The 115,343-nt window shown below is 73.7% G+C and carries 90 protein-coding genes, 2 tRNA genes and 1 other RNA gene (1 of these 93 running past the window's edge); 43 read left to right on the plus strand and 50 right to left on the minus strand.

The genetic code is table 11. From position 1 onward, the window contains the following. Positions 1-864: 864 nt before the first annotated feature. The 4 genes from nhaA (at position 865) to AB0D10_RS09250 (ending at position 4,801) form a co-directional block, all read left to right on the plus strand. A complete protein-coding gene (gene nhaA, locus AB0D10_RS09235) occupies positions 865-2,340 on the plus strand; it encodes a Na+/H+ antiporter NhaA (RefSeq protein ID WP_360253564.1) in 1,476 nt (491 codons plus the stop codon). A 269-nt stretch (positions 2,341-2,609) separates the two neighbouring features. Further along, positions 2,610-3,086: a phage holin family protein gene (locus tag AB0D10_RS09240; RefSeq protein WP_360253566.1), complete on the plus strand. Its 477-nt coding sequence runs from the start codon at positions 2,610-2,612 to the stop codon at positions 3,084-3,086. 322 nt (positions 3,087-3,408) lie between these two features. Continuing rightward, the gene (locus AB0D10_RS09245; protein WP_360253568.1) at positions 3,409-4,437 is read left to right on the plus strand and encodes an alpha/beta hydrolase; all 1,029 of its coding nucleotides are present in this window, start codon (positions 3,409-3,411) and stop codon (positions 4,435-4,437) included. A 154-nt stretch (positions 4,438-4,591) separates the two neighbouring features. Then, a complete protein-coding gene (locus AB0D10_RS09250) occupies positions 4,592-4,801 on the plus strand; it encodes a hypothetical protein (RefSeq protein ID WP_360253570.1) in 210 nt (69 codons plus the stop codon). Positions 4,802-4,875: 74 nt separating this feature from the next. Here the strand turns inward: AB0D10_RS09250 and AB0D10_RS09255 are convergent, their stop codons facing one another. From AB0D10_RS09255 to nth, 4 genes are all read right to left on the minus strand, one after another. After that, the gene (locus AB0D10_RS09255) at positions 4,876-5,574 is read right to left on the minus strand and encodes a metal-dependent hydrolase (protein ID WP_360253572.1); all 699 of its coding nucleotides are present in this window, start codon (positions 5,572-5,574) and stop codon (positions 4,876-4,878) included. Between the two features lie 201 nt (positions 5,575-5,775). Continuing rightward, positions 5,776-6,960: a MarP family serine protease gene (locus tag AB0D10_RS09260; protein WP_360253574.1), complete on the minus strand. Its 1,185-nt coding sequence runs from the start codon at positions 6,958-6,960 to the stop codon at positions 5,776-5,778. Positions 6,961-7,006: 46 nt separating this feature from the next. Continuing rightward, positions 7,007-7,741, minus strand: a complete 735-nt coding sequence (locus AB0D10_RS09265) for a CoA pyrophosphatase (RefSeq protein WP_360253576.1) — start codon at positions 7,739-7,741, stop codon at positions 7,007-7,009. Continuing rightward, complete coding sequence (gene nth / locus AB0D10_RS09270; RefSeq protein WP_360253890.1) at positions 7,738-8,523, minus strand: endonuclease III; 786 nt, start codon at positions 8,521-8,523, stop codon at positions 7,738-7,740. The genes AB0D10_RS09265 and nth overlap by 4 nt, the downstream gene beginning before the upstream one ends. Positions 8,524-8,750: 227 nt before the next feature. Here nth and AB0D10_RS09275 point away from each other — a divergent pair, with 227 nt between their 5' ends. Continuing rightward, positions 8,751-9,377: a response regulator transcription factor gene (locus AB0D10_RS09275; protein ID WP_360253578.1), complete on the plus strand. Its 627-nt coding sequence runs from the start codon at positions 8,751-8,753 to the stop codon at positions 9,375-9,377. 28 nt (positions 9,378-9,405) lie between these two features. Here AB0D10_RS09275 and AB0D10_RS09280 read toward each other — a convergent pair whose 3' ends face one another. From AB0D10_RS09280 to lanKC, 5 genes are all read right to left on the minus strand, one after another. Beyond that, entirely contained in the window at positions 9,406-11,136 is a 1,731-nt protein-coding gene (locus tag AB0D10_RS09280) for an ABC transporter ATP-binding protein (RefSeq protein WP_360253580.1), read from the minus strand. Then, positions 11,133-13,022, minus strand: a complete 1,890-nt coding sequence (locus tag AB0D10_RS09285; protein WP_360253582.1) for an ABC transporter ATP-binding protein — start codon at positions 13,020-13,022, stop codon at positions 11,133-11,135. Before AB0D10_RS09285 ends, AB0D10_RS09280 begins: the two co-directional genes overlap by 4 nt. A 149-nt stretch (positions 13,023-13,171) precedes the next feature. Continuing rightward, positions 13,172-13,285 carry a SapB/AmfS family lanthipeptide gene (locus tag AB0D10_RS09290; RefSeq protein ID WP_360253584.1) on the minus strand — a complete coding sequence of 38 codons (114 nt, stop codon included), beginning with the start codon at positions 13,283-13,285 and terminating at the stop codon, positions 13,172-13,174. A gap of 79 nt (positions 13,286-13,364) precedes the next feature. After that, positions 13,365-13,481: a SapB/AmfS family lanthipeptide gene (locus AB0D10_RS09295; protein ID WP_189913033.1), complete on the minus strand. Its 117-nt coding sequence runs from the start codon at positions 13,479-13,481 to the stop codon at positions 13,365-13,367. Between the two features lie 141 nt (positions 13,482-13,622). Continuing rightward, positions 13,623-16,241, minus strand: coding sequence for a class III lanthionine synthetase LanKC (gene lanKC / locus AB0D10_RS09300; RefSeq protein ID WP_360253586.1), 2,619 nt, complete (start codon positions 16,239-16,241; stop codon positions 13,623-13,625). A gap of 484 nt (positions 16,242-16,725) precedes the next feature. Between lanKC and AB0D10_RS09305 the strand changes: the two genes are divergently transcribed. After that, on the plus strand, positions 16,726-17,427 hold the full coding sequence (locus AB0D10_RS09305) for an ABC transporter ATP-binding protein (RefSeq protein WP_360253588.1): 702 nt from the start codon (positions 16,726-16,728) through the stop codon (positions 17,425-17,427). Positions 17,428-17,431: 4 nt separating this feature from the next. Continuing rightward, the gene (locus tag AB0D10_RS09310) at positions 17,432-19,969 is read left to right on the plus strand and encodes an FtsX-like permease family protein (protein WP_360253590.1); all 2,538 of its coding nucleotides are present in this window, start codon (positions 17,432-17,434) and stop codon (positions 19,967-19,969) included. Positions 19,970-19,996: 27 nt separating this feature from the next. On the opposite strand, the gene AB0D10_RS09315 is transcribed toward AB0D10_RS09310, so the two are convergent. Both AB0D10_RS09315 and AB0D10_RS09320 read right to left on the minus strand, forming a co-directional pair. After that, positions 19,997-21,166 carry a histidine kinase gene (locus AB0D10_RS09315; RefSeq protein ID WP_360253592.1) on the minus strand — a complete coding sequence of 390 codons (1,170 nt, stop codon included), beginning with the start codon at positions 21,164-21,166 and terminating at the stop codon, positions 19,997-19,999. A 341-nt stretch (positions 21,167-21,507) separates the two neighbouring features. Continuing rightward, positions 21,508-22,602 (minus strand): S53 family peptidase, encoded by a 1,095-nt coding sequence (locus AB0D10_RS09320; RefSeq protein ID WP_360253594.1) that lies wholly within the window; start codon positions 22,600-22,602, stop codon positions 21,508-21,510. 492 nt (positions 22,603-23,094) lie between these two features. Here AB0D10_RS09320 and AB0D10_RS09325 point away from each other — a divergent pair, with 492 nt between their 5' ends. Together AB0D10_RS09325 and AB0D10_RS09330 are read left to right on the plus strand one after the other, a co-directional pair. Beyond that, a complete protein-coding gene (locus AB0D10_RS09325) occupies positions 23,095-23,883 on the plus strand; it encodes an alpha/beta fold hydrolase (RefSeq protein WP_360253596.1) in 789 nt (262 codons plus the stop codon). Between the two features lie 147 nt (positions 23,884-24,030). Continuing rightward, entirely contained in the window at positions 24,031-24,648 is a 618-nt protein-coding gene (locus AB0D10_RS09330) for an RraA family protein (RefSeq protein ID WP_360253598.1), read from the plus strand. Between the two features lie 35 nt (positions 24,649-24,683). On the opposite strand, the gene AB0D10_RS09335 is transcribed toward AB0D10_RS09330, so the two are convergent. Further along, positions 24,684-25,508, minus strand: a complete 825-nt coding sequence (locus tag AB0D10_RS09335) for an isocitrate lyase/phosphoenolpyruvate mutase family protein (protein ID WP_360253600.1) — start codon at positions 25,506-25,508, stop codon at positions 24,684-24,686. 112 nt (positions 25,509-25,620) lie between these two features. Here AB0D10_RS09335 and AB0D10_RS09340 point away from each other — a divergent pair, with 112 nt between their 5' ends. Then, a complete protein-coding gene (locus AB0D10_RS09340) occupies positions 25,621-26,628 on the plus strand; it encodes a winged helix-turn-helix domain-containing protein (protein ID WP_360253602.1) in 1,008 nt (335 codons plus the stop codon). Between the two features lie 239 nt (positions 26,629-26,867). Next, positions 26,868-27,542, plus strand: coding sequence for a Crp/Fnr family transcriptional regulator (locus AB0D10_RS09345; RefSeq protein WP_030288117.1), 675 nt, complete (start codon positions 26,868-26,870; stop codon positions 27,540-27,542). A 75-nt stretch (positions 27,543-27,617) separates the two neighbouring features. Here the strand turns inward: AB0D10_RS09345 and AB0D10_RS09350 are convergent, their stop codons facing one another. The 5 genes from AB0D10_RS09350 to AB0D10_RS09370 all read right to left on the minus strand — a co-directional run bounded on the left by AB0D10_RS09350 (position 27,618) and on the right by AB0D10_RS09370 (position 30,302). Further along, a complete protein-coding gene (locus AB0D10_RS09350; RefSeq protein ID WP_360253604.1) occupies positions 27,618-28,451 on the minus strand; it encodes an MBL fold metallo-hydrolase in 834 nt (277 codons plus the stop codon). Beyond that, positions 28,448-28,621 (minus strand): hypothetical protein, encoded by a 174-nt coding sequence (locus tag AB0D10_RS09355; protein ID WP_360253606.1) that lies wholly within the window; start codon positions 28,619-28,621, stop codon positions 28,448-28,450. Before AB0D10_RS09355 ends, AB0D10_RS09350 begins: the two co-directional genes overlap by 4 nt. A gap of 128 nt (positions 28,622-28,749) precedes the next feature. Further along, positions 28,750-29,616 carry an NUDIX hydrolase gene (locus AB0D10_RS09360; RefSeq protein WP_360253608.1) on the minus strand — a complete coding sequence of 289 codons (867 nt, stop codon included), beginning with the start codon at positions 29,614-29,616 and terminating at the stop codon, positions 28,750-28,752. Between the two features lie 63 nt (positions 29,617-29,679). Further along, positions 29,680-30,147 (minus strand): RidA family protein, encoded by a 468-nt coding sequence (locus AB0D10_RS09365; protein WP_360253610.1) that lies wholly within the window; start codon positions 30,145-30,147, stop codon positions 29,680-29,682. Continuing rightward, the gene (locus AB0D10_RS09370) at positions 30,144-30,302 is read right to left on the minus strand and encodes a DUF4177 domain-containing protein (RefSeq protein ID WP_094743074.1); all 159 of its coding nucleotides are present in this window, start codon (positions 30,300-30,302) and stop codon (positions 30,144-30,146) included. Before AB0D10_RS09370 ends, AB0D10_RS09365 begins: the two co-directional genes overlap by 4 nt. A gap of 213 nt (positions 30,303-30,515) precedes the next feature. Between AB0D10_RS09370 and AB0D10_RS09375 the strand changes: the two genes are divergently transcribed. Next, a complete protein-coding gene (locus tag AB0D10_RS09375) occupies positions 30,516-31,604 on the plus strand; it encodes an ArsA-related P-loop ATPase (protein WP_360253612.1) in 1,089 nt (362 codons plus the stop codon). Beyond that, on the plus strand, positions 31,601-32,866 hold the full coding sequence (locus AB0D10_RS09380; RefSeq protein WP_360253614.1) for an ArsA family ATPase: 1,266 nt from the start codon (positions 31,601-31,603) through the stop codon (positions 32,864-32,866). Before AB0D10_RS09375 ends, AB0D10_RS09380 begins: the two co-directional genes overlap by 4 nt. Before the next feature lie 80 nt (positions 32,867-32,946). Here the strand turns inward: AB0D10_RS09380 and AB0D10_RS09385 are convergent, their stop codons facing one another. After that, on the minus strand, positions 32,947-33,270 hold the full coding sequence (locus tag AB0D10_RS09385; protein ID WP_030240986.1) for a WhiB family transcriptional regulator: 324 nt from the start codon (positions 33,268-33,270) through the stop codon (positions 32,947-32,949). 423 nt (positions 33,271-33,693) lie between these two features. Here AB0D10_RS09385 and AB0D10_RS09390 point away from each other — a divergent pair, with 423 nt between their 5' ends. Continuing rightward, positions 33,694-36,036 carry a transglycosylase domain-containing protein gene (locus AB0D10_RS09390; protein ID WP_360253615.1) on the plus strand — a complete coding sequence of 781 codons (2,343 nt, stop codon included), beginning with the start codon at positions 33,694-33,696 and terminating at the stop codon, positions 36,034-36,036. 194 nt (positions 36,037-36,230) lie between these two features. On the opposite strand, the gene AB0D10_RS09395 is transcribed toward AB0D10_RS09390, so the two are convergent. Then, positions 36,231-36,683 carry a GatB/YqeY domain-containing protein gene (locus AB0D10_RS09395; RefSeq protein ID WP_360253616.1) on the minus strand — a complete coding sequence of 151 codons (453 nt, stop codon included), beginning with the start codon at positions 36,681-36,683 and terminating at the stop codon, positions 36,231-36,233. Positions 36,684-37,302: 619 nt separating this feature from the next. Here AB0D10_RS09395 and AB0D10_RS09400 point away from each other — a divergent pair. From AB0D10_RS09400 to AB0D10_RS09410, 3 genes are all read left to right on the plus strand, one after another. Beyond that, a complete protein-coding gene (locus tag AB0D10_RS09400; protein ID WP_360253892.1) occupies positions 37,303-38,565 on the plus strand; it encodes a helix-turn-helix domain-containing protein in 1,263 nt (420 codons plus the stop codon). A 211-nt stretch (positions 38,566-38,776) separates the two neighbouring features. Then, entirely contained in the window at positions 38,777-39,946 is a 1,170-nt protein-coding gene (locus tag AB0D10_RS09405; protein WP_360253617.1) for a class I SAM-dependent methyltransferase, read from the plus strand. Between the two features lie 67 nt (positions 39,947-40,013). Further along, positions 40,014-41,027: a class I SAM-dependent methyltransferase gene (locus tag AB0D10_RS09410; protein ID WP_360253619.1), complete on the plus strand. Its 1,014-nt coding sequence runs from the start codon at positions 40,014-40,016 to the stop codon at positions 41,025-41,027. Positions 41,028-41,099: 72 nt separating this feature from the next. On the opposite strand, the gene AB0D10_RS09415 is transcribed toward AB0D10_RS09410, so the two are convergent. Continuing rightward, positions 41,100-41,675, minus strand: coding sequence for a hypothetical protein (locus tag AB0D10_RS09415; protein ID WP_360253621.1), 576 nt, complete (start codon positions 41,673-41,675; stop codon positions 41,100-41,102). Between the two features lie 18 nt (positions 41,676-41,693). Further along, a complete protein-coding gene (locus AB0D10_RS09420) occupies positions 41,694-42,479 on the minus strand; it encodes an alpha/beta fold hydrolase (protein ID WP_360253623.1) in 786 nt (261 codons plus the stop codon). Positions 42,480-42,638: 159 nt separating this feature from the next. Between AB0D10_RS09420 and AB0D10_RS09425 the strand changes: the two genes are divergently transcribed. Further along, positions 42,639-42,974 carry a hypothetical protein gene (locus tag AB0D10_RS09425; protein ID WP_360253625.1) on the plus strand — a complete coding sequence of 112 codons (336 nt, stop codon included), beginning with the start codon at positions 42,639-42,641 and terminating at the stop codon, positions 42,972-42,974. Between the two features lie 167 nt (positions 42,975-43,141). Here the strand turns inward: AB0D10_RS09425 and AB0D10_RS09430 are convergent, their stop codons facing one another. Both AB0D10_RS09430 and AB0D10_RS09435 read right to left on the minus strand, forming a co-directional pair. Further along, entirely contained in the window at positions 43,142-44,401 is a 1,260-nt protein-coding gene (locus AB0D10_RS09430; RefSeq protein ID WP_360253626.1) for a beta-ketoacyl-[acyl-carrier-protein] synthase family protein, read from the minus strand. 146 nt (positions 44,402-44,547) lie between these two features. After that, positions 44,548-45,564 (minus strand): ferritin-like domain-containing protein, encoded by a 1,017-nt coding sequence (locus tag AB0D10_RS09435; RefSeq protein ID WP_360253628.1) that lies wholly within the window; start codon positions 45,562-45,564, stop codon positions 44,548-44,550. 203 nt (positions 45,565-45,767) lie between these two features. Between AB0D10_RS09435 and AB0D10_RS09440 the strand changes: the two genes are divergently transcribed. Then, on the plus strand, positions 45,768-47,504 hold the full coding sequence (locus tag AB0D10_RS09440; RefSeq protein WP_360253630.1) for an acyl-CoA dehydrogenase family protein: 1,737 nt from the start codon (positions 45,768-45,770) through the stop codon (positions 47,502-47,504). A 114-nt stretch (positions 47,505-47,618) separates the two neighbouring features. Here the strand turns inward: AB0D10_RS09440 and AB0D10_RS09445 are convergent, their stop codons facing one another. The 5 genes from AB0D10_RS09445 to AB0D10_RS09465 all read right to left on the minus strand — a co-directional run bounded on the left by AB0D10_RS09445 (position 47,619) and on the right by AB0D10_RS09465 (position 63,707). Further along, a complete protein-coding gene (locus AB0D10_RS09445) occupies positions 47,619-48,848 on the minus strand; it encodes a cytochrome P450 (RefSeq protein WP_360253632.1) in 1,230 nt (409 codons plus the stop codon). 2 nt (positions 48,849-48,850) lie between these two features. Then, complete coding sequence (locus tag AB0D10_RS09450; protein ID WP_360253634.1) at positions 48,851-49,651, minus strand: SDR family oxidoreductase; 801 nt, start codon at positions 49,649-49,651, stop codon at positions 48,851-48,853. Between the two features lie 105 nt (positions 49,652-49,756). Continuing rightward, on the minus strand, positions 49,757-50,815 hold the full coding sequence (gene gntD / locus AB0D10_RS09455) for a guanitoxin biosynthesis L-enduracididine beta-hydroxylase GntD (RefSeq protein ID WP_360253636.1): 1,059 nt from the start codon (positions 50,813-50,815) through the stop codon (positions 49,757-49,759). Between the two features lie 143 nt (positions 50,816-50,958). Then, positions 50,959-57,390, minus strand: a complete 6,432-nt coding sequence (locus AB0D10_RS09460) for an amino acid adenylation domain-containing protein (protein ID WP_360253638.1) — start codon at positions 57,388-57,390, stop codon at positions 50,959-50,961. Next, on the minus strand, positions 57,387-63,707 hold the full coding sequence (locus AB0D10_RS09465) for an amino acid adenylation domain-containing protein (RefSeq protein ID WP_360253640.1): 6,321 nt from the start codon (positions 63,705-63,707) through the stop codon (positions 57,387-57,389). The genes AB0D10_RS09460 and AB0D10_RS09465 overlap by 4 nt, the downstream gene beginning before the upstream one ends. 275 nt (positions 63,708-63,982) lie before the next feature. Between AB0D10_RS09465 and AB0D10_RS09470 the strand changes: the two genes are divergently transcribed. Next, positions 63,983-65,602 (plus strand): AMP-binding protein, encoded by a 1,620-nt coding sequence (locus AB0D10_RS09470; protein WP_360253642.1) that lies wholly within the window; start codon positions 63,983-63,985, stop codon positions 65,600-65,602. Positions 65,603-65,639: 37 nt separating this feature from the next. Here the strand turns inward: AB0D10_RS09470 and AB0D10_RS09475 are convergent, their stop codons facing one another. Next, complete coding sequence (locus AB0D10_RS09475) at positions 65,640-66,098, minus strand: hypothetical protein (protein WP_360253644.1); 459 nt, start codon at positions 66,096-66,098, stop codon at positions 65,640-65,642. Between the two features lie 405 nt (positions 66,099-66,503). On the opposite strand from AB0D10_RS09475, the gene AB0D10_RS09480 reads away from it, so the two are divergent. The 7 genes from AB0D10_RS09480 (at position 66,504) to AB0D10_RS09510 (ending at position 76,884) form a co-directional block, all read left to right on the plus strand. Further along, positions 66,504-72,734, plus strand: coding sequence for an amino acid adenylation domain-containing protein (locus AB0D10_RS09480; RefSeq protein WP_360253646.1), 6,231 nt, complete (start codon positions 66,504-66,506; stop codon positions 72,732-72,734). A 161-nt stretch (positions 72,735-72,895) separates the two neighbouring features. Next, positions 72,896-73,114 carry an MbtH family protein gene (locus tag AB0D10_RS09485; protein ID WP_360253648.1) on the plus strand — a complete coding sequence of 73 codons (219 nt, stop codon included), beginning with the start codon at positions 72,896-72,898 and terminating at the stop codon, positions 73,112-73,114. Further along, the gene (locus AB0D10_RS09490) at positions 73,111-74,379 is read left to right on the plus strand and encodes a beta-ketoacyl-[acyl-carrier-protein] synthase family protein (protein WP_360253650.1); all 1,269 of its coding nucleotides are present in this window, start codon (positions 73,111-73,113) and stop codon (positions 74,377-74,379) included. The genes AB0D10_RS09485 and AB0D10_RS09490 overlap by 4 nt, the downstream gene beginning before the upstream one ends. Before the next feature lie 138 nt (positions 74,380-74,517). Continuing rightward, complete coding sequence (gene panD / locus AB0D10_RS09495) at positions 74,518-74,889, plus strand: aspartate 1-decarboxylase (RefSeq protein ID WP_189913070.1); 372 nt, start codon at positions 74,518-74,520, stop codon at positions 74,887-74,889. Between the two features lie 160 nt (positions 74,890-75,049). Then, positions 75,050-75,766, plus strand: coding sequence for a CGNR zinc finger domain-containing protein (locus AB0D10_RS09500; protein ID WP_360253653.1), 717 nt, complete (start codon positions 75,050-75,052; stop codon positions 75,764-75,766). Beyond that, positions 75,766-76,710: a metallophosphoesterase gene (locus AB0D10_RS09505; protein ID WP_360253655.1), complete on the plus strand. Its 945-nt coding sequence runs from the start codon at positions 75,766-75,768 to the stop codon at positions 76,708-76,710. The genes AB0D10_RS09500 and AB0D10_RS09505 overlap by 1 nt, the downstream gene beginning before the upstream one ends. A 100-nt stretch (positions 76,711-76,810) precedes the next feature. After that, positions 76,811-76,884: transfer RNA gene (locus tag AB0D10_RS09510), tRNA-Pro, on the plus strand. 152 nt (positions 76,885-77,036) lie between these two features. Here AB0D10_RS09510 and AB0D10_RS09515 read toward each other — a convergent pair. Both AB0D10_RS09515 and AB0D10_RS09520 read right to left on the minus strand, forming a co-directional pair. Beyond that, positions 77,037-78,038 carry a hypothetical protein gene (locus AB0D10_RS09515; protein WP_360253657.1) on the minus strand — a complete coding sequence of 334 codons (1,002 nt, stop codon included), beginning with the start codon at positions 78,036-78,038 and terminating at the stop codon, positions 77,037-77,039. A gap of 1,069 nt (positions 78,039-79,107) precedes the next feature. After that, entirely contained in the window at positions 79,108-81,900 is a 2,793-nt protein-coding gene (locus tag AB0D10_RS09520; RefSeq protein WP_360253659.1) for an AAA family ATPase, read from the minus strand. A 236-nt stretch (positions 81,901-82,136) separates the two neighbouring features. Here AB0D10_RS09520 and AB0D10_RS09525 point away from each other — a divergent pair, with 236 nt between their 5' ends. The 4 genes from AB0D10_RS09525 (at position 82,137) to AB0D10_RS09540 (ending at position 87,069) form a co-directional block, all read left to right on the plus strand. Further along, complete coding sequence (locus AB0D10_RS09525; RefSeq protein ID WP_360253661.1) at positions 82,137-82,514, plus strand: nuclear transport factor 2 family protein; 378 nt, start codon at positions 82,137-82,139, stop codon at positions 82,512-82,514. 199 nt (positions 82,515-82,713) lie between these two features. Continuing rightward, entirely contained in the window at positions 82,714-84,246 is a 1,533-nt protein-coding gene (locus tag AB0D10_RS09530) for an MFS transporter (RefSeq protein ID WP_360253663.1), read from the plus strand. Between the two features lie 253 nt (positions 84,247-84,499). Then, positions 84,500-86,383, plus strand: coding sequence for a prolyl oligopeptidase family serine peptidase (locus AB0D10_RS09535; RefSeq protein WP_360253665.1), 1,884 nt, complete (start codon positions 84,500-84,502; stop codon positions 86,381-86,383). After that, positions 86,380-87,069, plus strand: coding sequence for a hypothetical protein (locus tag AB0D10_RS09540; RefSeq protein WP_360253667.1), 690 nt, complete (start codon positions 86,380-86,382; stop codon positions 87,067-87,069). Before AB0D10_RS09535 ends, AB0D10_RS09540 begins: the two co-directional genes overlap by 4 nt. 57 nt (positions 87,070-87,126) lie before the next feature. On the opposite strand, the gene AB0D10_RS09545 is transcribed toward AB0D10_RS09540, so the two are convergent. The 10 genes from AB0D10_RS09545 to ffs all read right to left on the minus strand — a co-directional run bounded on the left by AB0D10_RS09545 (position 87,127) and on the right by ffs (position 97,288). Beyond that, positions 87,127-87,915, minus strand: coding sequence for an SURF1 family protein (locus AB0D10_RS09545; protein ID WP_360253669.1), 789 nt, complete (start codon positions 87,913-87,915; stop codon positions 87,127-87,129). Between the two features lie 285 nt (positions 87,916-88,200). Continuing rightward, a complete protein-coding gene (locus tag AB0D10_RS09550; protein WP_360253671.1) occupies positions 88,201-89,394 on the minus strand; it encodes a hypothetical protein in 1,194 nt (397 codons plus the stop codon). After that, the gene (locus AB0D10_RS09555; protein WP_360253673.1) at positions 89,387-89,932 is read right to left on the minus strand and encodes a SigE family RNA polymerase sigma factor; all 546 of its coding nucleotides are present in this window, start codon (positions 89,930-89,932) and stop codon (positions 89,387-89,389) included. Before AB0D10_RS09555 ends, AB0D10_RS09550 begins: the two co-directional genes overlap by 8 nt. Before the next feature lie 317 nt (positions 89,933-90,249). After that, entirely contained in the window at positions 90,250-91,305 is a 1,056-nt protein-coding gene (locus AB0D10_RS09560) for an aspartate-semialdehyde dehydrogenase (RefSeq protein ID WP_360253675.1), read from the minus strand. A gap of 28 nt (positions 91,306-91,333) precedes the next feature. Continuing rightward, positions 91,334-92,614 (minus strand): aspartate kinase, encoded by a 1,281-nt coding sequence (locus tag AB0D10_RS09565; RefSeq protein WP_360253677.1) that lies wholly within the window; start codon positions 92,612-92,614, stop codon positions 91,334-91,336. Positions 92,615-92,994: 380 nt separating this feature from the next. Beyond that, on the minus strand, positions 92,995-93,657 hold the full coding sequence (locus AB0D10_RS09570; RefSeq protein WP_360253679.1) for a DUF5063 domain-containing protein: 663 nt from the start codon (positions 93,655-93,657) through the stop codon (positions 92,995-92,997). Beyond that, on the minus strand, positions 93,650-94,249 hold the full coding sequence (gene recR, locus AB0D10_RS09575; RefSeq protein WP_218198914.1) for a recombination mediator RecR: 600 nt from the start codon (positions 94,247-94,249) through the stop codon (positions 93,650-93,652). The genes AB0D10_RS09570 and recR overlap by 8 nt, the downstream gene beginning before the upstream one ends. Before the next feature lie 243 nt (positions 94,250-94,492). Then, the gene (locus AB0D10_RS09580; protein ID WP_360253681.1) at positions 94,493-94,831 is read right to left on the minus strand and encodes a YbaB/EbfC family nucleoid-associated protein; all 339 of its coding nucleotides are present in this window, start codon (positions 94,829-94,831) and stop codon (positions 94,493-94,495) included. Positions 94,832-94,938: 107 nt separating this feature from the next. After that, entirely contained in the window at positions 94,939-97,113 is a 2,175-nt protein-coding gene (locus tag AB0D10_RS09585) for a DNA polymerase III subunit gamma and tau (protein WP_360253683.1), read from the minus strand. Between the two features lie 78 nt (positions 97,114-97,191). Next, positions 97,192-97,288: signal recognition particle sRNA small type (ffs, locus tag AB0D10_RS09590), an RNA gene on the minus strand. A gap of 107 nt (positions 97,289-97,395) precedes the next feature. Between ffs and AB0D10_RS09595 the strand changes: the two genes are divergently transcribed. The 3 genes from AB0D10_RS09595 to AB0D10_RS09605 all read left to right on the plus strand — a co-directional run bounded on the left by AB0D10_RS09595 (position 97,396) and on the right by AB0D10_RS09605 (position 99,693). After that, a tRNA-Ser gene (locus AB0D10_RS09595) sits at positions 97,396-97,480 on the plus strand. Between the two features lie 150 nt (positions 97,481-97,630). Then, positions 97,631-98,899, plus strand: a complete 1,269-nt coding sequence (locus AB0D10_RS09600; protein WP_360253685.1) for a GNAT family N-acetyltransferase — start codon at positions 97,631-97,633, stop codon at positions 98,897-98,899. Between the two features lie 212 nt (positions 98,900-99,111). Continuing rightward, on the plus strand, positions 99,112-99,693 hold the full coding sequence (locus tag AB0D10_RS09605; protein ID WP_360253687.1) for a DUF5994 family protein: 582 nt from the start codon (positions 99,112-99,114) through the stop codon (positions 99,691-99,693). A 56-nt stretch (positions 99,694-99,749) separates the two neighbouring features. On the opposite strand, the gene AB0D10_RS09610 is transcribed toward AB0D10_RS09605, so the two are convergent. From AB0D10_RS09610 to AB0D10_RS09630, 5 genes are all read right to left on the minus strand, one after another. Next, positions 99,750-100,001: a hypothetical protein gene (locus tag AB0D10_RS09610; protein WP_360253689.1), complete on the minus strand. Its 252-nt coding sequence runs from the start codon at positions 99,999-100,001 to the stop codon at positions 99,750-99,752. A 164-nt stretch (positions 100,002-100,165) separates the two neighbouring features. Continuing rightward, a complete protein-coding gene (locus AB0D10_RS09615; RefSeq protein WP_360253691.1) occupies positions 100,166-100,414 on the minus strand; it encodes a hypothetical protein in 249 nt (82 codons plus the stop codon). 54 nt (positions 100,415-100,468) lie between these two features. Beyond that, positions 100,469-100,960, minus strand: a complete 492-nt coding sequence (locus AB0D10_RS09620; protein WP_360253693.1) for a DUF5994 family protein — start codon at positions 100,958-100,960, stop codon at positions 100,469-100,471. A gap of 164 nt (positions 100,961-101,124) precedes the next feature. Continuing rightward, complete coding sequence (locus AB0D10_RS09625) at positions 101,125-102,330, minus strand: PP2C family protein-serine/threonine phosphatase (protein ID WP_360253695.1); 1,206 nt, start codon at positions 102,328-102,330, stop codon at positions 101,125-101,127. A gap of 529 nt (positions 102,331-102,859) precedes the next feature. Continuing rightward, positions 102,860-103,291, minus strand: coding sequence for a helix-turn-helix domain-containing protein (locus AB0D10_RS09630; RefSeq protein ID WP_360253697.1), 432 nt, complete (start codon positions 103,289-103,291; stop codon positions 102,860-102,862). 95 nt (positions 103,292-103,386) lie between these two features. Between AB0D10_RS09630 and AB0D10_RS09635 the strand changes: the two genes are divergently transcribed. Next, on the plus strand, positions 103,387-103,737 hold the full coding sequence (locus tag AB0D10_RS09635; protein WP_360253699.1) for a DoxX family protein: 351 nt from the start codon (positions 103,387-103,389) through the stop codon (positions 103,735-103,737). Between the two features lie 502 nt (positions 103,738-104,239). Then, positions 104,240-106,672 carry a helicase C-terminal domain-containing protein gene (locus tag AB0D10_RS09640; protein ID WP_360253701.1) on the plus strand — a complete coding sequence of 811 codons (2,433 nt, stop codon included), beginning with the start codon at positions 104,240-104,242 and terminating at the stop codon, positions 106,670-106,672. Between the two features lie 376 nt (positions 106,673-107,048). Here AB0D10_RS09640 and AB0D10_RS09645 read toward each other — a convergent pair whose 3' ends face one another. Further along, the gene (locus AB0D10_RS09645) at positions 107,049-107,510 is read right to left on the minus strand and encodes an SRPBCC family protein (RefSeq protein WP_360253703.1); all 462 of its coding nucleotides are present in this window, start codon (positions 107,508-107,510) and stop codon (positions 107,049-107,051) included. Positions 107,511-107,714: 204 nt separating this feature from the next. Beyond that, positions 107,715-108,206 (minus strand): ArsI/CadI family heavy metal resistance metalloenzyme, encoded by a 492-nt coding sequence (locus AB0D10_RS09650; RefSeq protein ID WP_360253705.1) that lies wholly within the window; start codon positions 108,204-108,206, stop codon positions 107,715-107,717. Between the two features lie 151 nt (positions 108,207-108,357). On the opposite strand from AB0D10_RS09650, the gene AB0D10_RS09655 reads away from it, so the two are divergent. The 7 genes from AB0D10_RS09655 (at position 108,358) to AB0D10_RS09685 (ending at position 113,415) form a co-directional block, all read left to right on the plus strand. Continuing rightward, complete coding sequence (locus AB0D10_RS09655; protein WP_033347112.1) at positions 108,358-108,675, plus strand: metalloregulator ArsR/SmtB family transcription factor; 318 nt, start codon at positions 108,358-108,360, stop codon at positions 108,673-108,675. Then, positions 108,672-109,463, plus strand: a complete 792-nt coding sequence (locus tag AB0D10_RS09660) for an aquaporin (protein ID WP_360253707.1) — start codon at positions 108,672-108,674, stop codon at positions 109,461-109,463. Before AB0D10_RS09655 ends, AB0D10_RS09660 begins: the two co-directional genes overlap by 4 nt. Continuing rightward, the gene (locus AB0D10_RS09665; protein WP_360253709.1) at positions 109,460-109,879 is read left to right on the plus strand and encodes an arsenate reductase ArsC; all 420 of its coding nucleotides are present in this window, start codon (positions 109,460-109,462) and stop codon (positions 109,877-109,879) included. Before AB0D10_RS09660 ends, AB0D10_RS09665 begins: the two co-directional genes overlap by 4 nt. Further along, the gene (locus tag AB0D10_RS09670) at positions 109,876-110,376 is read left to right on the plus strand and encodes an N-acetyltransferase family protein (protein WP_360253711.1); all 501 of its coding nucleotides are present in this window, start codon (positions 109,876-109,878) and stop codon (positions 110,374-110,376) included. Before AB0D10_RS09665 ends, AB0D10_RS09670 begins: the two co-directional genes overlap by 4 nt. 161 nt (positions 110,377-110,537) lie before the next feature. Continuing rightward, a complete protein-coding gene (locus tag AB0D10_RS09675) occupies positions 110,538-111,467 on the plus strand; it encodes an alpha/beta hydrolase (RefSeq protein ID WP_360253713.1) in 930 nt (309 codons plus the stop codon). Positions 111,468-111,665: 198 nt separating this feature from the next. Further along, positions 111,666-112,898, plus strand: coding sequence for a metallophosphoesterase (locus AB0D10_RS09680; protein ID WP_360253715.1), 1,233 nt, complete (start codon positions 111,666-111,668; stop codon positions 112,896-112,898). A gap of 112 nt (positions 112,899-113,010) precedes the next feature. Then, on the plus strand, positions 113,011-113,415 hold the full coding sequence (locus tag AB0D10_RS09685) for a VOC family protein (protein WP_360253717.1): 405 nt from the start codon (positions 113,011-113,013) through the stop codon (positions 113,413-113,415). Between the two features lie 4 nt (positions 113,416-113,419). Here the strand turns inward: AB0D10_RS09685 and AB0D10_RS09690 are convergent, their stop codons facing one another. Both AB0D10_RS09690 and AB0D10_RS09695 read right to left on the minus strand, forming a co-directional pair. Further along, positions 113,420-114,127: a helix-turn-helix transcriptional regulator gene (locus AB0D10_RS09690; RefSeq protein ID WP_360253719.1), complete on the minus strand. Its 708-nt coding sequence runs from the start codon at positions 114,125-114,127 to the stop codon at positions 113,420-113,422. Between the two features lie 149 nt (positions 114,128-114,276). Further along, on the minus strand, positions 114,277-115,343 hold the 3' portion of the coding sequence (locus tag AB0D10_RS09695; RefSeq protein WP_360253721.1) for an MFS transporter. Its footprint extends 577 nt past the window's final position; 1,067 of the gene's 1,644 nt are visible here — the last part of the coding sequence; the start codon falls outside the window, past its right edge; it ends in the stop codon at positions 114,277-114,279.

Here is a 115,343-nt window from a genome sequence, read left to right on the forward strand (position 1 = left end):
TCGTCGGCGAACTCCCCAAGACCCGCTCCGGCAAGATCATGCGCCGCCTCCTGCGCGACATCGCCGAAGGCCGCGAAGTCGGCGACACCACCACCCTCGCCGACAGCTCGGTGATGAGCCAGATCCAGGCCCAGCTGCCGCCCTCGGACAACGGCAACGGCTGAGCCCGGCGAACGGGCCGCGCGGGCCCGACGGACTGCGCGGGCCTGACGGACTGCGCGGACTGAAACGGCGGCTGTGCCCCGGGCGATCGTCATCGCCCGGGGCACAGCCGTGCTCGGCCGCACCCAGGACCGCGGAGGCACCCTGCGGCAGGCCCCCGCCCGGGCAACGGACCGCGCTCCGCCCGCACCGCCCGCCCCACCGGGGTCTGAGCGCGGTGCCCACCGGGCCGAACGGCCCGAAGCCAAGGCGGGGCTGCCCACCGGCGGGCGGGGCGGTCCATCGGAGAACGGGGCAGGCCACCGGCGCGCGGGACAGGCCCGAGGTGCGGCCGGCCGGGTGGAGCGGGTGGTCGGCCGCTCGCACGAGGACCCGGGATCGGGTCCGCCGGGGGGTGGCCGTCGACCGGGGCGCACCGTACGTCGCCTGCGGGCGAGGACGGGAACGGGTTCACCCGAACACCTGCGGCCGGGCCGTTCGGGCGCCCGGCCGTTGCTCGTCCGGAGTGCGAAACCGCCCCGCAGGGCTTAAGTCCTTTATCAAGACAATCCGGATGTCACCCGAACGTCCCGTTAGACTGCTAAGGACGCGTCAAGACCCCCTGTCGGGGATCCGGGCGTCACAGGGCGCGCCGGGAAGTCTGGTCGGCAACTGCACCACCCGTGTATCCGTTGCCGCTCCCAGCCCCTCAGGAGGTCCCCCGTGACCGACCAGCCGCCCGTCCACGAGCCGACGACCCGCCGCCGGCAGTTCCTCGGCCGGCTGCCACTGCCCGAGCGCACCTTCATCACCGACGCCCTGCGCACCGAGACGGTCGGCGGCGTGCTGCTGCTGGGCGCCGCCGTCATCGCGCTGATCTGGGCCAACGTCTGGCCGCAGGCGTACGAGAGCGTGCTCGACTACACCGTCGGCCCCTCCGCCCCGCTCCACCTCGACCTCTCCCTGGCCACCTGGGCCCAGGACGGGCTGCTGACGATCTTCTTCTTCGTCGCCGGGATCGAGCTCAAACGCGAGTTCGTCGCGGGCGAGCTGCGCACGCCGAGCGCCGCGCTGCTGCCCGTGATCGCCGCCGTCTGCGGGGTCGCGCTGCCCGCGATCGTGTTCGCCGTGGTGAACTCCGGCAGCGGCGGGCACCCCGGCGGCTGGGCGATCCCGACCGCCACCGACATCGCCTTCGCCCTCGGCGTGCTGGCCGTGGTCGGCAGCCACCTGCCCTCGCCGCTGCGTGCCTTCCTGCTCACCCTGGCCGTGGTCGACGACCTGATCGCGATCCTGATCATCGCGGTCTTCTTCAGCTCCGGCATCAAGTTCTGGGCCCTCGGGCTGGCCTTCGCCGGGCTGGTGCTGTTCTGGTTCCTGCACCGGCGCGGGGTGCACGGCTGGTACCTGTTCGTGCCGCTGGCGCTGGTCACCTGGGCGCTGATGCACGAGAGCGGCATCCACGCCACGGTGGCGGGCGTCGCGATGGGCCTGATGCTGCGCTGCCACCGGGAGGGCGACGAGCAGCACTCCCCCGGCGAGCACATCGAGCACCTGGTCCGCCCGCTCTCCGCCGGACTGGCCGTCCCCCTGTTCGCCCTGTTCTCGGCCGGGGTGACGATCTCCGGCCCGGCGCTGCGCGAGGTATTCACCCAGGCCACCCCGATCGGCATCGTGGCCGGCCTGCTGATCGGCAAGTCGGTGGGCATATTCGGCGGCACCTGGCTGGCCGCCCGGTTCACTCGGGCCGAGCTGAACCCGCAGCTCAAGTGGGCCGACATGGTCGCCGTCTCGGTGCTCGCGGGCATCGGCTTCACCGTCTCGCTGCTCATCAGCGAGCTGGCCTTCCCGGACGACCCGGAACTCGCGGACCTGTCCAAGACGGCCGTCCTGGTCGGATCGCTGCTCTGCGCGGTGCTCGCCACCGTGCTGCTGAAGCTGCGCAACCGGCACTACCGCGCGCTGTGCGAGGAGGAGGACCGGGACCTGGACGGGGACGGCATCCCGGACGTCTACCAGGAGGACGACCCGGCGTGGCGGGCGCGGATCTCGGAGCGGGCCCGGGCCTCCGAGGCGACCCGGCCGCTGCCCGGCGCCGGCCCCGAGGACTCCGGCGCCGCCGGCACCACCGACGCCTCCGGGAACCGGAAGGCCACCGGGGACCCCGGGAGTCCCGACACCTCCGGGACGGACCGCTGACGGTCCCTCCGGAAGCTCCGCACACCGACTCCGGCCGCAGCCCGGAAGCCCCGCCCGGGAGGCGGCCGGTGGGCCCGCCGACGACCGCGCGCAGGCCTTCCCCGGCCGGGACACGTCCCTCCGGCGGGGCCCCGGAGTGGTGTCCGACTGACCGGTAGGGGCATGATTCTGAGCTGTCGACAATCCACTGACGCCTCCGGACCCCCACCGGCCCCGGAACCGCGGACCCGCGGGGCGTCACGCCGTACAGCCGCAGAGGAGAACCGCTGATGCCCGCAGGAACCGCAGACCCGTCCAGCAACGGCCGGGCGCCCTACGAGGGCGAGCGTTCAGTGGGGCAGCTGTTCGCGGCGGCCACCGCCGATCTGTCCGCGCTGGTCCACGACGAGATCGCACTCGCCAAGGCCGAGATCCGGGCGGACGTCAAGCGCGGCGTCTCGGGCGGTGTCTCGCTGGCGGTCGCCGGTGTGGTGGCGCTGTTCTCGATCCCGATGCTGAGCGCCGCCGCGGCCTACGGCATCCACGCGCTGGGCCTGTCGCTGGGCTGGTCCTTCCTGATCGTGGCCGGCGCATACCTGCTGCTCGCGGTCCTGCTCGGGGTGCTGGCGTACCGCTCGTTCAAGAAGATCGAGCCGCCGCACCGCACCATCGAGGGTGCCCAGAAGACCGCCGACGTGCTGAAGAACGCCCGGCCGCGCCCGGCCACCAAGGAGGAGATCGACCGGGCCCTGGGCCGCATCCCGTAAGCGGTCGCGTCCGGGTGAGGGCGGTCCCGCCGCCGCGACGGCCTGCCGACGGCCCTGCCCACAGCCCTGGCGGCGGCCCCGGCAGCCCCACCGGCAGCCCCGCCGGCGGCACTGACGACGGGCACTGACGACGGGCACTGCCGCCGAGCCGTCGTCGAGCTGACGGGCGGCCCCGACGACGGACCGTCAACGGAGCCCGTCAACGGAGCCCGCCGGCGGTACCGGGAGCGGACGGCTCCGGTCAGCCGCCGTGCCCCGGGCGGACCCGCCGACAGTGAGTGCCGGGCACGTGTCCGGCACGCGGATGTGACACGCTCTCGGTATGCCGCTTGACCAGAAGCCCGTGCCCGCGCAGCCGTCCGCCGATTCCGGCCCCGACTCCGGCCCCGGGCTCGTCCCCGGGGGCTCCGGCCCGGTCCCCGGGCGGGGGCCCGTCGGGGCGACCGCCGAGGCCTGGAGCATCCGGCAGTCCGGCCCGTGGACGCACCGCGACCTCGCGGCCAACGGCGCCCGCTTCCACATCGCCGAGCTGGGCTCGGGGCCGCTGGTGCTGCTGGTGCACGGCTGGCCCGAGTACTGGTGGGCCTGGCGCCACCAGCTGACCGCGCTCGCCGAAGCCGGCTACCGGGCGGTGGCGCTCGACCTGCGGGGCATCGGCGGCAGCGACCGCACCCCGCGCGGGTACGACCCCGGCAACCTCGCCCTGGACATCACCGGGGTGATCCGCTCGCTCGGCGAGCGCCGGGCCCACCTGGTGGGGCACGCCTCCGGCGGCACCCTGGCCTGGGTGGCTGCGGTGATGCGCCCGTCCGTCATCCAGAGCCTGACCGTGGTCTCCGCGGCACACCCGAGGGACCTGCGCCGGGCGCTGCTGACCGACCGCCGCCAGTTCGCTGCCTTCGAGCACGTGCTGGGCTTCCAGCGGCCGTGGATACCGGAACGCCGCCTGGTGGCCGACGACGCCGAGTTGGTCGGCCGCTACCTGGATTCCTGGACCGGCCCGAACGGCCTGGACGAGGCCGCGGTGCACGCGTACCGGCAGGCGATCCAGATCCCGAGCACCGCGCACTGCTCGATCGAGCCCTACCGCTGGCTGCTGCGGTCGCTGGCGCGGCCGGACGGCATCCAGTTCGCACGACGGATGAAGAAGCCGATCACCGCGCCGACCCTGCACGTCCAGGGCGCGGCCGACCCGGTACTGCTCTCGCACACGGCGCTCGGCGGCGGCGAGTACGTGGCGGCGCCGTACCGCTGGCGGCTGCTGCCGGGGGTCGGGCACTTCCCGCACGAGGAGGCGCCGGAGGAGTTCACCGCCGAGTTGCTGGACTGGGTCGGGCGCCACAAGGAGTGACCTCGGGCGAGGCGCCCGGGGCCGGACGTGTCATGTCACGGAAGGGCCTTCGGACCCAACTCCCGTGATGTTTCGCTCATATGACAACCGCATAGGCCAATTTCGGCACACCCCGGGCGATTACCTCCACCGGCCCAGGGGCATCCATTCCGGTATGAGTTGGATGCCCGATCGCGGCGCCGCCCCGCGCGGCCGACGCCAGAACAGCCCGCAGCGTTCCGCCCACCGCCCCGACCGGGCGGACGACCTCGGCTTCGACGGCCTCGACGGCAGTCGCCGCGCGGACCCGCGGCAGCTCGGTATCCCGCGCATCCTCGGCCGGCGCGCCCGCTGGGTGGGCGCACGACTGCGGCGCGAGACCTGAGGCCTCGCGCCGCGTGGGTCCGGTGACACCCGGCGACCGGGCGGGCCGTCGAACGGCCGCCCGGAACGCGCCGCTCAGTTCGTGATCGGCGACACCGCGGTGAACCAGAGCAGGACGAAGGTCGCCACCGACATGATCGGCACCAGCACCTTGGTCTCGACGTCGTTGCCGCTGCGCTTGATCAGCACGACCTCGTAGCGCTCCTTGTGCGGCCAGAGCAGCGGCGCGCCCTTCTTGGTCAGGCAGTCGCCCAGCAGGTGCGCCAGCGTGCCCAGCGCCACCGCGTACGGCAGCCAGCCGGGCGAGTTGGGCATCCAGGTGTTCATCCCGAAGGTGCCCAGCGCGGACAGCCCGATGATGGTGATCCAGGCCTGCGGACCGTCGCCCGGCGGGCAGAGCCGCAGCGCCCTGATCGCCAGCGCCAGCAGGAAGAAGGTCAGCCCGAGCGTGAAGTTGCGGCCCAGGAAGGTCACGCCGGCCCAGGTGCCGGCGCCCATCAGCCCGACGAACAGCAGCGAGTGGGTGGCGTGCCGGTGACCGCCGGAGGCCCAGGCCACGAAGCGGCAGAGCGCCTTGGAGACCGGGCCGAGGAAGTTGGCGATCGAGCCGTCGTGGTGGTCGAGGTCCGGCAGCAGGGCCGCACCCGCGCACAGCACCGTGCCCATCAGTATGTCCGCCGGCTGCAGCGTGGTGTGCAGCAGCAGCGGGGGCAGGAAGGGGGCCGACGCCGCGTACAGCATCGCCCCGCTCACCGCGTGCGAATGACCCATCATCGGACTGCCACGACCTCCCGTCGGGCCCACTCCGGGACGGCGCCCGGTTGAGCCGAACGGGTGAGCGCGGCCGAGGCTATCAGGGCGGGCTGACGGTACGACGGATATCGGACGCCGCGGCCCGGCGCGGCCCGGGGCGGCATCCCCGGACAGACCGTCCCGGACAGGCTGCCCCTGCGGGCCCCGCCCGGGACGGCCCGGTCAGAGCGCGCAGCCCTGGGTGTCCACCCGGGCGGTCGCGGCGCCGCCCTGCTGGGCGTCCTCGCGCACCTCGGCCGCGGTCAGCACGTAGCCGGTGTCGGCGCTGTCCAGGGACTTGGCGAACACCACGCCGTACACCTGGCCGTCCGGGGTGAGCAACGGCCCGCCGCTGTTGCCCTGGCGGACCACCGAGCGCACCGAGTAGACGTCGCGCACCACCGGGCCGCGGTGGTAGATGTCCGGGCCGTTGGCCTGGATCCGGCCGCGGATGCGGGCCGGCTGGACGTTGAAGGCGCCGTTCTCCGGGAAGCCGGCCACGATCGCGCTGTCGTTGGTCTTCGCCTCGCCCGCGAAGGTCAGCGCGGGCGCGTTCAGCTTGGGCACGTCCAGGACCGCGATGTCGCGCTGCCAGTCGTAGCGGACCACCGTCGCGTCGTACAGCTGGCCGACGCCGCCGATCTGCACGGTCGGCTCGCTGACCCCGCCCACCACGTGCGCGTTGGTCATCACCCGGTGCGGGGCGAAGACGAAGCCGCTGCCCTCCAGGGTCTTGCCGCAGGACGTCGCCGTGCCGACCACCTTGACCAGGCTCTGCTTGGCCCGCGCCACCGCCGGGCTGGCGGCCAGCGCCGGGTCCGGGGTGTCGACCTGGGTGATCGGCTCGTGCTCGAAGGGGTTGAAGACCTGCGGGAAGCCGTTGCGGGCGAGCACCTTGGAGAAGTCCGAGAACCAGTTCGGCGCGTCCGAGGGCAGCGCGTTCTGCACCCCGCCGAGGATCGCCGAGGAACGGACCTGCTTGGAGACCGTCGGCAGCGAGGCCCCGGCCAGCGCCGAGCCGATCAGCCAGGCCACCAGCAGCATCGAGACCACGTTCACCACCGCGCCGCCGGCCGCGTCCAGCACCCGGGCCGGCCGGCGGTCGATGTGGCCGCGCAGCTTCCAGCCGAAGTGCGCGGTGACCGCCTGGCCGATCGCGGCGAAGACGATCACCACCACGACGGCCACCACCGAGGCCGTGGTGCCGGGGCTGAGGTGGTCGAGCAGCAGCGGCAGCAGCTCGACGGCCAGCAGACCGCCGCCGAGGAAGCCGACCAGCGACAGGACACCGACCACGAAGCCCTGCCGGTACCCCGACACGGCGAATCCCACGGCAGCGGCGATCAGCAGCACATCCAGCACGTTCACTCCGACACCCTCCCACGGTCCGGTGGCCGGTCGCGCCGGCGGTCGGTCACGAGGCTCCGGCGTCGCCGCCCGGCAGCGCGCGGGAGTGTTCGAGGTCGCCCTGGACCAGGGCCAGCGCGTCGTCCGAGAGGTCGACGATCCGGGACGGGTCCCAGGCCAGCTCCAGTCCGCTGTGGTGCAGCACCCGGTCGATCACCCCGGCGGTGAAGCCCCACACCAGCCGACCGGCGACCGCGAAGGCCGGGCCGACGTGACCGGAGGGGTGCCGCAGCCGCACCCGGTTCGCCGGGTCCGCCAGGTCGGCGATCGACACCCGGAACACCGCGCCGGTCTCGCCCTGGTCCACCGGGCGCACCGGCGACTCCTCGCGCCACCAGCCGAGCACCGGGGTCACCACGAAGCTGCTCACCGGGATGTAAAGCCGCGGCAGTGCCGCGAACACCTGCACCCCGGCCGGGTCCAGGCCGGTCTCCTCCCAGGCCTCGCGCAGCGCCGCCGCGATCGGGCCCGGGCCCTCCGGGTCCCCGTCCTCCGGATCGAGCGCGCCGCCCGGGAAGGACGGCTGGCCGGCGTGCGAGCGCAGCGACCGGGCTCGCTCGATCAGCAGCACGTCCGGCCCCTCCGGGCCCTCGCCGAACAGCATCAGCACGGCCGCCGCCCGGCCGCCCTCGACCGGCGGCAGAAAGCGGCTCAGCTGCTCCGGCAGCACCCGCTCGGCCGCCTCCCGGACCGGCTCCAGCCAGGCCGGAAGGTCGTCCCGCTCGATCCCGCGCGTGATCATCCGGCCACCGCCAGATCCGCGACCCGACCGTCGTGGCCGGCCGCGTCGGCCCGGGCGGCCGCCTCGCCGGGGAAGTCCGCCGGGGGCCTCAGCCGTTGCCCGGGCTGTCCGCCCATCTCGTACTTGAGCAGCGCGCGTGCCTTCTCCGGGTCGGTCTCCCCCTCGCCGTACGCGGGGCAGAGCGGCGCGACCGGGCAGGCACCGCAGGCGGGCTTCCGGGCGTGGCAGATCCGGCGGCCGTGGAAGACCACGCGGTGCGAGAGCATCGTCCACTCCGATTTCGGGAAGATCTCGGCGACGACCGCCTCGACCTTCACCGGGTCCTCCTCGGCGGTCCAGCCGAACCGCCGGGCCAGCCGGCCGAAGTGGGTGTCCACGGTGATCCCCGGGACCCCGAAGGCGTTGCCCAGCACGACGTTGGCGGTCTTGCGGCCGACGCCCGGCAGGGTCACCAGGTCGGCCAGGCGGCCCGGCACCTCGCCGCCGAACTCGTCCCGCAGCGCGATCGAGAGGCCGATCAGCGACTTCGCCTTGTTCCGGAAGAAGCCGGTCGGCCGGATGACCTCCTCCAGCTCCTCCGGGTTCGCCGCCGCCATGTCCTCCGGCGTCGGGTACTTCGCGAACAGCGCGGGGGTGGTCTGGTTCACCCGCAGGTCGGTCGTCTGCGCCGACAGCACGGTGGCCACCAGCAGTTGGAAGGGGTTCTCGAAGTCCAGCTCCGGGTGCGCGTACGGATACAGCTCAGCCAACTCGCGGTTGATCCGCCGGGCCCGCCGCACCATCGCCAGGTGCGACTCGGGCTTCCTCGGCTTCACGGCGGGCTTCTTCGCCGCCTTCTTCACCGCCGGCTCGGCCTTCGGCGTCGCGTTCCGGACCTTGCTCTCTGCCATGCACGAAGGCTACGCCGACCGGCGGGCAGGGCGGGCGTGATCAAGCGGAAGTGGGCTTGGCCAGGGCGTGTTGTCTAATGAGGTCTTCGTGTGGCGGTTACCTGACAGGGGGCGGGCTGATGATCAGGGTCCTGTTGGCCGAGGACATGAGCATGGTGCGCAGCGCGTTGATGGCGCTCCTCGCGTACGAGGACGACCTGGAGGTCGTCGCCGACGTGGACCGCGGGGACCTGGTGGTGCCGACCGCGCTGGAGGTGCGGCCGGACGTCGCGGTGCTGGACATCGACATGCCCGGGCTGGACGGACTGCAGGCGGCCGCCGAACTGCACGAGAAGCTCCCGGAGTGCGGGACCCTGGTGCTCACCGGGCTGGCCCGGCCCGCCTACCTGCGCAGTGCGCTCTCCGCCCACGTGCTGGGCTTCCTCGGCAAGGATGCCCCGGCCGAGGAACTGGCCGCGGCGATCAGGAAGGTGGCCGCCGGCGAGCGGGCCGTCGACCCGGAGCTGGCCCTGGCCGCGCTGGGTGCGCGCGAGAACCCGCTGACGCCCAGGGAACTGGACACCCTGCGGCTCGCCGCGCAGGGGGCCTCCGTCACCGAGATCGCCGCCCGGCTCTTCATCTCGCCCGGCACCGCCCGCAACCACCTGGCCGCCGCGGTGTCCAAGACCGGGGGGCGCAGCCGGGTGGACGCGATCCGGATCGCCGAGGAGATGGGCTGGCTGTCGGTCGGGCCCCGGCTCGGCTGACGCCCCGGGCGGGCCTGTGGCCGCCCGTTCAGCGGGCCCCGGCCGGGCGCCGCCAGTGGCCGGTGAGGTCGCGGTAGAGGGCGGAGCTCGTCAGCAGTTCCTCGTGGCTGCCCGCGACGGCGTCGGTGCCGTCCATGACCAGGACCCGGTCGGCCCGCAGCGCCGAACTCATCCGGTGGGCGATGACCAGCAGGGACCCCCGGCGGCGGGCGAACGCCTCCTCGGCCCGGGCCTCCGCGACCGGGTCCAGGTGGCAGGTCGCCTCGTCCAGGACGACCAGGTCGGCCGGGGACAGGTAGGCGCGGGCCAGCGCGATCTGCTGGCGCTCGCCGGCCGAGAGCGCGTCCGGCGCGATCTGCGCCCGGTGGCCGCCGAGGCGTTCGACCAGTCCTTCCAGCCCGATGGCGGCCACCGCCCGGTCCACGTCCCCGGGCCCGGCGTCGGGGGCGAGGTACCGCAGGTTCTCGTCCAGGGTGCCGGTGAAGACGTACGCCTCCTGGGGGATCAGGACGCGGTGGCGGGCGAGTTCGGCGGGGTCGGCGGGCAGCGGGCGCCCGCCGAGGCGCACCTCGCCGCCGGTCGGCCGGAGCAGTCCGGCGATCAGACCGGCCAGGGTCGACTTCCCGATCCCGCTCGGCCCGACCACCACCAGGTGCTCCCCCGGGCCGATCGTCAGGTCGAGGTCGCGGACCACCGGCTCGGCGCCGGGACCGTAGGCGAAACCGACCTTGCTCAGCTCGACGCCGTACGGGCCGTGTGTGCGCCCCGCGGGCCCGGGCGCCGGGGCGGCGGGCTCGGGCGGGGTGGACTCCAGGATGCGCCGCAGGGTGACGGCCAGCCGTACGCCGCTGCCGCCCAGGCCCTGGACCAGGGTCTGCAGGGCGGGCTGGAGCCCCTGCGTGATGTAGGTGACGGAGCCGAGCAGCCCGCCGGCCGTCACGCCGTGGCCGGTCAGCCAGGAGGCCGTGGACAGCAGCAGGACCAGCGGCAGCCAGCCGCCGACGGCCAGCACCAGGGTCCGGTCGGCGGTCAGCCGGGCGACCCGCCGCGCCGCCAGCGCCTGCCGCTCGACCGCCGTCGAGAGCCGGTCACCGGTCCACCGCTCGGCACCGGCCGCGGTCACGTCGCGCAGGCCGCCGATCACGGCGCCCGCCTCGGCGGCTAGGCGCTCGTCGGCGAGCAGCAGCTCCCGCTGGGCGTCGGTGGTGCTGCGGAGCATCAGTGCCAGCAGGCCGGCGGCGGCCAACAGCGGCGGCAGCACCACGACCAGGACCAGCGGCTCCAGGAAGCACATGCCCAGCAGGGCGCCGCCGACGCTGAAGACGAACCGGCGGACGACCATGGTGATCCCGGCGTACGCCTCGCGGACGATCTCCACCTGCTGGGTCAGCCGGGCGACGCCCGCGGTGTCGGGGCGGCCGGGGGCCGTCCGTGCCGCGTGCAGTCCGCCGGTGACCACCCGGCGGACCAGGTCGTCCCGCAGCGGTTCGACCAGGGCCGCCAGCCGCGGGTAGACCTGGCGGGTCGCCCAGGCGCCGACGAAGACGGCGACACCGAGCAGGGCCAGGTAGGCCATGCCGACCCCGGGGCGGCCGGCGCCGAAGCCGGAGTCCACCGCGCCGGCCACCAGGCGGCCGGCGGCGAACCCGGGCAGTGCCTCGACCGCCGACCACAGCGCCAGCCGGACGACCACCCGCGGACTGCGGCGCAGCGGGGCGAGGAGTTCGGTCCGGAGGGAGACCTCGGGTGTCCGGTTCACGTGCCCACCTCGGCGGGGCTGGGGCGGGCCGCGTCGGGCCCGGCGCCGTCGGCGGGGCGGTCCTCGTCGGCGGGGCGGTCCTCGCCGACGGGTTGATCGGGCCGGAAGACGGCCCGGTACTCGGGCAGGGCCCAGAGCTCGTCGTGCGGGCCGATCCGCCGGATGCCGCCGCCGTCCAGCCAGGCCACCAGATCGCAGCGGGCGGCGGTGGAGGCCCGGTGGGCGACGATCAGGCGGGTACGGCCGGCCAGTTCGGTGGTGAGCGCGGTGCTGACCTCGAACTCGGTCACGGTGTCCAGGCTGGAGGTCGCGTCGTCGAGCACGAGGGCCCGGCCCCGGTGCGCGAACGCCCTTGCCAGACCGATCCGTTGGGCCTCGCCACCGGACATCGGCACGTCCCGCAGGTCGGTGCGGTAGCCGTCCGGCAGGCGCTCCACGAAGGCGTCGATGCAGGCCGCCGCGGCGGCGCGGGAGAGCCTCGGCCGGTCCGCCTCCGCCACGTCGTCGAGGGCGATGGCCTCGCCGACCGTGCGGCCCAGCAGGGCCGGGCGCTCGAAGGCGTACCCGATCGCGCCGCGCAGTTCCTCGCGCGACAGCTCGGGCAGCGGCACCCCGTCGAGCAGGACGGTCCCGCCGTGCGGGTCCGTCAGCCTGCCCGCCACCGCGGCGAGCAGGGACTTGCCGGTGCCGGAGCGGCCCACGATCGCGAGCGAGGTCCCGCCCGGCACCGTGAGGTCGACGCCGTCCAGCAGGGCCCGTCCGTCCACCCGGACGGTGACCCCGCGCAGTTCGAGCCGGCCGGGGCCGGACGGGAGCGCCCGGACGCCGTACGCCGTGGCGGGCTCCGCGAGCACCTCCCGGATGCGTCCGCCGCCGGCCCTGGCGCGGGCGAGCCGGCCGAGGAACATCGCGGTCATGCCGAGGCCGGTGCCCAGGGCGGCGTACCGGGAGGCGGCCAGCATCTCGCCCGGGGTGACCCGGCCGGCGGCCAGCCCGAAACCGGCCACCGACAGCACCGCGACATCCAACAGCGGTGCCAGCAGGGCGCTTTGGGAGGCCACCCTGGTCTGCGCCCGCCAGAATCCGTGGCCCAGGCCGCTCAGTTCGGGGAGCGGGCGCAGCACGCGCTCCGCCTCCCGGTCCGTGGTGCCCGCCGCCGCGATGGTGCGCATGCCGCCCAGCGCCTCGACGAAGCCGGCCGCGATGGCGCCCTGGACCTTCTGGTAGCGGGTGATCAGGGCGGACATGTCCTGGGCGTAGGAGCGCAGGAAGTAGACCAGGGCGGGCATGCCGACCAGGAAGGTCAGGGCCAGCCAGGGGTCGATCAGCCAGAGCGCGACCACGCTGGTGAGGGTCGGCAGGACGGAGAGCGCCGCCCAGACGGCGGCCTCCGCGGCGGCGCCCGCGTCGGCGGCGCCGCCGATCAGCCGGGCGGTGAGGTCGCCGGGGTCGAAGCGGGCGGTGGCCCGGCCGCCGAGGGTGAGCAGGTGGGCCAGCTGGGCCCGGCGCAGCCAGGCCGTGCCGGCGGCGGAGCTGCGGCCCGCAGCGAGGTCGGACAGCACCTCGCAGACGATGAACACGGCGATCACCGCCGCGCAGGTGGTGATCCGCCCGTCGTCCGGCCGGCCGGACATCGCGCTGTCCACGGCGGAGCCGACCACCGCGGGCAGCAGCACCTGGGCCAGCACGCTGCCGAGGGCCGCGAGCACCAGGAGGCCGGCCCAGCCGCCGCTGCGGCGCACCGCGCTCAGCAGCAGCCGGTCGGCGTCGCGGCCGATCGCCGGCTCGGTACGGCCGATCCGGGGCCCGGTGCGGCCGTTCCGGGACTCGGTACGGCCGTTCCGGGACTCGGTGCGGCCGGCCGCCGCCGGGGTGTCGGTCGTCACTCTGCCCCTCCGGGTCGTCGCGATGGACTGTGGGTGCCGCGGCTTCGCGCGGTCGTGCGGGTGGAGCCGTGAAGCGCGTCGGCCTCCCGGTCCTGGGCGGGATCCCACCCAGGACCGGGAGGCCTAACCGACTAGTGGTTCAGTCGGCGTCAGTTGCACCACAGCCAGCTGGAGTTCGAGCAGTCGGTGCTCTTGCCGCTGTCCATCGGGGCCATCTCCTCGGCCTCGGGAAGCTCCATCGCCTGAAGGTCAAGCAGCGCCATGGTCCTGTCCTCTCTGGTGTGTCGTGCGGTGGTCAGTGAAGCCGTGCGGGGGTGTTCCGACCCGACCCGGAGGTCAGGGTCAGTTGCACCACAGCCAGCTGGAGTTCGAGCAGTCGGTGCTCTGACCGCTACCCATGGGGGCCAGCTCCTCGGCCTCGGCGGGCAGCTCCATCGTCTGCAGGTCAAGCAGTGCCATGGTTCTCTTCCTTTCCGTTGGATACCGGTTTCGCCCTGGCGGGCACCCTTCCGGGACCGGAAGGGCAGTCGGTGGGGGCGCACGGGCGGGTGCCGGTTCGGGCGGCGCGCGCCCGTGCGCCGGTCTTGCGGGCCGGCCGGGTCAGGGGGTCCGGGCCGGCCCGAGGAACGGCAGGTGGACCCGGGTGTCGCCGAGCGCCGCGCCGAGGGCGAACAGCACGCCCGCGGAGCCGGTGGCGAGGTCCATCGACAGCCGGAGCAGCTGCTCGCCGGGGTAGGCGAGGTGCCCCTGGTAGGCGAGCGCGTGCAGGGACAGCGCCCTGATCTGCGCCGCCACGTCCGGATCGTCGGCCGGCTGCGGGAGCCGGGACGTCTCGACGAGGTGCTGCATGATGCCGGCCCGGCCGTTGAACAGGCCGGACAGGACGTAGTGCTCGGACTGCGAGGAGATCCGCACGCCGTCGGCGGCGACGCGGAACTGCTCGTCCTCGCGGTGCGCCAGGTAGCGCTCCAGGACGATCCCCAGGCCCGCGCTGCCGGTCGCGAGGTAGGGCATCGAGCGCCAGCCCTCGTTGACGTGGACCGCGCCGTCGGCGCGGGTCAGGCAGCGGCGCAGGTCCTGCCGCAGGGCGGTGGCGGCCAGGTCCAGGTAGGCCCGGTCGCCGGTCCGTTCGTACATCCGGACGAACACCAGGGCCGGCCCGGCGGAGCCGCGCATCAGCCCGGCGTGCGGGTGGCGGCCGCCGCTGGTGTCGGGCACGTCCTCGGCGCCGCCGAGCTGTCCGGCGACCAGGTCGGCGGCCCGGACGGCGGCCTCGCCCAGCGAGGACTCCCCGGTGGCGTCGGCGAAGTGCGCGAGGTTGAGCGCGAGGCCGGACAGGCCGCTCTGCAGGTCGGTGCCCAGGCGCTCCCAGCCCTCGGCGAGGCAGAGCTCCAGGACCTTCAGCGCGTCGGCGCGGTGGCCGAGCCGGTCGAGCACGTGGGCCACGCCGTGCAGACCGTCGTAGAAGCCCAAGCGGGCCCGGGCGTCCTTGCGCAGGGCGCGGTCCAGCAGCCACTGCTCGTGCTCCGGGAAGCGGCCGGCACCGGTCGCGTCCAGCGCGTACAGCACTCCGGCGGCGCCGTGCGCGAGATTGAGCCCGCCGGTGCTGAACTGCTCGATGTCACCGGGGAACAGCCGGTCGTCGCGGTCCGGGGTGGCGCTCGCCAGGATGGCGCCGGCCAGTGAGTCACGGGTGGCGGCCCAGACGGACCGGTCCGGCGTCGGCAGGGGCAGGACGGCCGGGTCGAAGACCGTCGCGGGGGTGCCGGTGGACGGCCGCGCGGGCCGGCCGGATCCGTTCCCGTCGGCCGGGCCGAGGATGTCCCGCACCGCCGCGTCGAGGAACTCGCGCGGCACCGGGAACCGCTCGGCGATCTCGTCCGCCAGATGCCGGGCCTTGCCGAGGCTCTGGCGGAGCATCGCGGTCAGCGGCATGAACATCGCGAGCCTGATGCAGCCCAGGGCGTACTGGTCGACGGCGAAGCCGGTCCGGTCGCGCGGCGCCGCGTAGGCGGGGTTGCCGAGCGCGGGCTTGGTCTGCGCCTCCACCGGCGCCGCGACCTCGTAGTCGATCAGTGCGACGCTGCCGTCCGGGCGGACCATGACGTTGAAGGGGTGCAGGTCGCCGAAGACGACGCCGCGTCCGTGCACCGCGTCGACCGCCTCCTCGACGGCCCGGCAGATCCCGAGCGCCCAGTCCGTGTACTCGGCGATCTCGGCCCGGTCCGTCCGGGAGCCGTTGTACGGGTAGCGCCGGCCGAAGAACTTGTTCAGCGGCTGGCCGTCGAGGAACTCCTCGACCAGGAAGTGGTGGTCACCGACCACGAAGTAGTCGATCACCTTGGGCACGACGCTCAGCCCGGCGAGCCGTTCGAGGATGTCCCGCTCGTGCCGGAGCCGCTCGACCGCGTCCTTGCCGTCGTTGGTCAGGCCCGCGTAGGCCCGGGCCTCCTTGAGCACGATCTGCGCGCCGGTGCGGGTGTCCACGCCGGTGTAGAGGCCGCCGCCGTTGGAGAAGTGCAGCGCCTTCTCGATCCGGTACGGCAGGCCTTCGACGGTCTCCCGCTTCCGCGCCGCCAACTGCGGCGCCAGGAAGTCCGGCAGCTCCACCCACTCCGGGACGTGGAAGACCGGCTCGCGCCTGTCCGGCACCAGGGTGCCGTCGGGCGCCTCGATGGCCTGGACGAGCGCGCCCTGTTCAGAGACCATGTGCCGCTCGGTGAAGCCGCCGTACCGCACGTAGAGCGGGCCCTCGTTCCAGCGCAGGTCGCTCAGGATGTACGGGCCGGCCTCACCGCCGATGCAGGCGTCCAGCGCGTCCAGCACGGCCTTCAGCTGGGCCTCGTCACGCGGGTAGACGGTGACGAGCTTTCCGCTGGCGCCCCGGTGGGCGTACTTCATGTTCCGGGTCTGCAGGATGTGCCGGCCGGCGAGGTGCTTGAACGGGATGCGTTCGGCGTGGCAGTGGTCCGCCACCGCGTCGAGGATCAGGTCGGCGTTCTGCTGCCGGCCGGAGGTGTGGATCTTCCAGCCCTGCTTCGGCAGCGGATCCCCGCCCTCGGGGCGGAACAGCACCCAGTCGCCGTGCGGGATCCTGCTCCAGCCCTCGGGCACCGGCCGGCCGGAGAGGGCGAATTCGAGGCCCTCCTCCTTCAGCCCGGCGGGCGAGTCGAAGAACGTCGGATCGGCCATGCAGTACACGTCGTAATTCTTTGACATTCGCCACCCCCGTGACCGCTCCGAAAAACGTCGAATTGATCCGAATGACTCGGAAGGAATCGGCGGGAAATCTCGGCCGAAAACATCGGCCGTGCCGACGGAACTCCGGACGACGGCACGGGAGAGTCGATCGACCCGGTTCCCGGCGGTCCGTGTTTGATTACTTCGAACAAGGTCGATCCTTGCACCCGAACAGGACTTTGGCCACGCCGTACTCCATGGAATGCCCCATGCGATTCGCATGGGTCAGCCCGTGGATTGCCCATCCCCCGGCCGCCCGGGGCCCTTCCCCGGCGGCCGGACGGGCCCGTCGGCCGGTCCGGCCGTTACGCCGGTCTGCGGATTTGGCTAGGCTGGCCGGCGATAAGGGGCAGGGCGGCGCATCGAGGAGGGGATTCCCGTTTTCTCGCGGACTGCGGATTCCAACGATCCGGAACAGGACCATTCCGTTTCCGACCCGGACCCGGCGGTCCGGCTCGACGGGGTGAGCAAGGTGTACGGGCAGGGGGCGGGGGCCGTGCACGCCCTGCGCGGGGTGTCGATGGAGTTCCGGCGCGGCGGGTTCACCGCGGTGATGGGGCCGTCCGGATCCGGGAAGAGCACCTTCCTGCACTGCGCCGCAGGGCTCGACCGGCCGACCTCCGGCCGGGTCCGGCTGGCCGGCCGGGACCTGGCGGCGCTGTCCCCGAACGAACTGACGATCCTGCGGCGCCAACGGATCGGCTTCGTCTTCCAGGCCTTCAACCTGCTGCCGTCGCTGACGGTCGAACAGAACATCACCCTGCCGCTGCGGCTGGCCAAGCGCCGGGCGGACAAGGCCTGGCTGGCGGAGATCGTCGAACGGACCGGTCTGACCGAGCGGGTGCGGCACCTTCCCACCCAGCTGTCCGGCGGCCAGCAGCAGCGGGTGGCGATCGCCCGGGCCCTGGTGACCCGGCCCGAGGTGGTCTTCGCGGACGAACCCACCGGCGCCCTGGACAGCACCACCGGGACCGAGGTCCTGCGGCTGCTCCGGCACGTGGTCGACGGGATGGGCCAGACCGTCGTCATGGTGACCCACGACCCGGTCGCCGCCTCCTACGCGGACCAGGTCTACTTCCTGGCCGACGGCGCCTTCGCCGAGGTCCTGGACGGGCCCACGCCCGAACGGGTCGCCGAGCGGATGACCATCCTCGGAAGGCGCTGACGACATGCTCCTGCTGGCCTGGCAGACGGTGCGCGCGCGGAAGGCGGGCTTCGCCGGCGCCTTCACCGCGCTCGCCTTCGCCCTCGTCCTCACCGCCGCCTGCGGCGTCCTGCTGGAGTCCGCCCTGCGCACCGGCAGGTCCGCCGAGCGCTACGCCGCGGCCCCGGTCGTGGTCGGCGACCCCACCCGCGTCCCCGACGCCGGACCGCTGGTCGCCCGGCTCTCCCGACTGCCCGGCGTCACGGCCGCCGTCCCGGAGGTCTCCTTCCCGGCGGCGGTCATCACGGCGGACGGAAAGGTCCTGTCCGGTCCGCAGGGCGGCCCCTCGCTCGGGCACTCCTGGACGAGCGCCGTCCTGGCCCCGTTCCGGCTGACCTCCGGCCGCGCCCCGGCCGGGCCCGACGAGGTGGTCCTGGACGCCGCCACCGCCGCCCGCGCCGGGGTCACGGCCGGCGGCACCGTACGACTGGCCACCACCTCGGCGCCCCGCCCCTACACCGTGGCCGGACTGGCCTCGCCAGCGCAGGAGCTGTCCCGGCAGAGCGCACTCTTCTTCAGCCCCGAGCAGGCCGCCCGGCTCGCCGGGACGACGACCGGCGCGAACGCGATCGGCATCATCGCCGCGGAGGGAACCGACCTTCGGGCACTGGCCGAGCAGGCCGGACAGGCGGTGGCCGCGACCCGACCGCAGAACGGCGACGACGACGGGTCCGGACCCCGGGCGCGCACCGGCGACGACCGCGCCGAGCTGGAGTTCTACGGCGCTCCCGGGCCCGGGGACGGCCTGTCCTCGCTCGCCGGGACGATGGGCGTGCTGTCGCTGTTCGTCTCGGTCTTCGTGGTCGCCGGGGCGCTCGCACTCTCCGTCCAGCAACGGATGCGGGAGATGGCCCTGCTGCGGGCGGTCGGCGCCACCAGCGGCCAGGTACGGCGGATGATCGCGCTGGAGACGCTGGTGCTGACACTCGCGGCCGCGGTCGTCGGCGTCCCGCTCGGGGTCGGCCTGGCCGCGCTGCTGCGGGGCGAACTGGTCGACCGCGGGGTGGTCGGCTCGGACGTGCCGCTGCACGTCGGGCCGACCGCCCCGCTGATCGTCCTCGGCGTCGTCGTCGTCACCGCGCAGCTGGCGGTCTGGGCCGCCGCGCGCCGGGCCTCCCGGGTCGAGCCCACCCAGGCGCTGCGCGACTCCTCGGCGCCGCCGCCCGGCATCGGCCGGATCCGCACCGCGCTCGGGCTGGTGACCCTCACCGTGTGCGGCGCGGTGCTGGCCGGCTCGACGGACGGCCGCAGCGGCGCCGGCACGGCCGAGGGCATGGTGCTGGTACTGCTGCTCGGGGTCGCGCTGATCGGCCCGCTGATCGGCCGGGTCGCCAGTGTGGCGATCGGCGGGCCGGTGGGCCGGCTCTTCCCCGTCGCCGGATTCCTCGCCTCCGCCGCCCTGCGGGCCCAGCCCCGCCGGTTCGCCGCCGCCGTCACCCCGCTGGTGCTGGCGGTGGCCTTCACCGGCACCGTGCTGTTCGTCCCGGTCGTCAAGGCGCAGGCCAACGTGGCCGAGGACGGCCGACGGCTGCTGGCCGACCACGTCGTCCAGGCGGGCGACATCGGCCTTCCGGCCGAATTCACCGACGCCGTGAGGAAGTTGCCCGGGGTCGGGGCGGCCGGCGGCCTGGTGTCCAGCGTCGTCATGGTGTCCGGCAACACCTCGGACACCGCCGGTACCCACGGGGTGGACGCCCGGATCGTCGACCCGCAGGGGCTGGAGCAGCTGGTCGATCCCGGGGTGACGGCGGGCTCACTGGACCGGCTGCGCGGCGAGAGCATCGCGCTGGGGCAGCAGACCGCCTCCCGTCTCGGCGTCGGCGTCGGCTCCACGGTCCGGATCCAGTGGGAGGACGGCAGCGACGGCACCGCCACGGTCGTCGCCGTCTACGACCGTGACGCGCGGTTCGCCGGAGCGCTGCTGCCCACCGGCTTCGCCGCCGCGCACACGCCGGACCTGCTCGCACCGACCGTGCTGGTCCGCACCGCCCCCGGCGCCGACCCGCAGCAGGTGGGCCGGGAGCTCCAGGGCCTCCGGTCGGCCTACCCGATGGCCCGGATCAGCGACCGGGCGGACTACGACGCGGCGCGTCGGCACCAGCAGCAGGCGGCCACCGCGGTCGGCCGGCTACTGCTCGGCATGATCAGCCTGTTCACCGCCATCGCCGTCGTCAACACCCTGGTGATGGCCACGACCGAGCGGCTGCGCGAGTTCGCGCTGCTGCGGCTGGTGGGCACCACGCGCCGCCAGGTGCTGCGGATGATGGCCTGGGAGGGCGGGATCACCGTCGCCGTGGCGCTCGCCCTCGGCGCCGCGGTCACCGCGGCCGTCCTGGTGCCGGTCAGCCTCGCGCTCACCGGCACGGCCTGGCCGTCGCTGCCGGGGAGTTGGGAGGCCGCGGTGCTGGGCGGGGCGGCGCTGCTGGGGGTCGGCACCGTCCTGCTGACCACCCGGCTGGCGCTGCGGAGGGAACCGGTCGAGGCGATGGGGGTGCGCGAGTAGGCCGCACGCTCCCTGCGGTGCCGGGTGTCAGGCCGCGCTGGAGGCTCGCTCGGATCCGGCCTCCCGGGCCGCCCGGACCGAAGCCTTCGGGGCGGACGAGGCCTCGACGACCGCCGAGAGGTGGAACCAGCCGGAATCGTCCCGCTCGGCGGTCAGCCGACCGCCGACGGCCAGCAGCCGCTCGGTGAGGTTCTCCAGGCCGCGCCCGCCGCCCGGCTCCGCCGGTCCGCCGTCGGCCGGGACGCCGTCGTTGGACACCACCAGGCGCACGGTGCCGCGCTCGTCCCGGTCGGCCCGGATCTCGCAGTGCCCGGGCACGCTGTGCCGCAGCATGTTGGTGACCGCCTCCCGCACCACGGTGGCCAGCACCGCGTCCAGTTCGAGCCGCAGCACGCCGCAGTCCAGGTCGGCGTCGGCGCTGATCCCGGCCGCCCGCAGCGCCGCGACGGCCGACCGGGACTCCCGCGCCAGGGACATCTGGAGGTCGCCGCTGGAGATCCAGCGGGCGTCCGACATCGCCTGACGCACCATCACCAGCACCTCGGACATCTCGGCGCGGGCCCGCGCCGGGTCCTCCAGGGCCAGCCGCTGGGCGAGTTGGCACTTCAGCGCCGCCACCGAGAGGCTGTAGCCGAGCAGGTCGTGCAGGTCGCGCGCGAAGCGCAGCCGCTCCTGGTCCACCGCGCGCTCCGCCAGCTCCGTCCGGGCGGCCCGCAACTCGGCCGTCAGATCGGCGAGTCGGGCCACGCCGTACACGACGATGCCGCCCACGACGGTGGAGACGACGGCGTTGACGCACTGGCCGAAGTTCCCGTCCAGGGCCGCGCAGAGCGGGTACTGGCCCGCCGCCAGGGCGCCGAAGAGGATCCAGGAGCGGGGCGCGGCGACGGTCAGCAGCACCGAACCGGCGAAGGAGCCGGGGATGCCGACCCACGAGCCGTCGAACACCAGGAACGGCAGGTAGGTGAGCACCCCGTGGGCGAACAGGCTCCACGGCCACCAGAGCCGCTCCAGCCGCCACGGACCGGCGTGCATGATCTGGAAGCCGAGCAGCAGCAACAGGACGACGACGGCCGACAGTTGGTACACCAGGCCGTCGTGGTTGCGGACGGTGGCCACCACCGAGGCGACGAAGAAGCCGACCGCCACCATGACGACGATGCCCTGGGTGAGTCTCGACAAGGGGTCGCCGGCCATCCGGGACGTTCGACGCCCGGCCGGCCGCCGCGAGTGACGATCACCGTCGATTCGGTACGCACTGTGACCCAATGTCAGCTCCCGGTAGACGATTCGGCCCGCCATCGGCGCGCGGGGCCCGCTTCGCACGACGACGCGGCCCCCGCACGCCTCACCCAGAGCATAGTTCCCGTCAGCAATATCCCGTTAACACACAGTCATTGACCGGAAATGATGGATTTCCGCTGCCGGTCGACCGTCTCCGGACCGGCCGCAATCGCGGCCAATTCCCCGGACTCGTGGAATTGCCCCGGCCGGCGCACCGTACCGGGCAATCCGCGGCAGCGGCCGCGACCTGCGGCTCAGCGATCGGATCCGGCCAGTGCGCGGACGAAGGAGGGAACATCCACCGTGCCCCAACCACTCGCGGTGTCGAAGCCCGTACCGGCGGCGAAGCCGGGAACTCCGCCGTAGTCATTGCAACCCTCGGTGACATCGGTGATTCCGGCCGCCGCACCGTGCCGGCCGAGCCGGTACAGCAGGGGGTTGATGTCGCCCAGCCGGCCGCCGTGCTGCTGGACCGCGAGGGCCGCCACGCCGGCGAAGAGGGCCGCGGACTGGGAGCTGCCGCGGGAGCCCTGCATGGTGATGTCGGGGATCGAGCGGCCGTCCGCCTCGCCGCCGTCCACCGTCCTGCCGTCCACCGCCCTGCCGTCGGCCGTCCCGCCGTCCGCCACGGACCGCTGCCACCACGGCCGGGCGAAGGCCGACGAGTGGCCGGCGCCCGACCGGGGCCAGAGCGTGTCGGGCGCGGTCCGGTTGCCGTCGCGGTCCACGTGCAGCTGCACCGCGCCCACCGCCGTCACCCGCGGGTCGGAGGCCGGCCAGGCCACCACCCGCCGGTCGTACGTACGGTCGGGCGAGTCGCGCAGCGGCCCGGTCGGCCCGTGGTCCCCGGAGGACGCCACCAGCGTCACCCCGGCCCGGCCCGCGCGGGAGAAGGCCTGCCCGAGGCGGTGGATCGACCGGGGGTCGGAGAAGTTCTGCTCCGGCGTCCCGAAGCTCATCGAGACCACGTCGGCGATGCCGTGCTCGGTCAGGAAGTCGAGGGCCCGCATCATCTCCGGCATCCCGGTCTCGCCCTGGGTCTCGTCGACCGGGATCGCGGTCACCGCGATGCGGGCCCCCGGGGCCAGCGAGTGGATCATCGCCACGTCCGTCCTGGTCTCCTGTTGCCAGGCGAGGCAGTTCGCGGTGTTCACCCCGGGGTCGGTGCAGGACGGCACTTTCCCCAGCGGTTCGAGATTCACGATGTCGGCCGGCGGCAATCCGTACGCCTCGTCGTACTGCGCGATGAAATCGGCCAGTCGGGGATCTCCGTAGGAGACCAGTACGCCGACCGTCACGCCTTTTCCGGTGATTCCCCGCTGCCACAGTTCCGCGGCCTTGTACGGCACCGCGATGGACGGCTCCTTCGCGGGTTCCGCGGAATCGGCGCGGGCCGCGGCCGAGACCGACTGGGCCGGGGAGGCCAGAATTCCGCACAGCAGCGGAAATACCACGGCGGTTCTGCGCCACGATGCGATGCGCCGGAGCTTCGAGTCCGTTCCCACTTCCACGCTCTCCCTTTTCGTCGAGGGCTTTCCGCGCCTCATGATCCGGTCCGGGCGGCCGGAGGTCAGGGCCCCTCGGCGAGATCGTGGATTTTCCACGGACGGGAACGTGGACCACGCCCATGGTCGTCGCGCCGGGGTGCGTCCTATGGTTCCCACGGGGCTGTCGAGCAGGACCGCGGCCCTCGGCGAGGGTGGTCCTGGTCGTCCGGAGTGAGGCCGGCGGGCAGGAGGGGCCGTGGACGCCCCGGAAAAGATCTTCGGCGGGAGCGATGAGTTTCGCGGCGGACACCGGTCTACCCCTGCGACCGGATCGTCCGAACGAAGGAACACCCCATGAGCACCGTGGTCTCCACCGACGGCACCACCATCGCCTGCACCGTCACCGGCTCCGGCCCGGCCGTCGTCCTGGTGGACGGGGCGACCACCCACCGGGCCTTCGACCCGGGCGTCGCGGTCGCCGAGCAGCTCGCCGCCCACCACACCGTCTGGGCGTACGACCGGCGCGGCCGCGGCAGCAGCGGCGACACCGCGCCGTTCGCCGTGGAGCGCGAGATCGAGGACCTGGCCGCCGTGGTCGCGGCGGCCGGCGGCTCGGCCGCCGTCTTCGGCATCTCCTCGGGCGCCGCGCTCGCGCTGCGGGCCGCCGCCGCGGGCGTCCCGATGACCCGGCTGGCCGTCTACGAGCCGCCCTTCAGCACCGGGGCCGAGCAGAGCGCCCGCTTCGTCGGCTACGTCACCGAGCTGGAGGCGGCGCTCGCCGAGGGACGGCGCGGGGACGCCGTCGCGGCCTTCATGACCTTCGTCGGGATGCCCCCGGAGATGGTGGCCGGGATGCGCACCGCCCCGGTGTGGCCGCTGTTCGAGGCGATCGCGCCGACGCTGGCCTACGACGCGGCGGCGCTGGGCGCGCGGACCGGTGCGACCGTCCCGGTCGACGTCCTGGCCCGGATCGCCGTGCCGACCCTGGTGCTGGACGGCGGCGCCAGCCCGGAGCTGTTGCGGGCCCCGGCCGCCGCGGTGGCCGCGGCCGTGCCGGGCGCCGGGTACCGGACGCTGGCCGACCAGACCCACGAGGTCGCGGCCGAGGTGCTGGTGCCGGAGCTGGAGAAGTTCTTCGCCTGAGGTTCCGTCCCGGGGAGGGGTCGACCTCGCGCCCCGGGAACGGGCCTGACGTCCCGTCCCTGACGTTCCGTCCGGGGGAGGGGCGCCCGGCGTCGCGGGCGGTGGCCCTAGTCTTCCGACGAACCGATGATCGGAGAACGAGGACCCATGGACGTGGACTTCAAGGACATCCCCACCACCACCCTGGCCGACATCCTGGGCCGCGCCCAGGTCATGGACATCGGCATGCGCCCGCTCTGGGCCGGGATGCCCCGGGTGGCCGGCCCGGCCTTCACCGTGCAGTGCCCGCCCGGGGACAACCTGATGCTGCACGCCGCGATCCACCGGGCCGGGCCCGGCTCGGTGATCGTGGTCGAGTCCGGCGACCTGGACTACGCGCTGGCCGGCGGCAACGTGTGCGCCGTGGCGCAGCGCCGGGGCGTGACGGCCTTCGTCGCCGACGGGCTGATCCGGGACCTCGGCGAGGTCCGGGAGGCGGGCTTCCCGGTCTTCGCCCGCGGCGTCATCCCGATCCCCGGGGCGAAGAAGGCGCTGGGCACGCACGGCGCCCCGGTCCGCTGCGGCGGTGTCCTGGTGGCGGCCGGCGACGTGGTGGTGGCCGACGAGGAGGGCGTCGTGGTGGTGCCCGCCGCCGAGCGGGACCGGGTCCTGGACGCCGCCCGGGCCAAGCTGGCCAAGGAGGCCGCCGAGACCCTGGACGAGTGGGCGGCGGAGCACCACGCCCGGATCGAGCGGACCCTCGCCGAACTGGGCTTCCAGGGCTGAGGCCCCGGGGCGGCCGGCGGCCCCCCGGACCGCCGTCAGCCCCGGTACAGCCCGTTCAGCTCGCCGAAGCCGAGCGCCCCGTCGAGTTCCGTCAGCGTCCCGGCGCCGAGCAGTTCGGCGGCGGCGCGGCGGGCCGCGGTGTACGCGAGCTGGGCGAGACCGGTGCCGAGGCTGATCCGCCGCACGCCCGTGGCGGCGAGTTCGGCGACGGTCGGCCCGCCCGGGACGGCCATCGCGTTCACCGGCAGCGCCGAGCGCCGGCACAGCTCGGTGAGGGCGTCGAGGTCCAGCAGCCCGGGGACGAACAGGCCGTCGGCGCCCGCCCCGGCGTAGGCCCCGGCCCGGGCCAGCACGTCGTCGAGCCCGCCCAGCCCGAACAGGAAGACGTCGGTGCGGGCGTTGACCACCAGCTCGGGCAGCCCGGCCGCGGCCGCCGCCGCACGGGCCGCGCGCAACCGCTCGGCCTGCGCGGCGACCGGGAAGAGCGGGCCGCCGACCGCCGTCGAGTCCTCCAGGTTCACGCCGACCGCGCCCACGCCGACCAGGGCGGTCACGGTCTCGGCCACGTCGGCGGGCAGCGGCCCGTACCCGCCCTCGGCGTCGACGGTGACCGGCAGGTCGACCGCCTCGACGATCCGCCGGGCCGCCTCGACCGCCGCCGCGCGGTCGAGCCGCTGGCCGTCGCCGTGCCCGAGCGACCAGGAGACGCCGCCGCTGGTGGTGGCGACCGCCCGGGCGCCGGCCGAGGCGATCACGGCGGCGCTGCCCGCGTCCCAGGCGTTGGGCAGGACGAGTGCGCCGTCCGTGACCAGTTCGCGCAGCCGCAACGCCCGCTCGCGGGACTCGGGGGTGGTGGACATGGGTGTCACCGGCTTTCGTACGGATCGGTGGGGACGGAGGCATCCTGCGCCCGGCCGCCCCGCCCGGACCAGTGATTAAGCTGGGGCTGAATCTTCCGCGGAGGGGGCCCGCATGCGCACCGAACTGCACTTCTCCGCACAGGACTTGGCGTTGACCCGGTTCGCCGTCTCACCGATGCAGGAGGTGGTGACCAGCCTGCGCGCCCTCGCCTGCTCCCCCGTCCCGGCGCTGCACCGCCGCTGGGCCGGGGAGGTCCGCGAACGGTCGGCCGCCGCCGGACCGGCACCGGAACGGCTGACCGCGCTGGTGCCGCCCACCGGCCACCTGCCGGACTTCCTCAACCCCGCCCCGGCCGGCTTCTCCCCCACACTCGCCGAGGAACTGGCCGCGATCACCGCCACCGGCGCCGAACAGGTCCGGGCCGACCTCGACGTCCTGGCCGCCGAGGCCGGTGGCCGGCTGCCCGCCGTCCTGGCGCCGCTGCACCGCGACCCGGCCGCGCAGCTGCCCCGGCTGGCCGCCGACCTCGCGGCGTACTGGGAGCTGGCGCTCGCCCCGTACTGGGCCCGGATCCGGGCGCTGCTCGCGGCGGACGTCTTCCACCGCTCCCGGCAGGCCGCCGAGCACGGGACCGCGCGGATGCTGGGAGAACTGCACGAGACGGTCCGCTGGGACGGCACCGCACTGCTGCTGGAGCAGCGGCACTGCGCGGTCACCCGGCTGACCGCCGGCGCCGGGCTGCTGCTCCTGCCCTCGGCCTTCGCCTGGCCGCGGGTGCTGACCCGAGTGCTGCCGCCCGACCCGCCGCAGCTGATCTACCCGGCGCGCGGCACGGCCACCCTGTGGGAGCGCCGGCCGGGCGCGGCGGCCCGCACCGACGCGCTGGCCGGCGTCCTCGGCCGCTCCCGCGCCCGGCTGCTGGCCGAGCTGGACTCCCCGGCCTCGACCACCGAGCTGGCCCGCCGCACCGGACTGTCCCCGGCCGGCGTCTCGCAGCACGTCACCGCCCTCCGCACGGCCGGCCTGACCAGCGCCCACCGCGCGGGTCACGCCGTCCTGCACGCCCGCACGGCAGTCGGCGATGCGCTGTTCGGCCAGGACGGGCCGACACTCGCCTGACCGGCCCGCCGTCGCCCTACGGGCGCGGGTTCAATGACGGCCCCCCGGAACCGTCCGGGGCCTCCCGCCACATGTCCCGGCCGATGACCCGCCGGTACGAATGGCCCCGCACGGCACACCTCGGCACACCCCCTCCTCATATGATCGGAGCGACATGCGCCATGCTTGGTGACGCAGAACACTGAACGGAACTTGCGCCGGACGGCCCACCCGCCGCACGGCCGAGAAGGAGGAAGCACGTGGACGACGTTCTGCGGCGCGCCGCACTCTTCGCGGCACTCGACGACGAACAGGCCGGCGAGCTGCGCGCTTCCATGACCGAGGTCACCCTCGCCCGTGGGGAGTCGCTGTTCCACGAGGGCGACCCGGGCGACCGGCTGTACGTCGTCGCGGAGGGCAAGGTCAAGCTGCACCGCGCCTCGCCCGACGGTCGCGAGAACATGCTCGCCGTGCTCGGCCCCAGCGAGATGATCGGCGAGCTGTCGCTGTTCGACCCGGGCCCGCGCACCGCGACCGCCAGCGCACTGACCGAGGTCAAGCTGCTGGGCCTGGGCCACGGCGACCTGCAGCCCTGGCTGCACGCCCGCCCCGAGGTCTCCATCGCGCTGCTGCGGGCCATCGCCCGCCGACTGCGCCGGACCAACGACGTGATGTCCGACCTGGTCTTCTCCGACGTGCCCGGCCGCGTCGCCAAGGCCCTGCTCGACCTCTCCCGCCGCTTCGGCGTGCAGTCCGAGGAGGGTATCCACGTCGCCCACGACCTCACCCAGGAGGAGCTGGCCCAGCTGGTCGGCGCCTCCCGCGAGACGGTCAACAAGGCGCTCGCCGACTTCGCCGGCCGCGGCTGGCTGAAGCTGGAGGCGCGCGCGGTGGTCCTGCTGGACGTCGAGCGGCTGTCCCGCCGCTCGCGCTGACGCTCCGAGCACCGCGAAGGGCCCGTCCGTCCGGACGGGCCCTTCGGCGTCGGTGCGGGCACCCGGTCCGGGCGGTCAGCTCCGTTCCGGGATCAGCCCGTGCTCCTCCAGGTACTCCAGCTGCGCCCGGACGGACAGCTCCGCGGCCGGCCAGAGCGCCCGGTCCACGTCGGCGTAGACCCGCGCCACCACCTCGGGCGCGGTCCGGCAGCCCGCCTCGACCGCGGTCTCCACCTGTGCGAGCCGGTTGGCCCGGTGCGCCAGGTAGTAGTCGACGGCGCCGAGCGCGTCCGCCAGCACCGGGCCGTGGCCGGGCAGAACGGTCCGCACGCCGTGGTGGGAGGCCATCGTGTGCAGCCGGCGCAGCGAGTCCAGGTAGTCCCCGAGTCTCCCGTCGGGGTGGGCGACCATCGTGGTGCCGCGGCCGAGCACGGTGTCCCCGGTGAGGATCGCGCCGTCGTCCGGCAGGTGGAAGGTCAGTGAGTCCGAGGTGTGGCCGGGGGTGCCCACCACCCGCAGGTCCAGCCCACCGACGTCCAGGCGCTGACCGCCCACCAGTCCCTCGGAGCCCAGCCGGTGCGCCGGGTCCAGGGCCCGCACCTCGGTGCCGGTGAGTTCGGCGAAGCGGGCCGCGCCCTCGGAGTGGTCGGCGTGGCCGTGGGTGAGCAGGGTCAGCGCGACCCGCTTGCCCCGTTCCTCGGCGAGGGCGACCACCCGGCGCAGGTGCTCCTCGTGCAGCGGGCCCGGGTCGATCACCACGGCGAGGTCCGAACCGGGCTCGGAGAGCAGCCAGGTGTTGGTGCCGTCCAGCGTCATCGGCGACGGGTTCGGCGCCAGCACGCACAGCGCCCGGGGGGTGGCCTCGCCGCCGACGACGGCGGCGGGGTCACCGGGAAGGAGACCGCTCACCGGCCGCCTCCGCCGTCGCGGTGCAGGGTCCGCAGCGGCAGCGCCCGGACGACGGCGCGCTGCGTCGGCTCGACGAACGGGACCTGGTCGTCACAGGCCGGGGTGCGGGGGGTCAGGCGGCGGGCGGGCATCTCGGGTGCCGTCCGGCGAGCCACCTCGTTGTGGGTCATCGGGCGTCGGTCCTTTCTCTGCGTGGTGCGGTTCGCGCGGTTCCGTGCGGTGGTGCGGTTCTGCGGTGGTGCGGTTCTGCGGCGGTGCGGTTCTGCGGCGGTGCCGGTAAGCCTCCTCCGCGGACGGTTCAGGAGCCCTCGGGGAACTCCCCGTCGATGGTCAGCTCGTCGTACCCGGGCCAGCGGACCGTCATGCGGTCGCCGCGCAGCTCGGCCCGGCCCAGCACGGGCTCCAGCGGACGTTCGGCGGCCGCGGCCAGCGCCTCGGCCGCGGTGCGGACCGACGACAGCTCGCGCAGCACCGTCACGGTCGGCGGCAGCATCCCGAACCGGCCCTCCTGGTGGCCCCGGACCGCCTCGGCCGGGCTCAGCCAGGCGACCCGGTCGGCCTCGCCGACCTCCAGGGCCGCCCGCTGGCCGGCCGGCAGGGCCGCCACGAAGAACCAGGTGTCGTAGCGGCGCTCCTCGAACTCGGGGGTGATCCAGCGGGCCCAGCCGCCCAGCAGGTCGCTGCGCAGCACGAGACCGTGGTCGCGGAGGAACTCGGCGAGGGACAGCTCGTGCGCCTCCAGCGCGGCCCGCTCGGCGGACCAGTCGCGCGGCTCGGCGACGCTCCCCGCGTCCGGGCCGGCCAGCAGCACGCCGGCCTCCTCGAAGGTCTCGCGGACCGCCGCGCAGACCACCGCCCGGGCCGTCCGCTCGTCCACCCCGAGCCGGTCCGCCCACTCCCGGGGCGAGGGCCCGGCCCAGCCCGGCTCGACCTCGGCGTCCCGCGGGTCCACCCCGCCGCCCGGGTAGGCGTACATCCCGGCCGCGAAGGCCATCGAGGTGCGCCGGCGCAGCAGGTAGGCCTCCGGGCCGGCAGCGGCGTCGCGCAGCAGCACGACGGTGGCGGCGGGCCTGGGCACCGGCGGGGTCAGCACGCCGGATTCGACCGCCCGGATCCGGGCGGGCCAGCCGGGCGGCATCGGGAGCGTCGTTGCTCGATGGTCCATGCCCGGATGCTAAGCGCACGGAGGCGGGGTCGGCCAGGGCCGGCCCCGCCTCCGTGATCGGACTCAGACCGTCTTGACGCGCACCTGGAGCTCGACCTCGACCGGGGCGTCCAGCGGCAGCACCGCGACGCCGACCGCGCTGCGGGCGTGCACGCCCGCGGGGCCGAGGACCTTGCCGAGCAGCTCGCTGGCGCCGTTGACGACGCCCGGCTGGCCGGTGAAGTCGGGGGCGGAGGCGACGAAGCCGACGACCTTGACGACCCGCTCGATCCGGTCGAGGTCGCCGATCACGGACTTCACGGCGGCCAGGGCGTTCAGCGCGCAGGTCTGCGCGAGCTCCTTGGCCTCCTCCGGGGACACCTCGGCGCCGACCTTGCCGGTGCTCGGCAGCTTGCCACCGACGACCGGGAGCTGGCCGGAGGTGAACACGAACTCGCCGGACTGCAGGGCCGGCACGTACGCGGCGACCGGGGCGGCCACCGGCGGCAGGGTCAGGCCCAGCTCGGCGAGCTTCGACTCGACGACGCTCATGCGTTCTTCTCCCGCTTGAAGTAGGCCACCAGCTGCTCCGGGTTCGGGCCGGGCACGACCTGGACGAGCTCCCAGCCGTCCTCGCCGAAGTTGTCCAGGATCTGCTTGGTGGCGTGCACGAGCAGGGGCGCCGTCATGTATTCCCACTTGGTCATGGCCAGACTCTAGACGAGCCGCCGCGGCGATCGGCGCCGCACGGGGACCGGCGTGTGAGGTGGAGCACAAAGAGGGCATGATCAGGCCTGGCACCCCCAGGTGCTCCGGGCATCCGGCGCGGTCCCTGGTTACCCTCGCGAGAGGGCACCCTGGTGAGGGGCACCCTCGTCAGGAGGGGACGCCCGTAGGACGGAGACGGACGGAGACGGAGCGTGGCACGCACCCCCGGCCAGGCGGACCGGCGCGATCCCGACTGGGAGGGCGTCCGGCTGCACGTGGTCAGCGGCAAGGGCGGCACCGGGAAGACCACGCTGGCCGCCGCGCTGGCCCTGGCGCTCGCGGCCGAAGGCGGCCGGGTGCTGCTGATCGAGGTCGAGGGCCGGCAGGGCATCGCCGAGCTGTTCGGCATCGCCGCGCTGCCGTACGAGGAGCGCCGGATCGCCTCGGTCTCCCGCCGGCAGCTGGGGCTGCCCGCCGCGGAGGCGTCCGCGGGCGGGGCGCGGCCCGGCGAGGTCTTCGCGCTGGCGATCGACACCGAGCAGGCGCTGCTCGAGTACCTGGAGATGTTCTACAAGCTCGGCCGGGCCGGCAAGGCGCTGCAGAAGGTCGGCTTCGTCGACTTCGCGACCACCATCGCGCCCGGGGTCCGGGACGTCCTGCTCACCGGCAAGGCCTGCGAGGCGACCCGGCGCAAGGACCCGGACGGCCGGCGCCGCTACGACGCGGTGGTGATGGACGCCCCGCCGACCGGGCGGCTGACCCGGTTCCTGAACGTCAACGCCGAGGTCGCCGGGCTGGCCCGGATCGGCCCGATACACACTCAGGCGCAGGCCGTGATGCGGGTGTTGAAGTCCCCGGAGACCGCGGTGCACCTGGTCACCCTGCTGGAGGAGATGCCGGTGCAGGAGACGGTCGACGGCATCGGGGAGCTGCGCGAGGCGAAGCTCCCGGTGGGCGGGGTGCTGGTCAACATGGTCCGGCCGCCGGTGCTCGACGCGGCGGCGGTGTCCGCGGTGGACGGCGACCACCGCGAGGACGTCGCCCTGGCGCTCGGGGAGGCCGGGCTCGGGGGCCGCTCGCGCAAGCCGGAGACGGTCCGGGCCGCGGTGGAGCCGCTGATCGACCCGTTGCTGGAGCAGGCCAGGGAGCACGCCGAGCGGGTCGAGCTGGAGCGCGCGCAGCGCGCCGACCTGCAGCAGCTGCGGATCCCGACGTACGAACTGCCACTGCTGAGCGAGGGCGTGGACCTCGGCGGGCTCTACCGGCTGGCGGGCGACCTGAAGCGGCAGGGGGCGGCATGACCTCGAACGGGGTGCGGAGCACCGGGAAGCGGCTCGCGGTGGACGAGCTGATCGACGATCCGGGGACCAGGATCGTCGTCTGCTGCGGGTCCGGCGGCGTCGGCAAGACCACCACCGCCGCGGCGATCGGCCTGCGGGCCGCCGAACGCGGCCGCAAGGTCGTGGTGCTGACCATCGACCCGGCCCGCCGGCTCGCCCAGTCGATGGGCCTGACCGAGCTCGACAACACCCCCCGGGTGGTGAAGGGCGTCACCGCGATGGAGGGGGCGCCGCTGCGCGACCCGGACGGGGACGGCGGGCGGCGCGAGGGCGAGCTCCAGGCCATGATGCTGGACATGAAGCGGACCTTCGACGAGGTCGTGCTGGCCCACGCCGAACCCGAACGGGCTCGCGCGATCCTGGAGAACCCCTTCTACCAGTCCCTGTCGGCCGGCTTCGCGGGCACGCAGGAGTACATGGCGATGGAGAAGCTCGGGCAGCTGCGGGACGCCGAGGAGTGGGACCTGATCGTCGTGGACACCCCGCCGTCGCGCTCGGCGCTGGACTTCCTGGACGCGCCCAACCGGCTCGGGTCCTTCCTGGACGGCCGGGTGATCCGGATCCTGACCGCTCCGGCCAAGGTCGGCGGGCGCAGCGCGATGCGGTTCCTGAACGCCGGGATGGGCCTGCTCACCGGCACCCTGGGCAAGATCTTCGGCGCCCAGCTGCTGACCGACGTGCAGACCTTCGTCAGTGCGACGGACTCGATGTTCGGCGGCTTCCGCGAACGCGCCGACCGCACCTACCAGCTGCTCAAGGCGCCGGGCACGGCGTTCCTGGTGGTGGCGGCGCCGGAGCGGGACGCACTGCGCGAGGCGGCGTACTTCGTGGACCGGCTCGCCGCCGACCGGATGCCGCTGGCCGGGCTGGTGCTCAACCGGGTGCACGGCACGGGCGCCCCGCAGCTGACCGCGGAGCGGGCGCTGGCGGCGGCGGAGGCGCTGGAGGAGAACGGCTCGGAGCACTCCTCGCCGGAGGCGGAGCTGCTCGCGGCCGGACTGCTGCGACTGCACGCCGAGCGGATGCAGATCATGGGGCGGGAGCGCCGCACCCGCGACCGCTTCGTCTCGGTCTACCCGGATGTGCCGATCGTGGAGGTCCCGGCGTTGCCGGGCGACGTGCACGACCTGGACGGACTGCGGGCCATCGGGGACCGGCTCAGCGGCGCGGCCCCGGGCGACGCCGCGCAGGACGGCGGCGACAAGGCGGTTCGACGGCGGTAGGAGGCCGCGGGCGGTGCGACGTGCGCTCCGCCCGGGGCCGGCCCGGCCCGGACCCCCCGGTTCGGCCGGTGCGGTGCTGCTCAGCCCGCCTGTGCGTAGTCCGTCAGTATCACACCGGTCGCGAGGGACTCCTCGTACTCGGTGCGGGCGGTCTCCAGCAGCCTCCGCCACGAGATGACCGTCGGGCGCCGGCGCAGCAGTGCCCGCCGCTCGCGCTCCGTCATCCCGCCCCAGACCCCGAACTCCACCCGGTTGTCCAGGGCGTCCGCGAGGCACTCCGTCCGCACGGGGCAGCCGCTGCACACCGCCTTCGCGCGGTTCTGCGCCGCCCCCTGGACGAACAGTTCGTCCGGATCACTCGTGCGGCAGGCGGCCTGCGCACTCCAGTCGTCAACCCAGCCCATCCCGGCGCCGTCCTCTCCCGTATCGAGGCTCCCCCACGGCGGCAACGGCATATTCACCGTTGCCAGTTGAGGACGTTACGGAAGAACGACAGCTTGCAACAGCCCCTTCGGGCTCAATCTCGAATGACCCGATTGGACTATGGGTATCGGTCAGCTCACTCGTTGGAGTGATCGCAGGTCGCGCACCTTGCCAACGGCGGAGCCCCCACTCTCGCCACAGGAGCCATCACGGAGAGCAACCGTTCACGCGGGCACAGGAGGCCTCAGCCGCCTCAAAATCCGGATATCCGGGGGCAATTCGGGCAACTCTCTGCACTCACAAGAGTGAATGATGTTGACGCACCGAAGCTGTACCAAGCTTGTGACAAGCCTAGGGGAACACCTGCCCCTGTGTACGGGAATCCGCGACGTAGGGTTCTCCTCATGGCACCGAAGCGCCCACAGGCACCCCAGCCCCCAGGCAACACCGGAGCTCCGCGCGGCCGGGCCGGCGGATCACCGTTGGACCACGTCGGCAACGGCGTGAAGTTCCTGGGCGTCAGCGTGCTCTCCGGAGTCCTGCTGGCGGGGCTCGCCCTGCCGGCCGTCGGCGCCATGGGGCTGACCGCCAAGGACACGGCGGAGAGCTTCGACAACATCCCCGACGACTTCAAGACGCCCCCGCTCACCCAGGCGACCCAGATCTTCGACGCCAAGGGCGGGCTGATCGCCAAGGTCTACGAGCGCGACCGCACCGTCCTCACCGCCGACCAGATGTCGCCGTTCATGCGGCACGCCCAGGTCGACATCGAGGACGCCCGCTTCTACGAGCACGGCGCCGTCGACCTCAAGGGCATCCTGCGCGCGGTCAGCAAGAACGCCGAGAGCGGCACCGCCTCCCAGGGCGCCTCGACGCTGACCCAGCAGTACGTGAAGAACGTCAACGTGGAGAAGGCCGGCGACGACCAGGCCGCCGTCCTGGAGGCCCAGCGCAAGACCCTGGGCCGCAAGATCCAGGAGCTCAAGGTCGCCATCAAGCTGGAGGAGGACCTGAGCAAGGACCAGATCCTCACCAACTACCTCAACATCACCTTCTACGGCCACCAGGCCTACGGGGTCGAGGCCGCCTCCCAGCGCTACTTCAGCAAGAGCAACAAGGACCTGACCGTCGCCGAGGCCGCCACGCTGGCCGGCATGGTGCAGAACCCGTCGTCCTACGACCCGGTGCGCTACCCCGAGAACACGGTCAAGCGCCGCAACGTCGTGATCGACAAGATGCTGGAGAACAAGCACATCACCGCCGACGAGGCGAAGGAGGCGAAGGCCGCCCCGCTGGGCCTGAAGTACAAGGACCCGCAGAACGGCTGCATCACCGCCCAGGCCGGGATGGGCTTCTTCTGCGACTACGTCCGCCACGTGGTCAAGCAGGACCCGGCCTTCGGCAAGAGCGCCGACGAGCGCAAGAAGCTCTGGGACACCGGCGGCCTGAACATCTACACCACGCTGGACCCGGACAAGCAGGCCGCGGCCCAGAACGCCGTCACCAAGAAGGTCAACGTGACCGACACGGTGTCGGCGGCCGCGACCATGATGGAGCCGGGCACCGGCAAGATCCTGGCGATGGCCCAGACCCGCCCGTACGGCCTGGACCCGAACAAGAACCAGACCGTCGTCAACCTCAACGTGGACGCCTCGATGGGCGGCGGCAACGGCTTCCAGACCGGTTCGACGTTCAAGCCGATCCTGGCCGCGGCGGCGCTGGAGTCGGGCATGGCGCCCACCCAGGCGTTCCCCTCCCAGAACAAGATCGAGTACCCGCAGATGTCCACCTGCTCGGGCACCTGGAAGAACGTCCCGACGCCGGGCGAGGGCAAGGCGACGGTCAAGAACGAGTCGGACAGCGAGGTCGGCCCCTACCAGCTGAAGGAGGCCATGGCCCGCTCGGTCAACACCTACTTCGTGCAGATGGAGCAGCAGGTCGGCCTCTGCGCGATGAAGCAGATGGCGAACAAGCTGGGCATCACCCAGTCCGCCAAGGGCGACGCCTTCCGCGAGGTGCCCTCGATGGTCCTGGGCACCCTGGAGCTCTCCCCGCTGACCATGGCGAACGTCTACTCGACCTTCGCCGCGCGCGGCAAGTACTGCACCCCGATCGCGATCAACAAGATCAGCACGGTGGACGGCAAGGAGCTCCCGGTCCCGCAGACCCAGTGCAGCCAGGCCTTCTCCGAGGACACCGCCGACAAGCTCAACACCGTCCTGCTGAACGTGACCGAGAAGGGCACCGCGGCCGCGCTCGGCCTGGACGGCGGCCGCAAGATCGCCGGCAAGACCGGTACCACCGACGAGAAGAAGGCCGCCTGGTTCAGCGGCTACACCCCGTCGCTGGCCACCTCGGTCTGGCTCGGCGGCCCGGCCGGCGGCGTCAAGATGAAGAACATCAACATCGGCGGCAAGCACTTCGACGAGGTCTTCGGCGCCGACGGTCCCGGTCCGATCTGGCAGATGGCGATGAACCAGGCCCTCCAGGGCTCGCCCATGGAGCCGATCCAGACCATCGACATCCCGGACCCGCAGCCGGCCACCCCGCCGGCCGGTGCCACCGCGCCCCCGGCCGACCCGAACCCCCAGCCGCCGGCGGGCAACCCCCCGCCGCCGCAGGGCGGCGGCAACCCCGGCGGCGGCAACGGCGGCGGCAACGGCGGGATGATCGGCGGCGGGTTCACCTTCCCGCCGGGCATGATCGGCGGCGGCAACGGCGGCAAGCACGGCGGCGGCAACGGCTGACCCGGGCGGCCGGGCCCGGCCCGGCCCGGCCCGCAGAACGTAGCGAAGGGGCGTCCTCCGGTTCGGAGGACGCCCCTTCGGCGTGTTGCCGGGGTGACGGGCCGTCGGGGCCGCGGGAGCCCGTCAGCGGGCCCTACGGGCCGCTCGATTCCGGCCAGAGCCGGCTTGACCCGACGGCCCCGGGCCGTCCGCGATCAGGACAGCGCGGCCTTCACGGCGGCGGCGACCCGGCCGCCCTCGGCCAGGCCGTCCACCTGCGGCTTCACCAGCTTCATCACGGCACCCATCGCCTGCGGACCGGTGGCACCGGTCTCGGCGACGGCGGCCGCCACGATCGCGGTCAGCTCCTCGTCGGAGAGCTGCTTGGGCAGGTAGCCCGCCAGCACCTCGCCCTCGGCCCGTTCCCGGGCGGCCTGGTCGGTCCGGCCGGCGCCGTCGAAGGCCTCGGCGGCCTCCCGGCGCTTCTTCGACTCGCGGCCGATCACCTTCAACACCTCGGCGTCGGACAGCTCGCGCTTCTGCTTGCCCGCCACCTCCTCGCTGGTGACGGCGGCCAGCGTGAGCCGGATGGTGGACGACCGCAGCTCGTCCCGGTCCCTGATGGCAGCCGTGAGGTCCTCGTGCAGCTGCTCCTTGAGCGTTGTCATTTCCTCTTCTTATCCTTCGGCTGTGGGCGGTCTCAACCAGGTTTCCACCAGGTATCCACTGCGACGTGCGCAGGTGAACGAGTATGCCGTGTCAAGGGCGGCCGACCGTCGGGTGACGGCGCGTCAGCGCGGTGGCCGATCACGGCCGGGAAGGGGCAGTGGGATTCGGCCACCCTGGCCGATAATGCCTGCATTCTCTCGGCAGAACAGCCGGAAATTGCCGGAAGCGCCGACGAGTTGCCGGTGCCAAACGGGGCAAATCGAGCGTAGCGGCAGGTTCGCAGAAATAGTCCGCGTAGTACACTCGTTCGCACGTAGCTTGAGTAGCCTATCGGGCTGTGGTCACCTCACCGCCAAAGACCGCTCCCGAGCAGCAGCGACAAACCACCACCACGTCCTCGACTCATTTTTCCACGGTTCCGACACATTACGGCCCGGGTCCGGCGCGAGTGCTCTCGCATGGGCTCCGCCATGACCGCGCGGCCGACCGTGATCGTTTTGGAGTGATTGGCGCCGCATCGGCGTGTTAAGTTCTGACTTGGATTCTGCTCACAACAGCAGGAAGCGCGGGGGAATGGACAACAATCAGCTTCGCTCCATGTTAGTAACCCAACGGAAGATGGTCGGCTGGAGCCAGGAGCAGTTAGCCGAGCATTCCAATGTAAGTGTGCGCACCATTCGCAATCTGGAAACCGGCGCCATCAAGAATCCGCGGCGCAGTTCCGTGGAACTCCTGGTCGGCGCCCTGCTGTCCGCGGCGACCAGCCAGGACACCCTGATATCCCACGTTGCCAATGCGGGCGCCCCGGCCGGGATGCTGTCCTCCCGGCTGGAACCCGGTCTGCTGACCAACGTCGTCGAGGTTCCGGACAACGCCCGGTGGCAGGGGCTGCGCCCCAAGACGGACATCACCGTCGGGCGCCAGGCCGACCTGCTGCACGTGGTGACCACCCTGCGGCCGGGCCGGCCGCTGGTGCTCACCGGACCGGCCGGCGTCGGGAAGACCCGCCTGGCCCTGGACTCGGCCGCCCACCTGCTCGACCGTTTCCGCGACGGCGTGGTGGTCCTGGAACTCGGTTCGGTGACCCCCGAGAGCGTCGACGCCGCCGCGGCCTCGGCGGAGGTGCAGCGCTCGCTCGACACCCTGCTGCACGGCTACGACCGGGACCCGAGGACCAACCCCGAGCTGCAGATGATGGTCGTCATCGACAACGCCGAGCACGTCATCGGCGCGGTGACCAGGCAGGTCAGGATGCTGCTGGACCGGCACCCGGCGCTCCACATCCTGATCACCTCGCTGCGGGCGCCGGCCTCCATCCCGGCGGACCTGTGGGAGGTGTCGCCGCTGTCGGTCGACTACCCCGAGGGCAGCTACGGGTGCCCGCCCGCCGCCGAGCTGTTCTGCCGCCGGGTGCACTCGGTCGTCCCCACCCTGGACCTCAGCGACCAGATGCCGCAGGTCGTCGAGCTCTGCCGGCGGCTGGGCGGCCTCGCCCTCGCCATCGAGAACGCCGCCTTCCGGATGCGCTCGGTCCCCCTGCACGTCCTGGTGGACGAGTGCCAGGTCCTGCCGATCCTGGGACAGGACGAGGTGGGCGGACTGTCCCACCACCGCTCGCTGCACCGCAGCCTGGCCTGGGCCTACGGGCTGCTCGACGACCGGCAGCGCCGGGCCCTCAGACAGCTCTCCCGCTTTCCCGATGAATTCTCCATCGACGACGTCCGGCAGGAGCCGGTCGACGGCGGCCGGGAGCCCTCCCGCAATATCGATGTGCTGGCCGACCTCGTGGATTTCTCCGTCGTCCAGGTGAAGCGCGGCCACCAGTACGCGTACCGGGTCCCCCGGATGATGCGCGAGTACGTCAACGCCATTCCGGCCTGAGGCCGACCCACACTCACACCGTCCGCTCGTCGGGGCGTTCTCCGTCCACGCCAGCCGTACCGCCGCGCCCGGAATCCCTTCCGGGCCGGCCCGGCCGTCGGGCGATCATTCGATCGAATCGACCGGTTCGCCGTTCCGGCCATTCCGGAAAACGCCTCTGCGGTTCATCCAGCACTGCCCGGCGAAATGCCATGAGCGCAAATGGGGATCGATGACCACGATAGACTCCTCCCTCCGCAACAATAGAACCGACGAAACGTCGGACGAGAGCACTCCGCTGTCGGACACCGGTGTGGCGCCCCTGGTGGACAGTTCCAAACTGATCGGTGATCCCCGGGACGGCGCCGTCGTCCGGGCGTCACATCGCGTTTACGAACACTTGATCGCGATGTTCGCACCCGGCATGATCGAGGCCGCATTCGACCTCGGTGTCTTCGTCGCCCTGGCGGACGGCCCGGCCACCCCGGCCGACCTCGCCGAGCGGCTGGACGCCGACGCGCACGGCCTGCGGGTGCTGCTCGACGGCCTGTACTGCTACGAGATCGTCCAGCGGGAGCGCACCGAGGACGGTCAGGACGCCTACCGGCTGGTGGACGGCATGGCCGAGTGCCTGCTGCCCGGCGGCCTCTACAGCCTCGCCGGCCGGATCGGCTACGACCGGGCCATCGGCTGGGACGTCTGGCGCAACCTCGCCGACATCGTCAAGCGGCCCGCCCGCGGCGCCGACGGCGACTACCAGGCCAACCAGCTGTCCGCCGAGGACTACGAGCAGGTGGCCCGCGGCATCAACTTCTGGGCACCGCCGATCGTCGAGTCGCTGGCCAACCTCCTGGCGGAGGAGGAGGGCTGGAAGAGCGAGGCCGACCGGACGATGCTGGACGTCGGCTGCGGCACCGGCATCTACAGCCAGCTGCTCCTGCAGCGCTTCCGGGGACTGCGGGCCACCGGCCTGGACCACCCGCGGATCGTGCCCATCGCCCGCGGGCAGGCGGAGCGGCTGGGCGTGCAGGACCGGTTCGAACCGGTGGAGCGCAACTTCTTCACCGAGGAGTGGCACACCGGCCAGGACATGGTCCTGCTGGTGAACATCTTCCACCTGCAGACGGCGGAGGGCTCCGAGGAGCTCATGCGGCGGGCGACGCAGGCCGTGCGCCAGGGCGGCGTGGTCGCGATCGTCGACCACATCGTGGACGACGAGACCGACGCCCAGTCGATCCAGAACCGCTTCTTCCGCCTGTTCGCCGCGTCGATGCTCGTCACCGGCGGCGGGGACTCCTTCTCCCTGGCGGACTACGACCAATGGCTCGACCGGGCCGGCCTGGTGAGGACGGCGCTGGTCGACACCCCGATGCACCGGATCCTGCTCGCCCGGCGCCCGTGATCACCACCAGCCCGGCCGGACCTCCCGTCCGGCCTGCCGGATTCCATTCCTTAGAGGGGACAAGGACGTGACCGACAACCTCGTGCTCGGAGCTGCGAGAATGACCGCCTCCGACATCTTCAACGCTACCGTCGCCTCCTCGGCGATCGGCGCCGCCTGGGAGGTCGGGGCGCTCGACGAACTGGCGGACCAGGACAAGCTGGACGTCGCCGAGTTCTCCGAACGCAACGACCTCGACCAGTTCGCGGTCGAGGGGATGTTCCAGGCCCTGGCCAGCGTCCGCATCGTGCAGCGGCAGGGCTCCCTGATCGTCAGCGACGTGAACTTCGCCGAGGTCTACCGCGCCAAGGCGTTCTACCACTGGCTGTCCCGCGGCTGCGCGGCGCTCTTCGCCGACATGCCGGCCGTACTGAAGAACGAGAACCGCGTCGGCAACTTCTACCGCCGCGACTCCGCCGCCATCGCGATCGCCTGCCGCGACATCAACGCCAACTTCTTCGACCCGGTGTTCAAGAAGGCCCTGGGCTCGGTGGGCGAGTTCGGCAAGATCGCCGACCTCGGCTGCGGCAGCGGCGAGCGCATCATCAGCGTGCTGCGGGAGAACCCGAACGCGACCGGCCTCGGCATCGACATCGCCGAGGGCGCGCTGGGCGTGGCCCGGGCCTCCACCAAGGAGGCCGGCTTCGAGGGCCGGGTGTCCTTCGTCAAGGACGACGCCACCAACCCGCAGCCGCACCCGGAGTTCGCCGACGTCGACCTCCTGACCTCCTTCCTGATGGGCCACGACTTCTGGCCGCGGGAGAACTGCATCGCCTCCCTGCGCGGGCTGCGCAAGGCGTTCCCGAACGTCAAGCGCTTCCTGCTCGGCGACACCGCGATGACCACCGACATCCCGGACTCCGAGATCCCGGTCTTCACCCTGGGCTTCGAGGTCGCGCACCGCATGATGGGTGCCTACCTGCCGACCCTGGAGGAGTGGAACGGGGTGTTCGAGGAGGGCGGCTGGCGCCTGGTCGAGGCGCACCGCGTGGTGACCCCGGCGGACAGCGTGATCTTCGAGCTGGAGCCGCTCGCCGACTGACGGCACGCGAAGTGCTCCGGGGCCGCGGGCCCCGGAGCACTTCGCGCTACGCGCGGTGAATGCGGCGCGTGATCAGTTCGCGCGGGCGTCGCTGCCCTCGGCCGCGGGCATCGTGTACCCGGGGCCGGTGGGCCGCACCTCGGTGATGCCGGGAGCCCGGCGCATCATCACGGCCTGCTGGACGGCCAGCGTCACACCGACCCCGAGCCAGACCCCGTTGCCGTTGAACCGGCCGTGGAAGAACACCACTTCGACGCCGCCGACGATCAGCCGCTCGGCCAGGTTCGCCACCCACAGCTTGGCGGTGGTCCGGCCGCCCTTGCGCAGCAGCCGGCCGGTCTGGTCGCGCCACATGGGCATCGTCAGACCGCGGTAGTAGCCGAAGACCAGCGAGAACGCCAGGCCGACGACCAGGAAGACGATGCTGGTCGTCGTCGCCTCGGCCGGGCCCGGCGGCAGGAAACCGCGCAGCACGAGCATCGCGACCCACAGGAAGGTCTGGGCCCTGACGTCGCGGACGCTGAACTGGGAGACGAGGACGATCGCCGTGATCAGGACGATGAACGCCACGTTGAGAATCGCGAACGTCGTGTCGTCCGAGGGCGAGTGCTGAGCGGCCAGGGATCCCCAGGATGCCAACAGCGTCATTGAGCCACCTCAGTGGTGTTAAGGGTGATGGTCGGGCCAAGTGCCTTGTGGCAGAAGGTCTCTGAGCGAGGCCACCACGGCGTCCGGGGCGGTGCGCGGGAAGTCGTGGCCACCTTCCAGGACGGCCAGCGAGTACTCCCCCGCCGCGCAGGCGGACCAGTGGTGCAGGTGTTCGGCGGGCGCCACGGTGTCCTTGACGCCGCCGAGGACGTGCAACGGTGTGCGCACCGGGTCGGGGGCCGGCAGGACGTGGGCGTCGGCCAGTGCGAAGTCCTTCCGGATCCCGGCCAGCACGGTGCGCAGGAAGTCCGGGTACGCGAAGAGCTCGCGCGGGATCGCGTCCTGCCCGACCAGCCAGCGCAGGAGTTCGACGTCGCGCAGCTCGGACAGCTTCTCCGCCGGCGGCAGGTGCGGGGCGCGCGCGGCCGCCACGACGGTCGCCAGCGGCAGCGGGCCGCCCCGCCGCTCCAGGAGCAGGGTGACCTGATGGGCGATCAGTCCGCCCAGGCTGTGGCCGAAGAGCACGAACGGGACCTCGAACTCCCCGGCGAGCGCGGCGACCAGCTGCTCGGCGGTCTCCTCCAGCGAGTCGGGCAGCCGCTCCTCGGACCGGGTGCCGCGGCCGGGCAGCTCCACCGGTGCCAGCTCGACCCCGGCCGGCAGGTGCGCGCGCCAGCTGCCGAAGGCCCCGGCGCCGGCACCGGCCTGCGGCAGGCAGATCAGTCGCAGCCGGGTCGGCGACGTCGCAACACGGCCGACGATCCAGGGAGTTGACGACGAAGTCGCCGGAACACCGGTGTCCATGACACCGAGCATAGGGGGCAGACCGGACCGATCTCCAGGCAAACCGACGGCAATCCGTCACCCCCGGGGGTGGTCCGGTCACCGAACGTTCGATCTTGCCGAGTCGTTGCCGGAGCGGATGCCTGGAATGTCGGACCCCGGCGCGGCGACGATCCATGCATGACCGACATCGCCTCCGACCAGATCCCTGACGTGATCAGCCAGCTGGTCCTCCTCATCGCACCGACCAAGAAGGACCGGATCGGTCCGGACACCAAGCTCGTCAGCGAACTGAGCTACCACTCGCTCGCGATGGTCCAGCTGGGCCTCACCCTTGAGGACGTCTTCGAGTTCGACAGCCTCCCCCAGGAGCGCGCCTCGTCGTTGGAGACCGTCCACGAGATCGTCGAGCTCGTCCGGGAACTCCTGGACGAGGGCGAGGGCGCCCTGCCGACCGTCGACCACCTGGAGTCCATCGTCGTCCCGCTCGGCGGCGAGTGGCCGCCGGCGTCCTGACCGAGAGCCACCACCACCGATCCGACGCCGCGTCACCGCCCTCGGGCCAGGATCCGCCTGGCCCGGGGGCGGTGACGTGTCCCGAGTCGGTGGCCCGTCCGGGGGCGGTGACGTGTCCGGCGGACGCGGACACGGGCTCCGCGGCCGAGCGGGCCCGGGAGGGCGGATCAGGCCCCGGCGCGGAAGGCCAGCACGGTGTTGTGCCCGCCGAACCCCGCGCTCTGGGTGAGCGCCGCCAGCGGCCCGGCGGGCAGCGGGCGGGGCGTCACCCGCACCACGTCCAGGTCGATCGCGTCGTCCAGGTCGTCCACGTTGATGGTGGGCGGTGCGGTGCGGTGGTACAGGGCCAGGACGGTGGCCACCGCGGCCAACGAGCCGGAGGCGCCGATCAGGTGCCCCGCGGACGACTTCACCGCCGACACGGCCGGCCGCACGCCGCCGAGCGCGCTCCTGATCGCCAGCGCCTCCGCCGCGTCGCCCACCGAGGTCGACGAGGCGTGCGCGCTGACGTGGCCGACCTCGGCCGGCTCCACCCCGCCGTCCGCGAGGGCGCGCCGGATGGCCCGCGCCATGCCCTCGCCCTCCGGGTGCGGGCGGGTGATGTGGTGCGCGTCGGCGCTCGACCCGGCCCCGGCGAACTCGGCGTAGATCCGGGCACCGCGCCGCCGGGCGTGCTCACCGGACTCCAGCACCAGCACGGCCGCGCCCTCGCCCAGGACGAAGCCGTCCCGCTTCTTGTCGAAGGGCCGGGAGGCGCAGGCCGGGGCGTCGTTGTTGCGGGACAGTGCCTTCATCGCCGCGAAGGCGGTGATCGCCATCGGGTTGATCACCGCCTCCGTGCCGCCGGCCACCACCACGTCGGCCCGGCCCAGGCGGATCAGGTCCAGCCCGGCCGCGATCGCGTCGGCGCCCGCCGCGCAGGCCGTCGACGGCGCGTGGGCCACCGCCGTGGCGTTGAGCTCCAGCGCGCACAGCGCCGCCGCCGCGTTGTTCATCAGCATCGGCAGGGTGAACGGCGAGACCCGGCGGGTGTCCCCGGCCCGGATCAGGTCGTGGGCGGGCAGCAGGGTGCTCAGGCCGCCGATGCCGCTGCCGATGACCACCGCGAGGCGCTCGGACTCCGGGTGTCCCGGCGCGCCCGCGGCCGCGTCGAAGCCCGCGTCCTGCCAGGCCTCGCGCTGGGCGAGCAGCGCGAACTGCGCGGAACGGTCGGTGCGCCGGGCCTGGACCCGGTCGATCAGCGGGGCCGGCTCCACGGCGGCCGGGGCCGCGATCCGCACCGGCAGGTCCTCGGCCCAGGGATCGGTGATCGCGACCGCCGCCGAGACCCCGTCGAGCAGTGCCTTCCAGGTGGACCGGGCGTCGCCGCCCAGCGGCGTGGTGGCGCCGAGCCCGGTGATGACGACGTCGTCGCGCTGCGCAGGCACGCGGCCCCTCCGATTCGTTCCGGTCGTTCTCGTGACGGCGGTCTGGTGCGGGCCGCGCGCCGTACGGGCCGGCGGCACGGCACTCCCCGTGTCCGGGCCGCCGGCGGGTCCGTCCCGCGGGTCGTTCGGTGTCGGTGGACTGCGTGTCAGTTGATGCCGACGAAGGCTTCCGGCTTGGCGAGCTGCTCGCTCAGGAACAGGTCGCGCAGCTTCGGGCTGAGCAGGCCGACCTGCCGCAGGATGTGGATCACCTGCTGGAACAGCAGCTGGCGGTAGCCGAACATCATCGGGTCGTTCATGGCGAAGGTGATGCCGGCCTCGACGTCCAGCTCCATGCGCTCCCACACCTCGCGCAGCAGGAAGCGGCGGGACATCAGGAAGATCGACTCCAGCAGGAACTCCTCCCGCTCCGAGCGCTCCTTGCTGTTCATCTGCTCGTACATCCCGGTGAGCGAGACCACGCCGAAGCCGATGTGCCGCGCCTCGTCGCGGGCGATCATCCGGGTGATCTGGGTGATGATCGGCTCGCCGAAGCCGGTGCCCGCCAGCCGGGTCGCCGCCAGGGCGAGGCCCTCGACGATCACCTGCATGCCGAGGTAGACGATGTCCCAGTCGGACTCCGACAACAGGTCGCGCAGCAGCGACTTGAGGCCCGGGTTGATCGGGTAGGAGTTGCGCAGCTTCTCGTCGATGTACTTGGCGTACGCCTCGACGTGCCGCGCCTCGTCGGCGACCTGGGCGGCCGCGTAGATCTTGGCCTCCATGTCGGGCACGGTCTCCACCAGCCGGGCGGTGGTGACCAGGGCGCCCTGTTCGCCGTGCAGGAACTGACTGATCATCCAGGACAGGTACTCCCAGCGGAACTGGTTGATCAGTTCCTCGGGCACCGGGCTGCCCGCTCCGCGGAAGTTCTGCAGTCCGGTGCTCTGCCCCTCGTCCAGGACCGCGCCGAACCGCACCTCGTGGTTCCAGTCGATATCCGTGGCGGCGTTCCACTGCGCGATCTTGCTCTTCTCGTAGAGCGCCCAGAGACGATTGTTGCGCTCGCCGTAGTTCCAGTTGAGATTGGCCTTGAACGCGGCGTCGACCTCCATCAGACTCTCCCTGGTCCGGTCCAGGGTGAACAGCACGGTTTCCCGCTCGTCGTGGAATTCGGTAGTCATCGCCGCCGGGCCCCTTCGGATTGACGTACTGCCACACGGACACTCTCGGGCGGGAGTCACTCGAAAACCTAGGCACTCACTGGGCAACTTGCAGGCATGATGAGTTGCCTGCGCCCCTGCCTGGAACAGCGGAAGTCCCCCTGGCGACACTGCACCGGAACACCGCCGGACGTTCCGCAATCCCGTGCACAGGAGCCAGTCGTATGGAGCCGAATTCCGTTCCCCGTCCGACCCGGCAGCTCACCGCCGAACTCGAGGGGTTGCTGGGCGACCCGCTGGACCCGTCCGGCCCGTTCTCCTTCGCGGAGGTCGTGGAGCACGAGGAACTCGACGAGGTCCCGCCGGGCGCGGAGCGGCTGCTCCTGGACTGGGGGCTGCCGGAGCGGCTCGTCCCGGAGGTGGCCGGCGGGCGGATGCTCAACCTGGAGTCGGTCCTGGCGGTGACCCGCTCGCTGGCGCGCCGGAACCTCACCATGGCCGTGATGTTCGGCTCCAGCATGCTCGGCTGCCAGCCGGTGTGGCTGTGGGGGACGCCCGAGCAGCGGAAGCGGATCGCCCAGGCGGTGACCGCGGGGGACAAGCTGTGCTTCGGCATCTCCGAGGCGGAGGTCGGCAGCGACCTGACCACCACGGCCACCACCGCCGTCCTCGACGGCGAGCACTACGTCCTGGACGGCGAGAAGTGGCCGGTCGGCAACGGCAACCGGGCCCGCTTCTACACCGTCCTGGCCCAGGGCCCGCGCGGACCGGTGCTGCTGCTGGTCGACAGGCAGGAACTGGACCCGGAGAGCATCGAACCGAAGCCGATCGTCCGCGCCCTGGGCCTGCGCGGCCACGACGTCAGCGGTGTCCGCTTCACCGCCGCCCGGGTGCCCGCCGCCGGCGCGGTCATCGGCCGGCCCGGCCGCGCGATGATCGACACCGTCCGCACCCTGCAGATCACCCGCACCGCGATCGGCGGCATGTCGCTGGGCAGCATGGACGCCGCGCTGCGGATCGGACTGGACTACGCGCACGAGCGCAGGCTGTACGGCGCCGCGATCCACCGGATCCCGGTGGTCCGCCAGCACCTCGTCGACGCCCACCTGGACCTGCTGGTCTCCGACTGTGTGGCGATCCCGGTGGCCCGGGCCCTGACCCTCGCGCCGGCGCGGCTGGCCCTGTGGTCCTCCGTGGTCAAGTACCTGGTGCCGGTGATCGGCGAGGAGACCCTGGAGCAGATGTCCAAGGTCCTCGCCGCGCGCAGCTACCTGCGCGAACTGGTCGCCTCCGGCGCCTTCCAGAAGATCCGCCGGGACCACTGCATCACCTCGATCTTCGAGGGCACGACGCACGTCAACCTGTTCAACATCGCGACCCAGCTGGCCGCGCTGGCCCCGCTCGCGGACCGGCCCGCCGAAGGCTCCGGGGAGCTGCTGGCCCGGCTGTTCGACCTCTCCGCCGAGGCGCCGGTCTGGGAGCCGGACGGCAACAGGCTGGCCCTGGCGACCAACGGGCAGGACGAGATCACCCGGGGCTGGGGCGACGCCGTGGCGGAGCTGGCCCGGGTCGCCGCGGCCGAGTGCCCGCCGGGCCAGGCCGAGGACCTGGCCGGGGTGGTGGCCGAGCTGGGCCGCCGCCGGGCCGCGCTGTACGGCCGCGTCGCCGAGCACGGCATCGAGGCGTCCTCGGTGGCCGGCTCGCGCACCGCCGAGGACCACTGCGTCTTCCACGCCGCGTCCTCCTGCGTGCACGTCTGGCTGCACAACCGGGGCGCCGCGCCGGACGCCGGCTGGCTCGTCCTGGTGCTGCGGCGGCTGCTGCAGCGCCTGGACCGGGACGTGGTGCTGGACGAGCGGGAGGCGTACCTGCCGGGGCTGGAGGCCGTCATGGAGGAGTGCCGGGTCAGCCGGCGCTACTTCGGCCTGGAGGCCGTGCTGGAGCACGGCGCCCGGGGCTGATCCGGGAGCGCGGGAACGACGCGCTCGGCGCAGGCCGGGAAGCGCGGGGAACGACGGAAGGCGGCGCCGACCCGATGTCGGCGCCGCCTTCCGTCATCCACCGTTCCCGGCAGGTCAGTTGGGCACGAGGGTGACCGGCATGGTGGCGTAGCCGCTGAGGAAGTTGGAGTAGACCCGGGTCGGTTCCCCGGCCGGGCGGATCTCCGCCACGTGCTCCTTCAGTCCGTCCAGCATCCCGGCCAGCTCGGCCTTCGCCAGGTACGCGCCCATGCAGTAGTGCGGGCCGTGGGCGAAGGTCAGGTGCTTGTTGGCGTTGCCGCGGTCCAGCCGGAACTCGTCCGGCGCGTCGAAGACCCGCTCGTCCCGGTTGGCGGAGCCGTTCCACATCGTGACGATGTCGCCGGCCTCGATGAACTCGCCGTGCAGCAGCATGTCGGCGGTGGCCCGCCGACCGCTGTGCAGGGTGGGCGTGGTCCAGCGGAGGATCTCCTCGACCGCGGCGTCGGTGGAGACCGCGCCGCTGCGCAGCGCCTCCCACTGCTCGGGGTGGTGCGCCAGCGCGTGCACGCCGCCGACCATGGCGAGCCGGGTGGTCTCCAGGCCGCCGATGATGATGCTGTAGCAGTTGAAGATCACCTCCTCGCGGGTGAGCCTGCGGTCGCCGACGCTCTGCTCGACCAGCACGCTGACCACGTCCTCGCCCGGCTCTCGGGTGCGCAGCCGGGCCAGTTCGGAGATGTACAGCAGCAGGTCGTTGCGGGCCGCCCAGGTGCCCTCCTCGGACGGCGAGCCGTCGGTGGCGGCGAGTGCGCCGGAGGTCATCGGGATCAGCTTGGGGCGGTCCTCCCCGGGCACGCCGAGCAGGTCGCAGATGGCCGCCAGCGGGATGTCGGCGGCCACGTCCCGGCCGAAGTCGCACTGCTCGGACTTGGTGGCTTCGAGGACCAGCTGCCGGACGCCGTTGCGCGCGGCCTCCACGGTGGCGGTGAGCGCGCGCGGGGTGAACGGCCGGGTGAGGATGCCGCGCAGCGCGGTGTGGTCCGGGCCGTCGGTGACGGTCAGCATCTGGCCGACCGCCGAGTCGTTGTCCGCCTGCAGCGTCTCCAGCATGTTGCCGTGCGCCGAGGTGAACGAGGCGTTGTCCTTGTAGAGGGTCTCCATGTCCTCCCTGCGCGTGACGACCCAGAAGCCCTCGCCGCGTCCGGTCTCGCGGTGCCGGTACAGCGGGGCGTCGTCGCGCAGGTGGCGCCAGACCTCGGTGAGGTCGCGGGTGGCGTGCAGGACGGGATCGGCGAGGTCGATCCGGTCCAGCTCGTCGGGGTCCTGGACGGGACGGGTGTCCATGGTCACTTGCCGCCTTCGGGAGCGTCCTGGTCGGGCCGCGGCTGCGGCGCGAGGGGGCCGGGGAAGAACGCGGTGGTGGCGCCGGCCGTCTCGCCGCCGTCCACCACGAACTCCTGGCCGGTGACGAACGTCGCCTGGTCGGAGGCGAGGAAGTGGAAGACCCCGGCGATCTCCTCCGGGGAGGCGTGCCGGCGCGCCGGGATGCGCTCGTTGACCTCGTCGAGCATCGCGTCGGTGTACTCGGCGCGCTGCATCGGCGTCAGGACGGCGCCGGGGGTGACGCACGCGGTGCGCACCAGCGGGCTGAGCTCCATGGCGAAGGTCTGGCAGAGCGAGGCGACGCCCGCCTTGGTGGCGTTGTACGGCGCGTAGAGCGGGTAGCCGCGGCTGCCGTTGACCGAGGCGGTGGCGAGCAGCACGCCGTGGCCCTGCTCCAGCATGTACGGGGCCGAGTGCCGCCACAGGGCGAGCACGCCGACCAGGTTGACGTCGACGGCGCGCCGCACGTCGGCCTCGGTCAGCTCCAGCACGCTGCTGCGGATGCTGATGCCGGCGTTGGCGATCACCACGTCGAGGCCGCCCCGGGCGGCGTGCACGGCGTCGACGGCCTCCTTGACCGCCTGCCAGTCGGCGACGTCGACCTCGAGGAAGCTCACCGTGCCGGGACCGCCGTCCAGGTCCGCCGCCGGGGCCCCGGGCTTGCTGACGTCGAGGTTCACCACGTGGTCGCCGGAGGCGGCGAACCGCTCGGCGGTGGCCTTCCCGATGCCGCTGGAGGCGCCGGAGACGATGACTGTGCGCATGGGGAGAGGGCCTTTCGAGGGGCGCCGGGCCCGGCCGCCGGAGCGGCCGGGCCCCGGCTGGGTGTGCGGGGTGCGGGGTGCGGAGCCGGGGCCCGGCCCTCGGGATCAGACGATGACCCGGTGCCGGTCGGGGGCGTAACCGGCCAGGTTGCGGCGGAGGTTGCGGCTGACGGTGATCTTCTTCAGCCAGCGGTCGGTGCCGTCGTAGCGGGCCTTGAAGGAGCGTCGGCCGTGCGCGGCCTGGTAGTTGTCCACGACCAGCAGGGTGCCGGGGCCGACCACGACCTCCTGCTGGACCCGGGTCAGCTCGGCCATCAGCCGGTCCAGGGCCTCGACGGCCTCCCGGTCGTCCCCGGCGCAGCGCATGAACGGCAGGTCGATGCGCAGGTACGGGGAGAGGCCGTCGCCGAACAGCGCGCTGGTGGGCGCGGGGTCGTCGGCCATCCGGCGGAGCTTGGCGAGCGCCGGGTGGCCGGGGTCCGAGGTCTCCAGCTGCCGGATGTGCTCGGTGTCCGGGAGGATGTGGTACCGGTCCTGGGAGAGCACCTCCCGGGTGCGGTCGTCGAGTTCGACGTCCCGGACGGAGGCGACGATGGTCGGCACCGCGTCGGCGTTGCGCAGGCCGAGCAGGATCAGGTAGTCGCAGCGGTTGGGGTGGAAGCCGTCCTCGGTGTGGAACTCCAGGAGGGCCTCGCTGCCGTAGCCGCTCTGCCGGTCCTCGTCGCCGCGGATCGGCAGCACGTTCTGGATGATGCTGCCCTCCTGGAGGGTGGCCCAGCCGAAGGGCTCGCCCAGGGCCAGGCCGACCAGCGCGAGCATGGCCTCCTGGGTGCGGGCCGATTCCAGCGCGATGGCGTCGCGCCAGTGCCCGGGGGTCGGGCCGAGTTCGACGTCGTCCACCGGGAGGCCGTGCACCAGGCAGGCGGCGGCGGGCTCGCGGCGGCGGAAGTCGGCCAGGAAGGCCTGCAGGCCGACCGGCAGCATCCGGTCGAACTGCCAGGCGCGGTCGTAGAACTGCTCGTCCAGCGGGTTGCCGCAGTCGTCGGCGATCTTGTGTGCGGCGAGGGCCAGTTCGGCGGCCTCGTCCGCGCTCAGGGTGTACTCGGCCAGCCGGCCCCGGAACGGGGTCGGAGCGGTGGCAGTGGACGGTTCGTGACGGGTCATCGGGCGTTCCCTTGCTGTTCTCCGACCGGTTCGGCCGGGTGGCGGACGGATGGTCCTGTGCCGCCTGCCCGGGGCAGGCGGCGGGGCGGTGTCACGGGCGGAGGGCCGAGCAGGGTCCCGGCTGGCTCCGCCGCCCGGGTCGGTCAGTCCTCTTGGGCGAACTTGGCGATGAACTCGTCGAGTTCGTCCTGGTCGAGGTCGACGAGCGGCTCCTCGGCCTCCTCGTCGGCGCTCTGCGGCGCCGACTCGGTGACCACGGCGGCCAGTTCGGCGACGGACTTGTGGGTGAAGACGTCCCGCGGGGAGATCTCCAGCCCGGCCTCGCGCGCCGCGGTGACCAGCTTGATCGACATGATCGAGTCGCCGCCGAGCGCGAAGAAGCTGTCGTCGATGCCGATCCGCTCGACCTGGAGCACGTCGACGAACAGCTGCCGCAGCAGTTCCTCGCGCGGGGTGCGCGGCGCCCGGCTGCCCTCGGCCGCGGCGAAGCGGGGGGCGGGCAGCGCGGCCCGGTCCAGCTTGCCGTGCGGCGTGGTGGGCAGCTCGGGGATCTCGACCACGGCGGCCGGCACCATGTACTCCGGCAGGTGGGCGGCGACCCGCTCGCGCAGCGCGGCGGGGTCGGTGCCGTCCGGCCCGGCCGGGACCACGTAGGCAACCAGCTGTCGCGAACCGGGGGTGTCCTCGCGCAGCTGCACGGTGGCGTGCCGCACGCCCGGGTCGGCGGCCAGCACGGCCTCGATCTCGCCCGGTTCGATCCGGAAGCCGCGCAGCTTCACCTGGTCGTCGGCGCGGCGCACGTAGTCCAGCCGGCCGTCCGGCAGCCAGCGGGCGATGTCGCCGGTGCGGTACATCCGGTCGCCCGGCGCGCCGAACGGGTCGGCGACGTAGCGGCTCGCGGTGAGGTCGGGCCGGTGCAGGTAGCCGCGGGCCAGGCCGGCGCCGGAGATGTACACCTCGCCGGGCACACCGGCCGGCAGCGGGCGCAGGCAGTGGTCCAGGACCCGGATCCGGGCGCCGACCACCGGGACGCCGATCGACACGGCGACGCCGGGCTCCAGCGGTCCGCCGACGGTCGCGATGATCGTCGTCTCGGTCGGGCCGTAGATGTTCAGCATCCGCCGGCCCGGGGCCCAGCGGGCCACCAGTTCGGGCGGCAGGACCTCGCCGCCGGTGACGAGGGTGATCCCTTCCGGGAGGCTGCCGTCGGCCATCGCTGCCAGCGAGGACGGCGGGATGGTCAGGGTCTGCACGCCGGTGCGGGCCACCCAGTCGGCCAGCGGCTGCCCGGGCAGCATCTCGTCGTAACTGCCGACGACCACGCAGGAGCCGCTCAGCAGCGCGGTGTTGAGCTCGCCCATGGCGCCGTCGAAGCTGGGCGAGGCGAACCACAGCACCTTGCGGCCGGGGCCGAGGTCCAGGTGGCGCCGCTGGGTGGCGAGGAAGCTCGCCAGGCCGGCGTGGGTGACCAGGACGCCCTTGGGGCGGCCGGTGGAGCCCGAGGTGAAGATGATGTACGCGCCGCAGGCGGGCAGCAGCGGGCGGCCGCGCTCGGCGTCGGTGACCTCACCGGACGGGGTGTCCGCCGGGGCGGTCAGCCGGTCCGTGGTCACCACCCGGTCGCGCAGCTCCGCCGGGATCCCGTCCACGGCGTCGGGCGCGGCCAGGATCAGGTCCGGCCGGGCGTCCGTGAGCATGAACCCGATCCGGTCCGCCGGGTAGTCGGTGTCCACCGGCATGTGGACGGAGCCGCTCTTCCAGATCGCCAGGATGGTGGTGACCAGTTCGGCGGTGCGGGGCAGGAGGACCGCGACGACGCGCTCCGGGCCGGCCCCGTGCGAGAGCAGGACGCGCGCCAGCCGGTTGGACCGGCCGTCGAGTTCGGCGTAGCTCAGCTCCTCGGTGCCGGTCAGCACGGCGGGTGCCCCGGGGTGCTCGGCGACCCGCTCGGCGAACAGCGCCGGGATGGTGGCCGCGGGCGTGGCGGGGGCGGTCGCCGCCCACCGTTCCAGGACGGCCTCCCGGGTCGGCGCGGCCAGCAGGTCCAGCGCGGCGAGCCGGGTCCCCGGCGCCTCGGCGAAGGTCTCCAGCACCCGCAGTACCGAGGCCAGCAGGTCGCCCGCCTCGGCCTCGCCGTACAGGTCGGTGCGGTAGTGGAGCTTGACGTCCAGCTGCTCGCCCGGGCGCACCAGCAGCCGCAGCGGGTAGTGGGCGGAGCCGGGGACGGACGGCTCGCGCAGCCCGATGCCCAGGCCGGGGACGGGCTCGCGCGCCTCGGCGTGGTCGATGCCGGCGTTCTCGAAGCCGACGATGGTGTCGAAGAGTTCGCCGAGCCCGACCGCCCGCTGGATCTCGGGCAGCCCGAGGTGGTGGTGGGCGATCAGCTCGGACTGCTCGGTCTGCATCCGGACCAGGGCGGCGGACAGCGGCTCCGCCGGGTCGAGCACGGCCCGGAACGGCACGGTGTTCATGACCAGGCCGATCGCGTCCTCGATGCCGGGCAGCTCGGGGGAGCGCCCGGACACCGAGGCGCCGAAGACGACGTCGCCCCGGCCGGTCAGCCGCTCCAGGGCGATCGCCCAGGCGCCGTTCAGCAGGGTGTTCACGGTGATCCCGGCGGCCCGGGCCGCGGCGGTGATCCGGGCCGAGGATCCGGCGTCCAGGACCGCGTGGGCGGTGCCCTGCGCGGCGAGCACCGACAGGTCGGCGTGCGGGGCGACCAGCGTGGGCTCGTCCAGGCCCGCGAGGGCCCCGGCCCAGGCCCGCTCGGCCGCCGCGCCGTCCCGGCCGGCCAGCCAGGCGAGCACCCGGCGGAACGGCACCGGCTCGGGCAGCCCCTCGGCGGAGCCGCCGGCGGCGTACGCGGTGAACAGCTCGCGGTAGAACAGCGGCACCGACCAGCCGTCCAGCAGGATGTGGTGGTCCGTCACGACCAGGACGTGGCGGTCCCCGGCGAGCCGGACCAGCAGCGCCCGCAGCAGCGGGGCGGAGCCGATCGGGAACGGCCGGTCGTGCTCCTCTGCGACCAGTTCCCCGACCCGGCGGTCCTGCTCCGCGGGGGCCAGGGCGGCGAGGTCGACCTCCCGCCAGGGCACCTCGACCCGCTCGGGGATCACCTGCACGGCCCGGCCGGAGCGCAGCCGCGCGAAGCGGGCGCGCAGGTTGGCGTGCCGGCCGAGGACCGTGTCGAAGGCGGCGCGCAGGACGGCGGGCGCCACCTCCCCGTCCAGGTCGAAGACCTGCTGGGTGACGTACGGGTCGACCCGGTCGGGCGCGAGCAGGGCGTGGAAGCTCATGCCCTGCTGGAGCGAGGTCAGCGGCCACACCTCGACGGCGTCGGGATGGGCGGCGTCGACCTCGGCGCGTTCCTCGGCGGTCAGCTCCGGCAGCGGGCCGTCGGCCGGCGGTTCGGCGCCGGTGTCCCCGGCGTCGGCGGCCCGGGCGGCGGCGGCCAGGGCGGCCACCGTGCGGTGCAGGAAGACGTCCCGGGGGCTCAGCGCGAGCCCGGCCCGACGGGCCAGCGCGGAGAGCCGCATGGACAGCAGTGAGTCGCCGCCCAGGTTGAAGAAGTTGTCGTGGATGCCGATCCGCTCGACCCGCAGCACCTCGGCGAACAGGCCGTGGAGCAGTTCCTCCTGCTCGTCGCGCGGCTCGCCGCCCGCGCCGTCGCCCTCGAAGCCGACGGCGGGCAGCGCCGCCTTGTCCACCTTGCCGTTGACGGTCGTCGGCAGCTCGTCCAGGACGACCACGGCGCTCGGCACCATGTAGCCGGGCAGCACCTCGGCGGCCCGGGCGCGCAGCGCCCGCCCGTCCGCGGTGGCGCCGGGCGCGGCGACCACGTAGGCGACCAGCACCGGGGATCCGGGGCGGTCCTCGCGGGCCACCGCGACGGCGTGCCGCACCTCGGGCGCGGCGGCCAGCACGGCCTCGATCTCGCCCGGTTCGACCCGGAAGCCGCGGATCTTGATCTGGTCGTCGGTGCGGCCGAGGAAGACCAGGGTGCCGTCGTCGTCGCGCTGGGCGCGGTCGCCGGTGCGGTACATCCGGGTGCCCGGCGCACCGAACGGGTCGGCGACGAAGCGCTCGGCAGTGAGCACCCGCTGCCCGAGGTAGCCGCGGGCGAGGCCGGCGCCGGCCAGGTACAGCTCGCCGGTCACACCCGGCGGGACGGGCCGCAGCGCGTCGTCCAGCAGGTGCGCCCGCAGGTTGTCGGCGGGGCCCCCGATCACCGGGTGCTCGTGCGCCGCGAAGCGGGCGTACATCGGGTCGACGGTGCACTCGGCGGGCCCGTAGAGGTTGTACGCGGACAGGCCCCGGGTGTCGCGCAGCCGCCGCCACAGCGGCTCGTCGACGGCCTCGCCGCCGAGCGCGAGGACGCGGACCGTACGGCCCTCGTCGAGCAGTCCCTCGGCGATCAGCTGGCGGGCGAAGCTCGGCGTGGTGTCCAGCACCTCGATGCCGTGCCGGGTGACGTGGTCGAGCAGGGCGTGCGGGTCGGCCCGCAGCTCCTCCTCGATCATGTGCAGCTCGTGGCCGCCGACCATCCACAGCAGCTGGCTCCACGAGGCGTCGAACACCAGGGAGTTGGTCAGCGCGGCGCGCAGCGGACGGCCGGCCGCCGCCTGCTCCGGCTCGAACAGGTGGTTGCGGTGGCTGTGGAACATGTTGGCCAGCGACCGGTGTTCGATCGCGACGCCCTTGGGGCGGCCGGTGGAGCCGGAGGTGTAGACGGTGTAGGCGAGGTGGTCCGGGCGCAGCGGGGCGAGCCGGTCGGCGTCGGTGAGGACGGCGCCGTTCTCCTCCCGGGGGAGTTCGTCCGGCAGCACCCGCTCGGTGCCGCCGGGCAGCCGGGCGGCGGCCGCGGCGGTGGTGACGACGAGGTGCGGGCGCAGTTCGCCGAAGACGGCGGCGATCCGCTCGACGGGCTGTTCCAGGTCGACCGGGACGTACACCGCACCGGACTTGAGGATCGCCAGCAGGGCAACGACGGCCCCGGCGGTGCGCGGCAGGGCCATCACCACGGGCCGTTCGGGGGCGGCGCCGCGGGCGACCAGCTGCCGGGCGAGCCGGTTGGCGGCGGTGTCGAGTTCGGCGAAGGTCAGCTTCTCGGCGCCGCAGCTGACGGCGGGCGCGTCCGGGGTGCGGGCGGCCTGGGCCTCGAACAGGTCGACCAGGGTGCCGGGCGGTGTGGCGACCGGGGCCGGGGCGGCGGCCCGGTCGATGCGGCGGCGTTCCTCGGCGGTGAGCAGCGGCAGCCGGCCGACCGGGGTGTCCGGCCGGTCGACGGCGTGCCCGACGAGCAGGGCGAGGCGTTCCAGCAGGGCCTCGGCCCGCTCCTTCGGGTACAGGTCGGGGCGGTGGTTGAGCTCGAAGACGGTGGTCGGGCCGGGGAAGACGGCGAGGCTGAGCGGGTAGTGGGTGCCTTCCGGGACCTCGTCGACGGCCTCACCGGCAAGGGCGAGGCGCAGACCGGCAACTTCGACGCCGCGGGCGGAGGCCGGCAGCGGGAAGTTCTCGAAGGCGAGGGTGGTGTCGAACAGGCTGTCGTGGCCGCTGATCCGGTGGATGTCGGCGAGGCCGAGCCAGGAGTGCTCGCCGAGTTCGGACTGCTCGTCCTGGATGCGGTCGAGCAGGGCGCCGAACGGCTCGGTGGGGTCGATCCGGACCCGGGCCGGGACGGTGTTGATCAGCAGGCCGACGACCCGGTCCACGCCGGGGACGGCGGCCGGGCGGTCGGCGACGGTGCAGCCGAAGACCACGTCGTCGCTGCCGGTCATCAGGGCGAGCAGCAGCGACCAGGCGCCCTGGATCACGGTGTTGACGGTGAGGTTGCGGCCGCGGGCGGCCTCGGCCAGCGCGCGGGAGCGTTCCTCGTCGAGTTCCAGGCGGATCCGGCGCTGGGAGACGCCGCCGGCGGCCGGTTCGGCGCCGCGGCCGAGCAGGGTCGGGCCCTCCAGGCCGGCCAGTGCCTTGCCCCAGGCGGCCTCGGTGGCGCCGCGGTTGCGGGCGCCCAGCCAGCCGAGGTAGTCGCCGACGGAGACCGCCGGGTCCAGGGCGGTGGCGTCGCCGCCGTGGGTGAGGATCCGGAACAGGTCCTCGACGACCACCGGCATCGACCAGCCGTCCAGCAGGATGTGGTGGTTGGTCAGCACGAGGACGTGCCGGTCGGCGGCCAGGGCGACCAGGGTGAAGCGCAGCAGTGGCGGCTGGGTCATCTCGAAGCGGCGGTGGCGCTCCTCGGTGAGCACCTCCCGGAGCCGGGCCTGCTGTCCGGCCGGGTCGAGGCCGGTGAGGTCGGCCTCGGTCCACGGCAGTTCCACCTGGGACGCCACGGCCTGGAACGGCTCGCCCGAGCGGCGCTGCAGGAACCCGACGCGCAGGGCGGGGTGGCGGGCCACGACCAGTTCGCAGGCGCGGCGCAGCGCGGTCCGGTCGAGCGGTCCGGTCAGCTCGATCGGGAGCTGCATGTTGTAATGGTCGACGCCCTCCTGTCCGCCGTCGTACAGGGCGTGGAAGAGCATGCCCTCCTGCAGCGGCGTCAACGGCCAGATCGCGTCGAACGAGGTCGGCTTCATTTCCCACTTCTCCAGTGCGCTTCGAGTTCGGCGAGCTCGTCGGCGTCGAGTTCGATCCGGGGCGCCGCCGGCGGGGCGACGGCGGCCTCGGGCTCGGTCTCGGTGGCGACTTCCGCCAGAGCCGCCACGGTGCGGTGACGGAACACGTCCCGTGGGGTGAGGGACAGGCCTGCGATCCGGGCCCGGCCGGCCAGCCGGGTGGAGGCGATGGAGTCGCCGCCCAGGTCGAAGAAGTTGTCGTCGATGCCCACCTGCTGTCCGTCGAGCACCTCGGTGAAGAGGCGGCAGAGCAGGCGCTCGCGGTCGGTGCGCGGCTCGCGCCGCTCCCGTCGGCCCGCCTGCGGGGCGGGCAGGGCGGCCCGGTCGAGCTTGCCGTTGGGGGTGAGCGGCAGGGCGGCGAGCGACACGATCGCGGACGGGACCATGTACTCGGGCAGTTGCTCCGCGACCTGCTTGCGGGCGGTGTCCAGGTCGGGCACCGCGCCGGGCCGGGGCACGGCGTACGAGACGATGCGCGGGCTGCCGGGGACGTCCTCGCGGACGACCGTGGCGACCTGCCGGATGCCGTCCACCGCGGACAGTGCCGAGTCGATCTCGCCGAGTTCGATCCGGTGGCCGCGGATCTTCACCTGGTGGTCGGCGCGGTCGAGGTAGCGCACCGCGCCGTCGGGGCGGCGCACGCCGAGGTCGCCGGTGCGGTACATCCGGGTGCCGGGCCGGCCGAAGGGGTCGGGGACGAACCGTTCGGCGGTCAGCAGGGGGCGGCGGGTGTAGCCGTCGGTCACGCCGGTGCCGGCGATGTAGATCTCGCCGGGCATGCCGGCCGGGACCGGACGCAGGGCTCCGTCCAGCAGGTACACCCGCAGGTTGTCGGCGGGGCTGCCGACCGGGACGTCGGCGGTTCCGGTCTCCGACCCGGCCTGCCAGGTGGTGGTGTAGACGGAGACCTCGGTCGGGCCGTACAGGTTGTGCAGGTCGGCGTCGGTGGCCGTGCGGAAACGTTCCACCAGACCGGCGGTCATCTTCTCACCGCCGCAGAACACCTGGCGCAGGCTGTCGCACCCGGCGGCGCCGGGCTCCAGCAGGAACAGCTCCAGGGTGGACGGCACGAACTGCGCGGTGTGGATCCGCTCGGTGCGGATCAGCTCCGGCAGGTAGCCGGGGTGCTGGTCGGCCTCCGGCAGCGCGACCACCATCGTCGCGCCGACGTGCAGGGTCCAGAAGATCTCCCACACCGACGGGTCGAAGCTGATCGAGGTGCGCTGCAGCACCCGGTCGCCGGGCGCCAGCGGGAAGCGCCGCTGCATCCAGCGCAGGTAGTTCACGATGCCGCGGTGGGCGACCACGATGCCCTTGGGGCGACCGGTGGACCCGGACGTGAAGATCACGTACGAGGTGTGCACCGGGTCGACCGCGCGGTCCGGCGCCGGGCCCGCGTCCTCCCGCGCCGACAGCTCGGCGAAGCTCCGCCCGTCCAGGGTGAGCGCCGGACGGGCGTCCTCGGTCATCGCCCGCACCCGCTCCGGCGGATACTCCGGGTCCAGCGGGAGGTAGGCGGCGCCGGTGCGCAGCACCGCGAGCAGCGCCACGACCAGGTCCACCCCGCGCGGCAGGGCCACCGCGACCACGTCACCCGGGCCGATCCCGTCGGCGGCCATGGCCGCGGCCAACCGGCCGGAGAGCGCGTGGAGTTCGGCGTAGCTGACCCGGCGCTCGCCGTACACCACGGCCTCGGCGTCCGGTGTGCGGCGGGCCTGCGCGGTGAACAGCCCGTGCAGGGTGCCCTCCTCGTGCGCCACGGCGGTCTCGTTGCACGCCCCGACCAGCTCCCGGCGCTCCTCGGCGTCGACCAACTCGACGCGCCCGAGCGGAAGTCCGGGCTGCGCGACGAAGGCCCGCAGGTACCGCTCCAGCCGCTCCAGCAGTGCCTGCGCCTGCTCGGCGGTGTACAGGTCGTCGCGGTAGGTCAGCTCCAGCCGCAGCTGCGGGCCGGGGTGGACGATCAGGCTGAGCGGGTAGTGGGTGACGCCCGTGCGGTCGGACTCCGCGACCGCGATCTCCAGCCCCGGCAGGGTGCGGCGGATCGCCTCGCGGTCGGCCGGCGCGTTCTCGAACACCATGGTGGTGTCGAAGAGTTCACCGAGGCCGAGGCCGCGCTGGATGTCGGCCAGGCCCAGGTGGTGGTGCGCGCCGAGCCCGGCCTGCTCGGCCTGGACCTCGGTGAGCAGCTCGGACAGCGTCCGCTCGGCGGAGAGCCGGACCCGCACCGGGACGGTGTTCATCACCAGGCCGACCAGGTCCTGCATCCCGGCCAGCTGCGGCGGCCGGGCGGAGACCGAGGCGCCGAAGACCACGTCGTCCCGGCCGGTCAGCTGCCCGAGCAGCGCCGCCCAGGCGCCCTGGAGGACGGTGTTCACCGTCAGACCGGCCGTACGGGCGCTGCGGCCCAGGTCCGCGGAGAGCTTCCCGGACAGCGACCGGCGGATCAGCGCGGGCATCTCGGTGGTCAGCGGCGCCCCCGGGGCGACCAGGCAGGGCTGCTCGATCCCGGCCAGCGCGCGCTTCCAGGCGTCCGCGGCAGGCCCCTTCGGCTGGCGGTCCTGCCAGCGCAGGTAGGCCGCGAAGGAGACCTTCCCGGACGGCTCGGAGACCTCGGAGTAGGCCGCGAACAGGTCCTTCAGCATGATCCCGACGGACCAGCCGTCGAACAGCACGTGGTGGCTGGTGAAGACCAGCAGGTGCCGGTCGTCGGCGGTGCTGATCACGGCGAACCGCAGCAGCGGCGGCTTCGCCAGGTCGAAGCGGGTCGCCTTGTCGGCGGCCAGCAGTTCGGCGGTGCGCGCCTCCTGCGCGTCGGCGCCGAGTGCGCGCAGGTCGTGCTCGGCCCAGGGCACCGCCACCGCGGCCGGAATGGTCTGCCGGGCCTCGCCCAGGCCGTCCAGCTCGAAGTGGGCGCGCAGCGCGTCGTGCCGGGCGACCAGCGCGTCGCAGGCGGCGTGCAGCCGGTCGAGCGCGACCTCGCCGGTCAGCTCGAACACCATCTGGCCGATGTACGGGTCGGCGCCGGTGTCGTCCGCGTACAGCGAGTGGAACAGCATGCCCTGCTGCAGCGGGGTCAGCGGCAGCCCCGCGGCCGGGCCGCCGGCGTCGGTCAGCAGCGACCGGTCGAGGTCCGCGGCGCGGCCGCCGTCGGCGACCGCGGCCATGGTGGCGGCGGTGCGGTAGGTCAGGACGTCCTGCGGGGTGAGCGCGAGCCCGGAGTTGACCGCCCGTGCGGCGAGCTGGACGGCGGTGATGGAGTCGCCGCCCAGGTCGAAGAAGCTGTCGTCGATGCCGATCTCGTCCGCGCCGAGCACCTCGTGCAGCAGCTCGCACATGACGGTCTCGGTCCGGGTGCGCGGCGGTCGGCGGGTGGCGCCGCCGCGGATGTCGGGCTCGGGCAGCGCGTCCCGGTCGATCTTGTTGTTGGAGGTGAGCGGGAAGGCGTCCAGGGCGACGACCGCGGCGGGCACCATGTGCTCCGGCAGGGTCCGGCCGACCCAGGCGCGCAGTTCGGCGGGCTCCACCCCGGCGTCGGGCGCGGGCACCACGTAGGCGACCAGGCGGCGCGCACTGCCCTGCGCGGCGCGGGCCACCACGGCGGCCCGGGCGACCGAGGGGTGCGCGGTGAGTCTGGACTCGACCTCCCCGAGCTCGACCCGGAAGCCGCGGATCTTCACCTGGTGGTCGCTGCGGCCGACGAAGTGCAGCTTGCCGTCCGGCCCCCAGGAGCCGTTGTCGCCGGTGCGGTACATCCGGCTGCCGGGCGGGCCCCAGGGGTCCGCGACGAAGCGCTGCGAGGTCAGGTCGGGCCGGCGGTGGTAGCCGACCGAGACGCCGGGGCCGGCCAGGTGGATCTCGCCGGTCACGCCGGGCGGCACCGGGCGCAGCAGCGCGTCCAGGACGTACACCCGGGCGTTGTGCAGCGGGGAGCCGATCGACGGCGTGCCGGGGCCGGTCAGCGGGCCGGTCATGGTGGTGAACACGGTGCTCTCGGTGGCGCCGTACACGTTGTGCAGCCGGTGCGCGCCGCCCCAGCGGCGGACCAGCTCGGCCGGCAGCGCCTCCGCGCCGACCGCGATGATCAGGTCGTCCGGCAGCGAGCCGGGCGGGAAGGCCGCCAGCACCGACGGCACGGTGCCCACGCAGCTGACCCGGTGCTCGGCGATGAAGTCGGCCAGCTGCGGGCCGGGCATCAGCCTCGGCGGGGCGATCACCGCGCAGCCGCCGCTCATCAGCCAGACCGACAACTCCCACATCGACGGGTCGAAGCTGGGCGAGCTGATCATCAGCACCCGCTCGCCCTCGCGCAGCGCCAGCACGCCGGGCTGGGACTCGGCGAAGTCGGCCAGGCCGGTGTGCGGCACCAGCACGCCCTTGGGGCGGCCGGTGGAGCCCGAGGTGTAGATCATGTACGCGATGTCGGCGGGGGTCGGCGCGGTCGGCGGCGCCGGCTCGGCGGGGTCGGCGGCGTCCAGCGCGGCGGCCACCGCGGCGTCGTCGAGGTGCACCGCGGCCAGGCCGTCGCGGGCCGGGAGCCCGTCGGCGTGCCGGGTGAGCATCAGGTCGGGCCGGGCGTCGGACAGCATCCCGTCCACCCGGTCCGCCGGGTAGCCGGGGTCCACCGGGAAGTAGACGGCGCCGGCCTTCATCACCGCGAGCAGCGCCACCAGGTTGTCCAGGCCGCGCGGCAGGGCGACGGCGACGAAGCCGCCGCGGTGCACCCCGCGCTCCACCAGCATCCGGGCCAGCCGGTTCACCCGGGCGTCGAGTTCGCGGTAGGTGAGGGTCCGGCCCTCGAACTCCACCGCGTCGGCGTCCGGGGTGCGCGCCGCCGAGCGCTCGAACAGCTGCGGCAGGGTGACCCGCTCGGTCGGCCACTCGGTGTCGTTGAAGTCGTTCACCACCCGGTCCTGCTCGACCGCCGTCGCCAGTTGGAGGCGGGCCAGCGGGGTGTCCGGGTCGGCCTCGGCCAGGCGGTGCAGGAAGGCCAGCAGCCGGACGGTGTGGGCGTCCAGGTCGGCCTGGTCGTAGCGGGCCTCGTTGCCCTCCAGGCGGACGTGCTGCCCGCCGGCCGGATCGGGGAACAGGGTGAGGACCAGGTCGGGGACCTGCCCGGCGTTGAGGCCGGTCACCGTGGCGGGGAAGCCGGCCAGCTCGGTGCGGTCGCCGGTGGGCACCAGGTTGAGCGCCGCGTGGAACAGCCGGTCGCCCGCGTCGCGCATGCCCAGCTCGCGCCGGATGTGCTCGTGCGGGAAGCGCTGGTGGGTGAGCAGTTCGCCGAGCCGCGTGGAGGTGTGGTCGATCAGCTCACCCACCGTCATCCCCGGGTCCAGCCGGACGCGCAGCGGCAGTTCGTTGGCGAGCATGCCCGGGGTGGTGCGGGCCGCGTCGGTGCGCCGGACGGTGGCGGTCAGCCCGAGCACCAGGTCCTGGTGGCCGCTCAGGCCGCTGAGGTAGGCGGCGACGCCGGCCGCGACCACGGCCGTCCAGTCGGTGCGCCGGCGCCGGCCGAGCTTGCGCAGGGCGGTCGCGTACGTCGAGGTCAGCAGGGTCTGGGCGCGCAGCACGTCGCCCACCCAGTCGGCGGCGCGGGCGGCCACGGTGACCGGCTCGGGCCGGTCGGCCATCCGCTCCAGCCAGTACGCACGGTCCGCCCCGTACTGCTCCGAGGCCAGGTACGCGGCCTCCTCCACGGGCAGCAGCAGGGAGGACGGCAGCGGGCGGCCGCCCGGCTCCTCGCCGGCGACCATCGCCTTGTAGAGCGCGTTGATCCGCTCGGTGAGGATGGCCAGGCCCTGGATGTCGGTCAGCACGTGGTGGTAGCTGCTGTACCAGAACCAGTGCCCGGGACCGAGCCTGAGCAGCACGTCCTCGCCCACCGGCCCGTGCCGCAGGTCGTACGTGGTGCTCATCCGGTCGGCGATCCACCGGTGGGCGGCCAGCTCCGGGTCGGCCCGGTCGGCGAGGTCGACGACGTCCCAGCCGGCGTTCGAGCGGCCCAGGTACTCCTGGTACGGGCCGTCCGCGTCCTCGCCCAGCCGCACCTCGAAGACCTGGCTCTCGGCGTGCGCCTGCCGGATCGCGCGGTGCCACAGCTCCGGGTCGAGCGGGCCGCGGATCTCGAAGCGGCGCACCAGGTTGAACCGCGGCGAGTCCGGCGCGAACTGCTGGGCGAGCCACAGCGCCCGGCCGGCGGCGGTCAGCGGCGTCCGGTCCCCGGCCCGGCGGACCGACGGGTGCGGACCGGATCCTTCTTGATCGCTTGCCCGGTACACACCTGGCTCCTCTCCGCGGCGGTCGGCCGGCGGCCCGGGCGGCCCCCCGGCCGGTGGCCCGGGACCGCGCTCACAGTTCTCGCCGCCGATGCTTGCGCGCGAGCAGTGAACCGACCAGGAAACTGACCGGCAATCGACCTTGCTGGTCCGGGCCGCGCGGCGGACCGGAGTTGCCCGCTCGATTCCTGGCTTCCTGCCCGTACGAACCGGAGGATGCGGCCTGGGCGGCAGCCACGTTGCTCCGAAGAATGCAAGGATCTGGGAGGAATCGGTCAATGAGCATCCCCGACAGGGCCCTGCTGGACTGGGTCGAGGAGGCCTCGGAGGAGCGCGGCCTGCACTTCGCCGGTCCGGGTGACTCCTGGGAGTTCCACAGCTACGCCGAGCTGGCCGACAAGGTGCTGCGCACGGCCGAGGCCCTGCGCGCCGCCGGTGCCCGGGACGGCGACGTGGTGGCCGTGGTCCAGCGCTGCAGCCCCGGCTTCGTCGCGACGTTCTTCGGCGCCATCGCGGCGGGCTGCACGCCCTGCTCGATCGCGCCGCCGTTCGCGTTCCAGCGTGGCGGCGAGTACGCGGAGCACGCGCGGGCCCTCTTCGACACCGCCCAGCCCCGGGTGATCGTCTGCGACGAGGAGTCGCGGAGCTCCGTGCGCACCGTCACCGAGGGGCTCGACCTGCCCGAGCCGGTGGTCTTCGACGCCTTCATCGCCGACGTCGAGCCGGCCCCGAAGCCGTACCCCCCGGCCGAGTTCGCGCTGCTGCAGTTCACCTCCGGCTCCAGCGGCCGCTCCCGCGGCGTCCTGGTCGGCCACGAGGCGCTGACCAACGACGTGAACGCGATGCACCGTTGGCTGGAGTGGCTCCCGGAGTACTCGGGCGCCTCCTGGCTTCCGGTGCACCACGACATGGGCCTGATCGGCTGCATGGTCAACTTCGTCACGATGAGCTGCGACGGCTGGATGATGCAGCCGGAGGACTTCATCCGCTCCCCGCTGCGCTACCTGCGCTGCATCAGCGACAACAAGGTCGGGCTGACCGCCATGCCCAACTTCGGCCTGGCGTACATCCTGCACCGGGTGAAGCCGGCCCAGCTGGAGGGCCTGGACTTCTCCTCCTTCCGCTCGCTGATCCTCGGCGCGGAACGGATCGACCCGCAGGTCCTGGAGGGCTTCGAGGCGCTGCTCGGCCCGCACGGCTTCGACCGGCGCGCGCTGCTGCCCGCGTACGGCGGCGCGGAGGCCACCCTGGCGGTCACCGGCCTGCCGATCGGCGAGGGCTGGAGCGAGGTCACCCTGGAGGGCGACCAGGCCGGGCGCTTCGTCGGCTGCGGCCGTCCGCTGCGCGGTGTGACGGTCACCGTGGTGGACGACGAGGGCGCCGAGGTGGCGGACCGCGTGGTCGGCGAGGTGCTGGTGAGCGGGAACACCCTCGGCACCCGCTACCAGGGCGCCGCGGGCACGGCCTCCGGCACGGTGCTCGACGGCGGCGTGCTGCACACCGGCGACGCCGGCTTCCTGCACGAGGGCCAGCTCTACGTGGTCGGCCGGCTCGGCGACGGCGTCAAGGTCCGCGGCAAGATGGTCTTCGCCGAGAGCCTGGAGGCCAAGCTGCACGAACTCGGCATCCCCCAGCGGCGGGTGGCCGTCCTGCTGGGCCACCGCGAGGACCGCGCGACCGGCGTGGTCGTCCTGGAGAAGCCCGACCCGCAGTGGCAGGCCGCCGCGCACGCGGTGCTCTCCGAGGCCCTCGGCAACGAGGCCGACCTGCTCGCCGTCGAGGTGCCGCGCGGCGGCCTCGCCGTCACCTCCAGCGGCAAACCGCGCCGCCGGGTCATGTGGGCGGCGCTGACCGCCGGCGACCTGGGCGGCGACATCCGGAGCCTGACGCCGGCCTGACCGGCCTGACCGGCCCCGGAAGCGCCGCCCTGCCGCCTCAGGCCGCCGAGCCGGCGGGTACGCGCTTCCGGGACCGGACCGTGACGACCAGCGTGCGCGCCAACAGCATCGCGCCGAACGAGATGGCCAGGAAGCCGAACCCGGTCCGGATGTCCTGGTTCTGACCGACCTTGAAGAAGGCCGTCCGGGAGACCAGCAGCCCCGCCCAGACCGCCACCGCGTACAGGCCGCCCTTGAACACGGCGTACCCGGCGGCGTCCCGGGTCAGCGGGAGCAGCGCGCCGTACGCCACGCCCAGCACCAGACCGACCCCGGTGATCGCCGCACCGAGCCCGATCGAGGCGCCGCTCCGGTGCTGGTCGATCAGGTCGTCCTGGAGGGCTCCGACCGCGATCGGAATCAGCGGAAGCACCCACAGGAGAGCGGTTAAGCGCTGGTCCCTGAACTCGCGGACAAGTCCGAACAGCAGAACGGCTGCGGTCAGAATCTCGACCATGTTGTCTTTCACGGGGAAATCCCATCGTGTGTGAGGCGCCCGCGTCGGCACCGGTGCCGTGAGCACGGGCGCGGCCTCGTCAGATCGGCGCAGAGGCACCCTACTGCAGCCCCCGCCGGCGGAATAGGGACGTCTTCCGGACGCCTCCGCAGAACCGAATTCCCCTGGTGGAGACCGTTACACGCGATCGGCAGCTGGAATGCAATTTCGATTGCCGGGCACTTGCCTGGCCGGGCCGCGCGGCAGCCGGAAGCATGGCCGACGCGGGCCTGCCGGACGGCCCCGGACACCTCTGATGTGCCCCAGCCCCACTGCCCCGGCGATCCCGGCCGATCCCGGCCGGTCCGCGCCGGACGTCGCCCGCGGACCGCGCGACCGCAACCCGCCCCGGTTGGAGACCACCCAGTGCCTGCCCACGACTCACCGCTGGAAGCGGTCCTTCCGCTCGCGCCCCTGCAGGAGGGGCTGTTCTTCCACTCGCTGCTCGGCCAGGACGGCGTCGACGAGTACGTCAGCCAGGCCGCGCTGCGGCTGGACGGCCCGCTCGACCGGGACCGCCTGCGCGCCGCCTGCCGGGCCGTGGTCCACCGGCACGCCGCGCTGCGCACCTCCTTCCAGCAGCGGAAGAACGGGCAGGCCGTGCAACTGGTGCACCGCAAGGTCACCGCGCCCGTCACCGAACTCGACCTGGACGGCGCCGCGGACGCCGAACTGGCCCGTCACCTCACCGAGGAGCGACTGCGCGGCTTCGACCTGGGCGCCCCGCCGCTGATCCGCTTCTCGATCGTCCGGACCGCTCCCGAGTCGCACGTCCTCACTCTGACGCATCATCACATCCTGCTGGACGGCTGGTCGTTGTCGACCGTGCTGCGCGACCTGGTGACGATCTACGCGGCCGGCGGCGACGACAGCGCCCTGCCGAAGGCCGTCCCCGCCACCGGCTACCTCGCCTGGCTGGCCAAGCGCGACGCCCGGGTGTCCGAACAGGCGTGGCAGCTGGCCCTCGCCGGGCTCGAAGCGCCCACCGTGACCGGTCCCGAGCACACCGGCGCGGCCGAGGAACTCCCCGACCTGGTCACCGCCGAACTCACCGCCGACCTCACCGCCGCCGTCCGGGACGCCGCCCGGGCCCGCGGCCTGACCCTCAACACCGTCGCCCAGACGGCCTGGGCGCTCACCCTCGCCTCGCTGACCGGGAAGACCGACGTCGTCTTCGGGCAGACCGTCTCGGTGCGCTCCGCCGCGGCCCCCCGGGTCGAGGAGATGGTCGGGCTGCTCATCAACTCCGTTCCGGTGCGCGTGCGCCTGGACCCGGCCGAACCGCTGCACGCCCTGCTGGACCGGGTGCAGCGCGAACAGTCGGCGCTCACCGAGCACCACCACCTCCCGCTGCCCGAGATCCAGCGGACCGCCGGCCACGGCACCCTCTTCGACACCTTCCTGGCGCTCGCCGACCCGGGCGGCGACGACGGCGCCGCCCAGCCGGTGGCCGGACTGCGGATCTCCCCGGTCGCCGACGACCTGGTGGCCGCCGACCCGAACGGCGCCCGCGGCTCCACCCACTACCCGCTCAGCCTGGTGGTCGTCCCCGGCGACCGGCTGATCCTCGAACTCACCCACCGCCGCGAGGTGTTCGACGCCGACCTGGCCCGCGGCGTGCTGCGCCGGCTGGAGGCCGCGCTCACCGCCCTCGCCACCGCCCCGGACGCCCCGGTGGCCGCCCTCGACCTCCTCGACGACGCCGCCCGGGCCGCCCTGCCCGTCCCCGGCGTCCCGGCCCGCGGCCCCGCACCCGTGACCACCGTGCCCGCACTGTTCGAGGCCAGGGTCGACGCGGCGCCGGACGCCGTCGCGCTCTCCGACCGGCACCGCACGCTCAGCTACCGGGACGCCAACGCCGCCGCCAACCGGATCGCCCGCGCCCTGATCGCGCGCGGCGTCGGCCCCGAGTCCGTGGTCGCCGTCCTGCTCCCGCACGACGCCGACCTGGTCGTCGCCCTGCTCGGCGTGCTCAAGTCCGGCGCCGCCTACCTGCCGATCGACCCGGCCCTCCCGGCCGAACGGATCGCCTTCATGCTCCGGGACGCCCGGCCCGCCGCGGTGCTCACCGACCGCGCCCCCGGCGACCTCCCGGCCGAGGCACTGCGGCCCGCCGACCTCCTGGCCGAACCGCACCCGGACGGCAACGTCACCGACGCCGAACGGACCTGCCCGCTGCGCCCCGGAAACGGCGCCTACCTGATCTACACCTCCGGATCCACCGGCCGCCCCAAGGGCGTCCAGGTCGAACACCGCTCCGTCGGCGTCTACCTGGAGTTCGCCCGGAACACCTACCCGGGGCTCGCCGGGACCGCGATCGTGCAGTCCCCGATCTCCTTCGACTTCACCGTCACCGGCGTCTTCGGCGGCCTCACCGCCGGCGGCCGGGTGCACATGGCCGAACTCACCGAGACCGCCCCGGCCGGCCTCGGCCCGGCCACCTTCGCCAAGGTGACGCCCAGTCAGATGCCGCTGCTCGCGGACACCCACGCCTGGCTCTCGCCCACCCGCGACCTGGTGGTCGGCGGCGAACAGCTGTCCGGTGCGATGCTGCGTGCCTGGCGGGCCGGCAACCCGACCGCCACCGCCGTCAACGAGTACGGCCCGACCGAGGCCACCGTCGGCTGCATGGAGTTCCGCAGCGGCCCCGACGACCCGATCGCCCCCGGCGCCGTCCCGATCGGCAGGGCGATCCCGGGCGCCGCGATGCACGTCCTCGACACCTGGCTGCGGCCCGTCCCGGTCGGCGTGCCCGGCGAGGTCTACATCGCCGGACCGAGCCTGGCCCGCGGCTACGTGCGCCGCCCCGGCGTGACCGCCGAACGCTTCGTCGCCGCCCCCTTCGGCGCGCCCGGCGAGCGGATGTACCGCACCGGCGACATCGCCCGCTGGGGCGCCGACGGCGAACTCGTCTACCTCGGCCGCGCCGACGACCAGGTCAAGATCCGCGGCCAGCGGGTGGAGCCCGCCGAGATCGAGGCGGAACTGTGCCGGCACCCGGCGGTGCGGCACTGCGTGGTCGTCGTCCAGGCCGGTCCGCCGGCCGACCGGCTGGTCGCCTACCTCGTCCTGGACGGCGCCGCCGAAGCCGCGGAACTGCGCGAGCACGTCGCCTCCCGGCTGCCCTCCGCCATGGTGCCGGACGCCTTCGTCCCCGTACCGGAGATCCCGCTCACGCCCAACGGCAAGCTGGACCGCGCCGCGCTGCCGCCCGTCCCCGACCGGGCCGAGGACCGCGCCGGCGGCCGCCCGCCGCGCAACCGGATCGAGGAACTGCTGGTCAGGCTGTTCGGCGAGGTGCTGAACCGCGACGTCCGCTCCGTCCACGACGGCTTCTTCGAACTCGGCGGCGACTCGATCACCTCCCTGCAGCTGGTCGCCAGGGCGCGCGGCGCCGGCCTCGAACTGACCGCCAAGCAGGTCTTCGAGCACCGCACGGCGGCCGCGCTCGCCACGCTGTCCGGCCCCGCGGCCGGGACGGCCGTCCCGGTCACCCACGACGCCGGGGAAGGCGACTTCCCGGCGCCGCCCATCGTCCACCGGCTCCGCGAACTCGGAGGCCCCGTCGACGAGTTCAACCAGTCCACGCTGCTCACCGTGCCGCCCGGGCTCGGCCTGGAACAGCTGACCGGCGCGGTCCGCGCCCTGCTCGACCGGCACGGCGCGCTGCGCATGCGGCTCACCGAGGACTGGTCACTGACCGTCCCCCCGGCCTGCACCGGCGACCCGGCCCACCACGTCCGCCGGATCGACGTCGCCGGGCTCACCCCGGACGCCCTGGCCGCGGCCGTCACCCAACACGCCACCGAGGCCGCCCACCGGCTCGACCCCCGCGCCGGGAACCTGCTCCAGGCCGTCTGGTTCGACGCCGGCACCGCCTCCGGCCGCCTCCTCGTCGTCGTCCACCACCTCGCCGTGGACGCCGTCTCCTGGCGCGCCCTGCTCCCCGACCTGCACGCCGCCTGGCAGGCCGCCGGCACCGGCGAACCCGCCCGGCTCGACCCGGTCCCCACCTCGCTGCGGCGCTGGTACGAGACCCTCGCCGACGCCGCCGGCCGCCCGCACGTCACGGCCCAGCTGGACCACTGGCGGCGCACCCTCACCGAGGCCGGCCCGCAGCTCACCGACCGCGCCGCCGACCCGGCCCGCGACGTGCACGGCGCCGCCCGCAGCCTGACCGTCGAACTCACCCCCGCCGAGACCGAGGCACTGCTCACCACCCTGCCCACGGCCTTCCGCGCCGGCCCCGACGAGGTCCTGCTGACCGCCCTCGCCCTGGCCGCCGCCCGCTCCCGGGGCACCGGCGGACTCCTCGTCGACCTGGAGGGCCACGGCCGCCGGGACCTCGACGGCCTGGACCTCAGCCGCACCGTCGGGTGGCTCACCACCCTGCATCCGGTCCTGCTCACCCCCGGCACCGCCGCGCTCGACGACGCCGACCTGGCCCGCGCCCTCAAGGCCGTCAAGGAACAGCTGCGCGGCGTGCCCGACCACGGCCTCGGCTACGGACTGCTGCGCTACCTCGACGACCACGGCCGCGCCACCCTCGGCACGCTCCCCCACCCCCAGCTCGCCTTCAACTACCTCGGCCGGTTCACCGCCGGCCCCGAGGCGCACTGGCGCCCGGCCGGCGAGACCGCCGCCCCGCCCGTCCACCCCGACCAGCCGATGGCCCACCCGCTGGAGGTCAACGCGGTGGCCGAGGACGGCGGCCGCGGCCTGCGCCTGACCGCCACCTGGTCCTGGTCCCCCGGTCTGCTCGCCGAACACGAGGTCCGGTCCCTCGCCGAGGAGTGGACCACCGCGCTGCGCGCCCTCGCCGCCTTCGCCGCCCGCCCGGCGGCCCACGGACTCACCCCCTCCGACGTGCCCCTGGTCCGGATCACCCAGGACGAACTGGACGCCCTCGCCCAGGACGGACCGGTCGCCGACGTCCTCCCGCTCACCCCCACCCAGCAGGGCCTGCTCTTCCACGCCCGCTACGAACACGGCGCCCCCGACCTGCACACCGTCCAGACCGTGCTGGAACTCGACGGCGACCTGGACGCGGACCGGATGCGCACCGCCTTCCGGACCCTGGTCCGGCGCCACGAGGCCCTGCGCGCCCGGTTCGACCTGCTGCCCTCCGGCGAACCCGTGCAGGTCCTGGACGAACGCGTCGAAGCCCCCTGGCGCGAGCTCGACCTGCGCCGCGCCGACCAGGCCAAGCGGCGCGAGACCCTCGCCGAGGAACGCCGGGAACCGTTCGACCCGGCCCGCTCCCCGCTGGTCCGCGGCCTGCTGGCGCGCCTCGGCAAACGGCGCCACCTGCTGGTGCTGACGCTCCACCACATCCTCGTCGACGGCCGCTCCAGCGCGATCCTGCTGCGCGACCTGGCCCACCTGTACCGGCACGACGGCGACGACACCGACCTGCCCGACACCGTCCCGTACCGCCGGCACTTCGACTGGCTGGCCCGGCAGGACGCCGAAGCCTCCCGCGGCGCCTGGCAGAAGGCGCTGTCCGGCGCCGACCCGACCCTGCTCGTACCGGACGGCGACCCCGCGCGGGTCCACGCCCAACCGCTGCGGCGCACCGCGGAACTCCCCGAGGAGACCACCGAAGCCCTCCGCCGGGCCGCCCGCACACACGGCGTCACCCTCAACACGGTGGTCCAGGCGGCCTGGGCGCTCACCCTGCACCGCCTCACCGGGGTCCCCGAACCGGTCTTCGGCGCCACCGGGTCGATCCGCACCCCGGAACTGCCCGGCCACGAGGACCTGGTCGGCCTGCTCGTCACCACCGTGCCGGTCCGGGTGCGGCTGGACCCGGACACCGGGCTGGACACCCTGCTGCGGGACCTCCACCGGGAGCAGACCGAACTCGCCCCGCACCGGCACCTGGCGCTCGGCGAGATCCTGCGCGCCGCCGGCCGGCGCCGGCTCTTCGACAGCTGCCTGGTGTTCGAGAACTACGCCGCCGCCGAGGCGGTCGGGACGGCGCCCGCCCCCGGGCGGTCGTCCGGCGACCTGCGGATCGCCGACACCTTCGGCCAGGACCCGTACCACTACCCGGTCCGGCTGACCGTCACCCCGGAGCAGCGGCTGCACCTCGCGCTCAGCCACCGGCCGGACCTGGTCCCGGCCGCGGTCGCGGAACGGGCCGGCGAACTGCTGGTCACGCTGCTGCACGCGATCGCCGAACGGCCGGCGGCGAAGGTCGGCGAACTGCTGCCCGACTCCGACGCCCTGCGGGCCGCCCGGGACACCCTGGCGGTGCTGGCCGCCGAGGCGATCGGCGCGGCGGGCCGCCCGGCCGGGCCGTCGGGCGCGTCGGGGTCGTCGGGGGCGTCCGGGTCGTCGGGGGCGTCCGGGTCGTCGGGCCCTGCCGGCTCGTCCGGCGGCACCGAACCCGAACCCCTGGACGCGGACGACGACTTCTTCGCCCGCGGCGGCGACTCACTGGCCGCGCTGCGGCTGTCCGGCCGGATCGAGGCCGCGTTCGGCCACCCGGTCGACATCCGCGCGATCTTCCAACAGCGCACCCCGCGGCGCCTGGCCGCACTGTGCGTCCCGACCACCACCCGGACGGTCTTCGCGGACCCCGACACCCGCTGACCGCACCCTCCGGCCCGACCGGCCACGGGACCCGACCGAACCGATACGGCCCCATGGCCTCCGCAACCTCCGCGGCCCCCGCGGCCCGACCCACCGAGCGACCCACACACCGCCCCACAGAACGACCCACCGAGCGCCCCGCAACGAAAGGCACGAGTCTGATGCAGAACCCCTTCGACAACCCGGACGGCACGTTCCTGGTGCTGCGCAACGATGAAGGGCAGCACTCCCTCTGGCCGTCGTTCGCCGAGGTCCCGGCGGGCTGGACGGTCGCCCACGAGAAGGCCGGCCGCCAGGAGTCGCTGGACTACATCGAGCGCAACTGGACCGACATCCGGCCGCTGAGCCTGGTCGCCGCCATGGAGTCCGAGTCGGCATGACGGACGACCGCAGCGGTGACACCGTCGTGGTGACCGGCCTCGGCGCGGTCACCCCCCTCGGAGCGACGGCCAAGGACACCTGGTCGGCGCTGCTCGCCGGGCGCGGAGCCGTTGCGGCCCTGGACGAACCCTGGGCGGCCGAGCTCCCGGTCCGGATCGCGGCACGGGCCGCGGCCGAGCCCGGCGAGCTGCTGGACCGGGTGCTCGCCCGCCGGGTGGACCGGGTCGGTGCCTTCGGCCTGGCCGCCGTCCGCGAGGCCTGGGCGGACGCGGGCCACACCGGGCCGGCCGGCACCCCCGGCGCCCCGGACCCGGAGCGGGTCGCGGTGGTGCTCGGCACCGGCATCGGCGGCGTGCACACCGTCGTGCACAACCACGAGGAACTGCGCACCCGCGGGGCCCGCCGGGTCTCGCCGCACGCCGTGGCGATGCTGATGGGCAATCACACCGCCGCGCTGGCCGCCCTGGAGGTCAACGCCCGCGCGCAGGCGTCGGCCCCGGCCACCGCCTGCGCGGCCGGCGCGGACGCCATCGCCACCGCGCTGGACCTGATCCGGCTCGGCCGCGCCGACGTCGTGGTGGCGGGCGGCGCGGACTCGGGCGTCCACCCGCTGGTCGCCGCCGCGTTCGCCTCCATGCGCGCCCTCTCCGGCCGCCACGACGAGCCGCACCGCGCCTCCCGGCCGTTCGACCGGGACCGCGACGGCTTCGTCCTCGGCGAGGGCGCCGGGGTGCTGGTGCTGGAGAGCGAGCGTCACGCCCGGGCCCGCGGGGCGCACCGGTACGCCGTCCTCGCCGGCGCCGGACTGGCCTCCGAGGCGCACCACCCGACCGGCCCGCGGCCGGACGGCGGCGGCCCGGCCGCCGCGCGACGCCGGGCCCTGGCCGACGCCCGGCTCGACCCGGCCGCGGTCCGGCACGTCCAGGCGCACGCCACCTCCACCCCGGCCGGCGACGCGGCCGAGGCCGCGGCGCTGCGCACGGTCTTCGGACCCGACGCCGTCCCGGTCTCGGCGATCAAGTCGATGACCGGCCACCTGCTGGGCGCCGCCGGCGGGCTCGCGGCGGTCGCGGCCGTCCTGTCCCTGTCCGACGGCGTCGTCCCGCCGACCCTCAACCTGGAGCACCCGGAGGAGGGCCTCGGGCTGGACGTGGTCCGGGACACCCCGCGCGAACTGCCGGCCGGCCCCGCCGCCGTCCTCTGCAACGCCTCGGGCTTCGGCGGGCACAACGTCTCGCTCGCCTTCACCCGTTCCACCCGCTGAACCGACCCGTCCGCTCACCCGCTGAACCGACCCGTCCGCCGCATCGCCCGTACTGCCGCACCGCCGAACCGCCCGCACCTCCGCACTTCCGTACGTCCGTACTGCCCTGTCGAAATCCACACCTGTGAGGTTGAGAACGTGCGACGCACCATGCTGAAGTCGAAGATCCACCGCGCCACCGTCACCCAGGCCGAGCTGCACTACGTCGGCTCGCTGACCCTGGACCCGGTGCTGATGGAGAACGCCGACCTGCTGCCCGGCGAGCTCGTCCACGTCGTCGACGTCGACAACGGCGCCCGCCTGGAGACCTACGTCATCGAGGGCGAGCGCGGCTCGGGCGTGGTCTGCATCAACGGCGCCGCGGCCCGTCTGGTCCACCCGGGCGACACCGTGATCATCATCGCCTACGCCTCGGTCGAGAACGACGAGGCCGCGGACCTGAAGCCGGCCGTCGTCTTCGTCGACAAGGCCAACGCGGTCGTGAAGGTCGGCGTCGACCCGGCGTCCTGACCGGCGCCCCCGGGTGCCCGCCGGCCCGTACCGGCGGGCACCTGCCGTCCTCCCCGGTCCACCTCCCGCGGCCCTCCGCCGCCCTCCGCGGCCCTCCGCGACCCTCCGCGACCCGTCCAGGCCCGTAACCTGCTCACCCGGTTACACCTATCCTGACCGCATGACCGACGGAGACGACCGGAGCACCACCCCGCCCGGGCTGGTCCTCACCACCCGCGCGGGCACGGGCTTCCACTTCGACCCCGGCGCCCTCTGCCTCGAACTGCTCACCACCGGTGGCCCCGGCGAGTACGCCCGCTTCGAGGCGCTGCACCGGCCCGACGACCTCACCGCCTGGCTCCCGCGGTCCCGCCTGCGGCTGCCCCCCGACGCCGTCCGGGTCACCGTCCCCGAGCTCGCCGCCACCCGCGCCCTACGCGACGCGCTCTGGCGCCTCGCCGCCGCCCGCGCCCACGGCGCCCCGGGCACCGCCGAGGACCACGCCACCCTCAACCGCGCCGCCGAGCACCCCCCGCTGGTCCCCCGGATCGCCCCCGACGGCACCGCCGCCGCCCCCCTGCCCGCCGACGGCTCCCAGCTGGCCTCCACCTTCGCCCGGGACGCCATCGCCCTGCTCACCGGCCCGCACACGGACCGGGTCCGCGAGTGCGGCGCCCACGACTGCCGGCTGATCTTCGTCGACACCTCCCGGCCCGGCCGCCGCCGCTGGTGCTCGATGGAACGCTGCGGCAACCTCCACAAGGTCCGTGCCCTGCGCGCCCGCCGCGACTCCGCGGGAACGCCCCCGCCGGCCCCCGCCCCCGCCGGCACCGGCCCCTCCACCGCCGCCCCCTCCGGACGTCCCCCGGCTGATCCACCGTCTGAGAGCATGGGCTGATGCGACCGCTGTACTCCGTTCCCCTCGGCATCGCCGCCGCCGGCGCCGCCTGCCTCGCCTACTCCGCCGGGTACGAGGTCCGGGCCTTCCGCCTCCGCCGGGTCGAGGTCCCCGTCCTCCCCCGCGGCGCCCGGCCCCTCCGGATCCTGCAGGTGTCCGACATCCACATGGTGAGCGGCCAGGGCAAGAAGCAGCGCTGGCTGAAGAGCCTGGCCGGCCTGCGCCCCGACCTCGTGGTCAACACCGGCGACAACCTCTCCGACCCGCTCGGCGTCCCCGCCACCCTCGACGCCCTCGGCCCCCTCATGGACTTCCCCGGCGTCTACGTCTTCGGCTCCAACGACTACTACGGCCCGGCCCGCAAGAACCCGGCGCGCTACCTCCAGGCCATGCGCAGCGGCGTCCACGGCATGAACAACCCCGACGGCACCGCCGGCCGCGGCATCTCCGGCGCCGTCCACAACCCGTGGGAGAAGCTCCGCGACGGCTTCGACGCCGCCGGCTGGCTCGACCTCACCAACACCCGCGGCCGCCTCACCGTCAACGGCCTCGACCTCGAATTCACCGGCCTCGACGACCCGCACATCCGCCGCGACCGCTACAGCGCCGTGTCCGGCGGCCCCTCCCCCGACGCCGACCTCTCCCTCGCCGTCGTCCACGCGCCCTACCTGCGCGTCCTCGACGCCTTCACCGCCGACCGCTACCCGCTGATCCTGGCCGGCCACACCCACGGCGGCCAGCTCTGCATCCCCTTCTACGGCGCCCTCGTCACCAACTGCGACATCGACACCCGCCGCGTGAAGGGCCTCTCCACCCACACCGCCGGCGGCCACCGCTCCCACCTCCACGTCTCCGCGGGCTGCGGCACCAACCGCTACACCCCCGTCCGCTTCGCCTGCCCCCCGGAAGCCACCCTCCTCACCCTCACCCCGGCCCCCCGCTGACCCCCACCGGACGCCCGCCCGAAACCGGATTTCGTGTCTCGGCGAGCGTCCGGTAGAGTTCTACTCGTCGCGAAGGAGACAGAGCGACAAACCGCAGGACCGGGGTGTGGCGCAGCTTGGTAGCGCGCTTCGTTCGGGACGAAGAGGCCGTGGGTTCAAATCCCGCCACCCCGACCCAGTAGTACGAGTTCAGGGCCCTGCCGGAGAGATCCGGTAGGGCCCTGATTCGTTGTGCGTGACCAACTGCGTGACGATCCCTCAGAGCCGGGCCTGAACAGGTCGTCCATCCGTCAGGATCCGCAGACGACGGTGAAGCGAACCGTGATTCAGCTGTCCCCGCCTCTGGGCTCAAGGTCGCCGATCACTCCGACCCGGATGCCGAACCACGGGTAGGTGAGGTTGAAGAACACGTTGTCCTGGGGCTGGAGGCCGACCGCGGAGGGCCACATCTGGAACGCGCCCGCGTTGGACACACCGCCGTGCGCACGGCGCCAGATTCGAGCGGAGTCGCCTCCGGTCGGTGGGGGTGTGATCGTGTCGGTCCACTCGACCGCATTGCCGCCCTGGTCGAGAGTGCCCCACGGTGAGGTGGTCCTCGCCTGGCCGACCGTACTGAGGCTGCCCTGGTAGAGACTGGCGTAGCTGACGGCGTCGAGGCCGAACGGGTTGACGGTGGCGCAGACGTCGGGCCGCACCTCGCCGGGGCACCAGCTCGGCACCGGCCGGCCGGTGGCGTGGTACGAGGCGAGTGGCTGGACCGCCCCGTTGACGACATCGCCGTTGGTGGGGTTGAGGACCGTGGGGGCGGGGGCGGTCGCGTCGCCGTCGCCGAAGACTCCCGGGTTGGTCGGGTACTTCCAGTAGGAGTAGGTGCCGCCGCCGTTCGGGTCGTAGTAGGCCGCCTTGATCCACTCGTCCTGGCTCGGTACGACGAAGCCGGAGTCATGGGCTCGGGTCGCGTCCGGCCGGGCCAGGTCGTACATCCCGCGCTCGGTCTCTGGCGACAGTTCCACCTGGTAGGTGACGTAGTTGAAGCCGTTGTTGCTGCTGTCCTGCTTGGAGACCAGTCGGCCGTTGTAGAGCGAGTTGACGAAGCGCGCGGCCTTCAGGAAGTTCGCGAACCCGTACGGCTTGTCCGCCCATTCCGGATACGCCACGGAGTAGTGGCAGCCGTCGCCGGCATCGGCGGAGAAGTTGATCGAGCCGTACTTCGGCCACGCCGACGAGCTCTCGGTCCGGTCGTAGAGGCCGTGGGGATCGCGGCCCCCGGGATCAACCGTGTTCAGGAACGCCACCCACTCGCCGACTGTGACCTCCAACTGCCCCATCTCGTAGGGATCTCGGACGGCACCGACCGTGAGACAGTCGCTCGACGTCGTGGGGGCGTCGGCGCACGTGCGGTAGACGGCGTCAGTGAACGGGACGACGCCTACCGCTGGATTGCCGGGCGCACCGACTTTGGCGGTCGTCAAAGTGATGACCGTGCCCCTGCCATGGCCGGGGGGAGGCGGTGCGGCGGCCGCTGCCCTGGAATCGACCACCGCCTGCGAGGTAAGCAGGACCAATACTCCGCACGCCGCCAGGACGGCTCTGCTGAAACGAGTGCGGCTGGAAACGATGTGCATGGGCAAACCCTTTCGGCCCTGCGGCTCACCCGTGGCCGCAAGCAGCGCGGAGTGACCCGACGATCACAGCAGTGGGTAATCGAAAGCTACTCCATTCGTCACTCTCCGCACTTGCGACATGGCGGGGCCCTAGCATCGCGTCCTCCGACCGGTCGTCGGCACAGCGGCGAGGTACGGCAGCGAGGTACCGCAACCGCTCCGACCGGAGACGACCACCAGCGCCCCTCGCACGACCTATGACCTGCGCAGATGACCTCAGCGACCACCCTGCCCGTGATTCGGGACGAAGAGGCCGTGGGTTCAAATCCCGCCACCCCGACCCAGTGCAGAGGGCCTGCCGGAGAAATCCGGCAGGCCCTCTGTCGTTGTGCACACCCACCGGGGTGACTCCTCCTCAGGCGGCCGGGCCCCAGGACGCGGCGCCGTTCGAGAAGCGCACCCGGGTGAACGGCCCGCCCGCACCGCCGGCCCGATCCCCGGACCCTCACCGACGCGCCCGGAAGCGATGCTCCGGGCCCGGTCGGACCACCACCCCGCGTCCGCCGGAGGACGCCCCGCTCCGGCCTGGTGGTCCCGGCAGCCGTTCGTCACCCCCGGAGGTTCCTCGCGGCCGCCGGGACGGGGCGGAAACGCCGCGGCGCGGGCGTCCGGCGTCCACCCGATGTGACGGCGACTCGGACCGCGCCCCTCGGACGCCGAGGACCGGACGTCACCGGGCCCTGCCGGATGCCGGTCGGCGGGCCTCGTCCGCGTCCGGGTTGCTGCCCTGGGCTCAGAGGACCGTGGTGAGTTCGGTGCGGGAGGTGATGTCGAGCTTCGGGTAGGCCTTGTAGAGGTGGTGGGCGACGGTGCGGGGGCTGAGGAAGAGCTGGGCGGCGATGTCGCGGTTGGTGAGGCCCCGGGCGGCGAGGCGGGCGATCTGGAGTTCCTGGGGGGTGAGGGGGGACTGCGGGGTGCCCGTGGGGGTGGCGGTGGGGGCCGGGGTGCCGGTGGCGGAGAGTTCGGTGCGGGCGCGGGCGGCCCAGGGGTGGGCGGCGAGGCGGTCGAAGGTCTCCAGGGCGGCGCGCAGGTGGGGGCGGGCGTCGGTGCGGCGGCGGGTGCGGCGCAGCCATTCGCCGTAGAGGAGGGCGGTGCGGGCCTGTTCGAACGGGCGGTGGCCGGGTTCGTGCAGGTCGAGGGCGGTGCGGTAGGCGGCTTCGGCGAGTTCGTCGGGGCCGAGCAGGGCCTGGCAGCGCAGTCGGAGGGCTTCGGCCCAGGGGCGGTCGGTGGCGGCGGCCCAGCGGGCGAAGCGTTCGTACGGTTCGGCGGCGCGTTCGGGTGTGCCGAGGCGGACGGCGGCTTCGACCAGGTCGGGGACGGCCCGGGTGGCGCTGACGTGGTGCCGGTGGGGGCCGGTGGTGAGGGTGTGCAGGCGGTCGGCGGCGGCGCCGGCGCGGCCTTCGCCGAGGTCGAGGAGGGCGAGCGCCCACTGGGCCCAGGGGAGGCCGGCCGCGGGGGCGGCGGTCTGCGGGCCGGTGGTGGCGAGGGCGGTGGCGGTGAGTTCGGCGCAGTGGTCGGTGCGGCCGTCGAGTGCGGCCAGGTAGGCGAGCAGGGCGCTGAGTTGGCTGACCCACTGGTGTTGGCCGGTGTCGCGGGCGAGGCCGAGGGCTTCGGTGGCGGTGAGTTCGGCGTCGCGGTGGCGGCCGTGGAAGAGTTCGGCTTCGGCGAGGAAGAACTGCAGGGTGGGCATCACGCCGACGGTGCCCTTGGCGCGGGCTTCGGCGATGAGTTCGGCGCCGAGTTCGGCGGTTTCCTCGTCGCGGCCGAGGACGAGGGTGGCGCCGCAGAGTTGGACGAGGTCGGCGGGGCTCTCGGCGCCGGCCCGGCGGGCGGCATCGGCGGCTTCCCGGACGGGTGGTGGCGGTGCGGCGGGCCGGCCGAGGGCGGGGAGGACGGCGGCGGGCAGGTGGCGGGCGAGCGGGGCGAGGGGGTCGTCGTCGGCCAGGGGGAGGGCCGCGAGGCGGTCGAGGACGGCGATGACCGGTGCCTCGCCCGCGTACCAGGCGGTGTGGAAGGCCTGGAAGAGCATCCGGGCGGCGTACCCGGGGTCGATGCCGGTGCCGGCGGCGTCGAGCAGCAGCCGGTAGGCGGTCGGGTAGGAGCCGCGCCAGAAGTGGGCGGTGGCCCGGACCTGGTCGAGCAGGGCGTGCGCGAGGACGTTGTCGGTACGGGCGGCGGCTTCGTCGGCGAGCGCCTCGGCCCTGATCAACTCGCCTTCTTCGGTGGCGGCTTCGGCGGCCAGGACGAGTCGGCGGGTGGCGTCGTCGCGGTCGGGGGTGAGCCGGGCGGCGCGTTCGTACGCGGCGGCGCCGCCGTGGCCGCCGCCGCGTCCGGCGCGGACGGCGGCGCGTTCCAGTGCGTCGGCGAGCTCGGCGTCGGGGGTGGTGGCGGCGAGGGCGAGGTGCCAGGTGCGGCGGTCGCCGGCGGGCAGGGCTTCGGCGATGGCCCGGTGGACGGTCAGCTTCTGCTGGTGCGGTGCGCGTTGGAGGATGGCTGAGCGCAGCAGCGGGTGCCGGAAGGTGATCCGGCGGCCGTCGGCGACGGTCACCAGGCCGGATTCCTCGGCGGGGGTGAGGTGTTCGGCGGTGACGCCGAGTGCGGCCGCGGCGGGCAGGACGACGTCGAGTTCGCCGCGTTCCTCGCCGGCGGCGACCAGGAGCAGGGTCTGGGTGGCTGCGGGCAGGCCGGTGACCTGGCCGTGGAAGGCGATCAGCAGTCGGCTGGTGAGCGGGAGGCCGCCCGACAGCGGGCCGCCCGGGGACAGGCCGCCCGGCGTGTGGGCCTGCGGACCGGTGGCGACGGGGAGTTCGGTGAGTGCGAGCGGGTTGCCGGCGGCCTCGGCGAGCAGCCGGTCGCGGACGGGGGCGGGCAGGTCGGGGCCGGTCCGCCGGGCCAGCAGCCGGCCGGCGTCGGCCGCGCCGAGGGCGGTCACCTCCAGTTCGGGGAGGCCGAGTCGGCGTTGCGGGGGGACGCCGGTGTCGTCGCGGGAGGCGAGGAGCAGGGCCACCCCTTCGGCCTGGAGCCGCCGGGCGGCCAGCAGCAGCGCGTCCAGCGAGGCACGGTCCAGCCACTGCACGTCGTCCAGGACGCACAACAGCGGCTTTTCGGTGGCGAGTTCGGCGAGCAGGGCGAGTGTGGCCAGTCCGACCAGCAGCCGGTCGGCCGGCCTGCCGGGGGCCTCCCCTCCGTCGGGAAACTTCCCCTCACCGGGGCCGTCCGCGCCGTCGGCGAGCCCGAACGCCGCCTCCAGGGAGCGCCGTTGGGGACCGGGCAGGGTGTCCAGCCGGTCGAGTCCGGGTGCGAGCAGGAGGCTCAGGCCGGCGTACGGCAGCTCGGCCTCGTACTCGACGCCCGCGGCCCGGATCACCCGGAACGCCTCTCCCGCCCGTGCGACGGCGTCGTCCAACAGCGCGGTCTTGCCGATGCCGGCCTCACCGCGGAGCAGCAGCACGCCGCTGCGGCCGGACCGCGCCGCGTCCAACAGTCCCTCCACGGAGGCCTGTTCGTCTTCCCTCCCGTACAGCATGCCCCGACCCTACCCATCGGGCCCGCGCCGCCGCAGCGCATGTCCTCGGCGCCGGCCCGCCTGCGCGGGGCGGCGGCTCGGCACCGGGCCGGCACCGGGCCGGCACCGGCAGCCCCGCCCCGGGCGTACGTACCCCCATGCCCATACGTGACGGATTCGCCGCCGCCCGGTCCTCCCTACCTTGGTGAGCACCGGGAACGACCGGCCAACACCCCACCTGAACACGGGAGATGACGATGACCGAGATCACCACCGCCGCCCTTCAGCAGCTCGCCGAGCGCTACCTCGCGGTGTGGAACGAGACCGACCCGGCGGCCCGCCGCAAGCTGGTCGACGAGGTGTGGGCCGAGGACGGCCGCTACACCGACCCGCTGGCCGCAGTCGCCGGCCGGGACGCGATCGACGCGCTGATCGGCGCCGCCCAGGCCCAGTTCCCGGGGCTGGAGTTCACCCTCGGCCCGGTGGACGCGCACCACGACATCGCCCGTTTCACCTGGAACCTCGGCCCGGCGGGTGCGGAGCCGGTGGTGATCGGCTTCGACGTGCTGGCGGCCACCCCGGACGGCCGGATCGGCGCGGTGTACGGCTTCCTCGACCGCGTGCCGGGCGCCTGAGGCCCACCGGCCGGAAGCCACGACGCCGCAGGGCCAGGGCCCGCCACCGCCCCGCGCGGGGGCGGGCCCTGCCCCACCCGGCCCGCCCCTCCCCGATGCCCGGCCCACTCCCATGCCCGGCCCACCGAACGCCCGCACCGCCCCGACCCCGCGACCACCCGACCTGCCCGACCGCCAACGCCCCTGAGGAGAGCCCGAGATGAGCACCGCCCTGAACGCCCGGCGGCCCACCCCGGCCCCGCCCGCCACGAAGGCGGCGCCGGCCGCACCGGCCCCCAAGGGCCTGCTGCCGGTCGTCCTGACCGCCACCTTCATGACCGCCCTCGACATCTTCGTCGTCAATGTCGCCCTCCCCTCCCTCCAGGCCGACCTCGGCGCCGGCCCGGCGGCCGTCCAGTGGGTGATGGCCGGGTTCAGCCTGGCTCTGGCGGCCGGGCTGGTCACCGCCGGCCGCCTCGGCGACCGCTACGGCCGCCGCCGGGTGTTCGCGCTCGGCCTGGCGCTCTTCACGCTCGCCTCGGCGGGCTGCGGCTTCGCCCCTTCCGCCGGCACGCTGGTCGGCGCCCGGGTGGTGCAGGGCTTGGCGGCGGCGCTGATGGGCCCGCAGGTGCTGGCGATCCTGCGAACGGCGTTCAGCGGTGCGGCGCAGGCGCGGGCCTTCGCCCGGTACGGGCTGACGATGGGCGTCGGCGCGGTGTTCGGCCAGCTGATCGGCGGGCTGCTGATCCGGGCGGACCTCCTCGGCCTCGGCTGGCGCAGCTGCTTCCTGATCAACCTGCCGATCGGTCTGGCCGCTCTGGTGATGGTCCGCCGTTGCCTGCCGGAGTCGCGTTCCCCGCAGCGGCCCGGTCTGGACCCGGTCGGCGTGCTGCTGGTCTCCACCGCCCTGACCGCGCTGGTGCTGCCGCTGATCCAGGGTCCCCGGCTGGGCTGGCCGCTCTGGACCGTGCTCTGCCTCGGTGCCTCGCTCGCCCTGCTGGCGGCTTTCGCCGTGCACCAGCACCGCAGCACGCCGACCGACACCGCGCCGACCGGCAGCACCCCGACCGGCACCACCGGGCCCGCCACCGGCACCACCGGAGCCACCGGAGCCACGAGGGCCACCGCCGGAGCCGCCACCGGCACCCCGCTGGTCGACACCCGCCTCTTCCGCGACCGCGCCTTCAGCGCCGGTGTGCTCGCCCAACTCGCCTTCTGGCTCGGCCAGGGCTCCTTCTTCCTGGTGCTCGCCCTGCACCTGCAGTTCGGCCGCGGCCTGGACGCGCTCGGCGCCGGCCTGGTCTTCACCGCGATCGGCCTCGGCTACCTGATCACCTCCAACACCACGCACCGGATCACCGCCCGCCTGGGCGTCCGCCGGACGATCACCGTCGGCGGGCTGCTGATGGCCGCGGGGCTGGCCCTGCTCGCCCTCGCCGCGTACGAGGTCTCGGACGGCAGCGTCTGGTGGCTGGCGCCCGGCCTGTTCGTGGACGGCCTCGGCATGGGCCTGGTGATCGCCCCGGTCACCGCCGTCGTCCTGGAGGGGGTCGAGCCGAGTCTGGCCGGCTCCGCCGCCGGGGTGGTGTCCACCGTGCAGCAGGTCGGCGGGGCGCTCGGGATCGCGCTGATCGGTCTCCTCTACTACGGCGCCGGTGACCCGACCGCCGCCTTCGGCCACAGCGTCCTGGCACTGGCGGTGCTGGAGCTGGTCCTGGTGGCCCTGGTCCGGCTGCTGCCGCGCACGAGCTGACCCACCCCGCACGAGCCGCCCCACACGGACCCACCGCAGGCAGTCCCGCCGTACGCGAACCCGCCCCGCACGGACCCGGCGCACGGAAGCCCGGCAGGCTCGAACCCGGCGGGCACGCCCCCTCAAGGACCGTACGCGAAACGCCCTCGCGCGCCCCGCAGCCGCTTCGCGCACTCCCCCGAACCACCGGGCGGGTGGCCCCGGGCCCACCCGCCCGTTCCATTCCCTCCCCCCGATCGGGTTGGATGGTCGGATGAGCGAGGAGAAGAGCGCCGTACCGGCGTGGGAGCAGCGGTTCAGGGCGGCCCGGGTGTCGCTGCCCGACTGGGCCGAGGACGCCCCGGACCGGGCGCTGTACGTGTCCAACGCGACCGGCACCTACGAGGTCTACGCCTGGGACCGCGCCACCGGCGACCACCGCCGGGTCACCGACCGTCCGAACGGCACCACCGACGCCGAGCTGTCCCCCGACGGCGCCTGGGTCTGGTGGTTCGACGACCACGACGGCGACGAGTTCGGCGTCTGGCGCCGCCAGCCGTTCGCGGGCGGCCCGGACGAGGAGGCCGTGCCCGGCCTCGCCCCCTCCTACTCGGCCGGTCTGGCCCTGGGCCGCGACGGCACCGTGGTCGTCGGCCGGTCCACGGACGAGGACGGCACCACCCTGCACCTGCGACGCCCCGGCGACGCCGAGCCCGTCGAGATCTACCGGCACGCGGAGTACGGCGGCATCGGCGACCTCAGCCACGACGGCACGCTGCTCGCGATCGACCACACCGAGCACGGCGACGCGATGCACTCGGCGATCCGCGTCGTGCGCCTCACCGGGACCGGCACCGGCACCGCCGGCACCATCACCCCCGAGACCGTCGCCGAACTGGACGAGGTCACCGGCCGGGACGAACCGCGCGGCGTCGCCTGCCTGGGCTTCGCGCCCGTCGAGGGCGACACCCGCCTGCTGGTCGCCCACCAGCGCACCGGCCGCTGGGAGCCGATGATCTGGGACGTCGCCACCGGCGTCGAGACCGCGCTGCCGCTGCGCGACGAGCAGGGCCGCGAGCTCCCCGGTGACGTCTCCGCGCAGTGGCGTCCCGGCGCCGGGGAACTGCTGGTGGAGCACGAGTACGAGGCGCGCAGCGAGCTGTTCTCGTACGCGCTCGCCGACGGCCGGCTGACCCGTCTCGACACCCCGCGCGGCACCGTCGGCGGTGCCACCGGCCGTCCGGACGGCACCGTCGAGTACCTGTGGTCGTCCGCCGCCGAGCCCTCCGCCGTCCGTTCCACCGCGGGGACGGTCGTGCTGCGGGCGCCCGGCGCGGTGCCGCCCGCTTCGGTCCCGGTCGAGGACGTCTGGGTCGACGGGCCCGGCGGGCGGGTGCACGCCCTGGTGCAGCGGCCGGCCGGGACCACCCCCGGGGACGGCCCGCTCCCGACCGTGTTCGAGATCCACGGCGGTCCGACCCACCACGACAGCGACTCCTTCGCCGCCGGCCCGGCCGCCTGGCTGGACCACGGCTTCGCGGTGGTCCGGGTCAACTACCGCGGCTCGACCGGATACGGCCAGGCCTGGACCGACGCCCTGCACGAGCGGGTCGGTCTGATCGAGCTGGAGGACATCGCGGCGGTCCGCGCGTGGGCGGTCGACAGCGGCCTCGCCGACCCGCGCCGACTGGTGCTCACCGGCGGCAGCTGGGGCGGCTACCTGACCCTGCTCGGCCTCGGCGTCCAGCCCGACGCCTGGGCGGTCGGCGTCGCCGCCGTGCCGGTCGCGGACTACCACACCGCGTACGCCGACGAGATGGAGGCGCTCAAGTCGCTGGACCGCACGCTCTTCGGCGGCACCCCGGAGGAGGTCCCGGACCGCTTCACCGCCTCCTCGCCGTTGACCTACGTGGACCGGGTGCGGGTGCCGGTGTACATCAGCGCCGGGGTCAACGACCCGCGCTGCCCGATCCGGCAGATCGAGAACTACGTCGAGCGGCTGGAGCAGCTCGGCAAGCCGCACGAGGTGTACCGGTACGACGCCGGGCACGGGTCGCTGGTCGTCGAGGAGCGGATCAAGCAGCTCCGGCTGGAGATCGACTTCGTCCGGCGGTACCTGGACGCGGCCGCGGGCGACGCTGACGGGGAGTCGGCGTGAGACGTGTGCTGATACTCGCGGGGGCGGTGGTGGCCGGGGCCCTGGTGCTCACCGGCTGCTCCGGATCGCACAGCGACAACGCCTCCTGCCCGCCCCCGGCCGGCCCGCCCGCGCCGACCCCGTCGGCCGTCAAGCCGAGCGCCCCGCCCGCACCCACCACCGCGCCCCCCGTTCCCGCCACGCCGCTCGCCACGGCGACCCGGGCGAGCCTGGACGGGGCGGGCAGGGACGAGGCGACCACGGACGGGGCGGGGGTCTCTGTCGTACCGGCGGCGTTCGTCGCGTACGAGCCGCCTCCCGGGGACGGCACGGTCCAGCTCGCCAAGGGCTCGAAGGGGTCCAAGGGGTCGAGCGGTTCCAAGGGGTCGTCCGGCTCCTCCGGCTCCTCCGGCTCCTCGGGCTCCTCCGGTTCCTCGGGCTCAGGGTCCAAGGGCTCGAAGACCGGGCGCACCGTGCACCACCACATCGACCACTACGACTCGGACAACACTTCCGGCAACGGTCACAGTCACTGCTCCGGCGGCCCGACGCAGGTGCCGATCGGATCGACGACACCGGCCCAGCCACCGTTCCCGACACCGACCCCGGCCGTGCCGACCCCGGCTCTCCCCAGCCCTGCTCCGCCGGCGCCGACCCTGCCGCCGGTCAAGCCGACGGCGGTGCCGCCGCTGCCGACCAAACGCTGAGCCAGGAACGCCGGACCCCGGTCCGGCGTCACCAACCGGCCGGTCCAGCCGGTCCGGTCAGTCCAGGACCGGGTCCAGTCCCAGGGCCCGGTCCTGCTCCGCCTCCGCCTCCCGGCGCACCAGGCGGAACCACATGAAGACGACGAAACCCGCGAAGACGAACCACTCCAGGGTGTAGCCCAGGTTCTGGAACGCGCGCAGGGTGAGCCCGTCCCCGCCCTGCGGCTGCACGGTCGGTACGGTGGTCAGCCCGGCGGGGGCCTCGTCGACGGCCACCCAGCCGTCGTACCAGCCGTCGTACGCGAGCACGTTCAGCAGCGAGGCGCGGTTGATCATGCCGAGCTGCCCGGCCGGCAGCCCGCCGGCCACCGCACCGTTGGTGCCCACGGCCTCGTTGGCCTGCAGCCGCCCGGTCACCGTCACCGGCCCGCCCGGCGGCGGCCCGGCGGGTGCCCCGGCGGCGGGTGCCCCGGGCGCCCAGCCGCGCACCACGGCGACGGCGTGTCCGTCGGCGGTGCGCAGCGGGGTGAGCACGTAGTAGCCCTGCTTGCCGTCGACCACGCGGTTGGGGACGAGGAGCTGGTGCTCGGCGTCGTAGCTGCCGGTCACCGTGACGGGCTTGCCGACGGTCTCCGTGGTCACCTGCGGGGTCGCCGGGTCGAGCAGCGCGTCGATCGGCCTGGCCTCACCGGTGGCGGCGGTCGCCTGCTTGGCCTCGTTGTGCGTGGACACCCGGTCCTCGAACCGGCCGAGCTGCCAGGAGCCCAGCCACAGGCACACCGCCACGGCCGCCACGGCCAAGGCGGTGCCGCTCAGCCATCGCGGAGTCAGGAGGAACCGGTACACACCCCCACGGTAACCATTCCTCACACCCGTCCCGCCCCCAGGGCCGGGTCGAGTCCCTCACTCCCGTCGACGGCGCACCCGACGGCGCACCCGACGGCACACCCGACGGCACACCCGGGGCGTCGGCCCGGTGCCCGTCCCCGGCGGCCCGGAACCAGCTGATGTGGTCGGCCTCGCGTCCGGCCTCGCGTCCGACCGCGCTCGCGACCCGCACGTCCGACCGCACATCCGAGCGCGCTCGCGACCGCACATCCGACGGCCCGTCCCCTCGGCAGCGGGCGCCTCTCACCCCGCCGAGGGCGAGCCGGAGGGCTGCGGTGCCGAACCGCCCACCGCCTGCACGCCGCCCCGGTACAACGTCCCGCTGCAGGCCAGCGGCAGCGTCGCCGTGGCGGCCGTGGGGCTGCCCGGGGCGGGGGTGTGGGCAATGGTGGCGGTGGGGGGCGCGGTGGTGGGGTTTCCGGTCGGGGTGGCGGTGGGGCTGGGGGCCGAGGTGGGGCCCGCCGAGGGCGACGAGGTGGCCTGGGGGTTGGCGCTGGGCGCGCCGCTGGCCCCGGCGGCACCGGCGGCAGGGACGCCCGAGGACACCGGGGCCTGGGAGGTCAGCGCGACCTGGTTGGGGCCGGTCGGCGCGCTGGTGGCGCCGCCGGTGCAGCTCTGGTCGGGGATCCAGGCGAACGGCAGCCGGTACCCGGTCTGCGGGGCGAGCACCGGCGGTTCCGCGTCCATCGCGGTGAGGCCGCCGGCCGCGTCGCCCGGGGCGTGGTCGGCGGTGCGGATGCGGCTGCGGTCGCCGCCGCTGACGCCGGTGACGGCGACGGCGCCCGGTCCGCCGAGGCGGCAGCTGTGGCCGGAGACGTTGTAGACGGTGAAGGAGCCGTAGATCCGCCCCGTCGCATCGGCCGAGCCGACCTGCGCGGCGCCGTCGCCGAGGTCGGTGCGGGTGCAGAGCGGGATGATGCCGCCGTCGCCGGCCCCGGCGGTCCCGGTGGGCGGGACGGTGCCGTCGACGTGCACGGCCCCGGTACCGGGGGTGTGGGAGACGGTGGCGGTGCCGGCGGCCGTCGAGGTGTCCCCGGTGCTGCCCGGGCCCGCGGGCGGGACGCTGCCGTGGCCGGTGGTGCCGGTGGCGGTGCCGCTGGGGGCGGTGGCGGCGGGGCTCTTGGCCTCGGCCGATCCGGGGCCGCCGGAGAGTCCGAGGTGTTCTCCCTCGTGCAGGACCGGCAGGGCGATCGCGACGGCGAACGCGAGGGCGGCGGCCCCGGTCCAGGCACCGCGCCGGGCGGCCCTGCGGCGGGGTACGGCCCGCCGGATCCGGGGCAGTCCGCCGGCCGAGGGCTGGATCCCGGCGACGGCGTGGTGCATCAGCTCCCGCACCGCCCGTTCGTCGGTCGACAGCCCACCCGGTCCCGAGAGTTCCGGGTCCTCCGGTGTCGTGTCGTCCACCGCCCGCCGCCCGGCGCCGTCATCCTCAGCCATGACCGGCCTCCATCTGCGTGCGGAGGGCGGCGAGTCCGCGCGATCCGTAGGCCTTCACCGAGCCGAGCGAGATGCCCAGGGTTTCGGCGGCCTGTGCCTCCGTCATGTCCAGGAAGTAACGCAGCACCAGAACCTCCCGCTGACGGCGTTGCAGTCCACGCAGCGCGGCCTTCAACTGGTCGCGCTCCAGGGCATCGTAGGCACCTTCTTCTGCACTGGCCATGTCAGGCATGGGCTTCTGCAGCAGTCTCAGACCGAGGATCCGGCGACGCAGCGTGGAGCGGGACAGGTTGACGACCGTCTGCCGCAGGTACGCCAGGGTCTTCTCGGGTTCGCGCACCCGCCGCCGGGCGGCGTGCACCCGGATGAACGCCTCCTGGACGACGTCCTCGCAGGTCGAGAGGTCGTCCAGGAGCAGCGCGGCGAGCCGCAGCAGCGAGCGGTAGTGCGCCTGGTAGGTCTCGGTGAGCAGGTCCTCGCTGGTACCTGCGTCGGTACCCGCGCCGGAGTCCGCCGCACCGCGTGCGGCCGCCGTCATCTGGTCGTCTTCCGGCCTACTCGCAGGCCTCGGGGCGCGCGAGGGGAACGACACCGCGGCCCTCGCCGGGATGCCTGCCCTTGCCCCCACCATCACGTTCGCCACGCCCGTTGGACACTCGATCCCCTGTCATGGTTGCCCAGCCCGGGGCCCATTCTTCCGTATGGGCGGAAGCTGCCTCCAGGGGATTCCCCCGGGATTCCGGACAGATTGTGTCGAGGAGCGGACACAGGTATGGACACAGGTGTGGACACAAGCAGACACATCGGAAGCGGCGCAGGGGACTTGAGCCCCCGTTCGACGGCCGGCCACGGGTCCTACTCCACCGTCAGTTCGCCCGCCACCAGCTCCGCGATCTGCAGCAGGTTGAGCGCCGACCCCTTGCGCAGGTTGTCCCCGCACAGGAAGAGGTCGAGCGCGTCCGGCTCGTCCAGGGCCCGGCGCACCCGCCCGACCCAGACCGGGTCGGTCCCGACCACGTCGTTCGGCGTCGGGAACTCGCCGGCCGCCGGGTCGTCGTAGAGGACCACGCCGGGAGCGTCCCGCAGGATGTCCTGCGCGTGCTCCTGGGTGACTTCCCGTTCGAACCGCGCGTGCACGGCCAGCGCGTGGGTGCGCAGGACCGGGATGTGGACGCAGGTCGCGGAGACCTTGAGGGCGGGCAGTCCGAGGATCTTGCGGGACTCGTCGCGAATGCCCAGTTCCTCGGCGGCCCAGCCGCCCTCGCGCAGTCCGCCGGTCCAGGGCACGGCGTTGAGCGCGAGCGGGGCCGCGAACGGCCCGTGGTCGGCGATCACGGGCCGCAGGTCGCCGGTCTGCCGGCCGACGTCGGTGCCCGCCACCAGTGCGGTCTGCTCGCGCAGGGCGGCCTCCCCGTCGCGGCCCTCGCCGCCGGCGGCCTGGTAGGAGGCGACCACGAGCTGCGTCAGCCCGTACTCGGCGTGCAGCGCGCCGACCGCCGCGATCATCGCGAGGGTGGTGCTGGCGGGGCTGGCGACGATGCCGCGCGGACGGATCCGCAGCGCGGCCGGGTTGATCTCGGGGACGACCAGCGGCACGTCCCCGGCGGCGCGGAAGACCGCGGAGTCGTCGACCACCACGACGCCCTTGGCCACCGCGATCGGTGCCCACTGGGCGGAGACACTGTCGGGGACGGCGAACACGGCGACGTCGATCCCGGCGAAGGCCTCCTCGGTCAGCGGGACGACCTCGACGGCCTCGCCGCGCACGACCGGCTTGCGGCCGGCCGAGCGCGGGGAGGCGACGAGCCGGACCTCGCCCCAGACGTCCTGACGGAGTGAGAGCAGGCCGAGCAGCACCTCGCCGACCGCGCCGGTGGCGCCGACGACGGCGAGGTTCGGCCGCCGGGTCATCGCCCGGTGCTCCCGCTCCGCTCCCGGGTCATCGCCCGGTGCCGCCGTAGACGACGGCCTCGTCGGTCTCGCTGTCCAGACCGAAGGCGCTGTGCACGGCGCGGACGGCCTCGGGCACGTCCTCGGCGCGGGTGACGACCGAGATGCGGATCTCCGAGGTGGAGATCAGCTCGATGTTGACGCCCGCGGCGGACAGCGCCTCGAAGAAGGTCGCGGTGACGCCCGGGTTGGAGCGCATGCCCGCGCCGACGAGCGAGATCTTGCCGATCGCGTCGTCGTAGCGCAGCGACTCGTAGCCGATGCCCTCCTTGACCCGGCCGAGCGCGTCGATGGCCTTCTGGCCCTCGGTCTTGGGCAGGGTGAAGGAGATGTCGGTCAGGCCGGTCGACGCGGCGGAGACGTTCTGCACCACCATGTCGATGTTGACCTCGGCGTCGGCGATGGCGCGGAAGATCCGGGCCGCCTCGCCCGGCTTGTCGGGCACGCCGACGACCGTGACCTTGGCCTCGGAGGTGTCGTGGGCGACTCCGGAGATGATGGCCTGCTCCATCTCGCCCCCTTCGGGCTTGTTCGGGTTGTCGTTGCTGACGATCGTCCCGGGGAGACCCGAGAAGGACGAGCGTACGTGAATCGGGATGTTGTAGCGCCGCGCGTACTCCACGCAGCGGTCGAGCAGCACCTTGGAGCCGGAGGACGCCAGTTCGAGCATGTCCTCGTAGGCGATCCAGTCGATCTTGCGGGCCTTCTTCACCACGCGCGGGTCGGCGGTGAACACGCCGTCCACGTCGGTGTAGATCTCGCAGACCTCGGCCCTGAGGGCGGCGGCGAGGGCGACGGCGGTGGTGTCCGAGCCGCCCCGGCCCAGCGTGGTGATGTCCTTGCTGGTCTGGGAGACGCCCTGGAAGCCGGCCACGATCGCGATGTTGCCCTCGTCGAGGGCGGTGCGGATGCGGCCCGGCGTCACGTCGATGATGCGCGCCTTGTTGTGGACGGAGTCGGTGATGACACCGGCCTGGCTGCCCGTGAAGGACTGGGCCTCGTGACCCAGGGATTTGATCGCCATGGCCAGCAGCGCCATGGAGATGCGCTCTCCAGCGGTCAGCAGCATGTCGAACTCACGGCCGGCAGGGATCGGTGACACCTGCTCCGCGAGTTCGATGAGCTCGTCCGTCGTGTCGCCCATCGCGGACACCACGACGACGACCTCATGGCCGGCCTTCTTGGCGTCAACGATTCGACGGGCCACGCGCTTGATGCCCTCGGCATCCGCAACGGATGAGCCGCCGTACTTCTGCACGACAAGGCCCACGTGCGCTCCTCGACTTGTGTCGTTTTCCGGGGGCTCCAGGCCCCCGTACCCCCGGGGGAGGGGGGTGTGCGGTCCGCGTCAGTCTACCGAGCAGGGGTGCCCCGACCGGCGCTTTCCATATGATGAGACGCCTGTTTCAGCAGGTGATCGGCCGGACGGGCGGCCCCACCGGCAGGTCTGCGGGCGATTCGGTACGGCCCCGAAGAATCGGCGGACCGGCGGACGGCGATCCGGCCGGATTTCCTTCCGGGCGGATCACTGAGGTGTCCGTCACAGTCGACGGCGCGGCGGCGATCCGTCCGCCGCGGCCCGGACGCCACGGCCCCACCGCTGCAGCCGCACCACCGAGGCCCCACCACCGAGGCCCCACCGCCGCGGCCCTACCGCTGCACCCCCAGCTCGGCCGCCATCAGGTCGCCCGCCTGCTGCTCCAGCTGCTCGTCGGTGAGCCCGTCGTCGTCGGTGTCCGCGCCGTCCGGCACCGCACCGATCGGGCTGTCCAGCCGGACGTGCGCGATCAGCGACTGCAGCGCCCGCAGCACCGCGGTGCAGGTCGTGCCCCAGTTGGAGAGGTAGGAGAACTGCCACCACCACAGCGCCTCGCTGACCCGGCCCTCGCGGTAGTGCGTCAGCCCGTGCTGGAGCTCGCTGACCACACCGGCCAGGTCGTCCGAGATCCGGAAGGCGTTGGGCTTCTCCGGCGGGCCGTACGGGTCGAAGACCTCGTGGTAGACGTCGATCGGCGCCAGCAGCTCGGCCAGCCGCTCGCGCAGCTGCTCGCCGTCCGGCTCGGGACCGGCGTCGGGCTCGAAGCGGTCCTCCGGGACGACGTCCTCGATGGCACCCAGCCGGCCGCCGGCCAGCAGCAGCTGCGAGACCTCCAGGAGCAGCAGCGAGACCGCGCTGCCCGGCTCGTCGCCCTTGGCGACCTCGGTGACGGCGAGCACGAAGCTCTCCACCGAGTCGGCGATCTGCACGGCGAAGTCGTCCGGCTCCGAGCCGTGCCCGTGGGTGTGCTGCTGGTTGATCGTCCGGTCAGACATCGAGCAGTCGTCTCCCTTCGAAGGCGCGGCCGAGGGTGACCTCGTCCGCGTACTCCAGATCCCCGCCGACGGGCAGGCCGCTCGCCAGACGGGTCACCTTCAGGCCCATCGGCTTGCAGAGCCGGGCCAGATAGGTGGCGGTCGCCTCCCCCTCCAGGTTGGGGTCGGTGGCCAGGATCAGCTCGGTGACCGTGCCGTCCGCGAGGCGCGACAACAATTCGCGGATGCGCAGGTCGTCCGGGCCGACGCCCTCGATGGGGCTGATCGCGCCGCCCAGCACGTGGTAGCGGCCGCGGAACTCACGGGTGCGCTCGATGGCGACGACGTCCTTGGGCTCCTCGACCACGCAGATGACGGCGAGGTCGCGGCGGGGGTCCAGACAGACCCGGCACTGCTCGGCCTCGGCGACGTTGCCGCAGACCGCGCAGAAGCGGACCTTGTCCTTGACCTCCAGCAGCGCGTGCGCGAGCCGGCGCACGTCGGTCGGGTCGGCCTGCAGCACGTGGAACGCGATCCGCTGGGCGCTCTTGGGCCCGACGCCGGGCAGCCTGCCCAGTTCGTCGATCAGGTCCTGAACCACGCCCTCGTACAACGTCGCGCCTTCCTTCGGATGGTCGGTGGTGCTCCGGTGCCATCATCCAACGAATCGGGCGTCGGACACAGCGCCCGACGCCCGACTCCCACACAAATCACATGGGTCCGTCGTCTGAACTCCAGACCCGCGGGGCCGTCGGACGGCCTCGTCACCCGCAGCCCGGACCCGCCGGCACGATCCCGTCGCCACCGGCGGCCCGGTCCGGGCCCGACCGTTCGGGCCCGTCCGCTCCCGCCGGGCTCAGAACGGCAGGCCGGGGATGCCGCCGCCCAGGCCCTGGGTCAGCGGGCCCATGCGGTCGGCCTGCAGCTTCTGCGCGGTCTGGGTCGCGTCCCGGACCGCCGCCAGGATCAGATCGGCCAGGGTCTCGGTGTCCTCCGGGTCGACCGCCGCCGGGGCGATGGTCAGCGCCACCAGCTCACCGGCACCGGTCACCGTCGCCTCGACCAGGCCGCCGCCCGCCGTACCGTTCACCTTCGTGTCGGCCAGCTCCTGCTGGGCCTTCGCGAGATCCTGCTGCATCTTCTGCGCCTGCTTGAGCAGCTGCTGCATGTTGGGCTGGCCACCACCGGGGAACACGGCTCTCTCCTTGCTGTCACGGCTGTCTGCGGTGCGTCGTTCGTCACCGCCGAGCCTACGTGCTGCGCCCCGCCCGGGTGCCCCGGTGGCCCGGCTGCCCCGATGACTCAGTTGCCCCGGTGGTGGATCTCCTCCAGCACCGTCGCACCCAGCTCGCGGATGATCAGCTCCTGGCCGGAGAACGCCTCCTCGTTGAGGTCCGGGTCGTCCTCCTCCGGGATGTCGTCCTCCGGGGCCACCGACCGCACCGGACGGGCCGGCGCCGCGGCGGGCGGCGGGGCCTGCACCGGCGCGGCCTGCACGGGCGCGGCCTGCACCGGCTGGGGTGCCATCACGGGAACAGGAGCCGGAGCGGGCGCCGCCACGGCCGGCGGGGCGGTGGCCGGACGGGCCGGGGCACCCCAGCCCCCGCCGCCCGGGGCACCACCGGCGGCAGCGCCACCGGAGGCGGCCCCGACACCACCGGACGGGTCGACGATGCACTCGATGCGCCAGTCCACGCCCAGCGCGTCGGCCAACGCGGCACGCAGCACGTCGTCGCTGTTGCTGCCGACGAAGCTGTCCCGGGCGCCGGCATTGATGAACGACACCTGCAGCACGCTGCCGTCGAACCCGGCCACCTGACCGTTCTGGCTGAGCAGGATCCAGGTGAAGCGGCGGCGGTTCTTCACGGCCTCCAGGATCTGCGGCCACAGCTGCCGGACCTGTGCGGCGCCCTGCTGCGCGGAGGCCGACGGCTGCCCACCGGCGGCGGCCGCCGCGGGGGCGGCCGCAGGAGCCGGGGCGGGCGCGGGCACCGGGGCCGGGGCCTGGACCGGAGCAGCCTGGGGCTGCGGCGCGGCAGGCGCGGCGGCGGCCGGGGCGGGCGCGCCGCCACCGGCGGGCGGGAAGCTGCGTGGGATCGGCCAGGCACCCGGCGCCGGCCCGGCGGGCGCGGCCGGAGGCGGCGGGGCCTGCATGGGCGCGGCCTGCACCGGCGCGGCCTGCGCCTCCGGTGCCGGCGCGGCCACGGGCGGCGCGGCAACGGGCTCGGCCACCGACACCGGCCCGGCCGCCGGAACGCCCATGGGGGCCGTCCCCGGCACCGTTCCCGGCACCATCGCCGGCGTGGCGAACCCGCCCGCCGCCGCCCGCCGCTCCAGCTTGTCCAGGCGCGCCTGCAGCGACAACTCGTCGCTGTACGCGCCGGGCAGCATCACCCGGGCACAGATCAGCTCCAGCTGCAGCCGGGGCGCGGCGTTGCCGCGCATCTCGGTCAGCCCGGTGTTGACGATGTCCGCGGCCCGGCTCAGCTCGGCCGCGCCGAACGCGTCCGCCTGCGCCTGCATCACCGCGATCCGGTCCGCCGGGGCATCGATCAGCCCCTTCTCCCCGGCGTCCGGCACGGTGGCCAGGATCACCAGGTCGCGCAGCCGCTCCAGCAGGTCGGCGACGAAGCGGCGCGGGTCGTGCCCGCCCTCGACCACCCGGTCGATCACCTGGAACACCGTCGCCCCGTCGTGCGCGGCGAAGGCGTCCACCACCTCGTCCAGCAGCGCGGAGTCGGTGTACCCGAGCAGCGAGGTCGCCATCTGGTAGGTCACGCCGCCCTCGCCGGCGCCCGCCAGCAGCTGGTCCATGACCGACATCGAGTCACGCACCGAGCCCGCCCCGGCCCGGACCACCAGCGGGAACACCGGGTCCTCGACCTGGATGGCCTCGCGGCCGCAGACGTCCGCCAGGTAGTCGCGCAGCGTGCCGGGCGGGACCAGCCGGAACGGGTAGTGGTGCGTCCGGGACCGGATCGTCCCGATCACCTTCTCCGGCTCGGTGGTCGCGAAGATGAACTTGAGGTGCTCCGGCGGCTCCTCCACCACCTTGAGCAGCGCGTTGAAGCCGGCCGAGGTCACCATGTGCGCCTCGTCCAGGATGAAGATCTTGTACCGGCTGTGCACCGGCGCGAAGAAGGCCCGCTCGCGTAGCTCGCGCGCGTCGTCCACACCACCGTGCGAGGCGGCGTCGATCTCGATCACGTCGATCGAGCCGGGCCCGCCGGTCGCCAGGTCACGGCAGGACTGGCACTCCCCGCAGGGCGTGGGCGTCGGCCCCTGCTCGCAGTTCAGGCAGCGGGCCAGGATGCGCGCGCTCGTCGTCTTGCCACAGCCGCGCGGCCCGCTGAACAGGTACGCGTGATTGACCCGGTTGTTGCGCAGGGCCTGCTGGAGCGGAGCGGTCACGTGCTCCTGCCCGATGACCTCCGCGAAGGTCTCGGGGCGGTAGCGGCGGTACAGGGCTAGGGACACACCACCGACGATATCGGGACGGGCCGACAAACGCGTCGCCCCTCACTCCCCCACGCCCGCACAAGCGCCCCCGGGGAACGCAAAGACCCCTCGTGCACCCGCCAGAGCCCTCTTACCCTTGCTGCCTTCCGGCCCTGGGGGGGTTCAGAGAGATGACGCCACACGAGGGGCTGACCCCCACACTACCGGATCCCGGCCCCGACGATCCACAGGCCACCCCGACCCCCGGCCTGCGGGATAGGTGGTCGCGACCACCCCGAAACATGTACTAAGCTCTCCCACGGAGGATTCGCCTAGAGGCCTAGGGCGCACGCTTGGAAAGCGTGTTGGGAGCAATCCCTCACGAGTTCGAATCTCGTATCCTCCGCCTCTGCCAGCCATGGCAGCACGAAGGCCCCGACCGGTTCACCGGTCGGGGCCTTCGTCGTTCTCCGGTCCGCGGTCGTCCGGGCAGGCGGCCGTACCGGGGCCGACCGATGATGGAGATCCGGGGGCCCGCGACGTTCGAGGGCGGCGTATGGCTGTATGGCATGTCCGGGACTTCACACCGGACGACCTCGAAGCGGTGGTCCGGCTCGACGCGGAGAGCGCCACCACGGACCGGGCCGCCGTCTTCCGCCTCTCCGACGTGGTCGCCGCGTTGCAGGCACGTGATCCGAGCGTCGTCGTGGTGGCCGACGGGCGTCTCGTGGGCGCGGCGGTGGGCCGGGTGGACGGGGACCGGGCATGGGTGCTGCGCATCGCCCTGCACCCCGGCTGGCGGAATCCGGGCATCGGCACCGCCCTGCTGTCCGCGCTGGAGCACCGTCTGCGGGACGCCGGTGCCCGAATCGTCGCAGCGGTGCTGCCCGATGAGGAGACCGGCGCCACCGCACTGGTCAACTCCGGATTCCACCCCCACCGCGGGCTCACGTACTTCGAGAAGTCGGAGGTCGTCAGCACCCAGGGCCCGACGGTCCTGGCGATGCTGGGCGCGGTCATGCCCGAAGCCCGCCTGTGGGAGCGGCTCACGGGCATGGCCGACGAGAAGCGGCTGATCGAGCGGCGGCTGGTGCTGCCCCTGGCGAACCCCGAGCCGGCGGACGCCCACGGAGTGGAACCTCCTCGCGCGGTCGTGCTGTTCGGTCCGCCGGGCACGGGCAAGAGCACGTTCGCCAAGGCCGTGGCCGGCCGGCTCGGCTGGCCGTTCATCGAGCTCTTCCCCTCCCGGATCGCGTCCGAGGACGGGCTGGCCAGCGGACTCGGCCGCCGCTTCGAAGAGGTGGCACAACTCGACCACGTGCTGCTCTTCATCGACGAGGTCGAGGAGGTCGCCGGTACGCGCAGCCTCGCCGCCCCGGCGGCGGTCGGCGTGGTCAACGAACTCCTCAAGTCGATCGTGCGGTTCCGTGACCGCGACGGACGGCTCCTCGTCTGCGCCACCAACTCGGTGGCCGCCCTGGACCCGGCCTTCCTGCGGCACGGCCGCTTCGACTACGTCCTGCCGGTCGGGCCACCGGACTCGGCAGCCCGCGACGCGCTGTGGGCCGGCTACACGGCGAGGACGGGTACCGCCGCCGACACGGCGGTGCTCGCCGAAGCCAGCGAGGGCTTCACTCCCGCCGACATCAGGCAGGTCGCCATGGCGGTCGCCCAGATCACCTTCGAGCAGACCCTCGACACGGGGGAACGAACCCAACCCGGCACCCAGGACTACCTGGACGCCATCCACCGCACCCGTCCGACCGTTTCCGAGGAGATGGCCCGGGAGTTCGCCGACCAGGCGGTCCGCTACGGGCGGGTCTGAGCGGCCGCCCTCACCCGTTGCGCCGTGTCCGTCCGGAGGTGCCCGGCGGAATTCTCATCGCCGCGACCGTGCCGGGCCCGGGCCGGAGCGAGAGTAACCTGGAGATCACCGAAGGCACTTCGCATGCCGGCACCGGATACTGGCGTCGTCTCCGGCGAACGGCAACGCCGGACCCGGCCTCGTGGACGGGCCCGGGGACAGGTTTCTTGATCATGACCACGATGCTCGATCGTGCGACGACGCCCGCCGCCCCGGATTCCACCGCACGGCTCTCCCTCACGCCCAGTGGCGTGCGGCCCGGCCGTCTGGACGGAGCCTGGTGGCCCCGCTCGCGTGATCTTCTCCTCGAACTCCCCGCCCTGGCCGCCGACATCGACGAGCGGTGGGGCCGGGTCACCCGGATCACCGTGAATCCCGCGCAGTGGCCCGTCATCCCCCCGCGCATCCCGGTCACCGGGCACACCGTGCACGCGGGCTGGTTCACCACCGAGCAGGACGAGCACACGATCGCGGTGTTCTCGTACGCCCCGCGCCGGCTGAACCTGCTGGTCGTCCCGCCGGAGACGGATGCCGTCGGTGCCGCCCGGCTGATGGCCGAAGCCGCCAGTCCCGCGAACACCACGGCCGCGAGCGGTCTACTCGCCGTGGAGACGGGCGGCGGCGGCTCACCGGGGCGGGGACCCCGTTCCGCCTTCCTGCCGTCGGCCGTCGCCCCCTCCGAGGGCGACGGTGAGGCGGGCAGGCGGGCGGAGGTCGCCCGCAGCCGGGCCGCCTCCTGGCCGGTACCCGCGTAGCCCGGCGGAACGGGAGCCGTCCGCCGGACAGGCCCTACGGCAGCGGGCCGGGTGCATCACTCGCGTGACCATTCGGCCTCGGCCAGGGGCCGGCCGGCGATGTCGGCCCCGTCCCAGAGAAGGATCCTGATCGCCCGGGGTCCGGGCACGGGCCGGGAGAGCGTGCGTACGAACACCTCCCGCAGGTGGTTGGCCGCCTGCTGGGGCGGCCCGTCGTACTCCAGCGGGTCCTGTGGGGGCGCCCCGTCCCGCCGGGACCACTGGCCGTCGTCGTCCTGTGTCTCCAGAACCCATCGGTAGTGCCGCATCCTGGCCTCCCGTGCCGACGATCCCGCCCCCGGACACGACTGTATGGGCGGGGCCGATCGACAGCGACCGGTGATCCGCCCGGCCACCGCAGAGCAGCCGGGCAACCGCCGCCGGGGGCCTGCGGTTCCCCCGGGACGGATCGTCGTCAGTACTCGGAGCCGCTTCAGTACTCGGAGCCGCTTCGCAGGTAGGTGCCCGCGACCTGGAGCCATGCCCCGGGGCTGAAGCACGCCTCGATCCGGTGCGGCGTGTCCTCGAAGACCCGCAGGATGCGCAGCGCGCCGCTGGCGTGCAGGTCGTACTCGAAGGTGACGCCGTCGTCCGTGCCGTCCTCGTACTGCAGGTCCAGCGGCCCCTTCGAGGGCTCCGCCGGCGCCCGGGCGTCGGCCGAGAGTTTCACGTAGACGGACATCTCTCCGTCCCGCCTTTCCTGTCTGCCCGAGGAGCCCGGCCACGAGGCCGTCCCTCAGGACGCTTCGCCCGGTGCCTCGGAGTCGATGCCGGTGGCGACGAGGATCTGCCGTGCCGAGTCGCTTCCGTCGGCCTCGACCGCACGTGCCATCGCGGCCAGGGCCGCCTCCCGGCTCGCCCGCGGGGGGACGACGAGCAGACTGAAGTGATCGCGGTCGCCCCGCGTGACGATCACCGTGTCGTCACCGACCGGGTACCGGTCGATGTGCACCGACCGGCCGTCGACGACCAGCCGGGCCGGCACGTCGTCCCAGGCTTCGGTGTCCAGCCCGACGCTCACCACGGGGCCGAGGTGTTCCGTCAACGCCCTGACCAGACCCGGCAGTTCGGCTTCCACGTCCCGCGAACGCGGCCACCACGCGCCGTCGAGCACACCCTCGCGAGACTGTGTGGTCTCCAGGCGCAACAGGACCGTCCCCGGCTTCGCGGCCTGCCGGAACCGGTCCGGCAGAAGTCCCGGGAGCGCAGCACCGGTTTCGTCCGACATGGCTCGCCACCTGTCCGTGGACACACACCAGCCCCACCGAACGAGGGCCGACCGTCGGGGAGCGGCAGCTGGGCCGCCCCGATATCCCCACGGTACTCCGCCCACACCTCGCCGATCCGGCCTGCCGACCGGAAAGGAGAGTCGGCGCGGGGGTGCCGGCCCTCTCAGCGCCATTCGATCAGGAACAGGGTCGCGTCGTCGCTCGTGCGCCCGCCCCGCTTCTCCTTCAGGACGTTGGAGAGCGCCCGCACCACGGCCCGCACTCCGGCCTGCGAGCGCTCGACCCGGTTGACCCAGTCGATGAGCTGCTCCTCCCCGAACTGCTCCCCGCCGGGCTCGCGCTCCTCGACCAGGCCGTCGGTGAAGCACAGGACCTGGTCCCCGTGCCGCAGCACCCGCTCGCTGATCACCGGCTCCTCGCCGCCGAAACCGACCGGCAGGGTCGTCTCGCTCTCAAGCCGCTCGATGACGACGTGGTCGCGGATCAGCAGCGGCTGAGGATGGCCGGCGTTGACCCACTGCAGGTGGCCGGTCAGGGTGTCCAGGCGCATCATCTGCGCGGTGACGAAGTGGTCCGGACCGAACTGTTCGGCGATGGCCCGGTCCATGAACGCGTAGATCTCGGCCAGCCCGATGTCGGCGCGCCGGGCGTGCCGGTACGCGCCGATGGCGACGGTCGCCATGGTCGCGGCGTCGAGCCCGTGGCCCATGGCGTCGATCGTGGCCACGTGCAGGAGGTCGTCATTGAGCGCGTAGTCGAAGCTGTCACCGGCCACCTGGTAGGCGGGTTCGAGGATGCCGGCCACGGCGACCCGCTGGACGGTCATCGACAACGGCGGCAACAACGACCACTGGATCTCGGCCGCCACGCTCATCGGTTCGAGGCGCCGGGCCTGGAAGATCCGGTCGGTGTAGCCGCTCTTGGTGATCAGCAGATCGGCGACCAGGGTGGCGAGGCGCCGCAGCAGCGGCCGGTCGTCGTCGACGACGGCATCCAGCGTGAGGGCCAGAACCCCCACCTCGTCGCCGCCGTCCAGCAACGGCAGGTACACCCGCACCCCGTCGGCCTGCGGCTCCTCGACAAGGGCACCGTGCAGGAAGGCCGCACCCGCGGGGGAGCCGTCGATCGGCACCGGCTCCCCGGCCGCCGGCCCCCGCTCCGGCAGCGGCACCAGCACCAGCTGGCCGTAGTCCTGCAGCAGGAGCGCCGAGTCACGACCGCCGAGCCCGCGCACCACGTCGGCGACCAGCGGGGCGATCAGCTGGGGCTGCAGCTCGTGGGCCCGATCGAGCAGCACGCCCAGCAGACACTCGCCGCGCCCCTCCGACCGGTCCGGCCCGGCTGCGCCGGACGACCGCTCACCGCGCATCCTCGCTCACCGCCGTCCTCCTCCGGTCACAGCACTCGGCACCGGCTCGATCGACCCCGAACCCCCGGTGCAGTTCGCCGGGGCGGGTCCTTCCATTACGCCCGACAGCAGTGCATCGCGCCCCCGGTCGCCCGCCGGTACGCCCGCCGGTACGCCCGCCGGGTCGGGCGGAGCAAAGCCCCACCGTGGTTGCAGTTCTGGTTGCATCCACCCCTGTCCAGCACCGTGCAGTCACCGGCCGGCGGGACGCTCCGGCGCAGGTCAGGATGCCTGCGGACGCTCCCGGACCACCGGGCGAACATTTGGAAAGCGTGTTGGGAGCAATTCCTCACGAGTTCGAATCTCGTATCCTCCGCCGGCCGAAGGCCCGGACTGCATCAGCGGTCCGGTCCTTTGTCGTCTGCTGGGACGGGCCGGTGGTCCCGGCCGGGAACAGGGCGAACCAGCTCTCCGTTCCGGCGCTGTCGTGACGGGACCGACGCGGCCGGACCGAACGATCCCGCCGCGAAGCCCCTTCGCAACCTGCTGATCAGAAACGGTTCAGGTTCTCGTCGACAGGACGGATCTTCACCGGGGTCGCCTGGTCCGCCTCGGTGGTTGTGGCCGCGTCGGCTGCTTCCCGGAAGGCGACGACCGCCTCGCCGTTCTCCCGCGCCCAGGCGGTGAGCAACCTGATGGGCTCCTCCAGGGTTCGTCCCAGATCGGTCAGGCCGTATTCCACCCGCGGCGGCGCCTCGGCATACGCGTGCCGCTCGACGAGCCCGTTGGCCTGGAGCCGGCGCAGCGTCTGAGTCAGTACCTTGCGTGAGATGCCGCCGCTCAGCTCGACCAGCTCGCCGTGGCGCAACGGGCCGTCGGTCAGCGCGAAGAGCGTGACCATGGACCACTTGCTGGCGATGATCTCCATGGCCAGGAGAGCGGGGCAGTCGGCGAGGAAGGCGATTCCGGGTCGCTGGCTCATGCCCCGAAGGTTACCTGGAGGTACCTATCGGCCGCCTATCGTCGTCGAGGTGCGCACGTCCCTTGCTCGTATCTCGCACGATTGAGGTTTCAGCCGTGTTCGTCTCCCTTGCCGTCGTCACTGTGTTCATGTCGGCCGTTCTCCTGGTATCGGCCGGGGCCAAGTCCCTGCGGACGCGGCACATCACCGAGCAGATGTCCACCCTCGGAGTGCCGCAGGGCATGATGGCTTTCCTGATCGGCGCTCAGATCGCGGGCGCGGCCGGTGCGATCGCCGGACTCTGGTGGGGATCCGTCGGAATCGCCGCCGCGATCGGCCTGACGCTCTATTTCGCCGGGGCGGTCGCCTCCCACCTGCGAGTCGGCGACCGCAAGGGCGCGCCTCCGGCGCTGGTCCTCACCATGGCCTCCATCGCCCTGATCGCACTGCGCGCCGCCACCCTCTGATTCGCCGAGAGCGCCGGGCCGGTCCGACACGGCTGTCCGGTGCTCGGCCGGGTGGTCACCGGGGCCACCATCAGCTCCGGTGCGTCGTGGGCGTGACGGTAGGCCAGTGGTAACAGGCCCGGAACCGGCCGCCCGAGCCGCTGGCCGTGGTCTCGGTTCTGGTCTCGTTCACCCCCGTCCAGCCAAGTTCAGTCGCCGACGGGCCACCCGCTCCACCGCAGGTCGGAACCGGCACGGATCCCGGCGGACGGCACCGAGGAGAATGGGAAAGCGTGTTGGGAGCAATCCCTCACGAGTTCGAATCTCGTATCCTCCGCCTCCGCCCGCCCGGGCGAACGAAGGCCCCGACCGGTTCACCGGTCGGGGCCTTCTGCGTTTCGTGGCTCCGGCTGGCCGGCCGGAGCCGGCGCCGGAGCCGGAAGCGATCCACGTCCTCCACGTGGTGCGCCATTCTTGAGTTGCCCGGCCGACGCCGGGACAGGACGGCTCCTTACCCGGCGAGGTGTTCCCCATCAGCAAGAAGAGCGGATCGACTCTGGCCACGTGGCTGCGCGGTCTCGGCGCACCCGAGTTGGAACGAGTCCTGGCGGCGCGCCCGGATGCGGTGTCGGCCCCGGAGCCGCGGTCGATCGGTGAACTGGCGGACCGCCTTCAGCGTCCGGCGTCGGTGGCGCTGGCACTGCCCCGGCTCGTGCTGCCGTACCTGCAGGTGGCGGAGGCGCTCGCCGCGCTCACGCCGACCTCGCGGGACGTCCTGGCCGGTCTCCTGGGCGCGGCGGACGGGGGGCGCACTCACGACCTGGACGCGGTTCTGGAGGCGCTGGCCGATCGCGCTCTGGTGTGGCCGGACGGCAACGGGCTGCTGCGCATGGCGGCACCGCTGCGACAGGCATGGGACTCGCCACTGGGATTGGACGCGTCGCTGGCGCAGCTCCTGGCGAACACCGCCTCCGACGAACTGGGCCGCATGCTGGCGGCCCTCGGCATCAAGCCGACCAGCAACAACAAACAGAACCGGCTGGCGGCGCTGATCGATCATCACAGCGATCCGGACCGGGTCGCCGCGCTGGTGGCCAAGGCTCCCGCCGCCGCCCGGAAGCTCCTTGAGCGGCAGGCGATTCGGGCGCCGGAGCGATCACGCTTCATCCTGTTCGGAGCGCCGTCGTCCGACTCCGGGCCGGGCGAACGATGGGCGCTGGAACGCGGGCTGCTGATCCAGGACCGGCACGGTCCGGCCCGCATGCCCGCAGAGGTGGCGCTCGCGCTGCGCGGCCCCGACTGGCACGCTCCGTTCACGCCAGTCCCGCCCGTCCTGCGATCGGTGTCCGTCACCGCTTCGGACGTCGAGCGGGAGGCAGCAGCGGCCGCGATGGCGTTCGCCGCCCATGCCGCCTCCGTCCTCAGGGTGTGCGCCGCCACTCCCCCGGCTCGGCTGAAGGCCGGCGGGATCGGCTCCCGCGAACTGTCCCGGACCGGCAAGGCGGCACAGTGCGACGAGATCGTGGTGCGCCTCGTGCTGGAGGCGGCGAGCGCGGCCGGACTGCTGGCCCGGGACGGCGAGCGGGTCGCGGCGACCGCCGCCTATGACACCTGGGCCGAAGAGGAGCCGGCCGACCAACTCGCCGTGCTGCTCCGGTCGTGGTGGACACTGGCGCTGACCCCCGGCGGAAGCCGCGACGAGGACGGGAAGGCGCTGCCGGCCCTCACCGGGGCACCGCCCTGCGGAGGCTGCGTCCAGGCCCGGCACGGTCTGCTCGCGGTGGCGGCGCAGCTCCCGGCGGGCGAAGGCGCGGCGGACCTCGCCGACCTGGGGATGTCGATTGTGTGGCACCGTCCGCTGGTCGACGAACTCGCCCAGGACGCCACACCGTTCGCCACCCTGATCCAGGAGGCGGAAGTACTCGGTGCACTCGCCCTCGGAGCCCTGTCCCCGATCGGGGCCGCCCTGTTCGCCGATGACGCCCAAGCGCTGGTGGACGCCTGTCGGCGTCTGCTGCCCGCCGCCAGCGGGACCGCCCGGTTCGGCAGCGATCTCACAGCCGTGGTCGCCGGCACGCCGTCGGCGGCCCTGGTCACGCTGCTGGATTCCGTCGCCGAACGGGAGGCCGCCGGTGCCGCGTCCGTCTGGCGGTTCAGCCCGGGAAGCGTCCGCTGTGCCCTCGACGCGGGCCTCACCCCCGATGTCATCACGGCCGACCTGGCCGCTGTCGCCGTCGAACCGCTCCCCCAGCCGCTCTCGTACCTGATCCACGACGCCGCGCGCAGCCACGGCCGGGTGCGCGTCGTCTCCGCGGCCTGCGTGATCCACGGTGAGGAGCCCGCCCTCCTGACCGAACTGGCCGCCCACCGCAAGCTCACCAAGCTCGGCCTGCGGCAACTGGCACCGACGGTGCTGATCAGCCGGACCCCGCCGGACAGGACGCTCGCGGCACTGCGGTCCGCGGGCTACGCCCCTGTCGCCGAGGCGCCCGACGGGTCCGTCCGCATCGAGCGCGCCCAGCGTCCCCGCGTGGCGAGCCCGGTCCCGGCCCCGCGCCTGCCCGGCGGCCCGGCCCGGCCGCGGCAGACGGAGGCCCGTGCAGCCGACGCCCGGACGGCCGTCGACCTGAGCTCCCTCGCCGCCCGACTGCTGACTGCCCCGCAGGACGTCCCGGAGCCCGATCCCTGGGACGGACGCCCCTACGACAGCGACACCGAGGAGATCATCGCCGGGCACGCGCGCAACCTGTCCTTCACCGACGTCCGCCAGCTGGCCCACGCCGTCAACGAAGGCCGGACGATCACGATCGAGTACGTCGCCACCTCGGGCAGCGCGACCGTCCGCACCCTCAGCCGACTCGAGCTGGACGCGCCCTACCTCCACGCCTGGTGCCATCTGCGGGACGACGAACGCGTGTTCACCATCTCCCGCATCCACGGCGTGATGCCCGCGTAGGCCCGAGGGCCACCGGTCTCGGTTCCGGTCTCGTTCACCCCGGTCCGACAGGGTTCGAAGACCAGCGACACAACCCACTCCAGCGCAGCTCAGAACGGGCTCAGAACGGGCTCAGAACGGGCTCGAACGCCGGCGGACACCCTTCGTGAGAATCGGAGAGCGTGTTGGGAGCATCCCTCACGAGTTCGAATCTCATGTCCTCCGCCTCCGCCCGCCAGGGCAAGCGACGCCCTGACCACATCGCGGTCGGGGCCGTCGTTGCTCGTAGTCTCAACGGGCCCTTCAGTCCGCTGTCGGGCCGTCTTCCTCGACGCCCTTGGCCACCCGCCGGATGAGACCACCCACCCGCTCGGCGACGCCCGTAGGCCCACCGGCCTCAGGTGTCGCGGCCCAGCCGTCGGGCCAACACTCGGCCGCGCTCGGCCTGCACTGCTCCGGCCTTCCCAGCCGCATAGCGAAGCAGGCCGAACGGCGCGTGCAGCCGGAGTCGATCGACCACCAGGGAGCCGCCGTCGCCCAGAGCGGTGACGACGAAGCGGTAGTCCATCCGCACACCGCCAGGACTGACCACCTCGCCGCTGACCGTCGCCTCATCCGGCAGCCGGGCGTCCTCGGTGCGCAGGCTGACCTGGATGACGTTGTCGTGCCGGACCAGTCCGAGGAACCGGAAGCGCTCGACGGCCACGTAGTGCGTGACCCCACCTTCGCACCGCACGTCCCGCACGTCCACGAGCAGCGGCGAGAGCCCGACGTAGTTCTCGGGGTCCGCCAGATGGGCAAGCACAGCGGCGGGCGTCGCCGCGATGTCGTCGCTGTGGCTCAGTTCGGTGCTGGGCACGTCCAACTCCCCTGTCCGGCCCGGGGCCGGCCGTCGTCGTGGACCGGGAACGATCGGTGGATGATCGCACCATCCCGCCGGCTCCGCCACAGTCGCGGTTTCGGGCCCTGGTGACGGACACTCGCCCGCCACCCAAGCCTCGATGGTCTCGCTCGGACGTGGGTTCTCCGCCTGCCCGGCCCCGAGCCCGAGCCGCTGCGCGGATCAGCTCCCGCAGGCACGATCTGCGGCGACCCCGACCTCGGCCGGGCTCCGGGCGGGGTCGGGAAGCCGCGCATCGGTGGCACAGCAGACGCCCGGCGCGCCGTCCGCACTCCTGCCGAGGGTGTCGGCGTCGGCCTTGACCACGTAGACCTCCCAGGGCTCCCTGCCAGGGCCGGTGACCCAGACCTTGTCCTGGAGCGCGTAGCAGCAGGCGGTGTCGTTCTCCTCGGAGGCGGCCAGGCCGGCGCCCTTGAGGCGGGTGGTGGCGGCGGTGACCTGCTCGGCGCTCTCGACTTCGACGCCGAGGTGGTCGAGGCGAGTGTCCTCGCCCGCCTCGCCCTCGATCAGGACGAGCTTGAGCGGCGGCTCAGCGATGGCGAAGTTCGCGTAGCCGGGGCGACGCTTGGCGGGCTCGGCGCCGAAGAGCTTGGAGTAGAAGGCGACGGAGCCTTCGAGGTCGGCGACGCGCAGGGCGAGCTGAACGCGGGACATGGCTGTCCTCCCCGATCCGGGTCTTGTTTCGACAGGTGTCGATACAGGCGAGCTTGCCACTGGATTAGATGGGCGTCAATATAGACACATGTCGAATCTGGATCTGAAGGTGCTCGGCCAGGACGAGGCGGCGGTCGTGTGCTGCTCGCCGATGGTCCGCGAGCCGCTGGGCGAAGAGGCCGCCGTCGACCTGGCGAAGATGTTCAAGGCCCTGTCGGACCCGGTGCGGCTTCGGCTGCTGTCGCTGATCGCCTCGCACGAGGGCGGGGAGGCGTGCGTCTGCGACCTGACGGGGCCGTTCGACGTCTCCCAGCCGACCATCTCCCACCACCTGAAGGTGCTGCGCGAGGCTGGCCTGGTCGGCTCCGAGCGGCGCGGGACCTGGGTCTACTACTGGGTGCTGCCCGCCGCCCTGGCCAAGCTGTCCGCCCTGCTCCAGGCCCCGGCCGCCGCAGGAGGGTCCAGATGACCGAGATGGCTCCGCTGAGCCGCCGGGCAGCCGTCGAGTTCGTCGGGACCGGAGCGCTGGTCACCGTCGTGGTCGGCTCCGGCATCCAGGCCACCAAGCTGTCGCAGGACGTCGGCGTCCAGTTGCTGGCCGACTCGCTCGCGACCGTGTTCGGCCTCGGCGTGCTGATCCTGCTGCTGGGCCCGGTCTCCGGCGCCCATTTCAACCCGGCCGTGACCCTGGCCGCCTGGTGGACCGGCCGCCGCGACGGGGACGGGCCCGCGCTGAAGGAGGTCGCGGCCTACGTTCCGGCCCAGGCCGCCGGCGCGATCGGCGGCGCGGTGCTCGCGGACGCGATGTTCGCCGAACCGCTCGTACGCTGGTCGACGCATGACCGCTGGGCGCCTCATCTGTGGCTGGGCGAGGTCGTCGCGACCGCCGGCCTGATCCTGCTGATCTTCGGCCTGGCCCGCATCGGCCGCGCGCACCTTGCTCCGGCTGCGGTCGCCTCCTTCATCGGCGCCGCCTACTGGTTCACGTCCTCGACCAGCTTCGCCAACCCCGCCGTGACGATCGGCCGCGCATTCACCGACACCTTCGCCGGCATCGCCCCAGCCTCCGTCCTGCCGTTCATCGCTGCCCAACTCGTCGGCTTGATCGTGGGCATCACGCTGGTCGCCGTGCTGTTCGGCCGACCGGCGCCCGCCGCCGAGGACGTCGTCGTCCCGCACGGCGACCACCACCCGGCCCAAGCCTCCCGCCAAGGCCGCCGCTTCCCGCTCCGACGACCGAAGGACCCCATTTCATGAGCACGCCCGCCGTCCCGTCCGTGCTGTTCGTCTGTGTGCACAACGCCGGCCGTTCCCAGATGGCCGCCGCCTTCCTCAGCCGCCTCGGCGGCGACCGGGTCGAGGTGCGCTCGGCTGGCTCCGCCCCAGCCGACGGCGTGAACCCGGCGGTGGTCGAGGCCTTGGCCGAGGTCGGTATCGACATCTCCGCGGAGACACCGAAGGTGCTCACCACTGAGGCCGTGCACGCGTCCGACGTCGTGATCACCATGGGCTGCGGCGACGCCTGCCCGTACTTCCCGGGCAAGCAGTACCTGGACTGGAAGCTCGACGATCCGGCCGGCCAGGGCGTCGATGCCGTTCGCCCGATCCGCGACGAGATCGAGCGGCGCGTCCGCGGCCTGCTCGCGGACCTCGGCGTCGAGACTGCCGAATGAGCGGGGCTTTGCGCGTCGCCGCCATGGTGCCCGAGCACGCCGACCAGATCCTGGCCATCTACCGACACGGCATCGACGAGGGCAACGCCACCTTCGAGACCACCGCCCCGACCTGGGCCGCCTTCGACGGCGCCAAGCTTCCTGACCACCGGTTTGTCGCCCTCGACACCGACGACCGGGTCCTCGGCTGGGCTGCCGTCACCGCCGTCTCCGACCGGTGCGCGTACGCGGGCGTCGTCGAGCACTCCGTCTACGTCCACCCCGACGCGCGCGGGCGAGGAGTCGGAGCCGCGCTCCTCGACGCCCTGATCGCCTCGACCGAGGCCGCCGGGATCTGGACCATCCAGTCCGGCATCTTCCCCGAGAACACCGCCAGCCTGGCCCTCCACGCCCGCGTCGGCTTCCGCGTCATCGGTATCCGCGAACGCATCGGCCGCCACCACGGCAACTGGCGGGACGTCACCCTCGTTGAGCGTCGCAGCCCCAGCGTCGACTGACCAGGGCACCGACGTTCACTCCGTCACAGGTCAGAACGGGTGTGAACCCGACGGGCAGGGCTCGTGAGAATGGGAAGGCGCCGAGCGACGCCGTCGCGGGGGCGGGCCCGGGCGGGCGGAAATTCCGTCGCTCGGGGCGGGGGGTGGCGGATGATCGGCGGATGCCTCAGCAGACGCCACAGGAACCGCAGACCGGCCCCGCCGAACGGACCGGGCAGGCCGGGCAGGCCGGGCAGGCCGGACTGACGGAGTGGACCGAGCGGACCGAGCGGACCGAGCGGATCGTGGTCCGGGACGGCGTGCGGCTGAGCTGCCGCGACCGGGGTGGCGACGGCGGTTCGCCCCCGGGTGTCCCGGTCGTCCTCCTGCACGGCCTCGCCGGGCACGTCGGCGAGTGGGACGCGGCCGCGGCGCACCTCCTCCCCCGGCACCGCGTGGTCGCGGTGGACCAGCGCGGCCACGGCGCGAGCGAGCGCCGTCCGGCGGACGTCTCCCGCTCCGCGTACGTCGCGGACGTGCGGGCGGTCTGCGAGCAGCTCGGTGTGCACCGCCCGGTGCTGGTGGGCCAGTCGCTGGGCGGCCACACCGCGATGCTGACCGCAGCCGCCCACCCGGAGCTGGTGCGAGGCCTCGTGCTGGTCGAGTCCGGCGCGGCCGCGGGGGACCCGGGGACCGCGGACGGGATCGGCGAGTGGCTGGATTCCTGGCCGGTCCCGTTCCCCTCGCGGGCGGCGGCCCGGGCGTTCCTCACCGAGCAGGGCCTGAACGGTGAGGTCTGGGCGGCCGGGCTGGAGCGGCGCGGGGACGGCTGGTACCCGCGCTTCGAGCGGTCGGTGATGACCCGGGCCGTCGCCGGGGTGTCCGTCCGCGACTGGTGGCCGCAGTGGCGCGAGGTCCGGTGTCCGGTCCTGCTCGTCTTCGGGGAGAAGGGCATCATCCCGCCTGCGGAGTCCGTGCGGATGCTCGAATCGGCCGGTCCGTCGGCGCGGACGACGGCGGTTTCCGTCCCGGGCACCGGCCACGACGTCCACCTCGACCGGCCCGACGTCCTGTACGCCCTGCTGTCGGACTTCCTCTCGTCGCTCCCGTAGCCGACGGGGCTGGCGGGGCTGGCGGGGCTGGCGGACACCTCCCGGTGTGATCGTGAAGGCCCCGACCGCGGATCGGTCGGGGCCTTCGTCGGATGATGGGGGACAGCGGACGACGTGAGGGGCGGCGCAGTGACTGACAGCGGATCCATCGGGTCGGGGTCGGACCTCCGGCCGGCCGGCGGGGAGCCGGGGAGCGTCATGGACGGCACCGCGCCCGGGGAGGCGGCGGCAGCCGCACCGGGTACGGAGGCCGCGGGCGGGGGCGCGCGGCGTCGGCGGTCCGGGCTCCGGCGGCTGGCCGTACTCGTCCTCGTCCTCCTGCTCCTGTGCTTCCCGCCGTGGTGGACGCTCTTCGCCGGTGGCGCAGGCTGGCCGTTCCCGGTCTTCCTCGCCGGCACGGTCGTCCTCGCGGGCTGGATGGTCTCCTTCCCCTTCCTGATGATCGCGGGCCACGGGCCGCGGCGCTCCGACCGGGCCGCCCGGATCGCGGACACCAGCCTCGGCGTGATCTGGGTGCTGTTCACCTGGTCGGTGCTGGGCGGTGTGGCGGACCTGGTGCTGGCCGGGTTCGACGTCGGCGGCACCGGCCGGGCCAGGACCGTGGCGGTGGTCGTGGCCGCGGTCTCGGCCGGGCTGCTGGGCTGGGGGCACCACGAGGCGATGCGCGTGCCCCGGGTGAGGCGGCTGGACGTCCACGTGCCGCGGCTGGGCGGCGGGCTGGACGGAACCCGGGTCGTGGTGCTGGCCGACACCCACTACGGGCCGATCGACCGGGCGCACTGGTCGGCGCGGGTCGCGGAGGCGGTCAACGCGCTCGACGCGGACGTCGTGGTCCACGCCGGGGACATCGCCGACGGCACCCCCACCCAGCGCCGGGAGCAGTCCGCGCCGCTCGGGACGATCCGCTCGCGGCTGGCCAAGGTCTACGTCACGGGGAACCACGAGTACGGCGGGGAGGCCCAGGGCTGGCTGGACCGCATGGCGGAACTGGGCTGGGAGCCGCTGCACAACCGCCACGTCGTGGTGGAGCGCGGCGGGGACACCCTCGTGCTCGCCGGCGTGGACGACGTGACCGCGGAGCACTCCGGACTGGCCGGGCACCGCGCGAACCTGGCCGGCGCGCTCGCCGGGGCGGACCCGGCGGATCCGGTGCTGCTCGTCGCCCACCAGCCGAAGTACGTCCCGCAGGCCGCCGCCGCCGGCATCGACCTGCAGGTTTCGGGGCACACCCACGGCGGCCAGATCTGGCCGTTCAACTTCCTCGTCCGGATCGATCAGCCGGTCGTACGGGGCCTGAGCCGGCACGGGGAGCGGACCCAGCTCTACACCAGCCGGGGCACCGGGTTCTGGGGCCCGCCCTTCCGGGTCTTCGCCCCGAGCGAGATCACCCTGCTCACGCTGCGCTCGGGCGCCGGACCGGCCGCCGGGTAGGACACCGGAGCCGTCACCACGGACGGAAACGCCGGAGGACGCCGGGGAATCCCGGGCAGCAGCGTCCGATTCGTTCAAGACCCGGTGAGGGCGCCCTGCCTAGCGTGGGGGCATGAACAGCACACCCGTACCGCAGCTCGCCTTCATCGGCCTCGCCGTCTCCGACGTGGCCGCCTCGGTCGCCTTCTACCGGCGGCTCGGCATCGCGTTCCCCGAGGGCGCCGAGCAGGAACCGCACGTCGAGGCGCAGTTGCCCGGCGGGCTGCTCCTGGTGCTCGACGCCGAGTCCACCATCCGTTCGTTCCACCCGGCCTGGCAGCCGCCGACCGGTGGCGGGCGGACCGCGCTGGCCTTCCGCTGCGGGAGTCCCGCGCATGTGGACGCACTGTACGAGGAGCTGACCGGCGCCGGGTATCACGGGGAGCTGAAGCCGTGGGACGCCTTCTGGGGACAGCGCTACGCCACGGTGCACGACCCGGACGGCAACGGCGTCGACCTGCTCGCCCCGCTGTCCTGAGCCGTCAGGGAGCCAGCAGGGCGGTCACCGTCATGCCCGCCAACTCCCTGACGTCGCGCGCCAGATGGGCCTGGTCGGCGTAGCCGGTCCGGGCCGCCGTCTCGGCGAGCGGGACGCCGGAGCGGGCCAGTGCGAGGGCGCCCTGCATCCGCAGGATGCGGGCGAGCGTCTTGGGACCGTAGCCGAAGGCGGCCAGCGAGCGGCGGTGCAGTCGGCGCGCGCCGAGGCCGACCGCCGCGGCCGTGGCCGCGACCGACCGGCCGGCGGCGAGCGCGGCGACCACGGCCCGGATCTGCGGGTCCTCGGGCTGCGCCGCGGCCGCCAGGCGCAGTGCCAGGGCCTCCAGTGCGACGGCCGGGTCGGACGCCGCGTCGATCCGTTCGGTGAGGCGCCGCACCTCGGCTCCGGGCCGCAGATCGGACAGGTCGACCCGGCGGTCCCGCAGCTCGTGCGCGGGGACGCCGAGCAGTGCGGGCGCGGCACCGGGGCGCAAGCGCACACCGGTCCACGGGCCCGTCAGGCCCGGTCCCGGGCGGAAGGCCCGGGTGTCCGGGCCCGCGACGAGCAGCCGACCCGGCGTCCACAGCAGGTCCATGCAGCCGTCAGGCAGCACGGGCCCGGCGGTGTCGGCGCCCGTAGGTCCGACAGCCCGCTTCGTCCAGACGACCGCGCCGGGGACCCGGGACGCACGCTCGACGTACTCCCAGGACATGGGGCGAAGGCTACGCGCCCGCGCCGGGGAGCGCCCGGGAGCGCCGGTGTCGGGGTCGGCTGAACACCGCCGACCCCGACCCCAGCCAAGCCCCGGCCCCGGCCAAGGCCCCGGCCCGAGACCAGGACTCCGGCCAGGGCGACGGCGGCTCAGCCGACCACCTCGACCGCCGGCTCCGCAACCCCCGGCTCCGCAACCCCCGGCTCCGCAGCCCCCGACTCCGCGGCCCCGTTCCCGGCGGCCCCGTTCCCGGCACTCTCCGCACCCCCGCCGCGCATCAGCACCAGGGTGAGCGCCGCGGCCGCCACGACCGCAACGCCGCCCACCGTGAACGTGGTGGAGGTGGCGGTGTTGAACGCCTCGCGGGCGGCCGCGACCAGTGCGCCGTCCCCCGTGGAGCCGGCGACGGCGAGCGCCCCGGTGATGTCGTGGCGCGCGGTCTCGGGCGCACCGGCGGGCATCGCGCCGGTGTAGGTGCCGGAGAGCACGGTGCCGAGGACGGCCACGCCGAGCGCGGCGCCGAACTGCTGGACGGTGTCGTTGAGAGCGGAGCCGACGCCCGCGTGCTCGCCGGGGATGGCTCCCATCAACGCGTTGGCGGCGGCGGGCATGGCGAGGCCGGAGCCGGCGCCCAGCACCAGCATGGCCAGGGCGACCTTGGTGAAGCCGTCGCCGACCGAGAGGGTGGCCAGCAGCCCGAACCCGCCCGCAATGAACAGCATGCCGACCGCGGTCAGCACCCGCGCCGGGACCTTCTTCCCGACCGCGGCGCCCACCCCGTTGAACACCAGCGAGGCGACGGCCAGCGGGATGAAGGCCAGTCCGGTGTCGGTGGGCGAGAACTCCAGCACGAACTGCAGGTACTGGGTGAGCACCAGCATCAGTCCGCCGGTGGCGAAGGTCAGCAGGACGAGCGAGAAGCTGGCGCCGGTGAACACCCGGTTGCGGAACAGCTTGAGCGGGACCATCGGCGAGTCGGTGCGGACCTGCCGGACGGCGAACCCGGCCAGCGCGGCCACGGCGACGACGAGCGCGCCGAGCGTGCTCGCGCTGGTGAGGCCGTCGCGGGGCAGCACGACGATCGACCAGACCAGCGCCACCATGCCGACCATCGACAGCACCATGCCCGGCAGGTCGGGCCGGCGCCACGGCCCCCTGGACTCGGGCATCAGCAGCACCGCCGCGAGGATCGCGACCGCCGCGACGGGCAGGTTGA

The sequence above is a fragment of the Kitasatospora sp. NPDC048545 genome (assembly GCF_040651155.1).
Taxonomy (GTDB): domain Bacteria; phylum Actinomycetota; class Actinomycetes; order Streptomycetales; family Streptomycetaceae; genus Kitasatospora.

What these genes read in the sequence shown, in the direction of transcription:
- AB0D10_RS09330 (WP_360253598.1), top strand. Translation starts at nt 24,031, where the DNA reads ATGGACGTGGACTTCAAGGACATCCCCACCACCACCCTGGCCGACATC.
- AB0D10_RS09670 (WP_360253711.1), top strand. Translation starts at nt 109,876, where the DNA reads ATGAGCGGGGCTTTGCGCGTCGCCGCCATGGTGCCCGAGCACGCCGAC.
- AB0D10_RS09295 (WP_189913033.1), bottom strand. Translation starts at nt 13,481, where the DNA reads ATGGCACTGCTTGACCTGCAGACGATGGAGCTGCCCGCCGAGGCCGAG.
- AB0D10_RS09520 (WP_360253659.1), bottom strand. Translation starts at nt 81,900, where the DNA reads ATGCTGTACGGGAGGGAAGACGAACAGGCCTCCGTGGAGGGACTGTTG.
- AB0D10_RS09250 (WP_360253570.1), top strand. Translation starts at nt 4,592, where the DNA reads ATGAGTTGGATGCCCGATCGCGGCGCCGCCCCGCGCGGCCGACGCCAG.
- nth (WP_360253890.1), bottom strand. Translation starts at nt 8,523, where the DNA reads ATGGTGCGGCGGGCCCGGCGGATCAACCGCGAGTTGGCTGAGCTGTAT.
- AB0D10_RS09675 (WP_360253713.1), top strand. Translation starts at nt 110,538, where the DNA reads ATGCCTCAGCAGACGCCACAGGAACCGCAGACCGGCCCCGCCGAACGG.
- AB0D10_RS09485 (WP_360253648.1), top strand. Translation starts at nt 72,896, where the DNA reads ATGCAGAACCCCTTCGACAACCCGGACGGCACGTTCCTGGTGCTGCGC.
- AB0D10_RS09490 (WP_360253650.1), top strand. Translation starts at nt 73,111, where the DNA reads ATGACGGACGACCGCAGCGGTGACACCGTCGTGGTGACCGGCCTCGGC.
- AB0D10_RS09610 (WP_360253689.1), bottom strand. Translation starts at nt 100,001, where the DNA reads ATGCGGCACTACCGATGGGTTCTGGAGACACAGGACGACGACGGCCAG.
- AB0D10_RS09370 (WP_094743074.1), bottom strand. Translation starts at nt 30,302, where the DNA reads ATGACCAAGTGGGAATACATGACGGCGCCCCTGCTCGTGCACGCCACC.
- AB0D10_RS09550 (WP_360253671.1), bottom strand. Translation starts at nt 89,394, where the DNA reads ATGGCTGAGGATGACGGCGCCGGGCGGCGGGCGGTGGACGACACGACA.
- AB0D10_RS09425 (WP_360253625.1), top strand. Translation starts at nt 42,639, where the DNA reads ATGACCGACATCGCCTCCGACCAGATCCCTGACGTGATCAGCCAGCTG.
- AB0D10_RS09450 (WP_360253634.1), bottom strand. Translation starts at nt 49,651, where the DNA reads ATGCGCACAGTCATCGTCTCCGGCGCCTCCAGCGGCATCGGGAAGGCC.
- AB0D10_RS09365 (WP_360253610.1), bottom strand. Translation starts at nt 30,147, where the DNA reads ATGAGCGTCGTCGAGTCGAAGCTCGCCGAGCTGGGCCTGACCCTGCCG.
- AB0D10_RS09240 (WP_360253566.1), top strand. Translation starts at nt 2,610, where the DNA reads ATGCCCGCAGGAACCGCAGACCCGTCCAGCAACGGCCGGGCGCCCTAC.
- AB0D10_RS09615 (WP_360253691.1), bottom strand. Translation starts at nt 100,414, where the DNA reads ATGTCCGTCTACGTGAAACTCTCGGCCGACGCCCGGGCGCCGGCGGAG.
- AB0D10_RS09380 (WP_360253614.1), top strand. Translation starts at nt 31,601, where the DNA reads ATGACCTCGAACGGGGTGCGGAGCACCGGGAAGCGGCTCGCGGTGGAC.
- AB0D10_RS09415 (WP_360253621.1), bottom strand. Translation starts at nt 41,675, where the DNA reads ATGACGCTGTTGGCATCCTGGGGATCCCTGGCCGCTCAGCACTCGCCC.
- AB0D10_RS09315 (WP_360253592.1), bottom strand. Translation starts at nt 21,166, where the DNA reads ATGGCCGGCGACCCCTTGTCGAGACTCACCCAGGGCATCGTCGTCATG.
- AB0D10_RS09560 (WP_360253675.1), bottom strand. Translation starts at nt 91,305, where the DNA reads ATGACCCGGCGGCCGAACCTCGCCGTCGTCGGCGCCACCGGCGCGGTC.
- AB0D10_RS09245 (WP_360253568.1), top strand. Translation starts at nt 3,409, where the DNA reads ATGCCGCTTGACCAGAAGCCCGTGCCCGCGCAGCCGTCCGCCGATTCC.
- gntD (WP_360253636.1), bottom strand. Translation starts at nt 50,815, where the DNA reads ATGACCCGTCACGAACCGTCCACTGCCACCGCTCCGACCCCGTTCCGG.
- AB0D10_RS09505 (WP_360253655.1), top strand. Translation starts at nt 75,766, where the DNA reads ATGCGACCGCTGTACTCCGTTCCCCTCGGCATCGCCGCCGCCGGCGCC.
- AB0D10_RS09470 (WP_360253642.1), top strand. Translation starts at nt 63,983, where the DNA reads ATGAGCATCCCCGACAGGGCCCTGCTGGACTGGGTCGAGGAGGCCTCG.
- AB0D10_RS09435 (WP_360253628.1), bottom strand. Translation starts at nt 45,564, where the DNA reads ATGACTACCGAATTCCACGACGAGCGGGAAACCGTGCTGTTCACCCTG.
- AB0D10_RS09395 (WP_360253616.1), bottom strand. Translation starts at nt 36,683, where the DNA reads ATGACAACGCTCAAGGAGCAGCTGCACGAGGACCTCACGGCTGCCATC.
- AB0D10_RS09275 (WP_360253578.1), top strand. Translation starts at nt 8,751, where the DNA reads ATGATCAGGGTCCTGTTGGCCGAGGACATGAGCATGGTGCGCAGCGCG.
- AB0D10_RS09355 (WP_360253606.1), bottom strand. Translation starts at nt 28,621, where the DNA reads ATGACCCACAACGAGGTGGCTCGCCGGACGGCACCCGAGATGCCCGCC.
- AB0D10_RS09390 (WP_360253615.1), top strand. Translation starts at nt 33,694, where the DNA reads ATGGCACCGAAGCGCCCACAGGCACCCCAGCCCCCAGGCAACACCGGA.
- AB0D10_RS09660 (WP_360253707.1), top strand. Translation starts at nt 108,672, where the DNA reads ATGACCGAGATGGCTCCGCTGAGCCGCCGGGCAGCCGTCGAGTTCGTC.
- AB0D10_RS09500 (WP_360253653.1), top strand. Translation starts at nt 75,050, where the DNA reads ATGACCGACGGAGACGACCGGAGCACCACCCCGCCCGGGCTGGTCCTC.
- AB0D10_RS09265 (WP_360253576.1), bottom strand. Translation starts at nt 7,741, where the DNA reads ATGATCACGCGCGGGATCGAGCGGGACGACCTTCCGGCCTGGCTGGAG.
- AB0D10_RS09655 (WP_033347112.1), top strand. Translation starts at nt 108,358, where the DNA reads ATGGTCCGCGAGCCGCTGGGCGAAGAGGCCGCCGTCGACCTGGCGAAG.
- AB0D10_RS09385 (WP_030240986.1), bottom strand. Translation starts at nt 33,270, where the DNA reads ATGGGCTGGGTTGACGACTGGAGTGCGCAGGCCGCCTGCCGCACGAGT.
- AB0D10_RS09400 (WP_360253892.1), top strand. Translation starts at nt 37,303, where the DNA reads ATGGTCGGCTGGAGCCAGGAGCAGTTAGCCGAGCATTCCAATGTAAGT.
- AB0D10_RS09690 (WP_360253719.1), bottom strand. Translation starts at nt 114,127, where the DNA reads ATGTCCTGGGAGTACGTCGAGCGTGCGTCCCGGGTCCCCGGCGCGGTC.
- AB0D10_RS09335 (WP_360253600.1), bottom strand. Translation starts at nt 25,508, where the DNA reads ATGTCCACCACCCCCGAGTCCCGCGAGCGGGCGTTGCGGCTGCGCGAA.
- AB0D10_RS09625 (WP_360253695.1), bottom strand. Translation starts at nt 102,330, where the DNA reads ATGCGCGGTGAGCGGTCGTCCGGCGCAGCCGGGCCGGACCGGTCGGAG.
- AB0D10_RS09515 (WP_360253657.1), bottom strand. Translation starts at nt 78,038, where the DNA reads ATGGGGCAGTTGGAGGTCACAGTCGGCGAGTGGGTGGCGTTCCTGAAC.
- AB0D10_RS09535 (WP_360253665.1), top strand. Translation starts at nt 84,500, where the DNA reads ATGAGCGAGGAGAAGAGCGCCGTACCGGCGTGGGAGCAGCGGTTCAGG.
- AB0D10_RS09650 (WP_360253705.1), bottom strand. Translation starts at nt 108,206, where the DNA reads ATGTCCCGCGTTCAGCTCGCCCTGCGCGTCGCCGACCTCGAAGGCTCC.
- AB0D10_RS09340 (WP_360253602.1), top strand. Translation starts at nt 25,621, where the DNA reads ATGCGCACCGAACTGCACTTCTCCGCACAGGACTTGGCGTTGACCCGG.
- AB0D10_RS09325 (WP_360253596.1), top strand. Translation starts at nt 23,095, where the DNA reads ATGAGCACCGTGGTCTCCACCGACGGCACCACCATCGCCTGCACCGTC.
- AB0D10_RS09555 (WP_360253673.1), bottom strand. Translation starts at nt 89,932, where the DNA reads ATGACGGCGGCCGCACGCGGTGCGGCGGACTCCGGCGCGGGTACCGAC.
- AB0D10_RS09665 (WP_360253709.1), top strand. Translation starts at nt 109,460, where the DNA reads ATGAGCACGCCCGCCGTCCCGTCCGTGCTGTTCGTCTGTGTGCACAAC.
- AB0D10_RS09605 (WP_360253687.1), top strand. Translation starts at nt 99,112, where the DNA reads ATGACCACGATGCTCGATCGTGCGACGACGCCCGCCGCCCCGGATTCC.
- AB0D10_RS09620 (WP_360253693.1), bottom strand. Translation starts at nt 100,960, where the DNA reads ATGTCGGACGAAACCGGTGCTGCGCTCCCGGGACTTCTGCCGGACCGG.
- AB0D10_RS09600 (WP_360253685.1), top strand. Translation starts at nt 97,631, where the DNA reads ATGGCTGTATGGCATGTCCGGGACTTCACACCGGACGACCTCGAAGCG.
- AB0D10_RS09680 (WP_360253715.1), top strand. Translation starts at nt 111,666, where the DNA reads ATGGACGGCACCGCGCCCGGGGAGGCGGCGGCAGCCGCACCGGGTACG.
- AB0D10_RS09440 (WP_360253630.1), top strand. Translation starts at nt 45,768, where the DNA reads ATGGAGCCGAATTCCGTTCCCCGTCCGACCCGGCAGCTCACCGCCGAA.
- AB0D10_RS09360 (WP_360253608.1), bottom strand. Translation starts at nt 29,616, where the DNA reads ATGGACCATCGAGCAACGACGCTCCCGATGCCGCCCGGCTGGCCCGCC.
- AB0D10_RS09630 (WP_360253697.1), bottom strand. Translation starts at nt 103,291, where the DNA reads ATGAGCCAGCGACCCGGAATCGCCTTCCTCGCCGACTGCCCCGCTCTC.
- AB0D10_RS09420 (WP_360253623.1), bottom strand. Translation starts at nt 42,479, where the DNA reads ATGGACACCGGTGTTCCGGCGACTTCGTCGTCAACTCCCTGGATCGTC.
- AB0D10_RS09570 (WP_360253679.1), bottom strand. Translation starts at nt 93,657, where the DNA reads ATGTCTGACCGGACGATCAACCAGCAGCACACCCACGGGCACGGCTCG.
- AB0D10_RS09255 (WP_360253572.1), bottom strand. Translation starts at nt 5,574, where the DNA reads ATGATGGGTCATTCGCACGCGGTGAGCGGGGCGATGCTGTACGCGGCG.
- AB0D10_RS09475 (WP_360253644.1), bottom strand. Translation starts at nt 66,098, where the DNA reads ATGGTCGAGATTCTGACCGCAGCCGTTCTGCTGTTCGGACTTGTCCGC.
- AB0D10_RS09530 (WP_360253663.1), top strand. Translation starts at nt 82,714, where the DNA reads ATGAGCACCGCCCTGAACGCCCGGCGGCCCACCCCGGCCCCGCCCGCC.
- AB0D10_RS09525 (WP_360253661.1), top strand. Translation starts at nt 82,137, where the DNA reads ATGACCGAGATCACCACCGCCGCCCTTCAGCAGCTCGCCGAGCGCTAC.
- AB0D10_RS09290 (WP_360253584.1), bottom strand. Translation starts at nt 13,285, where the DNA reads ATGGCGCTGCTTGACCTTCAGGCGATGGAGCTTCCCGAGGCCGAGGAG.
- AB0D10_RS09405 (WP_360253617.1), top strand. Translation starts at nt 38,777, where the DNA reads ATGACCACGATAGACTCCTCCCTCCGCAACAATAGAACCGACGAAACG.
- AB0D10_RS09310 (WP_360253590.1), top strand. Translation starts at nt 17,432, where the DNA reads ATGCTCCTGCTGGCCTGGCAGACGGTGCGCGCGCGGAAGGCGGGCTTC.
- AB0D10_RS09685 (WP_360253717.1), top strand. Translation starts at nt 113,011, where the DNA reads ATGAACAGCACACCCGTACCGCAGCTCGCCTTCATCGGCCTCGCCGTC.
- lanKC (WP_360253586.1), bottom strand. Translation starts at nt 16,241, where the DNA reads ATGTCAAAGAATTACGACGTGTACTGCATGGCCGATCCGACGTTCTTC.
- AB0D10_RS09460 (WP_360253638.1), bottom strand. Translation starts at nt 57,390, where the DNA reads ATGAAGCCGACCTCGTTCGACGCGATCTGGCCGTTGACGCCGCTGCAG.
- AB0D10_RS09445 (WP_360253632.1), bottom strand. Translation starts at nt 48,848, where the DNA reads ATGGACACCCGTCCCGTCCAGGACCCCGACGAGCTGGACCGGATCGAC.